The following is a 115343-nucleotide window of genomic DNA, read 5'->3' as shown; positions in this document are numbered from 1 at the left end:
TTACCGGTTCTTCCACATCTCGTTCAGGTGTCTGGCTTACATCAAATAAGAGGGCTTTGTCCTCCCCTTCTATGATCACTGCTCCGTAGCCCTCTGCAATTCTTGTAATAATATAAGATAAGTCTTTTGTTTGAGCCCATTCAGTTTTAGCTATCTTTGCTTTTACGTCTGCTATTTTAGTTTCTGGCTTAAGATGGTCAAGTACTTGCTTCTCAAATTCAACTCGTTTCACTCTTGTTTCAAGAAACATGACAGACAGTTCAGTATGAAAATAAGGCAAGGACAGGCACATCAAATCATCTGTATCATTCAGACCCTTTTTTACTATCTCTACCTGCTTATCTAACAGAGAAGCTTTTTTCAATTAAACACACCTCCCCCGTTTTTATTTACTTTGCACATATTGGCACAATTTATGTAAATAGCCATGAATATTCACTTTAAAGAAACCTTACTGTGTTTTAGAATGATCCCTTACTCTATTGCATTTTTAGGATTAATTATTTTTAAACCGGGGAAGTAGGTGGGTAAAAACACAGGGGAGGAATAGCCTCATGACTGATGCAACAGAAGTAATCCGTTTTGATTGTGTAGGAGACACTCATGAACCCCATATCGTGAAATGTAAAAATTGTAATAAAGAATTCCGTGCAGAAAAAATGGATCAACATGTCACCTGTTCTTCCTGCAGGCAGAAAGATACCTTGTCAAGCAAGGATTTTGAAGTAGTCGGTGTCGTACGAAAGGTTAAAAAAGAACTTACACCTCACTAAAAAAAGCAGTTCTATTTGACGATGCCTTTTTCACTGTTTTCAGAAATATGGAATTATTCCTTTCTTTTTCTGTCATCTCTCCTTATAATGAATAACAAATGGAATATTGCAAACTAGGGGTGTCTGCAAAGCGCAGGCTGAGAGAGAAACGCGATGAGGTTTCTTGACCCTTCGGACCTGATCTGGTTCATACCAGCGTGGGGAAGTTTAGATTGACAGCTAATGATTACCACTATCAACTTCTGCATACAAAGCCGGTCCCCTATTTTAGGAACCGGCTTTTTTGTGTTATCCCGCCTGTTTTCTCCTGATCTCGTCCTTTTCCATTAATTTTTAACAAGGAGAGATTTTTTATGACAACCCCATCATCTTCATTGCAAGAGCAGAATGTGTCTATCATGTCGAGCTTTACAGGCAGTAAAAAAGTCTACATTCAAGGTTCAAGAAAAGACATTCAAGTTCCAATGAGAGAAATCGGACTTTCCCCACTACTGGCACAGTCGGGGAAGAAAAAACAAACCTGTCCGTGTGTACGATACTAGCGGACCATACACAGACCCTTCCTATCAAGCTGATGTTACAGCGGGACTCACACCAATTCGCCACAATTGGATTAATGAACGAAAAGATACCGTAGAATACAAAGGCCGGAAATTGAAAGCCGAGGATAACGGCTATAAAGATATTTCCGATCCCCGCGCTGAGAAAGTTTTTCCCGGACTTACCCGAAATCCTCTAAAAGCTAAGGAAGGAAAAAATGTAACCCAGCTTCATTACGCTAAAAAAGGTATCATAACCCCTGAAATGGAATTTATCGCTATACGGGAACAGATGGATCCAGAATTTGTCCGAAAGGAAGTAGCCGAGGGAAGAGCTATTATTCCAGCAAATATTAACCACCCGGAAACAGAGCCCATGATTATCGGCAGAAACTTTCACGTCAAAATAAATGCTAATATAGGTAACTCTGCAGTGTCTTCTTCCATTAATAAGGAAGTTGAAAAAATGACCTGGGCCACCAAATGGGGAGCGGACACTATCATGGACTTATCAACTGGAAAGGATATACATACAACAAGAGAATGGATCATTCGAAACTCATGCGTTCCCGTCGGCACCGTTCCTCTTTATCAGGCACTCGAAAAAGTGGATGGAGTAGCTGAGAACCTTACCTGGGAGATTTACCGGGATACTCTTATTGAACAAGCTGAGCAGGGTGTGGATTATTTCACCATTCATGCAGGCGTTCTGCTTCGATACGTTCCCTTAACTGCCAGCCGCATGACAGGGATCGTATCACGAGGTGGTTCTATTATGGCTCAGTGGTGCTTGTCTCACCATAAAGAAAATTTCCTGTACACCCATTTTGAAGACATTTGTGAGATTATGAAAGCTTATGATATATCTTTTTCATTAGGTGATGGGCTTCGTCCAGGCTCAATAGCCGATGCTAATGATGAGGCCCAGTTTGCAGAACTGGAAACTCTTGGTGAACTAACGAAACTTGCCTGGAAGCATGAGGTTCAAGTAATGGTGGAAGGCCCGGGTCATGTACCTATGCACTTAATTAAAGAAAATATGGATAAACAGATTGCCCTTTGTGACGAAGCACCCTTTTACACTTTAGGGCCGCTGACTACTGATATTGCTCCAGGCTACGACCATATTACGTCTGCTATCGGGGCTGCTATGATCGGATGGTATGGAACGGCTATGCTTTGTTATGTAACTCCTAAAGAGCATTTAGGACTGCCAAATAAAGACGATGTCCGTGAAGGAGTCATTACTTACAAAATTGCAGCCCATGCAGCAGACCTTGCCAAAGGCCACCCAGGTGCCAGAAAAGGGATGATGCTCTTTCAAAAGCACGGTTTGAATTTCGCTGGAAAGATCAATTCAACCTCTCTCTTGACCCTGACCGTGCCCTTGAATATCATGATGAAACCCTGCCAGCTGAAGGTGCAAAAACTGCTCATTTTTGTTCCATGTGCGGCCCTAAATTTTGCAGTATGCGTATTTCCCATGATATTCGGCGTTATGCTTCTGAACATGACCTTGAAACTGCTGAAGCTGTAGAAAAAGGCCTGAAAGAGAAAGCAAACCAATTTAAAGAAACAGGCGGAAGCCTTTATCAGTAGGGAAGGGACAGGAGTGATTAAATGAACAAAGCAGAGGATATAAAGCGAGAGATTGCTCTGGTGCAAGGAAAGCTGACCAGGCTGGAAAATGCCTTAGCAGAAATCCAGGCAAGCTGCTTCCATCAGTATACTGATTATCAATACTATAAAAGATGTGCTCACTGTGGAAAAGTCGAGGTTCTTTATTATTAAAAAGCAAATCATTAGATAACAAAGCCAGACAGCCATCTGGCAATTGAAAGTGATTTTGCTGGTAAGATTTATTTTTCAACCTACACTAAATAAGAGGCGGATTGGATCCCCCTCTTATTTAGTACGTTATTTTGCAGATTTTACCTGGCGGTTACCTTACATGGATTCCAGAGAAACCGTACTGCCTTTACCGCCGGATTCAGCAGGTGTGACTGTAAGCTTTCTTGGAAGACGCTCTTTCAGTTCAGGCACATGGCTGATGACACCGACTGATAATTTATCAGCCTGAAGCTTTTCCAGAGCAGAAATGACTGTTTCAAGGAGCTCCTGATCCAAGGTTCCAAACCCTTCATCAAGAAAGAAAAACTCAAGAGGGTGTTCGCCCCTTAGCTGGATAGAAGCGGACAAAGAAAGTGCAAGAGCAAGTGACGTGAGGAATGTCTCCCCTCCTGAGAGAGTAGATACTGGTCGCTTAACCCCGCCATTGCTGTCATCTCTTATCACGAATCCTCCTGAAGAATCAACTTCAATAGCATACCTTCCTCTTGTTAATACATGAAGGCGCTCCGATGCTGCTTTGCTTACCTGCTCCAGCTGTTCTTCAGCAATAAATTCAACAAATGCCTTCCCTTTAAACACTTTTTCTAATTTCTGGTATTTCGAAAATGCTTCGCCCAGTTTTTCTATTTCCTTCTGGCACTCCTTATAACGCTTATGTTTCTCTGTAATATCACGGAACACTTCCTGGGCAGCGCCAGATTGTTCTCTAAGCTGGTCTACCAGGATCTTAGTTTGACTTACTTTTTCTTCTGTTTCCTCCAACTGTTCTTCACTTACTGTCCGATTGTCCAGCTGCTCTGTATACTCGTTAATCAAATGAAGAAACTGTTTTTCTTTTTCATAAAAGTCTTGAATGTAGTTTTCATACTCTGTTCGTTTATCCTGGCCAAGCACGGCAGCTCTTACTTCTTCCTTTGATATAAAGTTTGTATGTTTTCTATGCTCTTCCCATTTAGCAGAAGCCTCGGCTAAACGCTGCTCTGCATCCTTACATGCCTGCTCGGCTGCTGCTTTTTCATTCTCCGCCTGATGCAGCAGGCTTTTGGCTTTATTAAGAGCATTCAAACTGCTCTCTTCTTTTTCTTCTAACTCGGTTAAAGCGGCTTTTACTTCCTGGAGTAGCACATCTATGGTTTTTGTACCGGCAAGGTGAGAAATATAGCCTTTCATTTCGCGAATAAGTTCTGTTTTTCCGGATAGCTTTTCTTTTTAAGGACGCTTCCTTTAGCTGGCATTGAGTAAGCTCGTTTTCTAGTTGGGCAATCTCTTCTTCTTTTCTTTCAATAAATGGTCCGCTTTTTTCGATTCTCTGACGAAGGATGACTGCCTGCTCTTCCTGTCCCTCCACCTTTTTCTTTTCTTCTTTAATGGAATGAAAAGATAAGGAAGGGTACAGCTCCTCCCACTTTTGCATTTCGTTATCAGCATTTCCATGAAGCTCAGATACTTTTTCCTGAGCAGCGTTTCTGGCTTTTTCTTCGGACTTCTTCTCCGCTTCAAGCTGGTTTATCTCATTGGTTATATCCGTAAACCGTTTCATGTCATCTTTTACTAGAGACTCTAAATGTTCTATTGTAAGTCCTTCTTGCTTTAAGGAAGAAAGTTTATAGGATGCTTTTTCCTCCCACCTGTTGTCATCAAGTGAAGGGAAACCCTCACTTTCTTCACTTTCTTCTTCCTCTGTTGCTGCAGCAACCTCGGCAGAAAATCCTTCTGTAAGCTGCTTGACATTTGTTCCAGCTTCCACTTTCTTTGCCCAATTTCTGATTTCGCCTGTGCTGCTGTTTCTTCCCAGCTGCTAAGCTTCTCGATGATATTCTTGAAGTCAACTGAGGCGTGTTGTGCTTCCTTAGAAGGAGAGGGGTGTTCCCGGGAACCGCATACCGGACACGGCTCACCTTCTTTCAACTGGCTGACAAGCTGATGAGCCAAAGCTTCTGCTCTTCTTGCCTCCATTTCTTCCTGCTGACTGGCTTTTTCTTTTTGCAGAGCTTTTCGAAAAGAATCTATGTTTCTCTCTTCTTGAGCACTTCTCTCATACCAGCGAAAAATCTGAGTAAAACGTTCTTTTCCCGTGTCCTCAGCACCTTTATAGTTTGCGGATTGTTTTTCAATCCTTTCTTCCAATTCTTTCAGCGATTTATTTCTCTTTTTTACCTCTTCTTCTTCTTCTGATGCTCTGCTTTGTATTTGTAAAACCTTTTGACTAGCTTCATATGCCTGATAGATTTCTTTTTTGGCACTCTGCTGTGGTTCCAGATCTGCTAGTTCTTCTTTCATACTCTTTTGAACATCAACATATTTCTTATGGTCTGATTTTGCTTTTTGATAGTTTTGCTGAGCCCTGCTTTGCTTCTCAAAAAGGTACTTACTTTCTTGCTGGAGCCTTTCATAGGCCTCTTGTTCTTTTTGAAGCTTCATTTCTGTTTCTTTTGCCTGACTGAGTTCTACATGCTTTGATTGTAAGCGCGGCTGCTTTTCTTTTAAGGAAGCTTTGGCCTTTTCATAGATTTCTGTTGCTTCTTTTTCACGGTCAGAAGCATCTTTCACATCTTTTATCCTTTTTTCTCTTTCACATTCCCACTTTTTAAAGCTCTCTGTCCAGGACTGCACTTCTTCTGCGTAGGGAACTAGTTTTTCAGCCTGTATAGAAAGTTCACATTTTTTTTCTAACTGTTGAATGTTATCTTTCTTGGCAGTCAGGTTTCCTATTTCCCCTTCTGCTGTGGCCTTTTTTAGTCTGGAGGTCCATTATTTCTTTTTTCTTCGAGCTGGCGTGTCTCAAGGTTCTCAAGCAGATTTTTGTTCATTTGCAAATCTTTGGACAGACGGTTCACTTTTTTCTTCCGCTTCTTTTACCGCATCTTCCGAAGCATCTCCCAGGCTTTGCTGGACAGCCTCTATTTTCTCAATTTCATTTTTTACTTGAATGGCCTTGGATTTAATTTTACTGTTTAATTCATCTCCGTATTTTTCAAGGTTAAAGAGGCGCTGGAGCATATGACGGCGGTCAGTACCTTTTAATGATAGAAATTCTGCAAACTTTCCTTGGGGAAGAACAACCGCCCGGGTAAAATCCTCAATGGATAAGCCAAGGAGATCTTCAATTTCCCTTCCTACCTCATTGGCTTTGTCTGCTAAAACCACTGGTTCCTCCGTAAGATCGAGAAGCCTGCACGTAGCTGTCCGTAATCGAGAGTCGCCGGTTCTTTTTAAAGAGCGCTCTGCTTTATAAGTTCGCAGACCAAGTGTAAAGGTAAGGGAAACAGCCAGGCTGTCTTCGGCATGGTTTAATATTCCCTGGGTATTATTAGGAGCTCTTTCTACCTTGCCGTAAAGAGCAAGTGTCATGGCGTCAAGCAAGGAAGATTTTCCGCTTCCTGTCGGACCGAAAATACCAAATACGCCTCCTTCGCACAGGTACTGAAAATCCACTGTCTGCTTTTCTCTGAAACTATGCAGACCCTGGACCGTTAACGAGATCGGCCTCATGATGTCACCTCTTCTTCCTCATTTACTAATTCGAGAAAAAGCCTCACTAAGTCTTCTTCTGGCTGGGCTCCTCCCGTCTGACGTTCGTAAAATTTGTAAAATAACTGATCAATAGGCACTTGGTCCCTTTTTTGTTCGTTTGTGGCCTTCTGCTCGGGAAAGATCGGGCGAATCGTCACAATTCCAGGGTACTCCTTGCGAAGACGATGTATTTCTTCCATAGAAGGTGTGTGCTCCAAATGTACTTCAAGGTCAATCCAGCTCTGGCTGTCTCTTTTCTCACTCATCCACTGATGAACTTGAGAGAGACCTTCTTTTGCCCGCCATCTTACTAATGGTTTTCCGCAAGAAAGGTGTACTTCTTTCACCATTGCTTCTCCACCTGGCTCTGCATCAATTATGGTTACTGATTTAGAGTATCCTGCTTCAGAGAAACTAAAGGCCAGAGGGGAACCGGCATACCTTGCTTTGCCAGGAGCCTTTTCACATTCTGAGGACGATGAAGGTGGCCTAGAGCTGTATACTGGACATTTTCCGGCAAACTTGTTGCCCGTATCGTATAGGCTCCCCCTACTTCAATGGGCCGTTCTGAGTCAGTGGCCGATCCACCGGCTACAAAAATATGGCTCATTGCTATATTGACATCTTTAGGGTCGAATGTCTTAGTCAGTTCACCAAAAATCTGTTTTATCCGATGATCATAAGCCTCCCGAAGCGTTTCTTCTTCTCCTTCTTCAACAAAGCTTTCCTTTAACCGGGATTCTGAAGGGTAAGGCAGGGAAGCAAGGTGCAGACGTTCCCCGCAGGAAGGGACCTCCAGATACGTTGTTTCTTTTGTCGGATAGCCAATAATAGAAATTGCCTGCTCCTTTGCCAGTGTTCTCGCTGCCGATAATCGCTCCGGGTGGTCATGGTTTCCCGCTATGATGGCAACAGGCCTTTTCCCTTTGTTTGAAAGGCGGGCCATACTTTCATAAAATAGCTGTTCAGCCGCTGCCGGCGGGTTTACAGAATCAAATACATCTCCAGCCATTAAAATGGCATCGACTTTTTCTTCTTCTACAATAAGAGCAAGTTCGTCAAAAAACTGCTCATGCTCTGCCAGTCTGTCTCTGCCTTCCAGCGTCCTGCCAAGATGCCAGTCAGCCGTGTGAAGTAATCTCATTTCTTTTATTCCTCCTTTCTTTCCGTGTGCATCGCAAGAGTACGGGAACCATCGAAGAAATATAAATAGGCCTCTTGTATTTTTTCGTTAAAAATTGATTCAAGAGCTTGCATGTATATACTGACTTGTGTTTGATAGCGTTCCCTCATGACCTGTTCCGCTTCTTCAAACCCTCCTGTAAACCGGTTCGTAATCTTGTCACTTTTGTAATCTACAAGAACAAGATCACCTTTCTCGTCTCTAAATAATAAATCGACCACTCCCTGGACTAATACTTTTTCGTCTTCTTCATTTTCATTCCAGTCCTGGTAAGCTTTTGAGGCGGCCATTGCAAAGGTAAAAGGAACCTCGCGTTCAACCATCCTCGCAGAGGAGACCCTTTTTCCTAGTTCAGAAGATAAAAATTGACCCACAGCCTCTGCATCTACACTGTCTGCTTGTTCTTTTGTTACAAGTTCTCTCTCCGTCATCATAAAGAGCAAGCGGTCAACCTCTTCTTTTGATATAGATGAACGAAGTGGAACGTGCTGCATTACGGCATGAATAGCGGTTCCACGTTCAGCCGGGGTTAACCGGGATCTCTGCATGAAGCGGGGACGTTCGGCAGTCTCTGATTTGAAATGCCCGATAAATTCCCGATCACTGTACTCGTCATCTATATCATGTTTGATTTCACTTACTGTCTGCTTGGATCGGTGTACCGAGGCTGACTGAAATTCATAATCCCATTCTAGACGGAAGCGGACCACTTCCTGATAGGGAGAAGATTCTTCTACGGGTTCTAGTCTTTTCACCTTGTTTTCAAGGAGAGTAGCAGCTGTTTCCTTTTTCTCTGGCAATTGCTGAAGCTCTTCTTGCTGCTTAATTTCGATTTTCCATTTGCTAGGGTCATTTTCAACGCCTTCGAGAACCTTTGCGTTCTCTTCTCCTCTTAGATCTGTGCCTGCTGAGTGCCTGAGCACAGCCGGCCCAATCCAATCCAGGTAAGAACTGCTTTTTGCCCGTTCTGCTGCTGGAAGCAGCCAATCCTCAATCGATACATGTTCCTGCCATTTTTGAAGAGATTTTTCTGCATCTTTTACCGTTCCCACAAGGTAAAGCTTTTCTTTCGCTCTTGTTAAAGCAACATATAAGACTCTCATTTCCTCCGCGATACTCTCTAATTTCATACGGTTTTTAATGGCAAGCTGAGGAAGAGTAGGATAGGATACTCTTAATGCAGGATCAATAAATTTCGATCCTAAACCAAGTTCTTTATGAAGCATAACGGTGCCCCTGACATCCTGCATATTAAACTGCTTGTTCATACCTGCAAAGAAAACGACCGGAAATTCCAACCCTTTACTTTTATGGACTGTCATAATTCGCACCACATCCTCCTGCTCTCCCAATGCGCGGGCTGCACCAAGGTCATCGCCTCGTTCCTGCATTCGTTCAATAAACCTAAGAAAACGAAAGAGACCACGAAAAGACGTTTCCTCATAGGCTCGAGCCCTATCATATAAAGCTCTTAGATTTGCCTGTCTTTGTTTTCCTCCTGTCAGTCCGCCGACAAAATCATAGTACCCGGTTTCTCTGTATAAATCCCAGATTAACTCTGAAAGGGATCCGCAACGGGCACTGGTCCGCCAATGAGTAAGACGTTCTAAAAAGAAAGTGACACGGTTTTTGAGAGCTTCATCTTCCATCTCTATGGATGCTATTTTCAGAGCCTCATAATAGGAACTTTTTCGATCCTTTATTCTTATTTGGGCAAGCTCTTCTTCATCCAGGCCAATGATCGGTGAACGTAAAACGGATGCAAGAGGAATATCCTGGTAAGGGTTATCTATCACTCTTAAGAGAGACATCATAACAGCGACTTCTACAGCCTCAAAGTATCCAGTACTAAGCTCTGCGTATACAGGAATGTTTTCCTTTTTAAATTCTTCCATCATCGTTGCAGCCCAGGGCATCGAACGCATTAAGATTACGACATCCCTGTATCTTATTTTTCTCATCGCTTTACTGTCTTTATCAAAAACTTCCTGGCCTGATTCCACAAGACCTTTGATTTTGCGCGCTATCCACCTTGCTTCAAGCTGTGCGGTTTCCAGTTCCTCTTCTAACTCTATCATCTCATTTTCGTTTTTGCTGGATTCGATTGGATCCCCTTTATTGATCACCGCAAGCTCTGCTTCAAAGCCAGCGCTTTGAGGGTAACTTGTGTTTCCCAGTCGTAGTTCGGCCGCTTGATCGTAAGGAATCTCTCCTACGCTTTCATCCATAATCTGCCGAAACAAAAAGTTGGTTGCATCGAGAACTTCAGAGCGGCTGCGAAAGTTCTTTGCCAAGTCGATTCTCCATCCCTCAGTATTATCTTCTTCCTGGTATTTTTTGTATTTTTGCAGGAATAAACCCGGTTCGGCCAGTCGGAATCGATAAATACTCTGTTTAACGTCCCCGACCATAAAGCGGTTATCTCCTTTAGAAAGAAGTGAAAGAATGGTTTCCTGAACGAGATTTGTATCCTGATATTCATCCACCATTACCTCTACGAAATAATCCTGATATTCCTTTGCTGCTTCAGAAGGCAGCCGTGTCCCATTTTCTCCAAATCCTTCGGTTAAAATAGTAAGACAGATATGCTCAAGATCAGAAAAATCAACCAGGCTTTTTCCCGCTTGGCCTCTTGATAACGACTTGAAAATTCTTTTACAAGCTTCACGAGATACCTAATGGAAGGTGCCATAGTCTTTACATCCTTGAGAAACACCTCTGGTGGACGGCTAAAGAGCCCTTCCTTTAATTCCTGGGTCTGTTTTTTTGCCCGCTCCCGCAAACTTTTGGCTTGTTCCTTCAGCTCATCAAGCACTCCTTCTGTTTTCCGGATTGTCTTGAGCTTTCCATAAGTAAATGTTTGAAATTTATCATAAAGTTCAGCCCAGTTATCTGCCTGCAAAAGTGATGAGATCTTTTCCAGGTCCTCTGAAAAATTTTCACCATATGGATGGGGCCCTCCAGGTTCATGTGTCACTTGCAATGCTTTTTCAATCCAGCTTTGAGCTCCCCTCAGCTGCGATTGAATATCTTGAAGCAATTCAGGAGTCCAGGGGAGGTCTTCTACCCGCTCAGCATCTGAAATATCATAGCGTGCAGCCATTTGATCCAGCCAGTATTCAGGAGAAGGATGGGACCTTGAAAAGTCATATAACCTTCTAACCAGGCTGCGAAGAGCATCATCACTTCGATCTCCGCTGTACATATCAACCAGCTTATAAAAACTAGAGTTACCTTCTATTCCGTACTCCTCTTCAAAGATATCCTCAATGATTTCTTCTCTCATCAGCTCTCCTTCAGTGTCATCGAGTATGCGAAACTTTGGATCGATATTCACTTTATAGTAATACTTTCTTATTACGTTCATACAAAAGGAGTGGAGAGTTGAAATATGAGCCCGGTTTAATAGAGAAAGCTGGCGTCTAAGATGAAGGGAACCAGGCTGCTTCTGGATTTCCTTATTAATCGCTTCCCCGATCCTGTTTCGCATTTCCGCTGCCGCTGCATTTGTAAATGTCACAATCAATAACCGGTCAACTTCCGCCTCATCATCCGGGTCAACAATCTTCCTGATAATTCTCTCTACCAGTACCGCTGTTTTTCCACTGCCGGCAGCTGCAGCCACCAATATATTGTTTCCTTTCGCATCTATAGCCTGCCATTGTTCATCGGTCCATACGGCATCCTTTGGCTTTGGTCTAACTTTCATCATTGTCACCGCCTTTCTTCCGAATCATTTCAAGGAGTTTATCTTCTTTATACTGGCAAGGGGCCTAAAGTCATTTGTCTCCATAGCAGGATCAAATTGGCAGACTGATTTATATGAACAAAATGTACAGGAGGTGTTTTGCTTTACTTTAAAAGGGTTTATCTCTACGTGCCCACTGGTAATCGACTCACCAATTTCCTTTACCTGTTTACGGAGAAACGTTCTCAAATACTCATAATCATCTGGATCAATAACGGAAGAGTTAGAATAAAATCCTCCACTTTTCTTCAAGCCTACCGGTATGATTTGTGAATGTCCGCTTTCGAGAGTCTGATCCATTTCTCTGATGGCATGTTCATCAGCTGTTAAGAGGCCTTTCATCTTAAACTTCTTAAAGAGTTCCCGTTCAATTTCTTCCATGCTCATTGTCTGCGTTGCCTGAACGATAGGATTATGAACGTGGAAGTACAAAACACCAGCCGGATCAGCTTTTTTACCAAGCCACTCTTCTGAAAATGAGATGACCACATCAAGGTAAATCAACATTTGCAGAGCCAGGCCAAAGTATACATCAGTCAGGCTGATATCTTTCTGGCTCGATTTATAATCAATGATCCGAAGAAGCAGGCCATCTTCTCCACTTGTTTTGTCCACTCGGTCAATACGTCCGACAACTTCCATCTTTGCTCCATTATCAAGTGAAAATCGAAGAGGCGGAAGCTCTTCCCCTGGACCAAACCCCACTTCCAGGCCAACAGGAGAAAAACCAGAGATCTTTGACTGTTCACTAAGAACAATGGAAGCTCTTGAAACCACTTCTTCAAGCTTTTCCTTTAAATAATAATGACGGTTAGAGCTTAAAAGAATTTCCCGCTGAATTTTTGGAGCAAGCTCATTGACAACTTCCTTGGCAAGATTACGACTCTCTTCCTTTGAAAGAGCAGCCCAGTCTTTATTTCTCAAACGAAGATGTTCTGCCACTTGCTTTAAAGCAGCATGAAACAGCTGGCCTACATCAGGGGCTTCAAGCCGATACGTATCTCTCTCTTTGAGAGAAAGTCCGTAGGAAACAAATTGTGAAAAAGCGCAAGATTGATGCTGCTCCATTCTCGATACACTTGTTTTAATATTTTGTCCATACAATTCCATGCTTGTCTTTCTATCAAGTATGCGAGTTGTATTTTGATAAAATAAGCTTGATAAGGTAATGCCGGCTCGCATACGCCAATGAGGAATTTCTGTATACCAATTGTAAATATCCCACCAAAACGAAGCCATTGGATAGCCTTTTTTCCAGGCCTGCATTTGGGTTGTTAAATAAGAGAGAGTTTTTCCCGGATTGCTGATAAAAGCTAACTGCTCATCTTCCTCTTCTTCATGAGGGTCGTTCATAAGCAGAGTTTCCTCCACGTCAGGAAACAGCTCTTTTACACGTTTAATTAACATGGAAGGCTGAAGGGCGCGCCCCTCCTCATCAGCCATAGGGTATGAGTAATAAAGCATCTCCGAAGGAGTAGCCTGTGCCAGGTAACTTAAAAATTGCTCATCAAGCAGCTGCCTTGTACTTCCTGGAGCAAGCTCCATCCCTTTACTTTCCAGCCACCCTCTCTCTTCATCATTAATGAGGCCATTTTCATCAGGACGGGCAGGTATGACCCCATCGTTTACATTCATTATAAATGTGCATTTAATTTGAGAAAGACGAGAGCGTTCCATGTCAGCAACGATCACCTGGTCCATCGCTGGGGGTACAAGTGCAAATCGCATACTTCTGCTCCTGAATCGAGCATGCTTTGAAACATTTTGAAAGATAACCTTTCATTTCCTGCCATTTCCACCATCTGGTCGAGAAGGTCAATTACAGCCCCCCACACCTGGTCATGCTCACGAGAATAGGCGAGATCCCCTGCCTGAGCCGCCTCATCTCTCATCTTCTCAAGCTTTTTGGGAACTTCCAACTCCTCAAGGAACAAGTAAAGTGCTGTGCACTTTTCTTCTATAGTCTCTGCCTTTTTTATTTTCCGTTCCAGCTTTAATAAAGGTACAGTCAGCTCTTTTCGCAGACGATTTATCTGATCTTCAAATTCTTGTTCTTTATCCGTTTTAACAAATTCACCTTCTGCGAGAGTACGAAAACGGCTGTATGTCCACGGTTCGTTTTCACGCCAGCGCTTACCTTGTATTCCATAAGCAAGGACATAATTTTCCAGTTCATCTACCTCTTCTCTCATCTCTTGTTTCCCGGCATCATATGGAAAGAGAAGATCGGTTTTGAAACACCTGAAGACCGCTTCATAACGCCAATTCCCCTGGATCACTTCAAGACTTGAACGAATAAGCTCAATTACCGGATGATTGAGCATAGATCGTTTCTGATCCATAAATAAAGGAATCTCATAATCTGTGAAAACAGTATCTAGAAGATCTCCATATTCATTTATGTTTCTCAGCAATATCGCTATATCCTGATACCGGTATCCTTCTTCCCTGACAAGGCGAAGAACTTCCCTCGCTACTCCCTCTATTTCCGCCCGGCGGTGAACGGCAGAAAAAATACGGACGGCATCCCCGCATGAAGCAGGTGACAGAGGTCTGGCCTCATAAGAATTCTCTAAATGAGCAAGGCAGCTTTCCCTGAAACGCTGCCCACTCTCAAATGTAACCACATCCTCCACTTCACAGCTTGTTTCTTTGCACAGCTGACGCAACGTTTGATAGGTTTGAGCCGTCATATGAAATAAATCAAGCTCATGGGGAGCTTCTATGTCATATGGTTTATCAAGGGTAAGAGCAATCGTAACCTTTGAGGCCTTAGCATTAACTTATCAAGCACTGAAAGTTCTTGGGGAGTAAAACTGTGAAAACCGTCGATATACACTTCCGCATTTTCTACAAACGAAGAATCCTGGATTTTTTCAGTTAAGAGCTGCAAGTAATCCTCTGTGCCAACGTAGGCGCCGGCCAGCTCTTCTTCCATTCGCTTAAAAATGACACTGACATCTTCCAGCTTATCAATCAATACTTGTTCCTGGGGAGTCACATTTTCCTTTGCTTCCAGCTCCCTCTTCTTCTCCACAAGAGCCTCGGGAGTCACCGCATATCTTTTGAATTCAGCCACCATCTGCTCCAGCTGTTCTATGAAGCCGCTTGTTTCTGTTGATTTAGTAAAAATAGAAAATCTTTCTTTTTCTCGCTCAACAATCTTGCGGAGCAGCATATGTATACCTGTTTGTTCCAGGTGATACCTTGCTGCCCCCCTGTTTCCTGGAGAACTCTCCATGCAAGGCGGGAAAAGCTGAACACTTGTGCTCTAACCATTCCTCCTGCAGATTTCACTAACTGATACTCTGACTGAAAAGTCATTTGGTCAGGTACTAAATAAATAATTGGCCGCCCGGCTGGTTCTTCCGCTAATTTTTGCTGAATCTCCTGTAAAATAGCTGTTGACTTCCCACTCCCGGAACGACCCAAATAAAACGATACCCCCATACTGTTCCTCCTTTTTCACGATCTTTATATTCGTCATCTCTGTTCACTTCAATTTATGATTAACATAATTATTACTTCGCAAAGAACGTTCGTTCTCATTTTAACATATCGTACAAGGTGTGGGTTTAAATCTTAAGACAAAGGGAATAAGAAAAAAACCTTTCTCAAAACATGAGAAAAAGTTTCCTGATTAACTGAAAGTGTGAGTTGATCAAAAAGGGTGTTAGTTATGAAAAATTATCACATTCTATTTATCATTGGAATGGGTTTATTTTTTATCTCCGTCTTCGTCACTTCAGATTTACGGTATTTTGAAATTTTCTTTTCCCTGGGAGCTGCTTTGTTTTTTATTTTATTTTACTTATATTTATGGAAGAGCAAAAGACAAGGTACTCTTGAAAATAACTATATTCCGCTCATTCTTTCTGTTCTGTCTGCTGTTTTTCTACTCGTATGCATCTATTATATCTTCCATAAACTAACGATTGCCTAAGGCAATCGTCTTTGTGCTTCGCTCATGTTCTGAACTTTTTGCTGGAAACGATAACGCAGGGACCAGGTAATAAAAGAAGCAAGCAATGACAAACCTGTGTAAAAAATTACCCAGGGAAGGTTTATAGTATGAAACAACATATTGCTTACAATCGGAAATATAATTAAGACTGCTAGCGGCATAATATAAAACCTTTTCAGCTTAGCTGTACCGTACACAGATACCGCAAAAATAAAAAAAGGTAAAAATGGAAATAGAATTTGCAGATCAGCCATGTTCATATAGCGCACCGTCCTTTCCCGTGTTTCCCCTATTATTCCATTTGGCTTCTGTTATATGTATGAAGGATGTAACCTTTTTTAAAGTAGACTCCTTAGCTCCTTTCAGTCCTTTTTATCTTTTCCTGCCGGGATATAAAAAAGGCTGTTTTTCGAATATTTTTCGAAAACAGCCTTTTTAATTTTTACTACACAATGAAAATCAAACCTTTCGCCTAATTTAGTCTCTCAACAAATAACCCGTTGTAGAATCTTTAATTATTTGAACGGCAGTTTCTTATTTGTTATATCACGGACTTCTTTTTAAAACGCTTGAATCCGCTTACGCTCAGATGACGGAATGGCCCATATCCATTAATCTTAATTGCTGCGGCTTTTTTTACTTCTAAAGAAGGATGGACGTACACTTGAATATCCTTCACTTCAATTAGGTGGTATCCTTCCGCTTCAACCGGCTTTTCAAAGCTTAATTCTACATCTATTAAAGAACGACTTGAACGGCCAAACGGCTGAAACGGGCTTAATGTGACAGCTCCCCCATTTTTCCTGATCCATTGCCGTGTTTCTGAATTTACATTTACAAGCATAAAAAATCCTCCTTACTATCATCAAAAAATTTTTACAAGACAAATTGTAACACATCATATTGCGATGATAAATAGAGATATAAAAAGATATAGTGCGTTATTTTCATCATCATCTGACATAATAATACCTTAGGCTATATATTTCGCTATTAACTTCAATAAAACAGAAATAATACAAATAATACACGATTACCTCACAGCTTTTTGTGGAGATAATTGGTAATTAACCGAAAAGCTTTTCCTTCAAAATCAGGCAGCGCTGTGACCTTATTTTTTGTTGCTATTTCTTTATATAATTGGTAATATATTAGCTAGGCAGTTGTCGAGGTTTAGCTTTTTTACTAGATTCATGCTTAACGAAAGGAGCGGACAGACGTTTTGTCAGCGAAAACAATAACAAACATACTAGCAGGCGTAGTTGTCCTGGGTCTCATTATTTATGCCATCGGCGGGTTTACCGGCGGAGACGACGATGACCAGGCAAGTGATGACGAACCTGCAACAACAGATGAAGCAAATGATGATCTAACGAGTGATGAAGTAGAAATGGATGCAGAGGAAGAAGAATTACAGGAAGTCAGTATCGAAAGCCCGGGTGGATATGGCATCAGCAGTTCTGATCCCCATGCTGCTGAAATCGGAAGTACTATATTAGAACAAGGCGGAAACGCTGCAGATGCGGTTATTGCGATGTCATTCACCTTAGGGGTCACAGAAAATCAGGCTCCGGCCTGGGAGGCGGGGGCGCTTCTCTTGTTTTGGAAGACGGGAATGTACCTGTTTTTTATGATTATCGTGAAACTGCTGCCAGCACGGACCCTGAAGATATGATTGCTGTGCCTGGGTTTGCCAGAGGAATGCAGGAACTTTACGATAACCATGCTTCAGGAAATTTTACGATCGAAGAGCTGATTGATCCTGCTATACAATTTGCTGAAGAAGGCTATATAATGGATGATTTGCAAGCCTTAGGGCTTGAACGGGCCGATTACCGCATTTCTGCCGACATGGCTCCCCCGTTGTTTCCTAATGGAACACCCGCTGTAGAGGGAACAACAATCATTCAGCCTGAACTTGCAGAAACTATGCGCACCCTTCAAAATAATGTCTTAACGACTTTTATGAAGGAGAGATTGCACAAAGCATAACAGAACAGGTAGACCACCTTTCTTCTGCAGACCTTCAAGGATATGAAGTGGAAACTCGCGAGCCTGTTCATGGCAATTTCGAAAATTATGATCTTTATTCAGCTCCACCTCCATTGTCTGGAATTACCTTTATTCATATTTTGGAGATGGCTGAAAGAATTGGCATTGAAGAGCTGATGGAGGATGAACCTAATTCAGAGTATGTGCATGTCTTGTCTGAGATTATTCGAGAAGCCGATTTTCAGAGAATGGAATTTATGGGAGATCCTAACTTCTATCCAGAAGAAGGATTTGAACATTGGAATTCCAATCATAATCCAATGCATCAGGACAGACTTTTAAGTAATGATTACCTTGATTATATGGTAGAAACAAGGCTTCCTAATCGTGATCGCTTTGAAGAAGTCAGACCGAGTGTTATTGATGAAGCCTCAGAATCTTCAGATACTACCCATATATCAGTTGTGGATGCTGATGGTATGGCCATCTCCACCACTCATTCTTTAGGGAACTTTTTCGGTTCAGGCATGATGGTGGAAGGCATGCTAATGAACAGTCAGCTGACTTCTGGTTTCAATACCACTGAGGGTTCTCCTAATGTGATTGAAGAAGGAAAACGCCCGAGAAGTTTTATTTCCCCTACTATTGTGGTAGAGGAGAATAATGAAGAAATTATGGTGATGGGCTCTCCTGGAGGAAACCGGATTCCAGCGATGATGGCACAAACTATGTTAAGACATGCCTACCTTGATGAAACCTATGAGGAAAGTGTAAATGCGAGTCGTTTCTTTGCAGAATATGACCCTGAAACTGAAGAAGACAGAGTAATTTTGGAAAGCCCGCTGCATGAAATCCCTGGACTTCGGGCAGATTTAGAAGAAATAGGCTACCTCACTACCGTTACTTCTTCAAGAACAGCATTTGGCAGCTTGGAAACTATTTATGTAAACTCCCTTGAAAACAAAGTTCAAGGAATTTCTGACTCAAGGCGTGCTGGAAGTGCTATAGTAGATGAAGTTGAATAATATGATGGAGTGATGATTGTGAAGCAATTGTTAGGGTATTCTCTATTCGTACTCATGCTGGTTACGTTTATGTTTTCTTTCAGACAGGATGAAGCTTGACATCCGAAGAAGAAAACCAAATGGACCAGATAAGGAATAATGATTTTCAACAACAGGAAGATATTATAGATATCCCTTAAGGGAATTGTAACATTATGTTCATTTTTCCCATGCCGCCCTTTCTTTTACACGGAAAGGGCGTCTTTTTTCACTTTTTTTCTACAACGTTACATAAAATACTTTTAATATAGGTCAGGTTGTTCATTTACTTGTCGCAAAGAGTGTTATATTATTGTTAAGGATTTACTCAACATAAATGTGTTTTGAGAAGGGAAAATAGGGTTAGTACTTATAGAGAGTATGTTACTAGGAGGATCATAACAATGACTTTAATGTTCTTGGCGTTTGCTCTTGTTATCATAGCAGGAGTAATCGAAAAGCAAAGAACCCAAAGAGCAATAGATTCAATTCCTCTGCGAGTGAATGTGAATGGTGTTCGGGGCAAATCAACGGTTACCCGTTTAATTACAGGGATTGTTAATGAAGAAGGTATAAGACAGTAGGAAAAACAACCGGGACAACCGCCCGGAAAATTTATTGGAACGGTGAAGAAAAACCAATCCAGAGAAAGCCTGAAGGGCCTAATATCAGAGAACAAAAAGAGGTTCTTCAAGAAGCATCCAAACTAAATGCTAACGCGTATGTAAGTGAGTGTATGGCAGTTAATCCTGATTATCAGATCACACTTCAAAATGAATTTCTTCAAGCGAACTACGGTGTCATCGTGAATGTGCTTGAGGATCATATGGATGTGCTTGGCCCTACTCTGGATCATGTAGCAGAAGCCTTTACCGCCACAATTCCTCATAATGGACACTTAATTATTAATAAGGGGCCTTATGAGTCCTATTTTCGTGTTCTCGCTAAAAAAAGAAACACAAAAGTCTATATTGCAGACAAGGATGCTATACCAGAGGATTACCTGAACAAATTCACGTACATGGTATTTCCTGATAACGTGGCAATCGGCCTTGCGTTTGCAGAAGCAGCAGGTATAGACAAAGAAACGGCTTTAAAAGGGATGCTAAATGCCAATCCAGACCCTGGCGCCCTTCGATTTCTCCCTTTTAAAGACAACCATGACAACGTGTCATATTTCATTAATGGGTTTGCAGCCAATGATGCAACCTCGACATTAAATATTTGGAAGCACATTGAGGAGTCGGATTATCCATCAGAAGAGCCGGTTATTATTCTAAGCTGCCGTGATGACCGGGTAGAACGGACGGAACAATTTGTCAAAGATGTTTTGCCAAAATTGCCTCCTCATCGGTTAGCCTTAATTGGATCCTTTACTCAACCTGTAGTCAATGCCTACAAGCGTGGAGAGCTTCCAGCTAAAGAGCTCATCAACCTAGAAGATAAAACAATCACTGAAATAGCAGACGTATTAATGGAACAAGCAAACAATACTACTCTGTTTGGATTGGGCAATATCAAAGGAGCAGGCGGAGAGCTTGCCGACTATTTCCAAAATAAATCCAAATCAGACGATTCAGTTAAAGAGGAGGCCATGTAGTGTTTGGTACAGATTTATATATCGCATTAATTGTGGGAGTTGTTTTAAGTTTAATTTACGCAGAAAGGACAGGCGTCATGCCGGCAGGGCTAATCGTTCCTGGTTACCTTGCCCTGGTATTTGACCAGCCTGTCTTTCTCCTTGTTGTCTTTCTTGTAAGCTTGCTTACTTATGTCATTGTCGCTCACGGGCTCGCGAGGATAACTACACTTTATGGCCGGCGCAAGTTTGCAGCCATGCTTTGTACAGGTATTGTACTGAAAGTGCTTTTTGATTACTTCTATCCGGTTCTCCCCTTTGAAATATACGAATTCAGAGGACTAGGTGTCATTGTTCCCGGATTGATTGCAAATTCAATTCAAAAGCAGGGCGTCATCCCTACCATTTCCAGTACACTTGTCCTCAGTGCTCTTACTTTTGCAATCATTACAGTTTATTACTTAATTTAGGGGTTTTAGATCATGGCAAAAAGAAGAAACCTTACTTATAAAGAAAAAGTGTTGGCAGCAGGAAAAAAACATAAGAAAAAAGCCCTTCCCCATTCTCTTATTGCCCTTGGCCTGTGTATTATTCTTTTAATCTCAGCTAGACTCTTAGAACCGGAGCCATCTGCCAGTGATGTTCCTGATACTGAAGGCTCAATCTTTACCGCTTCCATGGTTGGTGACATGATGATGGGCCGCCACGTTGAGGAAGTAATGAATAATCACGGGGATGACTATATTTTTGAACATGTGGCGCCAGTATTTGAGGCCTCTGACTATACGACAGGAAACTTTGAAAATCCAGTTATCTTAAACGAAGATGAATATGACTCAGCTGACAAAATTATTCATCTCTTCTCAAAGCCACGAGCAGTTGAAGCCTTACAGAATGCACACTTTACCACTATCAACCTGGCAAACAATCATATGATGGACTATCAGCTTGAGGGACTGGAAACAACTCTCCGAACGTTTTCCCGTCCGGAGGGAGCCAAGCCGGAGGATGATACACACTTAGATCCAGAATTAAGTGCCCTCCTTGAAGCAGAGCTTCCACAGTACGATGTCCAGGCAATAGGGGGAGGCAGAGACTTAGAAGATGCCATGCTTCCTTCCTATCATACGTATGATGTGAACGGCCAGGAATTAACAGTGGCTACTGTCGGCTTTAACGATGTCTTTTACTCTGCCATGGAACAAGCAGACGAAAACAGCCCAGGGGTATTAACGACAGATCCCAGCTACATTTCAGATACCTTGCAGGCCGTTGAGGCGGATCTTGTGATTGCCCATATTCACGCAGGACAGGAATACGACAGCGCTCCTACCTCTCGCCAAAAGGAACTAATGAGATTTATGGCAGATGCCGGCGCTGATATTGTGGTTGGTCACCATCCACACGTACTCCAATCTGTAGACATTTATAACGACAGCATCATCATGTATTCCATCGGAAACTTTGTTTTTGATCAAGGGTGGACCAGAACACGAGATACTGTCATCGCGAATTATCAGCTCCAGGATGACGGCCAGGCTACGTTGGAAATGCTTCCCTACCGTATATTCGAATCGCAGCCCAGACCTTTGACAGGAGCAGCTGCCGACCTGCACAAGCAGAGAATTTTCAGGCAGCTGACCAAAGATACTACTCATACTGAATTTATCCGTGAAAATGATGAACGTCTCATCTTTGAAGTCGATCATTCACATGTTATTGAACGAATGAATGAGCCTGATGAAGAGGAAAACGCTCCTCCTGAACAGTCAGAAGAATCATTGGAGGAGGAATATGATATAGAACCACCTCAAGAAACAGAAGAGCCGCAGCAGCCAAATGAAGGTATTATTGAAGATGAACCTGTTGAGGAAGGACCAGCAGACGGTCAAGATGAAGGACACTTTTCACCATAAAAACCTGGCGAATTCTCGCCAGGTTTTTTCATTACTGTTTAACTGTGATGTCTTTATTTTCTTTTCCAAAAATGGCTCTCCACCCTTCAATGGCAAGAAAAATACAAAGAACGAATAATATGAAGGCGCTTACTACTAAAAACATATTACCGGCCAGCAGGTTATTATACATTAAGACGCCAAGTGCGGCTACTGTGACAACAAACATAAAAACCATTGGAATTGCTGTGTAAAATGCCTTTGCTCCCTGCTTTGAAAGCCATACCGTAATAGCAAGAAGGGCCAGGGCTCCAAGCATTTGGTTGGCAGCTCCAAACAGAGGCCAGACCGTTGACCATGTACCGGTTAATGCCAGCGCACCAGCTCCGACTAACCCCAGGGAAGTAGCAGCATGATTATTCTTGAATGCTTTTGTTCTCCCCTCACCAAGCTCCTGTATCGCATAACGCATTAACCTTGTAGCTGAATCCAGCGTAGTTAACAAGAATGCTGAAGCGGTAAGAGCTGTAAAAGTCACGGCAGTCGCTTCAGGTATTCCCCAGTGTGACATAAAAAATCCAATGCCGGCCGCAAATGTTCCGATTGGACCCCCAAGAGCATCCATCCGTGCGGCAAAATCAGCCTGAGTTAAATAGGCAACACTTCCAATGGCTATAATGGCAAGAAATCCTTCAAGAAGCATCCCGCCATAGGCGATGAATTTTCCATTTTTCTCATTATCCAGCTGCTTTGCCGTAGTACCGGAAGAAACAAGGGAATGGAATCCGGAAATTGCTCCGCATGCGATGGTAATAAATAAGATAGGAAACAAAAATCCCAGTTCCGGATTCACAAATCCTGTATAGGCTGGAAGCTGCATCATAGGTGCTGCAATTAATATACCGATCGCAGCTCCAAAAATCATCCCGTATAAAAGAAATGAGTTAAGATAATCTCTTGGCTGCAGCAATACCCAAACAGGAAGTATGGAAGCGACATAAGCGTATACCAGCAGAATTACTGCCCATACATTTGCTGATAATGAAACCGGAAACAAAATTCCCATCCACACACAAAATAACATGACTAAAACTCCGAGGATGGTGGCACCCAGTAAGTTTATTTTAAGCTGATTTACAAGAAAACCAAATATAATAGCAACCGTTAAAAAACAAAATTGAAGCCGTGGCTGCCTCGGGCACAGCTACAAATGTATCCGCTACCAAAATAACAAAAACTCCGACGATCAAAATCAATGTGGCAATGGAAAATGTAAGAAACAGAAGCTGTCCTCGATTGCCGATGTATTCCTTAATAATCGTACCAATGGATTGAGCCTTATGTCTTATGGAAGCCTGTAAAGAGGTATAATCATGAACACCACCTATAAATATACTTCCTACGATTATCCAAATGACCGCAGGCAGCCACCCAAACAAAGCTGCTGACACTGGTCCTACAATGGGACCTCCCCCGGCTATTGTGGCAAAATGATGGCCAAGGAGGACTGGCTTTTTTGCCGGGACGTAATCCACGCCATCATACATGGTTGAAGAAGGAGTTTCTCTTCCTGGATCTACTTTCATTTGTTTTTCTAAAAAGCGGCCATACGTAAAGTAAGCAATAATAAAAATGACTCCTGAAATTAACAGCAAGGTTAACAGGTTCATGAATATTTACTCCTTTCCTAGAGCAAGGTATCAAACACGTAAACCAGCTCTCTCCCTTTTTTATGGATATAAATTTCTTTTTCTTTAACTTGAACAATGGCAATATATAAATCGGCCACCCATCTTTTCCATAATTTAAAAATTTGATTTTTCGGAAACGCCTTGCCATTTTTTTTGCTTCATTGGCTACCTCTCCTTCTGTTACAAGGACCCCTGCAAACATCGTTGACATATGCTCTCCTTGGTTTGGGATGAAACTTCTCATATGAGTAAGCATGGATTCTGTCATCCTTTTTATGTCTTTTGCTGTAATATGCTCTATTTCTTTTACAAACAAAAAGTGCTGGTTTTGCACCTCATACACTCTAACTTTCTTTGTTAGAAAGTACTTTTCGTCTTTCCGGTGATACTCTGCAGTAAAGGAGAGGGGTTCGTTTCCCAGCTTCGTATCTCTATACACATTGTATTGATTCGTCATTCTATTTGCAGCTTCTGTTATTAGCCCCTGCACCTGATTATTCAATCTTCTCCCCCATATATTTGTTTAAATCTTCAGTCAATTCACAACCTCCCTTTCTCTCCTTTCTTTATAATCATTAGAAAATATTTCGACATTAAACCTTCTGTTCCTTTTCCTCGAACAAATAAATTTTATGAGTATATTAAAGGGGTTACATCCCATAAAAAAAGATGCTACTCTTTAGCATCTTGTCAGTCCTGTATAAAAGTCCTTTGAATGATTATATCGTATCTTATTTCTTTTTTCGGCGAAGGCCGGAAACGTGCAAGTGCTCAAATGGCCCATATCCTGTAATGTGCATTTTTACATCTTTTTTCTCTTCGAGTCCCTTGTGCACATACACCAGGACGTCATTAACAACCACTTTGTTATAAAAACTTTCCTCTTCAGGTGTCTCATGAGAAAGTATTGTATCTACTGATTTAGATTGCACCACCCCATGCAGAGGGTGAAAAGGATCTATAGTAACTGCTCCGCCTCGTTTCATTATCCAGGCCCGCGTTTTGGCATTCATGTTGATTTTCAATGTTTCTCTCCTCCTTTACAGGCATTTCTTTATGTTATTCTATGTTATAAGTAAATACCCTGCGTTATGAGGAGAAAAACTTGTATTTTTTTATTAATTTGTTTGTATATGAGGATTTTCGATTATTTTCCCCATTAAATCGGTATTACTCTATCATTTTTTTGTACAGGTCAGCATTTTCTGCATCAAAGCACACAAAATAGATCTCCATTTCTGTTCCTTTCTTTTTTAGCATTTCTTTCACTGTCTTAATAGCCAAAGGAGCAGCCAAATCTTTGGGATATTTGTAAACCCCCGTGCTTATATTAGGAAAAGCCAGACTATCAGCCTATATTCAACGGCAAGCTCAATAGATTTTTCGTAACAGCTTTGTAGTTTTTCAGCTTCTCCTCTGGTACCTCCCATCCATACAGGTCCGACTGTGTGGATGATATAATCAGCTGGAATGTCCCCAGCACTCGTAATCACCGCACTTCCAGTAGGACAATAACCTATTTCCCGGCATTCTTCCATGATTGCGGGGCCTCCTGCCTGATGAATGGCACCGTCTACTCCTCCTCCTCCTTGTAAGCCATTATTAGCAGCATTAACAATAATATCGCATGCGATTGTTGTGATATCTCCATGGATGACCTTAAGCTGTGTCACTTTCTTTCACTCCCTCTTTTAGAGTCCATCTCTTTTCTTACAGACATACTGTACTCTTCGTCTTTTATTTTTGCAAGGTTTCCTTATCCCCGGTAAACTAGAAGATAACTGATTAATTGAAGAGGTGAAACCATGTCTGATCAAGAAAAACCTGTTTACCTTATGAACATGACCTGGAAAAACGTCTTATTTGCCCATTGGAGCTATCCTGTGGAAGAATTACAGCAAATTTTGCCTGAAGGAATGGAAGTAGATACATTTGAAGGGAGAGCTTATGTAGGAATTGTTCCCTTCTTCATGGAAGATGTACGAGCTCGTTTCATGCCTCCTCAAACTTCTTTTGCGTTTCCAGAACTCAATCTGCGGACATATGTGAAAGTTAATGGCGAGAAAGGTGTATATTTTTTTAGTCTTGATGCTTCAAATCCTCTTGCTGTGGAACTAGCCAGACGACTTTTTCATTTAAATTATTATCATAGTGCATTCTCATGTGAAACCAACGGGGATGATACTCGCTACGTTCATCAGCGCCAAAAAAGTCCTGCTCGTTTTGTCGGCCAATACCAGCCAGAGGGCGAAGTATTTTATTCTAAGCCCGGGACCTTGGAGTATTTTTTAACAGAAAGATACCGCCTGTTCTCCTCTTCAGGCAGCCAGCTGTTTAAAGGGGATATTCATCACTCACAATGGCCCCTTCAAAAGGCATCCATGTATCTAAAGGAAACCAGTTTATTTGAAGTCAATTCGTTAACGATGCCAGAAGAAAAGCCTCATCTTCTTTATTCAAAAGGTGTACACGTTCTGGCCAACCGTATAAGAAAAGTACCTGACTCGGCTCCTATTGTATAGAAAAAATAAAAAGACCTGTCATCTGATGCGAGGATGACAGGTCTTCTTTCTACTCACTCTTCTACAATTTTTAATCCCTTTTTGCCAAAGGCATAGTAAATACCATGCTCTAAGGTTTGAAAACAGTCCAGCCTGGATAAATCTATATTCTTCTGAGCCATGATAATACTTAATTCACCGGAGATTCCAACTAAAATAGTTTTTGTTCCTATTAATGAGGTGGCAGCAGCCAACTTGTCTATTAAGGTGGAAGTATGAGGTGTAAGGTTACGGTCAAGGCCGGTTAAATCCAAAATAAGATACTTTGCTTTATATGCCGGAAGGTTATTCAGTGTTTTTCAATCAGCTCTTCCATTCTCTCTTCATCATACTTTCCTAAAAGAGGAACGACCACAATGCCCTCAACCACTGGAATCATAGGAGAAGAGAGGGTCTTCACCAGGGTCTGCAGCTCATCTGTTTTGCTTTCGACCAGTTCTTCTAATCTTGCTATTTCTTTCGCTTCCCTTGATCTTATCAGCGCATGAATGTTTTCTTTTACTGTTATTGACGACGGAAAATACTCTACAATTGTATGCTCATGTCCTTCAATTTGGTACTGCTTCACTGAATACCAGATGTTTTCAGCAAAGAGACCACTGAAGATCCCGGCGTAATGAGCCGGAAGAAATGTTCCTCCAGTTTGTTTCCCCTGAGCTATATTTATTTTATATTCCCAGTCATCTTTCAAGTGCATGATAGCAGTCTGTTCTTTAACATTTACATCCACCACGACAGCTGATCCCCATCCCGCTGATCCGTAGGTTTGGGTGATAAGGTTTGCAGCTTCCTCAGTACTGACCTGTTTAATGTTTTGAAAATACTCTCCTACCACTAATCCTTGCCTAAAGCCAGTGGTCTCAAGAACAACATTGGCCGGTTCCTTGCCGGACACTTCTTCGATGGTATCAAAAAACTCTTTCATTGCTGTAGATATCCAGAAAAGGACCGAATCCTCTCCTTCAAATAAAAAGCGTCCTTCTTTCGTATTCCAGCCAAACTGCAAATTATTGATGTTTATTTCATGGTTAAGCTTCATTCTTTACAGCCTCCTATTCTTCCACTGACCAGCAAGGAAATACCATTAAAAAAAGCATAACCTGCAAGTTATGCTTTTTTATCCTGCTCTTTACTTTAAAGCATCTGTCAGGGAAGGAACAATCTGTTTCTTACGAGATACTACGTCCTTTAGTGTTGCCCTCTTGTTATCCAATGTTACATTAAATGCTCTTTCTACTCCTGCAGCTTCTTTACCAAGGGATAGCACTACTGAATCATTTTCAAGTATATCAGTCACAACAAAGACAAACAAATCCAAATTCTTTTCTTCAATTACTTTTGAAATAGCTTCTTCCAATTCATCTTGCTGTTCAAGGACTTCCTCAGCATCTACAGTGTTCACTTGTGCGATTTCCACTTTGGCATTTCCCATTTGAAATTCTTTTGCATCAAGAGAAATCAGCTCTTCAATAGACTTATCACTTAAGTCAGCTCCTGCTTTAAGCATTTCCAGTCCATATTCTTCACTGTTTACGCCAGCAATGTCCGCTAATTCTTTAGCTGCATCAATATCTTCCTGGGTACAAGTCGGTGACTTAAATAGTAGAGAATCAGAAATAATAGCAGACAGCATAAGGCCGGCAATATTCTTTGGAATGTCTACGCCTGTTCTTTGTATAATTTCTTTAGAATTGTTGCTGTACATCCAACAGGTTCTGCACGGTAATACAAAGGATCGCTTGTTTCAAAGTTTGAGATTCTATGGTGATCAATGACTTCCACCACTTTTACCTCTTGAATGTCATCTGCACTTTGCTGGCGTTCGTTGTGGTCTACTAAAATAACGTCCCCACCCTCGTTTGCAACCGTTTCCACATAACGAGGAGCTTCTGCATTAAAATAGTTAAGCGCATATTCAGTCTCTCCATTAATAGAGCCTAAGCGAAGCGGCTCAGCCTCCACTCCGATCTGCTTTTTTAAATCAGCATAAGCAATTGCTGAACAAATTGTGTCGGTATCAGGATTTTTGTGTCCAAAAATAAGTACTTTTCCCATGGGACCACTCCTTGCTAAGTATTATGATATGAATTCTCAACTTTCATTCTATCACGTTTTGCAAACTGGGTCTTGGTTTGATTGTACTTTGTTCCTGAAAAAATGAGTATGTATCACCCACTCTTTTTGGGCCAGGGAGTGCTCCATTCCAGTCATTACAAAAGTTTATATGAAAAAACCCTTTGTCACTGGAAGTCTCTCCAAAAACAAAGCTGATCTCATAGTTAATGAGCGAATTGCTGTTTAGCTTTCTGTTCTATTTTCTTAATATAATGAAAGACTTTCTCTTCTCTTCTCTTATACTCGCTGATTTCCGTTACTCTGTGCAGCTCTCTATATTTAGCCCGGATTTCAAGTAATCCAATTACAAACTCATTTACCTTCTTTTTCTTTAAGAAGACTTCAATTGGCAGATTCTCCGCATAAGCCTGCTCCTTCACAGCCTTATACTCCTGAATGTCTATAAAGTCCAAAAGTAGACTCCCATTTTCCACTAGGGATGTAATTTCATTTACTTCAAGCACCTCTACTAATATTTCAAGGGCTTTTCGATCATCATTGTTTCCTTTAAACTGGTTTCTTTCTTCTTCAAGTGCCATTGAGGACCGTCCATGTTCCACCCTTAGTGTCCTTGCTTTATTACAAATAATTACCTTGAAATTCTGTTCTTTTAAGTTTATATGAAAGGTTCCAAAAACTACCTCAGTTAACAGTGATGCCTGTTCCATTTCTCGCTGCACCTTAATAAATTGCTCGGTAATATTTACCACTGACATCATCACCTCAGTTTGTTTTTTTTATTATAAAATAAAGTACAGTAAAATTAAAATAGTTTTTGGAGATTTTTTCACTCTTTTACACATTTTTTCCGTAATATGATTCCACCACTTTTCTGAAGACATAGAAAAAAGATGTGGGCTCTTTCCACACCTTTTTCAATTTGTGACCATTTCGCCTTGTATGATATAACGATCAGGAGCGTTACCTATATAATCAAACGGGTAACAGGTTGTAAGAGTAAGTGTTGGTGTCTCTTTGTCGACAATCACCGTTCTGTCCTCAGCTCCAGTAATCCATATGTCCTTAACAGCATACTCGTACACCTCATTCTCATACTCTATAAACAAAGAATCTCCTTCCTTCACATCACCTAATGCGGTAAATACAGTATCTCTATGCCCGCTTACTACTGTATGTCTGAACTCATCTGGAGTCGTAGTCCATTCGCTTACATACATTCCAACACCCTGATCGAGTGTTTCCTCATCTGCTCCCCAATACACAGGGTAGCCTGTTTCGATAGACGGTATCTTTAACTGGGCCATCTCTTCCCCAGTTGTAAAATTCTCCACTTCATCACTCATTTGAGGATCTTGATGTTCTATGTTCTCGCTTGGAGCGACTGCATGAGCTGACAGTTCCTCACTTTCTTCGGAGGGTATCTTGATTACAGCCTGGGAACTACTATACCACTGATACCCATAGAAAGCTGCCATGCTCAGGCCCAGCCCGATAATAGCAATAAGTATTTTTTCCATGCCAACCTCCTTTTTTCTATTTTTTCAAAAATTATAGCAGAAATAAACCCATATCTTTCAATTTTTTTCTTTTCATCTGCTGTACTACTCTTAGAATAAATTATATATAATTAAACAGCTCGGTAAGCCTGGTCACTTCAAATTCCGGAGAGACATGAACTGGATTATTTCTTTTTCCCCTGTTAATCCAGACTGCTTTAATACCTGCTTTCTGCGCTCCTTGCACATCATCTTTCAAAGAATCCCCCACATGAAGAACTTCTTCCGGCCTGCAGCCTGCTTGCTTTAACCCTTCTTTAAATATTTCTACTCGTGGCTTATAAGCACGCACATCTTCACTGGTTATCAGTCCCTCTACATGAAGGTGATGGAAGTCGGCTGCCTTTTCTAAATCCAGCTTGTCAATATTTGAAAGAATAAAGACAGGAACCTTAACTTCTTTTAAAAACAGTTCAGCATCTTTATATATTTCAGGTCTTTCCCAGTAGTCAAAAATAAATTGGGCGTGTTTATCAGCATCAAGCTCAGCGTCGAAATAATCCAATGTTTCTTGTAAGGAAATAATTTCAATTTCTCGCTGTCTCAAAAATCTTCCCCGTAGCTTTCCTCAAACATCTCAGAGAAGCGGTTCCACCAGTACTCATTTACCTCCTGCCAGGTACAAGGATTGTTTGCCCGGTCAGCTGTTTTTTTGCTGATTTCCTTAATCATCTCGTTATCCTCAAAAACAATGGTGCCAAAAAAATCTAAGAATATCGCTTTCGTCATTAACGTATGACTCTCCTTTTCTTTTCATTTAATCAATTAGCAGGACCACTTTTTCTCCCATCTCTTTTTTCTTACCCTTTTTTCATAGATGGTTAGCAGCTATTTTTCTGCATGAAAAGGAAGTGGTTCTTACAATTAAAGAAATGGCATCCTCAGGGAGCAGACATACGATCACTTGATTTTATGTAAGGACCCCTAACGTTGAGGCAGTTTCAGGAAAAAGAGATATCCCATTCTCCGGATGGTTGTCCATCATTCAAGTCGGCAAATTTTCTAACGAAAACCATCTGAATTAGGTATAGAGTCCAGGGGGGAAAGCAACAGCTGAAGATCTCCATTGAGTAGTGGTCTTTAGCTGAAGCGTTGCCCGCGGTAGTAAAAGCTTCAACCATGGTACATTTGCGTCTTTGACAGTGGTTAATTGTATTCCAGCTGAAAGAAACCTTTTATAATATATTCTATCTAGAAAGGGGAGGTCGTGTCACCAACCTCCTATCAGGCAAGATGTTGAGAAATGAAAAGGGGGGCATCGGTTTGTTCGATAACTTCTGGCACGGTATAGGGATACATAACCTCAGTTAAGCAAAGGCCTTTATCAGTTACAGCAATAACAGCCATGTCTGTAATAATCGTGGAAACACATTCTTTTGCAGTTAAGGGCAAAGAGCAGGAAGAGACAATTTTTGACTTTCCCCATTTATCTACATGACTCATTACAACCACTACTTTTTTAGATTTACAGGCAAGCTCCATGCCTCCTCCAATACCAGGCACCCTTTTACCAGGCACAATCCAATTGGCCAGATCCCCTCTCTGACTTACTTCCAAGCCCCCGAGAACTGACAGATCAATATATCCACCTCTTATCATTCCAAAAGCTGTAGCGCTGTCAAAGTAAGAAGCTCCTTTTTTCAAGGTAATGGGAAAGCCCCCTGCATTACACAATGCCGGGTCTTCCTTCCCTTCCCCGGGTGAAGGCCCCATCCCTAATATCCCGTTCTCCGCATGAAACATTACATGAACATCCTTAGCAACATATTCAGGAATTAGAGAAGGAATACCTATCCCCAGATTTACGATCATTCCGTCTGTTACTTCTTGTGCGGCACGCTTAGCAATGATTCTCCGACTGTCTATTCCCATGCCCATGTCCAATCGATCCCTTCACTTTGTACCACTTTATCTATAAATAAACCGGGAGTCACAATCATTTCCGGATCCAGTTCTCCAGCTGGTACAATTTTTTCAGCTTCTGCAATCGTGTAGCTGCCCGCCATCGCTACCAGGGGATTTGTATTTCTTGCGCTCTTATCATAGATTAAATTACCGAACGTATCCGCTTTTTTTGCATACACAATGGATACATCTGCCCGTAAAGGCCGTTCGATAAGAAAATCCTTATCGGCTATAGTAATTGTGTCTTTATTTTTCTCTACCATCGTCCTATGCCCACGTCAGTTAGAATGCCTCCGAGCCCCATGCCACCCGCTCTGATTCTTTCAGCTAAGATCCTTGGGGAGAAAATTCAACTTCAAGCTTTCCCTCATTCATCAGAGAACCTGCTACTGGGTTTGACCCGATGTGGGAGGCAATTAATTTTTTTACTCTTCCTTCTTTAACCAACCTGCCGATTCCAATGTTTGGAAACGATGCATCATTGCCAATAAGAACCAGGTCTTTTACTTTTGAGTCAACTATACTTTTTATTAGTGAAGGAGGGTTTCCTACCCCGCCAAACCCTCCATACATTAGAACCATGCCGTCTCTTAAAGGTTCGAGTGCCTTTTTGATTGTCGACATTTTGTTCTTCATATTTTTTGCCTGAGAATCCATTATTTCCATGACTCCCCTCTTACGACACAAAATGATGTCCTTCTTTGCAAAGCTCTTGCAGAAGTTCCTGAAAAACATCCTGCAATATCGTCATCATTTCATCGATTTCCTTTCTCGTTACAATAAGCGGGGGGGCAATAATGACTGCATCACCTTCGTATCCTCTTTCTCCTGCTGTGGCTGGATATATGAGCAGTCCTTTTTGCTGTGCTTTATTTATCACTCTTTCGGTTACTGCTGCCTTTCTCGGAAATGGCTTTTTTGATACTGGGTTACATACGAGTTCTATTCCGGCAAGAAGCCCCTTCCCTCTAACTTCACCGATTACTGGAGTAGACTGTTTCAGCTTTTTAAGCTTTCTAAATAAATACTTGCCTTGCAGGCTTGCTTTTTCAATTAATTGGTGTTTATTCATGTAATCAAGGACAGCAAGAGCGGCAGCGGCTGACTGTGGATTTGCACTGAAAGTATGCCCGCTCATAATACTCTTTGAGCCATTAAGCACAGGATGCAGAACACTCTCCTTGCAAAGAGCAGCTCCTATTGGCGCATAGCCGCTGAAAGACCTTTTCCGGTTACAATAATATCTGCTTCTGATATCCAGTGCTCTAAAGCAAACATTTTTCCAGTCCGTCCGAAGCCTGTCATTACTTCATCAGCTATAAACAGTACATTGTTCTTTTTGCATATTTCCTGGACTTGTTCATAATACCTGGTGGGGGGACAATGACTCCTCCAGCTGCTCCAATTATGGGCTCGGCAATAAATGCCGCAACGTTTTCTTTTCCAGCTCTTTTAATTGCTCTTTCTATATCCAAAGCACACATCATATTGCACTCAGGATATTCCATATGAAATGAACAGCGATAACAATAAGGAGCCTCTGCATTTGGCCCATCTTCTAAAAGGGTGACAAACTTTTCCCGCCTTAGCTTATGGCCTGATAATGACAGGGATCCCATGGTGATACCATGGTAGCTCATCCACCTGGAAATAATTTTATTTTTTTGAAAAAGCCCTTGTTCCTGAAAATGCTGAATAGCGATCTTCATAGCTGTTTCCGTTGCTTCTGATCCGCTATTTACAAAAAAAGACCAGTAATTCTCTTCGCTGTTTACTGCTTCATTTATTTTATGAGCCAGCAGTTCTGCTGGAGAGTTTGTAAATTGAGAGCGGTATACAAAAGATATTTTTTTGACTGTTCTTCCATTTTTCCAATTATATCTGGTATTCCATGCCCAATACTTGCTGTTACTGCACCTGAAGAGCCGTCTATATATCTTTTTCCTTCTGTATCATATATATAAATTCCAGATCCATAAGAAGCAGCAGGATAGCTTTTTGTAAGAAAAGGTTTAATTAATAGGGATTTCTTCATGTTCTTTTCCTCTCTTCATCCTGGCTCAGGAAGGAGCATTCCATCTTTCATCTTAAAACCATTCTCGGCCTACAGTTCATCGTACCTAAAGTAATTTCGTTTTAACCTGCGAGGAATTTCCATTAGCTTTTGATACGATATACTTTTAGCGACTTGATCTGTATCGATGAGTAACAACTGGTCTTCCAGTTGAATAATCGTGTCTTCTTCCTGGTATACCATGCCACATTCTTTGCACTGCACACCAGGAGTATCTGTAATTTCTATTGCTCTGGTTCCATCAGGAAGTTCCCAATACACTGTAGTTTTGGATGTAACGGCGCTTTCTGACTCACACCATTCACAAAGAATCATCAGTGTTTTTCCTCCTTACTTCCACCAGAATCTGTCTTTCCTTTTTTCAGCTGGGCTTGATATTTTTTCTCTTTCAACTCATCTCTCTTTTCACGCAAATCCTTTAACGTCTTGTGAGAAGAATTACTTTGGAAGCTTTTCCTTCTGTCATATCTTTCTAATGTTGACGGAATCAGTGTGCTCTGTTTTTCATTTAAGAGAGAGGCAATGCCCGTTTTCGCTTCTTTATCCTCCAGGTCTTCATACACCTGTGTAAAATAACCCTCTGCCGTCCCGGGAGTGTAATTTTCTGGTTCAGGATACGTGGTAATCACACCTTCAAAATTACGCATCACTATTTTTTCTGGACTCTGAGAAATGATGTAGTTAGGCTGGAGAGTAATTTTCCCTCCTCCCCCAGGTGCATCGACTACAAAAGTGGGGACACTGTAGCCTGAAGTATGGCCGCGCAGCCCTTCCATTATTTCCAGTCCTTTTGAAATCGGTGCCCTGAAATGGCCGATTCCTTCTGATAAATCACATTGATATATATAGTAAGGCCGGACGCGTATTTTGACTAAATCGTGCATGAGTTTTTTCATTATAGAAACACTATCGTTAATTCCCGCCAATATAACCGCTTGGTTCCTACAGGCACGCCTGCATCTACAAGCATCTCACAAGCTTTCTTTGCCTCTTCTGTAATCTCGAGAGATGTATTAAAGTGGGTATTTAACCAAACAGGGTGATATTTCTTTAAGATGTTACACAAGTTCTCAGTAATCCGTTGCGGAAAGACTACAGGTGCTCTTGTTCCAATGCGGATAATTTCTACATGTGGAATCTCTCTTAGCCCTTTTAATATATATTCAAGGATTTTATCATTAATTAATAACCCGTCTCCTCCAGATAATAAAACATCTCTCACCGATGGTGTATTTTTTATATATTCTATGGCGCCGTCAAGCTGTTTCTTGGGCACCCCCATTCCAATCTGTCCTGAAAAACGCCTTCTAGTACAATACCTGCAGTACATAGAACACTGATTTGTAACCAAAAACAGCACCCGGTCCGGATAGCGGTGCGTGAGTCCCGTAACCGGAGAATCCTCATCTTCTTCTAATGGGTCCTCCATGTCATACTTCGTTTTCTGAATTTCTTTGCTTATGGGTACGGACTGCATGCGAATAGGACAGCGCGGGTCATTTGGATCCATTAGTGAAGCATAGTAAGGGGTAATATTTAAAGGAATGGTTTTCGTTGAAATTCTAACGCCCTCTTCTTCTTCAGGAGTTAAGTGAATAATCTTTTTTAAGTCATCTAACGTACGGATCGTGTTGGTAAGCTGCCAGATCCAATCGTTCCACTTCTCTTCAGGAATATCTTTCCAAAGCTCAAATTCACTCCAGTGAAGCTTAGGTTTATAAAGCTTATGATTCATGAAATGACCTCCTTTTCAAGGTTTCATTCAGGATAGACGTAAATGAAAGGCTCAGTTGCTGCTATTAAACAGGGCTATGATCTTTAGAAAAACTTTTTCATTATGAAAAAAGCAGTTTATAGTCCATGCTTATGACAAATAAATGAAATATATTTTAAAGAACACCCATTTCCTTACAGAAAGGACTGGTGAACAGTCAGGTCCTTCACCCATACGTTCATGTTTTCAAGGGAATTATATATATAGCAGTTATTCGTCAGCCTCCCCCTGTACAAGTACCCTAGTTGGTAGAAAGCGGTATTCATGCCAAAGGAAAGAGCCCTGGCAATTGAATAAGCACAGATGATCTTTTGCTTGTACAAATCCTTTTCCAATTCTTGTAGAAGAAATTTCATAAGACCATGTTTTCTTTCTTCCGGGATTGTTGCACAATCTGTTAATTCTGCATTACGATACGTATGATTTACCTCTGCCGAAGCAGCACTGACGATTTTTTTTATTTTTTTCGGCTACATAAAAAACCTGTCCTTCACTCAGCTTCTTTTTTACATAGGCAGGCTCGTTCATCGGAGTGGGTAGATAGAGAATACTTGGCTGTATAAACGGGCAAGTTCCGTACAATCCCTTTCATTTGCTTTTCTTATTGTATAGGCAGCAGGTACCTTGTCTGGATCCTTTTTCCTGAGGTTTGTTTTAAGGAGTTTTGTCAATAACTCATCTTCCTCCAGCCAGCTGGCGGTGTACCGACGATCATTCGTTTGATATTTTACCATTGCATAATTATCCGCACCGCTGAAATACTTTGAAAAGACAGCCTCTGGGGTATACCCCTTCTCAAGGAGTGACATCCAATTTTCCTGGAATGAATAAATAATTAGCTTTTCAACCGGTTTGTTTACAGTAAGCTTTTGGATGATGTCGAGCAATACATCCGTTGAACCATAAAATCCATCCACACGCAGTCGTTTGTTAAAGTAATCCAATTCTATTTCTGCCTGAAGGTTATCTTGATGCACAATGATTGTTTCGGATTGTAAATTCACTAGATGCTCCTTTCTGTCCAAATTTCTTTCTTCCACCAATATATGTAGAAAAAGAAGCCCTTACCACCCACGAAAACACCATTGATCACCGGTTTATTTTCTGGAAAATTGCACACCATAATCATAGTGTAAATTTTTAATAAGGAAGGTGGAATTCAAATGAAAGAAAAGGGCAGACAAGGTGAAGAACCAACAATTGCGAATGGGATAGATGACGATGAAGAACTCAGTGAAAGAGCAACAGAGGAAGAGATTAAAAATGGGGAGTCAACGAGAGTCATAACCCTAAGCTACGATGAAGATCCTCGATTAGGAGATAACAGAAGAGAGTAGAGTACAAAAAAAGAATCCCCCGTACATACAGGGGATTCTTTTTACAAAGTTTTATAGACTGATGATGTCCTTATCCTTCAAGAAGGAGAGTTTCTGGGTCTTCTAAAAGTTCTTTTACTTTTACAAGGAACCCTACAGCTTCTTTACCATCAACGATACGATGGTCATAGGACAGGGCAATATACATCATTGGGCGATTTTCCATTTTTTCTTTATCAATAGCCACTGGGCGCCATTGGATCGTATGCATCCCAAGGATACCAACTTGTGGTCCATTCAGGATCGGTGTGGAAAGCAGGGAACCAAAGACACCACCATTTGTGATGGTAAAGCTTCCACCTTGAAGATCCGACAGGGCTAGCTTGTTATCACGGGCTTTTTTAGACAAATTGAGTATTTCCTGCTCGATTCCGGCAAAACTCAATCTGTCAGCATCACGGACAACAGGAACGACGAGTCCGTCGTCAGTAGATACAGCCATGCCAATATCATAGAACTCTTTTTTCACGATCTCTTTATCTTGTATTTCCGCATTAAGATATGGGAACTGCTTCAAGGCAGCTACCACTGCTTTCGTGAAGAATGACATAAAACCAAGCTTTACATCATGCTGGTCAAGGAATGCATCTTTTCTTCTTTTCCGCAAATCCATGACCGCAGAAAGATCAACTTCATTGAAAGTAGTCAGCATGGCAGACGTTTGCTGTACATCTACTAAACGGTTCGCAATGGTTTGGCGTCTGCGGGACATTTTTTCCCTTACCACTGGCTTACCGTTGAATTCATCTTTATTTGCTGCAGGAGCAGCTTCTTTTTTAGGTGCTGAAGGCTGTGATTGCTTTTGCTCGGATCCTTTGTTTGCCTCATAGGAGTCCACATCTTCTTTACGGACACGGCCTAGTGGATCACGCGTTGGCACCTGGCTGATATCGATTCCTTTTTCACGTGCCAGCTTACGAGCAGCCGGTGAAGCGACAGGACGTTCAGAAGCTGGAACCTCTTCTGTCTCCTCCTGAGCTGGAGATTCCTGCTTCGCATCCTCTTTAACTGATTCTTGCTTAGGTGCTTCTTTCTTTTCTTTGCTTGCACCGCCAGCAGACTCCCCTACAATTGCAATGACATCCCCAACCTGAACTGTATCTCCAGGCTCTTTTACGAGCTCCTGAATGATACCGGACTCTTCAGAAGTAATTTCTACGTTAACTTTATCTGTTTCGAGTTCAGCGATGTTTTCACCTTTTTCCACTTGATCACCCGGCTGCTTCAGCCATTCTGCAATCGTTCCTTCTGTAATAGATTCAGCGAGTTCTGGTACTTTGATTTCAGCCATTATTTAGGGCCTCCTTCTGATTTCTGGTTCAGTGCTTCATTGATAATGCGGGACTGTTCTTTTTTATGAACTTTCGGATCACCTTCAGATGGGCTGGAACGTCTTCTTCGTCCGATGTAGCTTACATCTGCCCCCTCTGGTGCCACCTGGCGCAGTAACGACTGGATATAAGTCCACGCTCCCATATTGGAAGGTTCTTCTTGTACCCATACCACTTCTTTTACATTATTGTAACGTGAGATCACTTCTTGAATCTCTTCCTCAGGGAAAGGATAGATTTCTTCTACTCTTACAATATGAAGCCAGCTTGTATCCATATCATCATTTATCGTTTCATGCAAATCAATTGCCATTTTTCCAGTACAGAAGATCAAACGTTCAACCTTTTCTGCATCCTGTCCAGTTTTCGGTTCTTCCAAAATCGGCTTAAAATGACCTTGGGTAAACTGATCTGCAGAAGAAGCAACATTTGGGTTACGCAATAAGCTCTTAGGTGTTAAAAGTACTAATGGTCTTACTTCCTCTTTTTCCAAAATAGCAGCCTGCCTTCTTAATAAGTGGAAATACTGAGCAGAGCTGGACAGGTAGCAGACATTCCAGTTGTTTTCAGCTGCTAGTGTCAAAAAGCGTTCTGGGCGGGCGCTGGAGTGTTCAGGCCCTGTCCTTCATAACCATGCGGCAGAAGCATAACCATACCAGACTTCTGGCCCCATTTTGCCCGGCCTGCAGAGATAAACTGATCAAACAGGACCTGAGCAGCGTTTGCGAAATCTCCAAATTGCGCTTCCCATAAAACAAGCGTTTCTGGTGAATGAACATTGTATCCATATTCAAAACCTACTACGGACTTCAGAAAGCGGGCTGTTATGGACCGCAAAGGATGCTTTCGCGTTAGATAATGTATGAAGAGGAGAATAAATATCCCCATTTTTATAGTCATGGAGCACGATGTGTCGGTGAGCAAATGTTCCGCGCTGGGAATCCTGACCAGTCAGCCTGACTGGGGTTCCATCAGTAATAATAGAGGCATAAGCCAACGTTTCAGCGTGCGCCCAATCAATCTTTCCACCTTCTTCAAATGCTTTTTCCCGGCGTTTAAGAATCTTTTCTAATTTAGGAAAGACCGAGAAACCTTCTGGCCACGTGATTAATTCTTTATTGATATGACGAAGTTGATCTGTCTCTACCCCTGTTTCTATAGTTGGAAGTCTTGACTCTACCTCCTCGGGTATTTCAACTGGGACTGGTTCATCTGATTTATTACCAGATACCTTGTCATATTTTTCCTGCAGGTTCGCCATCATATCTTCCTTGATTTGTTCAGCTTCTTCCTTAGTGATCAGTCCATCTTGAATTAAACGGTCAGCATAATATTCACTGGCAGTCTTATGCTTTCTGATTTTCTCGTAAAGATGAGGCTGTGTCGCAGCAGGCTCGTCCATTTCGTTATGACCAAAACGACGGTAGCCGATCAAGTCAATGAGAAAATCCTTTTGGAATCTTTTCCTATATTCATAAGCAAGCTGCACCGCTGCAATACATGCTTCCGGATCATCAGCATTTACATGAACAACAGGGATTTCATAGCCCTTTGCCAAGTCACTTGAATACATCGTAGAACGGGAATCATGAGACTCTGTAGTAAATCCAAGCTGATTGTTAGCAATAATGTGGAGTGTTCCGCCAGTTTGATACCCTTTAAGCCGGCTTAGGTTTAACGTTTCGGCTACGATGCCCTCTCCTGGGAAGGCAGCATCCCCATGTATAATGATCGCTGTTGACTTAGAGGCATCTTGTCTCGGGAAACCCGGCGCAGACCGGTCATCCTGTGCTGCACGGGCAAACCCTTCTACTACCGGGTTTACGAATTCCAAGTGACTCGGGTTATTTGCAAGAGTGATTCTTGTTTCATAAGACTCCTGCTGAATAGATTTCTCAGCACCTAAGTGATATTTCACATCTCCAGTCCACCCATAGTTAATTCCGGTGGATCCCTCTGATGGAACAAGCTCTTTGTTAGGAGAATGCTGAAACTCAGAGAAGATCATGTCATATGGCTTACCAAGCACGTGAGCAAGAACACTCAGGCGGCCCCGGTGCGCCATTCCGATCATGACATCTTCCGCTCCTCCGCGGGCTGAATCATGTACATATTCATCAACGATGGGAACTAAGGTATCGACACCTTCTATAGAAAACCTCTTTTGAACCGACAAAGGTTTTATGCAAAAATTGCTCAAAACTTTCTACTTCACGTAAACTGGTGAAAAGTGATTTTCTTTTCTCATCAGATAACGTTTTATAAATTTCACCTGATTCAACCATCTTATTTAGCCACTGGTGCTCTTCTACATCATGAACGTGGTCAAATTCAAAGGCGATTGTTTTTGTATAAGAGTCCTTTAGATGGCTGATCGCCTCAAGGCCATTAGTCACATGAGACGGAGCATCAGGACAAATGATATCTGCTGGAAGTCTTTCAAGATCTTCCTCAGTTAATCCATATTCCTTGGGGTTTAAAAAAGGATTATCGTCTCCCGGCTCTTTAAGCGGATTAATATCCGCAGACAAGTGACCATGAACTCTGATATTTTCAGCTAGCTTAACGGCGGCTGCTACTTTATGTACGCTAGCAGCTGTTTCTCCTTCTTGCTGTGCAGGTGCATGTCCGTTAACTATCTTTACGTCACTGGAAGGCGGACCAAATTGATCAAACCAGTCTTTCATATCAGGATCTATGGAACTTGGATCTTCCTGATATTGTTCGTAAAGATCCCATACGTACCCAAGGTTAGGACCGTAAAACCCTTCCCATGGTTCCCCCTGCTTGGTTGCTTTTCTGCTCATCTGAACAAACCTCCAACTACTAAGTGATGAAAAATTTTGAACATGGGTGACAGTAAAACTTATTATTCTGAATGAAAGATTCTTATGTAGGATGGTCTTCCATTGCCCTTAATTCCTTAAAACTCTTTTTTCTAACCACTCCTCCTGAGTCATTGGACTAATGCGAGAAGTACTTCTATAAACAAATGTTAATTTATGGATAAAGCACCCCCATTTGGGGAGAACGCTTTCACCAATTAATTTTAACATGATGTAAACGCATTCTCAAAAATATCCCGTGTTTTGTCGCATTTCTTTGCTGAGAATTCAGTAAGGACTTTGAGAAAAAACGAATCATCATGCCTATGATATAATACAGATTGTAACAAGTCGTCAATTTGTGTCTAATATGTGAAAGCTATAAATCTATTGTACAATAAAAAACATGATTTTTCAGGCACTCTCGCAAAAATTTTTTAATTTTTTCGGTATCATTTTTAAAGCTTAACTATTCTAAATTTATCAAATTTTCCGTTTATTTATCTTATCCTGCAGCCTGCTTTAAATGTGCTAAAATAAAAAGGCATACATACCAATGCCAGGAGTGACTTTCATTATGATTAAAGGTGTAATTTTTGACTTAGATGACACGCTTCTTTGGGATAAGAAAAGTGTCCAGGAAGCTTTCCGGGAAACATGCAAGGAAGCACAAAAAGAAAAAGGAATTGACCCACTATTATTGGAGAAAAAGGTAAGAGAAGAGGCAAGCACCCTCTACAGCTCTTATGAAACCTTCCCTTTCACTAAAATGATAGGAATTAACCCTTTTGAGGGTTATGGGGTGACTTTACAGACAAAACCGATATTGGGTTTAGAAAAATGAGCAAAATGGCTCCAGATTATCGAAAAGAGGCGTGGACAAGAGGCTTGAAGCAAGCAGGAGTGGACGATCCTGTTTTCGGAGCATATCTTGCTGAACGGTTCCCTTATCACAGAAGACAGCTGCCCTTTGTATATGATGACACCTTTGAATTGTTAGCAGAACTTCAAAAAGACTATCGCATGCTCCTCTTGACTAACGGCTCTCCTACCTTGCAGAATGAAAAGCTTGAAATGACACCTGAACTTGTTCCTTATTTTGACTATATTCTGGTCTCTGGAGCATATGGAAGAGGAAAACCTGATGCGAGCATTTTCGAACATTCCTTGTCTCTTTTAAACTTGACAAAGGATGAAGCTGTAATGATTGGAGACAACCTTAACACAGATATTAAGGGCTCTAATAAAATAAATATGAAAAATATCTGGATTAACCGAGAAAACAAGGAACCTCAACCAGACATCCCCTTTACTGAGGAAGTAAAAAGTTTAAAAAGAAATTCCCGAACTCCTGAAAAAATGGAATAAAAACTAAGAAAAAGCATTTTCCTGAAAGGAATCAGGAAAATGCTTTTTTAGAAGAAAGGGAGCTCCCTCTCTTTTTTTGACTTCAGCACCTTCCTGAAGATAATCATTGCGAGCTATTCTCCCTCTTCCATTATTAGAAAGAAACGCCATGCTTCGTCAGACTCTCCCGGATCACTCCTGTAAGTGAACAAGGAGCAGGAGTGATCCTGCTCCTTGGTTTACATGTCAGGCAGACTTTTTAAATAGTCCACAACCATACTTGGCTGTTCCTGCAGCGTCCACCCTTTACTTTTTAACTTTTGTTCATGGGACCGATTAAAGGCTTTGACTTCTTCCTGAATATAAAAAATCCAGTCATTCATTTCCTCTTTTCTTTCCTTTGAAAGGCTCTCTTCTACTGTACAGCAAATAAATGAACGGCAAACACTTGTTTTGTAACCGGACGGAAGGCCGCATCCTTGATTTGATACAAAAAATTGACACGTTGAGTAACTAAGCTTAGTGTCCTCTTTCTCCATTGGCAACATGGAAGAAGTATTAACCTTTTCAAAAGCAGGATTCACTTCAGCCTCTATTTTTATTGAATAAGAAGAAACAATAGCCTCAGGATGTTTATATATCGTCTCGTAAAAGAAGTTTTTATCCCTATCCGCCATTTTCTTAATCTCGAATAAAGTGAAAACTGGGCTGTAGCTGCAGCATCCAACCTTTTCTAAAACGTCCTCACCTCTTTGAAAAAATGGATCCGGACATCGAACGCAGGCTGCGGCAGTTATCTGCTTATTGTCTTTATCGATCGTAATCATTTTCCAATACTCTCCCGCTCTCTTTCTGTCTTTTTTTAGTGCCAGGCTTTTTGATACAATCTGTATGAGTAACAGAACTGCTTTCACATTTTAAATGTGGCTGTTCTTTCTGACAACCCCTTTTCTTTTCCTCTCTACTTAGGAGTCAAAGTATTTTAATTAGTATGTGTATTTTACATGGAGTTGACTAAACCTGACTATGCCGCTAAGATTACTAAATGCAACAAGAAGAGAGGTGGAAGTGTTATGGAAGCAGAAACAAAAAATAAGCCTGTCACCCTTTCTATCAATAAGTCAGCCCAGTTGCTCCCTCCCCCACAGACTTTACTAACTGTCGGCGGGATTCTCACTGCTATTATTTTGACTTTTATTACCTTACAAAGTGCAGACGGCAGATGGCTCTCTTATTATGGATAGGCTTATTACTAGGCTATACTCTTTTTCATTCAAGGTTTGGGTTTACATCCGCTTTTCGTAGGTTCCTTGCCGTAGGAAACGGGGAAGCCATAAGAGCTCATATGGTCATGCTGGCTGTTGCCTCAACCCTATTTGCTCCTATATTGGCTTTTAATCTGAGCTTTTTTGGTGATGATGTTTCAGGTTTAGTATCGCCGGTCGGGGTCAGTGTTATCTTTGGCGCCTTTATTTTTGGCTTGGCATGCAGCTTGGCGGCGGCTGAGCGTCTGGAACTTTATATTCCGCAGGTGGCGGAAGATCATCCATTTTTATTACATTAGCTGGGTTTATCGCCGGTTCTGTAATCGGTGCATGGCATTTTGACTTTTGGTTAAATGATATGCCTTCATTGCCTGCTATTTCATTGGCAGAAAGTACGGGCCTAGGGTTCCTTGGTGCCTGGGCTGTCCAAATTGCAGCGTTTGCTTTCATTATATGGCTTACTTTTTATATCGCTAAAAAAAGAAAACCGCCCCGTATGGCTGAATTGCCAACGGAAAACGGCTGGAAGAGAATCTTTAGAGGGGCCTGGCCTATTCTCATTGCAGCTGTCGTCCTTGCTGTTCTAAATGCCATTACTCTTTTGACCCGTGGAAGCCCTTGGGGAATCACGTCTGCCTTTGCTCTTTGGGGATCCCAAATCTCCCAGGGCATGGGAATTGATGTCGCATCCTGGTATTACTGGTCTAGAGACGGTATGGAAGAGCAGCTTACACAGTCTGTTTTTCTTGACTCGACAAGCGTCATGAATTTCGGTCTCGTAACCGGAGCTTTTATTGCCTCAGCTGCCGGAGGACTATTCGCTCTTAAGAAAATTCCGTTTAAAACAGCTCTTGCTTCTTTAATCGGCGGTCTGTTAATGGGATACGGAGCAAGACTGGCATTTGGATGTAACATTGGTGCATACTTCAGCGGCATTGCTTCGTTTAGTGTGCACGGATGGGTATGGGCTGTTATGGCCCTTCTGGGCACTTATACAGCCCTTTGGATTATGCCATGGTTCGGTCTGAAAGTACCTAAGCCAAATGATAAATCTTGTTAAGCAAAACTGTCTTATACGGTAGAGCCGTGTAAGACAGTTTTTTACTTTCTTCTGTGTCAGGATGCTCCTTTTACTGCTCTCTTTCTTCTCCCCAGCTCTTGCTTACCTCAAGGTAAGGTCTCAATTTTTTTACATACCTTCTTACTCTGTAATAGACTTCTTTTCGTAAATTAGGTGAAGGTATATGAGAGGAGATATTAGAGAGCTCCGGATATACTCCGTAATTATGAAAAAGAACGGGAACCACCATCTTATGAAGGATCCTTCCGGAATGTTGATCAATCACTTCGATGTCTACTTCTGCAACCAAGGACCCTATTTTATCTTCCGGCTTTTTTCTATATACTTGTTGTATATCAAATACATATTGAGGCACACGATCATCTCCTGAGAACATCTCTTGCTTTTTCTATTCCCTTTACCCACACTACCAAACAAAAGGAGAACAGCTGCTTATCATTTTGGGAATAAAAAAAGAAGAGGGCGGCAAAAACAGAGCATTGATGTTCACTCTCACACTTGGCAATGTATTTTTATCCATTTTTATTCAAAGCTTAACGATGTATCCCATAACAAGAAAATTAAAGCGCAGGAACAAAAGAAAAAGGAGAGCTCGTAAAAGCTTCCCTTTTTTGCATTTCTTTGCACCATTGTGCTTTTCTGTTTATATTCCGGCGCTTCTTTGCAGTCTTTTTACAATTTCCATAAACTCATCTGGACCGATGCCAGGCGCAAACTCCTCCGGGATTTCTTCTAAGTCAGGTATTGGGGCACCGTCCGGAGTGCCTATAACTACCTCCAATTGTCCTCCATCCGGGTGCTGCCCTTTCCATATCTGTGCAATATCACGGTAATACTTGTCACTCCATGTGTATAATCTTCTATGAAGTCCCTGTGCTTCATATTTTCTTGCATGGTCAAAAGCTCTGTTATCCAGGTTAGGAATCGGAATCATCTTTGTCATGTCCACACCTGTAGCTACTTCCAATGCTTTGGCATAGGCAAGAACGTGAGTTCCTCCTCTAACAAGCAAATATCCTATCATTTCACGAGCAGTTTCATTAGATGTCATTTCATATACTCTCATTTTATGTGTGCGTGCCCCGACTTCAAGGAAAAAGTTATTTACTAAATCCAATATAAGATTTCCGCTGGTAAAGGCGTAATCTCCATTCCAGGGCCTTCCCATGGAATCACTTAACAAAGCAGACTGGGCACTGACAATAAAATGCTGACTGTTTCGTTTGTCTTTGGCTGCCTGCATAGGTGTAATATCCGGATCACCAGGGAAGGTGGTTCCTTCTATCATTAAATTAATTGTATTGGATACTAATTCCACATGCCCAAATTCTTCTGCCGTAATACTGGCAATAATTTCGTAGAACGGCCTTAATTTTTTCTTGTTTCTGAAATTAAAAGATTGGATCATATACGTGTTTAACGTGGACATTTCTCCAAATTTCCCTCCGAGGAGTTCTTGAACAGCCGCGGCCCCGTTAGCATCAGGAGATTTCGGCTTCGGCAAATCAATTGCCAGCTTATCAATTCTCTTAAACAACACTACCCCTCCATTCATAACACGTGTGGTCCTTTTAAGTTGTATGAAAGAGCAGGGTTGTATCATTCTTTTTTAAGAAGGCATCACCCAGACAATTTGTGCGATTCTCACGTAAAACGTTGAACCATGAGATTCTACAACTACATGGTCAGGCATAACATTTTGTATAACACCCTGCACATTTCCTCTCACAGTTTCTATAACCACCCGGCTGCCTCGGATTGAAAGCAGTGTTTGATACACATAAGGGTCTACATTCGTAACAAGCTGTGGAGTTGTTTCCATTTTTACCGCCTCCATTTTCTTATTCGAAATAACTTATGTTATAAGAAAGAAAAGAGTGCGTCTGCCTATTAAAAAAGAATGTATGAAGCGTAACATTCCTCTAAATCGCCATGTTTTTGAATATTATCTTCATGACTTATTAGTCTTTTAAATTAAAATCTTTTCAAAATTTCCTTTATTTCATAGTCCCTTGAAAATTACATGAAACATGTTATTTTTATAATATATTATTTAACTTTATACAGGATTTATCTTTTCATTCCTACAATATTAAGGTAAGGTTGGATAACTATACAATTATATACGTGAATAGAGGTGTTTTTTTTGGAAAATCAATCAACAAATAGAAATGGGAGTTTTATGCGATTTATTATCCCCTCTCTCATAGGGATTTTTCTTTTTATGATTCCCATTTCTTATGACGGTTCCGTTACAATTCCAGTAGCTATATTAGCTGGAATGGTGGAGGAATTACTTGGGCCTGCCCTCCCTGCTATTGTCACCATTTTAATCGGACTTGCAGTTGTCGGAACTTTGCTCGCTAAAGTGGCCGCTGTTTCGTGGATTACTAATAATACTTTTCTAGATAATTTATTTTCGGTCACTCCCATTTGGTTTATCGTAAGGATCATTGGATTCATCCTTGCGGTGATTACTTTGTTTCAATGGGGTCCTGAGTGGATCTGGCACGAATATACTGGCGGCTTAATGCTGTTTGACCTTCTGCCTCTTCTCTTTACAGTCTTCTTGTTTGCTGGCTTGTTTCTGCCGCTACTCTTGAATTTTGGACTGCTGGAATTTGTCGGCACACTATTAAACAAGATAATGAGGCCCTTGTTTACGCTTCCTGGCCGTTCTTCAATTGACTCTTTAGCGTCTTGGATGGGAGACGGAACAATCGGGGTGCTTTTGACCAACCAGCAGTACGAACAAGGTTATTACACGAAAAGAGAAGCTGCCGTCATCGGGACGACATTTTCTGTAGTCTCTATTACTTTCAGTATTGTCATCATTGAGCTTATGGAATTGGGCCATATGATTATCCCTTACTATTTGACCATTGTGGCAGCCGGCTTAGTTGCCGCTCTTATTATGCCGAGAATCCCTCCGCTTTCCCGAAAGTCAGATGACTACTATGAAAAGGCAGAACGAAAAGGGAGCAATGATCAGATACCAGAAAACACATCAGCTGTCTCTCATGGTTTGCGCCAGGCAGCAGCAAAAGCGCATGAAAACAAATTCCGCACCGTAGCTAGTGGCGGCGTGAAAAATGTCCTTGATATGTGGCTTGGCGTCCTGCCGATTGTGATGGCACTGGGAACAATTGCTGTTATTATTGCTGAATTTACCCCATTTTTCGTATGGCTTGGTACACCATTTATCCCGCTGTTGGAACTAATGCAGGTTCCTTATGCTGCTGAAGCATCACAGACAATGCTTATCGGGTTTGCAGATATGTTCCTTCCAGCAGTGATTGGAGCAGACATTGCCAGTGAGTTCACACGGTTTGTGATCGCATGTTTATCTGTAACTCAGCTTATCTATATGTCCGAAGTCGGGGGCTTGCTTCTTGCTTCTAAGTTACCAGTAAGGTTTATCGACCTTGTGATTATCTTTATCCAAAGAACTATCATTACTCTTCCAGTAATCGTAGTTATTGCTCACTTTATTTTTTAATCACAAAAGGGATTGGATCAGAACCTTCCTTTATAGATAAAGATTCAGAATGGTACTGCACCCCAAATGGTAGAGTATATAACCTATCATTTGGGGTATTTTCTTGGACATAGTGTAGTAATGAGGGTAGAGAAAACTTGCAAACGGCATAGAAAACACACCATGAATGCGAGAAATGAAGCTTCAAAGGAAGTGGTCCTTGTTTCTTTAGATGCAAGTGAGTGCCTTCTTACCAGTTGCCCCCAAGTAAACATATGATAAAAGAAAAAGGCACTCACTGTTGGTGAATGCCTTTTATCTGAGTTTTCCTATATACTTTTTATTTACTCCGACTTTGACTCGCCGGCTTCAGTTCTTTTCTTTCCATACCAATCATCGAGAACTTTAGCATCAAGCACTTTGTTTTTTACAAAGTCTTGCTGTTCTTCATCAAATTGGCTGGTCCAGTCAAGCTCAAGATCATCAGCCAGACGGACAATCGTTAATAGTTCCTGCCATGCTACATAGCGCTTATACCAGAAAAATTGCGGCTGCTCGCTCATATATGGGTAAAGATCGTCAAATTCAGTGTGTTTACAATCGATCGTGCGTTCAAACTGTACTTTGGCATCCTGAATCTTCTCTTCAAAGAAAGAACCAATATTCTTTTCCATGTCCTCTCTCACTCTCCCCTTTATCTAATCTCACACGTCCTAATAGGATGATATGATTTAAGATTATTTTGCCATAACCGGCCTATGAAAGCAAAGGAAGATGCATATATAAATAGAAATTTTTTTATACATATGAAAAAGCTTCCATGTCCTGGGAGACGCCATCTCCTTTTCCCGGCTATTCTTAATGCCTTGGTCTTCTTTTAATAAAAGGCTTTGTTACATCTTGTGGGTGATTTTCGTGGGTATTCGCTTACGTCTAAATGGACAAGAATGGACAAGCGCGGCATCCATTCTTCTTCACTTCATTCCCAGCATTTTCTATGCACCTGCAGGCACAAGTGCCACATCCGTTCAGCTTCATTTCATTCTCTTCACGGTGTCTTCTGTGCCTCGGTATGGATTCAATTTTCTCTCGGGAAAACCCACCCTGCAGCACCTTCAGCTTCTGCTATTGCTGAAGGCTTCTCACACTACTTATAAAAAATAACAAAGCCTAAAAAAGAGCATCCGCATAAGCGTGAAGCTCTCTTCATATTTTTCAGCTGATTTCTTGCAGACGTTTTTCCATCTTTCGAACCTTATAGTCTTCAGCATGAAGGTGCTCAAATTCCTTAAGCCTGCGTCTCATCTTACTTTTTACAGTCACAGCCGGTAGAATTCCCTTATTAATCAAGTATTTTGTAAGGAAATCTACGTGACCGCTTTCATACTTATCATTTTCTTCAACTGTCTCAAGGTAACGATACATTGCATCCTCCAGGCTCTCATACTCAGATACGAAATCACCATATTTCTCCACGCAATATCTATAGTTATTTTCACTTAATTTATTTATAAAAATGGTCATAAACTTCTCTTCATTACCTTCAAAGGTAACTCCCTTTCTTTCAAGAAGCTTAATAAAAATAACCATCTCCTTATTGTAGAAAGCGGATGCTTTTCTCATCTCTCTTGTTATATGAATAGACATGCTTGAACGACCGCTTGATCTTGCGTATAACCGGTTAAGCAAAGCTCTGGCCACTTCCGGTTTCAATAAAAAGCTTGGATGGGCTGTCTTTAAATAGCGATCAATCTCTTGATGAAGAATCTCGTTTGTCTTTTCTTCTTTTTCAATTTCCTTCAGCGACTCAAGACGCTGAAACTCAGCATATTCACGAATTCTCTCCTTTGTTTCCTCCGCCCATTTTTGTCTTTGCCACGTCATTCTTTCTTTTAATGTTCCCAGCATGAAGACTCCTCCTTTCAGATGAACATTCTCTCTCATGTTCTCTGTCATTTTTCTCTGTTATTTTTAATCCAAAAAGAGTGTACCATAGACTATTTGAAAAGAAAAGCTAGAATTATAAAGTATTTTATCAAAATATGATTCTCATCTAGCCTCATAATGATATTTACTAGATTATTACGTCTAATCGTTATTATTCTGGAAGATTCTAATAATTTAATAAACTATCTTTGTCGTGATAAACTAAACAAGAAGTCAAAAAACAGGAGGGTTATCATGTCTATTTTCCGTGAAGACTCGCTGGCTGGTGAGCATGCTTTAATAACAGGAGCAACTGGCGGAATCGGAAAGGAAACAGCCAGACTCCTCGCTTCCATGGGAGCAGATATTACAATTACAGGAAGGAATAAAGAAAAGCTTGCTGCCCTTAAAGTCGAATTAACAAACAGCAGTCCGGATATATCTGTAGCCTCATTTCCCTGTGATATAGGAAATAATGAAGAAAGAGAGGAACTGGTTCACAAAGCAAAAAAGGAAAATGGCAAGGTCACCATACTTATTAACAGTGCAGGTGTGTTAGGTGGGAACGTACTTGAGGAACTCACACAAGAAGTGATGGAAAAAGTTATGCACATCAACTATACATCTGCAGTGTTATTATCCCAGCTTGTCTATCCTGACATGAAAGAAAGTCAGAAAGGTGCTGTCATTAATGTTTCCTCGCTATCCGGTTTAAGAGGAACCTATGGAAATACTGCTTACGCTGCTTCCAAATTTGCATTGATTGGCTTTACTCACTCTTTTGCAGTTGAAGCCATCCAGCATGGAATTAGAGTGAATGCGGTATGTCCCGGTTATGTAGATACAGAAATGGGGAGACAGGCTATTGAAAAAGCCGGGAAACGACGACATCGTACGTTGCCTGAACAGCTGCAAATAGTAAATGCCTCTCTTCCATCTGGAAGGATTACTTCACCTGAGGAAGTGGCTCATACCATTGCCTTTCTGGCTACAGACAGCGCCAAAAACATTGTGGGGAGGCTGTGAAAATTTCAGGAGGCGGTGTGCTGTAGCCAAAAAAGAGAGCGTTCTTTTTCAAGAAGCTCTCTTATCTCACTACCAATTATGAAACTGTGACCAGGTGGTTCGTCCGATCAAAAAAGCTGCAATCGCGTAAGCCTCTGCCTCTTCCTTTATTCTTGCAATTCCTTGAGGAGGCTGTTCAACAGCAATTTCAAACTCTTCCGGTACCTCGTTTACCTCACCTGCAAAAGCTTCTCCCAGGAAGCGAACGCTATGGTTCATAGCCATCTCACCGCTCCTCATTACTTCATAGAATGAAACGAATCCGTGCATTACTCCTCGGTAGCGTACCGTTTCCACTGGGATTCCATTTTCATGGAGCTTTTTACCGTATAATTCCCCTTCATCCTAAGTGGATCAAACTCAGCAGTAACAATAAATGCTGGCGGAAGACCATCTATGTCCTTGGCTTCCAGCGGGGAAGTATATGGGTTATACCACATATCCTCTTCCGGTGTATAAGCATCTCTTGCTTTGAGCATAACCTGCCTGGATAATAAATAATATCCGCTGTCATACGCAGTTCTTGAGGCAAACTCTACATCCCGGAATGTTGTCAATGGATAATAAAGAATTTGAGCTGCAATCTCCGGTCCTTCCCGGTCCTTTGCCATCATTGTCACTACAGCAGCAAGGTTCCCTCCTGCACTGTCTCCAATTACGGCTAATTTTGAAGGATCTCCTCCAAGCTCTTCTGCGTGGTCATAAGCCCAGAGTAATGCATCGTAGCTGTCTTCCACGGCCGCAGGGAAAATATGCTCAGGAGCAACCCGGTAGCCAACCCCTATAACAATTGCACCCGTTCTGGCTGCCAGCCCTCTCATAACATTGTCATGAGTGTCAATACTTCCGTAGCCTTCAAGAAAAGCCCCTCCGTGATAATACAAAATGATTGGAGCTTCTTCTACATTTGAATAACGATAGACCCTTAAATCGATAGAGTGTCCATCGGAAACTTCTGTCTCATAATTTTCTCTTAACATCACTACCTCAGGGTTGGATGAACCCGTTGAAGCCAGAAAGGCAGGCGCTTCAATATCTAATGGAATTAAGTTATTATTTACAGCGTGAAGGATAACCGCAGTTTTTGATGGCAGCTTACCTTGATCGGTGCTCGACCAGAGCTGCACAGATAATATTAAAGCGATTATTACAGCAAACGATGAAAGGATAATTATTTTTAGGCTTTTTTTCCACATATTTTCTGTGTCACGTCCCTGAGAGACATGCCCTCCTCCTTCACAGTTGTTCTTAGTTGGTTGTTGATATTGTAATTATATCAAAAACAAAAAAGAAAATCTTTACATTTTCACATTTTATTTTGACATTTTTACATATTTTCTGTTTGTTTAAAACATAAAAAAACTCTGAAGATTTCATCTCCAGAGTAACATTGATTTCTACTGTCTATGCAAAGGATAGTCATGGGGATGGACGAATTCATAACCTTCTTCTAACAATTTAGGTACAGCTTTTTTTACCCCTTCAGCTGTCCCGCTCCCCGGCTGGTTCATATGGAGCAAGGGTATAGATCCGGGCCTGCTGTCAAGAAGAGCTTTTTTCACCTCTTCTGCAGAATATGTTGCCCCCGCATCGCCTGCCACATCAAACCCTAACACCTCTAACCCTGCCTCTTCAACGATTGCTACGGCAACTTCATCATAGTAAGCGGTTCCTGAACGAAAGAAAACAGGCGGTTCACCAGTCAGCTGTGTTAATTCCTTCTGGGCCTCTCCTACTTCATTAAGAACCTCTTCTTCACTTTGTGTGCCTTGTATGCCCCACGCTGTTTGTCCTGAAACAGAAAGAGGAACGTGATCTGTCCCATGATTTTCTATGCGAAAAAGAGGGTTATCCGCCAGCTCTTTCGTCTTTTCAGGATTTTGTTCAGCCCACCTTTTATTAATAAACAATGACGCCTTTATTCGGTTTTCTATAAGAAATTCAACCAGGTCTTCATCATATTGGTCCCCTTGCGGTCCTCCGCAGGCATCAAACGTCAGAGCAATAACTTTTCATCAGTCGCCATGCGATGATAAACTCCTGTTACTTGTTCTCCCCATTCATTGGTTTTTGGGAAGTCTCCTCTTGCTTGTCCCAACTTCTCTTTTCTTCCCCAATCAATTGTTTGTGACTGTGCAGGGTTTCTGCTTCACGATCTTCACCATGGTTTTGGCAGGAAAACAGCAGGAAACTAATGATAAGTAAAGGAAAAACAACCCATCGACATCTATCTGACATCAAACCCTTTCCCCTTCACAAATTCTTTCATATACGATCGCTTTGGATCTTTCAGCATGGAGGCCATTTGCTCCGACCATCTTTGGTTTCTCTTTCCATTTGTCCTTTTTGCATAATAAGCTGATACAATCTCATCAAACTCTCTTAATTCTCCTTCTATCACTTTTTCATTATTGTTATACGTGTTTTCATGATAGATATGATGAAGTGGCAGACGAGGTTTCTTCTCTGTATCTTTTGTCGGCAATCCTACACACAGGCCAAATAAAGGCAACACCCGATCCGGTGTCTGAAGGAGCTCACTTGCTTTTTCTAAATTATTGCGAATGCCTCCAATGTAACAAATGCCGTATCCCAAAGATTCCGCTGCAATTGCCATGTTCTGGGCCGCTAAAGAGGCATCAATCAAAGCGACCATAAATTTTTCTGTACTTTCTAAAGAAGGAATCACATTTGTTTCTTCTCTTTTTCCAATGTATTCATGTCTTTTCAAGTCAGCGCAGAAAACAAAAAAATGTCCATTCTCTTCAACATAACTCTGGGGCCCGGCAAGCTCAGCCAATGCTTTTTTCTTGTCTGGATTCGTCACTCCAATAATACTGTAGGCTTGTATGTAGCTTGACGTTGAAGCCTGCTGTGCGCATTGGATTAACGTATCAACTGTCTTTTTTGAAAGTGGTTTGTTTTCAAATGCCCTTACTGAACGGTGGGATAAAATGGTTTCGATCGTTGAATTCATTGTTTCCTCTCTCCTTACGTATACGCTCGTCCCTTTCCAGAGTCGCTAATTTCGACAAGCTCTTCTGGATAAGGCAGAAAAAAACTTTGCCTCAGTAAATATGCCTCCTCAAATCGAACGGCCCAGGATTTCAATATACTGGTAATGCTTGTTAAAGGTATCTTTTTTTCTCTGTACCTTTCTAGCATATCAAGAAAGAAAGCTTTCTCACCAGCATGTAGCCCTGAAGATAAAAAACCAAATACATGCTCACACACATTAATATAACGTTTGGTAGAAGGAGCCTGTTGTAACGCATGTTTTAATGCAGCTTCATATTTTTCAAACACTCTCTCTGCAGGCAGCCTTTCATGATTAGCGGCTATATTTCCAAGCTCTTTCACACTTTTCTGGTCATAAGCCATAAGTAAAAATTTTTGTCTGGCATGAAAATTTACTAACTCATGTATTTTTTGCGTGCGTTTCTTTTCCTTAAAGGCAGCGAGAGTAAAAATCTTCGTATAAAAGTGTTCTCTTATCGTAAAATTGCTAAGTCTTCCTTCATCCTCTACAGCACAGCCAGAAAAGTGTGATAAAACTGCTTCAGCAAAAAGTCCGCTCCCCAGTTCCTTAGTCGCTGACCCTTTCTCAGCTCCAGTGTACACCTTAGCATCAGAAATGCCGCAAGTAGGGGATCTGTTTTTTAAAAGAAATCCATCAACTTCTTGTAAGCTTTTTATAAATCGTTCTGAAAATTTATGCATTTCACCTGTTATATTTTTCTTTGTAGAAGGCTGGATCAGTTCCTTACTTCCATTATTATCTACAAGGCGGATCGTATCTCTTGGTACTCCCAAGCCGATTTCTACTTCCGGGCAAACTGGAATGAAGTTCACAAAAGAAGAAAGCCTCTGAATCGTTTTGTTTGGAATCATTTCTCCGTTATATCTGCACGCGTCAAATTCAAGGCACTTGCTCACGACGACTTGCGGTGTCGCAAATTCTCCCAATTTTCTCCCTCCAATACAGACAACTTCCATTGGCTATACCCTTATTTTTATCATTTTAGAAGGTATCTACACGAAAAGAAGAAAATTTATTGTAAGGGCAAAACAAAAAAACACGCCTAAAAACGAGGCGTGTTTTTCAAACGAAATATGTAGGGACGTTAATTTATGTAAATCCTAAATATCCATTAGTCCTAAACTAATGTCGAGCGCTTTCTTTACTTCTTCCATCATCGCATCGTCAAGATGGGTGATCTTATCTGTCAAACGCTGCTTATCAATCGTCCGAATTTGTTCAAGCAAGATTACACTGTCTCGGTCAAAATCATGCTTGCTTGCATCAATCTCCACATGTGTAGGGAGCTTTGCTTTCTTAATCTGCGCTGTAATAGCAGCAACGATGACCGTTGGGCTAAACCGGTTTCCAATATCATTTTGGATAACTAGTACCGGCCTCACGCTCCTTGTTCAGACCCTACAACAGGTGAAAGATCAGCAAAAAAGACGTCGCCTCGTTTTACTTTTTTTGAATGGTGATGACCGTGATTCGTATCACTCAACTCATCCGTTCACCTCCTTCACCTGATCCCTTTTCAAAAGGGTATGCAGGGCGAGCAGGCATTATACCCCTTTTTCTTGTAAAACTGCCTGCTCTCCGATGGTTAATGCTTCCTCATCTGCTTGTGCAAATTCCTCAGCAATCCCCAAGTTAATCTGGGCCATCTCGAGATACCCTCGTTTCATTTGAAAACGAATGTCGGTGCTTTTTCTTTTTTTCAATTTGATTTTCGATTACTTTTCGAAAAAAGGAATCTATTTCCTCTTTTGACAAATGCTCAATTTCCGAAAATATATCTTCCGGAAGCTCTACGGCAATTTGCTGCAAGTACGACATAGAAGACGGCCCCCCCATGCATCTTTTATTCCCATATTTCATTATAAGGGAAAAAGCCTTAAAAATAAAAGAGGTTTTTTTATTACCTACATTTTAGCCTAATAACTAGAATATTAACAGGTTTTTTTCTTTTCATTCCTCCCGCATAATTATCGACTTCCTTTTCCAAAATAAGAAAAAGCATCCTGGATCAGGGATAAGGAGGAAAAACCGTGAAAATATACAAATTGTTCTTTGGCTTATTGTGTCTTGTCGCCTTGCTCGGTGCCTGTGGTGAGGGAGCCGTCGATGATTTGGAAAGTGATTTAGAAAGGACTCATTATGAAAAAAATAATGTAACAGACACTACCCCAAATGATAAAGTTCAAAACCAAAAGCGGCTGCAGCATACAAAAGGAGCAGAAGATTATGCTGACCTTTATGAAAATTATATAGATCGTTCAAATGATCATCTTGAAACACTTGCTATGAACATTCATGGAAACGAAAATGAGAATCTTACTGACATATTGCAGCCTATTGAACAAATGGAAAAGGAAGCAGTGGAGCTCCTGGCTCTGCCCGTTCCATATGAATTTGAAGAGCTTCACGCGATTCATACAAGTAAAATGGCTGAATTAACCCACTTAAAAAATTCCCTTGCCGATTGCTTTGAAGACTCCGATGAACACGAATGTTCTATGGTGGAGGTGCATTTTGACAACATCCTTTTAGCCCATAATCAGATGGAAATCGTTTGGACTGATGTTACAAGGAGAGAGGGAGTATTTTAACCAGGTTGTATATATACAATTACAGGGGTAACATCTCTTAGGAATCACTTCCCTTTTTTATGTAAAAATTAAAGAACAGAGTAACTCTGTCCTTCCAGTACTGGCGTAAATGACGAAAGATAAGTGAGCAGAAGACAGCAGGATAAAGCATTCGAGGTGTGAACCAATTCGTAAGGGTTCACTCCTGCCGGCTTCTGAAATATGCAATCTAACCATCTCACAGAACCCGGGGACAAAAGGAATTCACTAAAGAAGTGAACCTTTTATTTACTATTCGACAGAGACTAAAGAACAATAAAGAAACTCCATAAAAGCTTATTATTTAATCGGCCTTATTAAAGGTGTCTGATCGTTTATCAACAATAAAAATAAAAAATCAACCTTGGCCTTACGAGAATTAATAAGGCCAGTTTTCGCCGGGTCGCTGAAATTCATACTCTATATCCTTCAGGAAATCGTGGAGAGTGTGACTTTCAAATCTTCCCTCACCCTTCTCCGCTGCTCTGATTCTGTTAACTGATTTTCTATCTGTGAAGATATGCAGCTGATTTTCATCCACTACATCTGACAAAAAGCTGTACATTAAATAATGAACTTTTCTTTTATCGTCCTCATGTGATTGAACTCCTACAAAAAAATGACCTTCTTTTTCCACAACATAGGCTTCATCAATTTCGTCTGCCTGCAAGAGACGCATTTTCATTTCAACAGCAGGTTCTTCGTATCCTAAAGAACCAGGAGTTCCCTCTTTAAAATAGGGTGTTTCCCCAGCCTGAGGACTTTGTCTAATGGTCATTGGTCTCCTTGACCATAGCCGATCCCCGCTCCCGAACCTCCTGTCTCTTTTTTCGTGCCAGGTGTCTTGCTCAGCACTTCTTCCATACCGAATAATGTCGCCGGTTTCATCGCCTTCTCTGCCGGGAGCATCATCTGGTATCATCATATCGCTTAAAATACCTTCATGCTTTCTTGCCGATTCTATCCCTAAATCATTATAAGCCTGGTCTTTTCCACGATCTGCACCGATCTCATGCCTTTGTTCAATGACACACCCTGATATTAGAAAAACAAACAATAGTAGTATTGTCAGTTTTTTTATCACGTTTTTTACCTCCTTTCTTCTCTTTTTTATATTTTGCGTTTTATATCCGTGTTAATCCGGGAAAGGATAGAATCAAAGACAATTTTAGGAAGGCAGGTTATCCTGCGCCTCTCTTTCAGGACAGGTATCACTCTCATCTTTCCAGTCTTTACTATTTAAATCATACGTTTAAAATCAAACCTACCAGGGCAAACAACCTGTAAGAACAAGAAAATACAACAAAATTCTTATCAAAACCCATTGCAATTGATCAAAAGGTTTGATACAGTTTCTGTAGAAAATCAATTTTATATCCTGCTTCTTTACTGGAAGTGAGGTTAGAGGCGCGAAGACCATTAGTATGTAACAGGAGCACATGAGAGCCGTGGAATGTTACAGAAAGGGGGATTTGCCGAAGTGGAGAGCTTCTCATGAACTCGAAGCTGGTTTCGTATTGAATAAATACGTAACTGTCATATAGCGCCAATGACGCGCTGTATGGAGGGCTATCTCACGCATAAACGGTTCTGTAGATTACTGAACGTTATGCAACAATGAGACATCCCTCTCATTGTTGCTTTTTTACGTTCAGGTGTACCAACGACTGACTACGTTGAGAACCTGCCCTCACCCGGTAAAAGGAACTTGGTGAAAAATGAACGATATTTTATGAAGAGGGTGATGTACATGAATTTTGGTCGTGTATTAACAGCAATGGTTACACCATTTGATGAAAATGAAGAAGTAGATTTTAACGCAGTCACAAAGCTTGTAAATCATTTAATTTCAAACGGAACGGACGCACTCGTTGTCGCGGGAACTACAGGTGAATCCCCTACACTTTCAAAAGAGGAAAAGCTTCTTTTGTTCGAACATGTAGTGAAAGTAGTTAATGGCAGAGTTCCTGTCATTGCCGGTACCGGTTGTAACAATACAAAAGCTTCAGTGGAATTAACTAAAAAAGCAGAGCAAGTTGGCGTGGATGCTGTAATGCTTGTTTCTCCTTATTACAGCAAGCCGTCTCAGGAAGGTTTATACCAGCATTTTAAGACAATTGCTCAAGCAACAAACCTTCCAGTTATGATTTATAATATTCCAGGGCGGAGCGTCGTAAATGTTTCAGTGGAAACAACGATCCGCTTGTCCTATATTGAGAATATCGTATCAACAAAAGAAGCGAGCGGTGACTTAGATGCTATGTCCCGCATCGTGGAAGAAACACCTGACAACTTCTCTCTTTACAGTGGAGATGACAGCTTAACTCTTCCGATAATGGCTATTGGCGGAACAGGAATCGTTTCTGTTTCTTCACACATTTTAGGAAATGAAATGCAGGAAATGGTTCAGTCCTTTTTACAGGGGCATCCTCAGTTTGCAGCCCAAAGACATCGACAGTTGCTGCCGCTTATGAAAGCTATGTTTGCAGCTCCAAGCCCTGTCCCAGTTAAGGCTGCTTTAGAGCTGAAAGGTATCATTTCAGGAGATGTTCGTCTCCCAATGGTTCGTTTAAGTGAAGGGGAAATGAATGAGCTCCGCACTACTCTTCAACCTAAAGCTACATTTTATGTAAGCTGACTCAGACAAAGCTTGCCATTCGGCAAGCTTTGATTGTCGAGAAACCCTCTGTTTTCTAAAGCAGAGGGTTTCTCTTTCTGTAAAATATTTATTTGCAGAAAATCGTTGTGTAGACTTCCATTTTGGAAATGCTCCTTTTTTGGACTGAAGTGTCTTGAAGGACAAAAAGGCGGCGACTCCTGCAGGAAAAGCAACAGCTGAAGATCCCGGTGATGTTCCCGAGGAAGCGGAAGCGTGGCCCGCGGCGTAGAAGACAACGTTTATGGGAATGAAATGCAGCTCGAACGGATGTCGCACTTGTACCTTCAGGTAAAAGCGTCCGGGTGAAGCAAATAAAGAGTATGGACTGTTTTTCTAGTGGATTAGTTATTACGTATAAATAAAAAGAATGGCACTCACAAACAGTGAGGCCATTCTTTTTACCTTGGTTTTGGTCCAGTCTTTATTTTACTTTTGCTCTTTTTGCATTTGTTCTATTTCTTTATCAGCTTTCCTGAAAATTTTTGCATAACGCACTTCCTGAGTACTATTTAGGCCATTATGCTTTTTGTTAATGGAACGATGTGCAAAGTGTTTCACTCGAAAGCTCACCTCTTTGTAAAATAGTTGTTTGTGCTTATTATTCTTTTGCCCTTTCTGGTTTATAGTCAAACATTAAATTTATTGGAAAGCATATAAGGAATCCCTCTTTACTTTTTCCCTTACACCACTTTTCTCTTTCTGCTAAGATGTAGAAGAAAATATCTTACGAGGAGAAACCGATGAAATTTATCCTAATCAAAATTCTTCGTTTTTATCAACGATTTATATCACCATTAACCCCGCCAACATGCCGCTTTCATCCGACATGTTCTCAATACAGCCTGGAAGCCGTAAGAACATATGGAGCATGTAAAGGAAGCTGGCTGACCATAAAACGCCTTTTAAAGTGCCATCCTTTTCATCCTGGCGGCTTTGATCCGGTCCCAGAAAAAAGAATCAGGACAAAGGGAGGAACGCATCGTGACCGTTCCTTTAAAGAGAGAGATGATCTGTCTCTCTTTTTTGTTTTTATAAAGGATAAATTTCTTTTCTACATAACCTGTGCCAAACAAAACACCAATCACGATAAAAATAAAGCTTGCAATTTGTGGCATAGTAATATTTTCACCTAAAAGAAGTGCAGAACTAACCAATCCAAAAAAAGGCACAAAATTATTAAATACTGCAGTTTCGCCAGCGCCTATCTTTTGAATGGCTCCATTAAACAATTGATGACCTAGAGCTGTTGCCAGTACGGCTGAACCTATAAATATGGCCCATACATACAACGGTGCCGTAAACATTTCCTTAATTCCATTAGGCTCAAATACTACACTTAGACCCAGCAAGAAAAAGGACCCTACAATAAACATGTAGCCAGTCATCAAAGCAGGACTGATTGTACTTGTTGCCTGCCTAATAAAAATAAAGCTCAGTGCCTGGGTAGCCATCCCCAAAAAATAAATATATCTCCTCTTGTTAAGGCCCCAAATTCCCCATCACCCATAAATACGATCAAGAAAACTCCAGTAAATGCAGACAAAATCCCTACAAACCTCAGCTTAGTCAAGGGATCACCGAGAATCATCATAGCTAACACGGAAGTAGTGACAGGAAGCAATGCTAAAATAATTGATGCATTAGAGGCAGTAGTTTCTGTAAGCCCCATTGCCAAAAAAAAGTGATGCCCTACTACACCGAACAGCAAGGCAGCAAGCGTGATCTTCCATTCTTTCTTTGTTAATTTCCTAAAGCTTCTCCGAAGGAAAATAATAAAAAACACAGTCAAGCCGGCAAGAAAAATTCTAAGTGCCTGCATGGATGCAGGTTCCATAAAATCCACCAAAACTTTAAGAGCAACTACATTCAGCCCCCAGACAAGCATGACGGAAAATATAAGTACATAAAGAGGCCATAAACGTCTTTGTTCCAACACAATTCCCTTCTTTCTTATGCAAATTCCTATTTACGAAGAAGTCGTAGCTTCTACTACAGGTCAATACCACAAAAGCCCATCTCATTTGCTCGTAAAATAACCGTTAAGGATTTATACAGTTACAAATTTTGGATACCATGGATCCCCAGAGTAAAAAAGTAAAACAAAAACATAATGACAAGTATGAAGACAACATTTTTCTTCACAATCTCCAGGGGCGAAGTTTTCATCAGATGAGATGCCAAAAGGACCGATCCCGAAAATGGAGAGAGCTGAGTAGAAAGTGTCCAGGCTGCAAGCATTAAGAGTCCCATGTATGACGCCTCCACACCAAAGCTCTCGGGAGAAAGAGAACTCCCCAGTCCTATCACTATAATGACTGGATGGATTCCTATAAATGCCAGCAAAATGGCTGTTCCAACCAAAAGAAAAGAAAAGACAGGCACAATTCCCTGCGACATGTACAACAAGGCTTCAGATAAGACCTCTCCAATTTCTGTTTCAGATAAAGCTACCCCGATAAATCCGGCTGTAATAAAGATAGTTAACTCATTATGAAGCTTTACAAAGGACCCTTTTATATGGCCAGCTCCTGCTCTTAGAAATTCCTTTGTTACCTTGGCAGCAACAGACCAGGCCAAAGGAAGAATCAATGCAAGAATAGAGACCACCGTCAGCATATTGATCTCCAGCACACTGTCTAAATAAAAAGAGGAAAACAAAAGAATTATAACATAAAGCCGCAAACGCCCATAATAAACGCCTTGTTTCCCTGTCTATTCTCGTTTCATTTTGTATAAGAGTATGATCTCGATCGTCTTTAAAGGAAAGAAACGGGAAAAACATAGCAGTCACAATTGTATATACGAAGGCGAGAAAGAGACTGTATATACCGATTTCCTGCCAGGATAAATCATAAAGAACAAGCACAAGCCCAACGTTCACAAAATAAGGAGACCAAAGCATACAGAATCCAAAGCCGCGCAGCAGTGTCATACCAAAACGCTTTTCCTCGTATTTTGAAAAGCTCTCTTCGCTGATCCGGTGAACTAAAGGCATGGAGCCTAAATTTAAGAGGGAACCCATGGAAGCTGTTAAGATATACCCTAAACGATAGGGCCTTGCTTTTTTGTAAGTTCTCTTCTGGCAATAGCTGTCTTTAAAGCTTGTAAATAACCCGCTTCAGACATCAAGGTTCCATATAGAGGGATCAGAAGAAATAAAGCAAGGAGATTCAAGTTTTCTCCAAAACTGAGCCATATCGTTTGCATATCCACCTCATATCTGAAGAAAACCAGACTGCCAAGGACTAATAAAGAAATCACTACAATCTTGTTCACCGGATTGATAAGAACCAGCCCGCACAGTAACAAAAGAAATGTGAGAAAACTATATATGTAAGGGAGAATTTCTATGGGTATGAACAAATGCAGTAAATATAAAAAACTGCTAAAAACGCAGCAACTCCCAAAAACGATTGAACATTTTTCACGTGAATCCCGTACCTTTCTGCCAAAAAACCTTCCTTATTATTTATCCTACCACGTAAAGCCTGAAAATGAGTATGATTTGCTCCAAAGAAAAAAGCCGTTCTCTATGAAGAGAAGTCGGCTTTTTTGGGAATTCCACTTGATTATCAGGGGTTTCAACTAGTGACAGGCCTGAATAAGATGCTGGCTTTTTTATAAATAAATCTTTTGGTACGTCAGCCAGAAGCTCACATCCTGACTCGGTGATACGGATAGATTCAGTAATTTCAACTCCGTAGTCATCAAGCCAGATCCCAGGCATTAAATGAAAGGTCATATTAGGCTGCAGCAGAGTCCGGTCTCCTTTACGGAAACTAATGGTATGCTCACCCCAGTCAGGAGGATAGCTGAGGCCAATGGAATAGCCTAAGCGTGATTCTTTAAAGAAGCCTCGCTTGGCAATGCTCCTGCTCCAAACTGCTTCCACTTCCTCTGCTGTTATCCCAGGCTTAATAGCATCAATCGTTGTTTCAATTCCCTCTACAACGACTTCGGCAAGTTCTTCTACTTTCCAGGCGCCTCTCCAATAGCCATTGTTCTTGCCATCGGTGTATGATACCGATTATAACATCCTGCAATTTCAATGGTGAGATAATCTCCATATTTATACCTTCTGTCTGTCCACGTCAGGTGGGGGCTTGCCGTGTTTTCACTGGTCGGAATCATTGGGACAATGGAAGTATAATCGCCGCCATAATCAGGTGTTCCGCTAATTTGCGCCTGATAAATAGCAGCAGCTACATCATTTTCCCTCACACCTACATCGGCTGTATCGTAAGCAGCTTCATGGCATTTTCTAAAATTCTTCCAGCTTTCTTCATGCACTCTATTTCACGGTCTGATTTCACAACCCTTACCCAGTTTACGAGAGTACTGGTATTTTTAAATTCAGCATTGGGCAGACCATGGACAATTCTTTCATAACACATTGCTGTAAAATAAAAAGCGTCCATTTCTAAACCGATCTTTCGGTTGCCCTGCCCTATCTCTTCCAGGATATTTGCTACAAAGTCCATTGGATGCTTAATGCTCGACTGCACAAATTCATCCGGGTAGGAAATAATATGATTTGTATCAAGCCATGTTGTCACTTTCGCACTATGGGCATCCATTTCTCTTCCAATCCAGATGGGCTGTTCCTCGTCAATCATCACTACTAGAATTTGATGAACATAAAACGACCAGGCATTATAACCAGTTAAATAATTCATGTTGGACGGATTTGAGATTAATAATACCTCAACACCGTATTCAAGCATTTTTTGTTTAGTGTAATTCATTCTAGTTAAAAATTCCTCTTTAGGGAATAACAACATTGACGACCCACCTTTCATCTTTCCAGCTTAGTGGACAAAAAGGCTTCCCCTTTTGTCCACTGGCCCATTTTACTTTTCTTCATCATCAGTTAGTTTAAAGCAGACGACACGCTCTTCTGACATGTCTCTCATGGCATATTTGACGCCTTCTCTTCCAAGCCCGGAGCCTTTTACACCGCCAAACGGCATGGCATCGATCCTGAAATCACTGCTGTCGTTGATCATGACTCCTCCGACCTGGAGCCTGCGAGCCCCGCGCATGGCTTTATTTACATTTGTTGTAAATATACCAGCCTGAAGACCGTAATTAACATCGTTTGCTTTTTCTATTGCCTCTTCAAAGGAATCAACAGATGAAAGGATAACGACCGGCCCAAAAATTTCTTCTACAGCCACTGCTGAATGCCTTGGAACATTCGCTAGTACAGTAGGTTCGTAGAAAGCACCGTTCCTTTTTCCTCCTGTCAAAAGCTCTGCTCCATCTTTTAGGGCATCTTCAACCATTTTTTCCACTCTCTTGGCTTCTTTTTCATTAATAAGGGGACCCATATCAGTATATTCAGAAAGCTTGTTTCCCGATTTTAGCTCTTTTGTCTGTTGTACAAATTTATCTTTAAAGGAAGAATACAGGTCATTTTCTACATAAATTCTTTGGACACCCAGGCAGTTTTGTCCTGCGGCAGCAAAAGAACCAGATACAGTGGAGGAAACAGCATGATCCAGGTCAGCATCCTTTAAGACGATAGCCGGTGAATTAGAACCAAGTTCCATCGATACCTTCTTCAACCCCGCCTTTTTGGCAATTGCTTCCCCTGTTTCAAGTCCTCCAGTAAAACTAATCATGCGAATCTCTTTATTTTCAATTAAAGTATCGCCAATATCCCTGCCTCTTCCGGTTATAACAGTCATCACCTTTTTAGGCAATCCGGCCTCTGTAAAAGCTTCTGCTAATTTTAAGGCACTTAATGGCGTTTCTGAAGCTGGCTTCACAATAATCGCATTTCCTGCAGCAATAGCAGGGCCAATCTTATGAGCCACAAGGTTTAAAGGATCGTTAAATGGCGTGATGGCGGCAACAATACCGATTGGAAAACGAAAGTAGTAACCCATCCGGTCTTCATTTCCGGCATTTTGATCGAAATTAATGGATTCACCAGTCATTCTTCTTGCCTCTTCCGCACTAATACGAATGGTTTCGATCGTTCGTGTTACTTCTCCTCTGGCTTCTTTAATTGTTTTGCTGCCTTCAAGAGCTATCATTCGGGCAAATTCTTCATGTCTCTCTTGTAAACGTTTTGCAGCTCCCTGAAGAATATCCATTCTTTCTTTTACCGATAACGATTCAGCTATTTTAGCGCCTTCCTTTGCTTTTTCTATCGCAAGCTCCATGTCCTCTTTGCTAGCTGCCGGGACTGTATCAATTAACTGATTATTTTCAGGGTTATAGACTTTGATTTTATCCTCTCTGTCTACCCACTCACCTGCTAAAAGCATTTTCTGGCCTAATAGTTTTGTTGCCATGTTCCTCGCCACCTTTCTTCACAAGTTTCCCATGATCCATGTAACACTTATATTTGCTGTCGTTCCATATTAATCAAGTCGATTAAAAGGGCGAAACCTGTTTCTGGAATACCGGCGCCGGCTCCGACAAGAGTGACAGGTCCTGATAGATCACACTCATACGTAACAGCATTGAGCGCCCCTGCAATGCTGGATAGAGGGTCGCCTTCTGCTACCTTTTCCGGCCCGACAGAAGCTTTTACTCCGTCCTGTGTCCTTTCCAGTCTGCCGATTAGCTTCCACTTTGCTCTTTCTTCCTTCGCCTGTTCAATGTCTTCTGGGGAAAGGTGAGATATTCCCTTGCAGGTAACATCCTCTTTCTTTAAGGGAACACCCATTACCACGTTTGCCAGGATGACAACTTTATAAAGGACATCATACCCCTCTACATCACTTGTAGGATCAGCTTCAGCGTATCCAAGCTCCTGTGCCTGGGCGAGAGCTTCTTCATATTTCATGCCCTCTTCCATTTTTGTCAGCATATAATTGGTCGTACCATTGAAGATTCCGCGAATTTGTTTAATTTCATTTCCAGCCAGTGAGGTTAACGGCATTCTAAGTGCTGGAGTACCGCTCATCACCGTACCTTCAAATAGAAACCGTACATTATTTTTGTCAGCTAATTCTTTAAGCTCCTCATAGGCAAGTGCAACCGGTCCCTTGTTTGTAAGAACAGCGTTTTTCCCGCTCTGAAATGCTTTCTTGCAATGATCAATTGCAGGCTGTCCTGTCTTAACATCAGTAAACGTTATTTCAATCATTGTATCGGCATTGGAAGCTTCAATGGTTTCCATACTGTCCATTCCTCTGACAAGATCAGGAGAGTCAGGGTACCTGTCGAAATTTCCATCTTCCTTTAATCCATCCATCACTTTGTCCAGCTGCAGACCATTTGGGTCATGAAGAGATCCTTTGTATAAATCACAAATGGAGACAACCTGAAAGTCAGTGCCAAATTCATCCTTGAGCCAATCACTTTTAGACAAAAGAATATCTGCCAATCCTTGGCCGACTCCTCCAAAGCCTATAAATGCAAGTTTGTGTGCCATATTGCCATCCTCCTAGTAAAAATTAAAGCTGAGGATCGGACATGAATTTTAGAACAGATCCTGCAAGAATAGATGCTCCGACCGGCAACGCTTCTTCATTAATATCGAAGCAAGGCATGTGAAGACCTCGATCCTTGCGGTCATCCTTGCCAGCTCCAAGAAAAAACATGGCGGCAGGGACCTTTTCTGCCATATATCCGAAATCCTCACCACCTAAACCGTATGGTTTGTTATGAATGACCATTTCTGGAAAAACTCTCCTATGGTCTCTCTTACTAGATTGATTGCTTTAGAACTATTATTTAAAGCCGGCTCCCCTTTTTTCACCTCAAGTTCATAACTCCCGCCTAATGACTTTGCAACCGCAAATGCATGGTGCAATTCTTCCTCCAGCTCTTTTCTTGTCTCTTTAGTGTAGCTGCGCATTGTACCCTCAAGGAGAACCTTGCTCGGTATAACATTTGTTGAAGAGCCGCCTTCAATATGACAGACACTGATCACTGCTGGCTCTAAAGGCGAAACTTTTCTGGCGCTGATACCATGAATGCTTTGCAAGATAAGTGAAAGCATCCATGTTGGATCCGTCCCTAAATGAGGGTAGGCTCCATGCCCACCGGTTCCGTGGATGGAGCCTGTAAATGTGTCCACATTAGCCATGCTGGGTCCTTCATGAAGGCGGACATGGCCGACAGGGTACTCCGGATCCATATGAAGGGCCAATGCCACATCTACATTATCAAGTACTCCGTGGCTGATCATATACGGAGAGCCTGTTACCCCTTGTTCATCTGTGTCTTCTTCTGCAGGCTGAAAAATAAACTTTATCGTTCCGGCAAAAGCCGGCTTTACTTTTTCAGCTAGAATGCGTGCTGCTCCAAGGACGATTGTCGTATGAGCATCGTGTCCGCAAGCATGCATGACTCCCGGCTGTTTTGAACGATAGTCTTCTTCATTTTCTTCCTCGATTGGAAGAGCATCCATATCTGCTCGCAGGGCTATGACAGGACCATCATCGCCAAAAGCCAGTTCTCCAACTACTCCGGTGGATAATCCTGTATGCTCAAGACCTGCATATATTTTCATACCAGGGATCTTCTCCAGTTCTCGTTTCACGACACTTGATGTCTTGTATTCTTGGAAACTGAGCTCAGGATATTGATGAAGCTCTCTTCTTAGCTGTATGAGAGATTCTTTCAGGTTAAGTGCTTCTCTAAATACCTGGTTCTGCGACGTAAGCATAGCCATCTCCTCTACTGTTACCTTTTAGCTGCTTCAGCTTTTTTAAGGCTTGCGAATGCATTCTCAAGATCCTGAATTAAATCGTCGGTATCCTCAATCCCAACAGAGTAACGGACAAGGCTTTCAGGTATTCCAAGAGCTGCTCTTTCCTCTGGCGTGTTCTCAATATGACTGGTTGTTCTAGCCGGTCCAACAGTCGTTTCAACGGCCCCAAGATTCGCTGCCCGGTTGGCAAACTCAAGTTTAGGAAGAAACTGCTTTACTGCATCCATACCGCCTTTAACAGAGAAGCTCAGCATTCCGCCAAACTGCCGCATTTGTTTTTTCGCAATATCGTGACCAGGGTGATCTTCAAGACCTGGATAGAACACTTGATCAACCTGTTCATGATTCTTCAAGTATTCTGCAATTTTCATGGCTGATTGACATTGCTGGTTCATCCGTAAATGAAGTGTTTTCATGCCACGTAGAATGAGGTATGCCGCCATCGGATCCATGGTTGCACCGTTAATTTCTCTATAGTGGTATATTTTCTCTACCAGTTCTTTTGAACCACAGACGGCTCCTCCAAGAGCGTCCGCATGCCCTCCCAAATATTTTGTGCACTGTGGATGACGAGATCCACACCATATTCAAGTGGGTTCTGAAGTATAGGAGTGGCAAAAGTATTATCCACAAATACAAGAGCCCCTACTTCTTTTGCAACCTTTACCATCCTCTCAAGATCTGTAATTTTTACCGTTGGGTTCGTAGGTGTTTCCAAGTAGAGAATGTCACACCCTTTGCGCACTTCTTCTTCAATTTGTTCATGGTTTCCGGTTTCACAAAGTTTCACATCTATATCAAGCTGAGGGAGAAACTCACTGAAAATCTTATTTGTTCCACCGTACGTATCTTTACAAGATACAACGCGGCTTCCAGGTCGTAAAAATGTTGCAAGAGAGTTGCTGATCGCAGCCATCCCTGTAGAAAAGCTAGTTGCTGCCTCGGCATCCTCTAAAATTTTTATCTTTTGTTCAAACGACTCAACAGTCGGATTTGTATTTCTTCCGTAAATATGGCCTTTTTCTCTGCCCACAGCCACATCATACCAGTGATCCAAGTCGTCATACGTAAAAGCAACACTGTGTACCACTGGAACCTGAGACGCTCCGTGCACCCTGTATTCTTTTTCGCCTGACCATACCGCTTTTGTAGAAAGGGAGGCGCCTTTTGTTTTGATTGATCGTCATTTGGATCACTCCTTTTAAGAATTATGAACTTTGATTTCTACTATCATCTTACGAAAAAGAATAAAATTTACCATCTGTCATTTTGTATGAAGTTTTCCTTTCTTTTTTCATCACATTGAATGAACTATTTTCTGACATTGTTGTTTCAAAATAAGCCCTTAGGCTCACTATTGTGCTATAATAGGTCTAAAACTTGGATTAATTAAGTATTCTTACTCTTTTCTCATGTTTTCTGCTTTTTATAAGCATCTAAGAGGTGATGATATTGTTAACGGTGGGAAATATTCTTTCTTTTGAGGTTTTGAAAGAAGCGAAACAAATGGCAGGAGGAAACGGGAACCTCGATAAGCCCGTGGAGTGGGTTTCAATTATTGAGACACCGGTTGAAGATTTTGTACGGAAGAATGAAGTCGTGCTGACTACCGGGATCGGGTGCAGAAACGATGAAAAAAACTCTTGTCTTTTGTAAAAGAAGTGATGGATTCAGATGCGGCTGCCTTAATTATGGCAGTAGGAAGATACGTAAGAGAAATACCTAAAGGGGTGTTAGCCTACGCAGATACCCACGGCTTCCCAATTATCGAAATTCCCTGGGAAGTCAGATTTGCAGAGATCAGCCAGGCCATTTCACAGGCCCTTCACCGTCAGGAACATGAAGGTGTGAAAATGTCAGAAGAGTTCCGCAAACAGCTCTTAGAAATTATTCTTGAAGGAAAAGGTCTTAATGAAATATGTACCTATGTCTACAAGCACTTAAAGGCACCTGTTTTAATTTTGGATAAAAGAGGTGTGATCAAAGGCAGGAGCAAGAACGGACATGAGCTGGAGGAGATCTGGCAAAGTTATTTATATCATACTGTTGATCCACTCAGTATGTTTCATGAAGAAACCCCCGAATCTTTTTCCCAGCCAAATATGCACTGGCTTGATATTGAGCAGGAATCCGTCCTTCAAATCCTTATTCAAAGCGCAAGGGAAATCCAAGGGTTTCTTCTTATATCCCTTCCAGAACCTCAGGAAAACTTTTTTAACGATCATACCCTGCCTCTTTTGGAACATGCAGTAACAGCCTCTGCTTTATGCTTTTTGCACGATCATGCTGTGCTTGAAACGGAAATGCGCCTGCGGGATGATTTTGTCTGGAGCCTGGCTAAAGGGCAGGTTTCCAGCTGGGATGCAGCCTTATCACGGGCCAAGTCACTTGGTACTCCTTGAACGTTCCCTATCTCTGTCTCTTGGCACGTCCGGAAAACCTTCGGGTGTTATATGATCATAACCCTCAGCCGCATGCTTCTTATGAACAGTGGCTGCATCATCTTGGCAGTATGTTTGAAGAAGAGGTCTTTCATGCAGGGAGGACAATGCAATTAAAAACGATGTGCACCTTTCAGCGAGAGGAATTAGTCGTGTTTGTTGAAGTCCGCTCTGAAAGAAATATGGAAACCATTTTTCCTTTTTTGGACCTTTTACAGTATCGTTTAGAACAAAAGCTTCCTCAGCTCACTGTGTCGTGGGGGGTAGCGAAAACATCTGGCAAGCAGTCCTTTTACGATAGTTTCCAGGAAGCCAGAACGGCGCTTGATATTGGACGAAGACAAAGAGGTAAAGGCTATATCAGTACTTATGCAGATACCAGGTTTGACAGAGCTCTCATGGCTCTGGCTGAAAATAATGAATTAAAGCAGATTACAGACGCCACAATTGCTCCTATTGTTCATTATTCAAAAGAAAGAGGAATTGATTTAATTCATACTTTTGTAGTCTATAACCAGCATAAAGGCAACGTCAGCCAAACGGCACGTGCCTTAACCTCCACCGCCAATCTCTTTTATACAGACTTAAAAAAATTGAAAACATGACTGGCTGTGACCTGGATAATCCTGAGGATATGTTCTTAATAGATTTGTCTATCCGTTTACACACTCTTGGTTATGATGGCGATAAAGAAGGTGTCTTAGAAAGAGGCAATGGTTAATCGTTCGAGTTCTCATTAATCCATCTTATTATTACTACAAAACCGGGCATTAAGAAGCGCTTCTCAATGCCCGGTTTTCCCTATAGTTAATACTTAGATTTTTAATCTTGAAAGAAATTATCAATTCTCACAAGCCGGTCGTCACCTTCCTGAGGCTGCCCTCTTCCATCAGTATTATTAGTTATAATATAAACGGTCTCTTCCTTTATAAAGACATCACGTAAACGACCTTCACCTTCAAAAAAGCGTTCGATCGTCTCTTCTTCTACGTCAACTCCAAACAATGCTTCTCCCCTGAGTCCTGTCACTAGTAAATACCGGTCGTTAATCATAGCAGATCCAGAAGGCGCCCATGTATCCTCGCCAGATTGAAGCAGTGGTTCCTCCATTCCCTCTTCTGTTTCATCACCTGAGATTAGAGGCCAGCCGTAATTATTTCCCGCCTCAATTCGATTAATCTCATCTTCTCCAACAGGTCCATGTTCCGTGCTGTACATTGTTCCTTCACTGTCCCATGACAGACCTTGAGGATTTCTATGTCCATAGCTGAAAACAGCTGAGTCTTCAAATGGATTGTCCTCTGGAACGTCTCCATCAAGTGTCAAGCGCAAAATAGAACCTGCAAGATTGTTTTCATCCTGTGCTAGATCCGGCTCAGATGCATCCCCTGTAGTAGCATACAAATACCCATCAGGTCCAATAGCAAGCCTTCCGCCATTGTGAATGGAGTCTCCAGGAATATTATCTTTTATCACATCTTTTTCGGTCCATTCCCCATTGTCCCTCTCAACGATTACAATTCGATTCTTCAATCCGTCTTCAAGATACGTATAATACAAAAAAGCCTGGTTGTTCTCCTCAAACTCCGGATGAAGAACAAAGCCGAGTAATCCCCCTTCTCCTTCATGGGTGAAGGTCTCTTGAAGATCTATATCCTCTCGGTTGATCACACCATTTTCAATGACGGCGATAGACCCTTCTCTTTCGGATATATAAAAGGTGTCATTCACTTTATTAATGGACCAAGGAATATTTAAATCTTCAACTTCGGCTTGAATCTGCAGGTCTTCTGAAACGCTTTCTGCACTTTCACCATTTACTCCCTCTTCGTCAGCATCCTGGACGGACTCCGTTTCCTCACCGTTGCAGCCAGTGATCAAAACGACTAACAGCAAGGCTCCGCATACTGCCCTGTTCACCTTCCTCAGCTTCCTTTCTTATAATTTATAATCGTTTTCTACTGTCTCCAATGTTTTTAATGCTTTTTGAGACCATTCGTCATTTTTTTCTCTTAGTAAGTCCTTTTCTTTTTCAACCGCGTGCTTTAAGGATTTTTTATAGTCAGGAGGCTCTTCATCGTACTTTCTGAGCATGTCAGTCTGAACCCACACCTTCTCAAATTCAGCTAAAGCCTTTCGTTCATGAAATAAAGGAACATCTACTTGTTTTGGGTTATGTAGATCTCCTTGCTTTGGATGTTTTAAAACTGCTCTTACTTTAACTAATGTTTTTTCCCCTTTTTGGTCTATTTCTTCCCCTACGTACACACCTGTCTTATAAGGAGCCTGGATGATTTTTGCATCAGCTGCCATTATTAATTCCTCCTTCTTTCCTATTAATGACTGAGCATCCTTTCTCTTTTAACCTATCACCGGAATGAGGTCCTTGCAAGCTAATACCTTTTAGACATGGTTTCTAAAAACATGCAGTCATACTACCTTTCTTTTCCCAGATCAGCTGTAAATAAATCGACAGCTTTACTTTACATAATTATATTATCGTTACCTTATTTCCTTTTTGTTGAATAATTAATTACGGTGCGTGAAATTTAAATTTTGATTTTGGTGGTTTGTCCGGTATGATTAAAGAATCAGTAAATAAGTGGAAAAAGTAGTGAAGACAAAGGTGTTGATGTAAATGTGGATCGGGAAATTAAAAGTCCGAATGATTGGAGGAAGAATCGCTAAAACGGGGGTGGCTGTCCTCCTTACAGCATTAATTTGTCAGTTTTTGCAGGTTCCTCCCGTACTAGCCGTTGTGACTGCCATTGTAACGATTGAACCTACAGCCTACGAATCGATTCGTAAAGGGTTTATCCGCCTGCCTGCCTCTGCGATAGGTGCCGCAATTTCTTTAGGACTTGTCTTTTTTCTTGGTGTCACCCCTTATACCTTTGCTTTATCTGCTATTTTAACACTCTTTATCTGCCATAACCTAAAGCTTCAAGATGGGATGCTCGTTGCTTGTTTAACTGCCGTAGTTATGATTCCTGACATAGGTGTAAACTACATGGGTGATTTCTTCACTCGCCTCGGCGGAACTTTTATCGGCCTTATTACTTCAACCTTGGTAAACGTGTTATTATTGCCTCCAAAATTTACACCGGCATTAGAAAAAAACTTGATCAATTATTTGTAATGAGCGGAGATATACTGGAAGAGCTTTCTTCCTCGGTGTTACAAAACAACACCATACGTCCTGCGGCCCCACAGTTAGAGAAGTATCAAAGGCTGCGCAAGGAGATTGAAAAAAGCGGGGAACTGGCTGAATATCAACGAAAGGAATGGAAGTTTCATCATGCCTCTTTTCGCGAATTAAGAAAGTTTATGTATCTTGAAAAAAGACTGCGAATTCTGCAGCGTATCTCACTTCATCTCGGCCACTTACAGTATATAGAAGGAGATCTTTCTTTCAATGATGAAGAAAAAAGAAGTGTCTGGGCGTTGATTACCTCATTAAAAAAAGCCTTAATAGCGGGCCCTCACACTTTTGATGAAGAACACTACTTATTGATTGAAAACTTAAAAAATCAATTTATTACTCACAACAAAAATTGTTCACCATTGAATACAGACCATTATCATCTTTTTCTGGAACTTCAATTGCCCTGTATGAATTTCTTTCCCTCCATGATACTGTGGAAGATTTATTAAAACTGAGAAAACAGCAGGAAGCCTCTCTTCCTCTTCCTCCACCTTCGTCTTCTATTACAAAGTCAATATAAAAAAGCCTGTTCTCAAAAGTAAAGCTTTTAAGAACAGGCTTTTTTGCAGTTTAATTGACATTTGTCTTTTGCTGAAAAAAAGCGTAAGGCAAACTTACTTTCTATATAAAAAATACATACAACCGGTCAAGTAATCACACACTGGGATAAGGTGTGCAAAGGAAACAGAGAAAAGAGACAATAAAAGAAAGACCTTTCCCAAACCGGGGAAGGTCTATTTCATCCTATTTTATAGAACCAAATAAAGCGAGGATGTCTCAGTAGATTTACTACATTATACTATTTTTTGAGACACCCTCTTCTTAAAATGATTATGGCAGGTTTGAGCTTCCCATTAAATAACGGTCAACCTCTCTTGCTGCTTCGCGCCCTTCATGAATTGCCCACACGACAAGGCTTTGGCCGCGACGATTGTCTCCAGCAGCAAATACACCTTCCACGTTTGTACTGTATTTTCCATATTCAGCATCCACCGTGCTTCGCTCGGTTGTTTCTACCTTCAATTCATCAAGTAAATGCTTTTCTGGCCCTGTAAATCCAATTGCCAAAAGAACTAAATCTGCTTTCCAGGCTCGTTCTGTTCCTGGAATTTCTTTTCTCAACTTTTTGCCATTTTCATATACTGTGTCGACCTCTACAGTATGAAGCTCTTTAACATTACCATTTTCGTCTCCGACAAATTTAGTCGTTTGAAGCTTATATGCTCTAGGGTCTTTGCCAAATACTGCTTCAGCTTCTTTATGCCCATCTTCCTGGCTATAAACGACTGGGAATAATGGCCAAGGATTAAGTGGCTCTCTGTCTTTATTCTTTTCCGGGTGAATATCAAATTGTACAAGAGACTCACAGACATGACGCAAAGACGTAGTAATACAGTCCACCCCAGTATCTCCACCGCCAATTACAATCACATTCTTTCCTTTAGCGGACAGATAATTTTGATCCTGATGGTTAGAGTCTAGAAGTGACTTTGTATTTTTCTTTAAGAATTCCATTGCATAATGAATTCCTTTTAAATCTCTGCCTTTAGCAGGCACATCTCTTGGTACTTGGGCACCTGTACACAAAATGGTGGAATCAAATTCTTCATTCAGCTTTTCTGCTGGGTAATCTTTACCAATCTCAGTGTTAGTAACGAAGGTAATTCCTTCTTCTTCTAATAATCTCACCCGTCGTTGCAGGACTTCAAAAGAAAGTTTTACGTCTGGAATCCCGTAAGTTAAGAGGCCCCCGACACGATCATCTTTTTCAAATACAGTTACTGTATGACCTGCTTTATTCAGCTGGGCGGCGGCAGCCAGACCAGCTGGCCCCGACCCAATGACAGCCACCTTTTTGCCTGTGCGTTTTTTAGGAGGCTCAGGCTTGATCCAGCCTTCTTTAAATCCTTTTTCAACAATATGAAATTCAATGGATTTAATGGATACAGGGTCGTCACTAATAGCCACTGTACAGGAACCTTCACACGGTGCTGGACAGACTCTGCCTGTAAATTCAGGGAAATTATTCGTTTTATGAAGTCTTTCTAGAGCTTCTTTCCATTTCCCTCTGTAAACAAGATCATTCCACTCTGGAATCAGGTTATGAACTGGACAGCCAATTTCTGCCGAGCCATCCATCGTTGTTCCTGCCTGGCAAAAAGGAATCGCGCAATCCATGCAGCGGGCACCCTGCTCAGATAGCTTATCTTCGGGCATTAATATAGTGAACTCCTGCCAATTCTTTACTCTCGCAAGAGGATCTTTTTTTGCTGGTGCTTCTCTCTTATATTCCATAAAACCTGTTGATTTTCCCATTATACTCACTCCAAACGTTCCTAGTCTTGGTTGCCAAACTTGAAAGGGAGAGCTCAAGAAGCAGCTGTCTTACTTGCCGCTTACCCGAGCTTTTTCATTTTTATTTTCATCAAAAGCAACCATGATCGCTTCGGCCTCTGTCATGCCTTCTTTTTTCATGCGCTCAACAGCTTCAAGCATCCGTTGATAATCCATTGGAATAACTCTTACAAATTGATTAACTGTTTTATCCCATTGCTGCAATACTGTTTCACCGAGTGAGCTATGAGTATAGTCTACATGATTTTTAATCATTGCTTTTAATTCTTGAATTTCCTCTCCATCTTGCAACGTTTCAAGCTGGACCATTTCTTTATTGCATCGCTGTGCAAACGTTCCGTCACTGTCTAATACGTAAGCAATACCGCCTGACATACCAGCTGCAAAGTTCTTGCCAGTTTCTCCAAGAACTACAACTCGGCCTCCTGTCATATATTCACAACCATGGTCTCCTACACCTTCAACCACTACGCTTGCTCCACTGTTTCTAACACAGAACCGCTCACCGGCAACCCCACGAATATAAGCTTCTCCGCTTGTCGCACCATAGAAAGTAGTGTTTCCAATGATGATGCTGTCTTCTGGAGCAAAAGTTGACTCCTCTGGAGGATAGGCAATGACTTTTCCGCCTGATAAACCTTTTCCTAAATAGTCATTCGCATCGCCAATAAGAGTCATAGTCATCCCGGCGGGAAGAAAAGCTCCGAAACTCTGGCCTGCAGATCCATGGAATTGAAGATTTATAGTATCCGCCGGCAGCCTTTGGCGCCATATTTTTTCGTCACTTCGCTCCCTGTAATGGTTCCAACCACGCGGTCTGTATTCTTAATGGTGAAAGTACCTTCCACTGTTTCTCCATTTTCAATGGCTGAATGTGCCAGAGGAAGAATTTCTCGGATATCCAATGATTCATTAATCATATGGTCTTGATCTTTATGACGGTAGTGCTTTTCTTGATTATCTTCGTTTGGACGGAATAGCAATGGAGTGAGATCTAACGTATTTGCTTTCCAGTTGTCCACTTCTTCAACCTGCTCTAATATATCTGTTCTTCCAACCATTTCTTCAATAGTACGGAAGCCTAGCTCAGCCATAATTTCACGCAATTCTTCCGCTACAAAATACATGAAATTCACGACATGATCCGGAGTTCCGACGAATTTTTTACGAAGCTCAGGGTTTTGAGTGGCGATCCCCACTGGGCATGTATCCAAATGGCAGACACGCATTAATACACAGCCAAGAACGACAAGAGGAGCTGTTGAGAACGCATATTCTTCAGCACCCAGAAGTGCAGCTACGGCCACATCTCTCCCAGTCATCAGCTTACCGTCAGTTTCCACTGAGATTCTATCTCTCAAGTTATTCAACACCAGAGTCTGGTGGGTTTCAGCCAGTCCAAGCTCCCACGGAAGGCCAGTATGCTTAATACTTGTTCTGGCAGCAGCACCTGTTCCGCCATCATATCCGCTTATAACAAGACCATCTGCGCGCCCTTTTGCTACACCTGCAGCAATGGTACCTACTCCTGTTCCTGATACAAGCTTTACACTGATATATGCACTTGGGTTGGCATTTTTCAAATCATGGATCAATTCCGCTAAGTCTTCGATAGAATAAATATCATGGTGCGGCGGCGGCGAAATAAGTCCTACACCCGCAGTCGTTCCTCGTACCTCGGCAACCCACGGATATACTTTGTTCCCCGGCAGCTGTCCGCCTTCTCCAGCTTTGCGCCTGAGCAACCTTAATTTGAATTTCATCTGCATTTACAAGATAGTGGCTTGTAACACCAAAACGGCCGGAGGCTACCTGCTTGATAGAGCTTCTCCTGGAATCCCCGTTTGCATCACGAGTAAATCTTTTTGGGTCTTCTCCGCCTTCTCCGGTATTGGACTTACCGCCAATGCGGTTCATTGCGATCGCTAAGGCCTCATGAGCTTCCTTGGAAATTGACCCAAAAGACATAGCGCCTGTTTTAAAACGTTTGACGATATTTGCAACAGGTTCAACTTCCTCTAAAGGAATCTTATGGTTGTCTGTAAAGGTAAGCAAACCGCGCAGTGAGGTTTGTTCTTTTTCCTGCTCATTAATAGATTTCGAATATTTCTTAAAGAGTTCAAAGTCTTTTGTCCGGCATGCCTGCTGAAGCATGTGAATGGAATGAGGATTATACTGGTGAGCATCCCCGTTTCTGCGCCACTGCAGGTCATCACCCGGCTCAAGTGTTGTGTCTTTTCCTTCTCGATCATTAAAAGCTTTTTGTATGACGAAGAAGGACTTCTTTAGCAATAATTTCAAGGTTCACTCCGCCGATTCTTGAAGTGGTCCAGGTAAAATACTTATCAACCACTGAAGGATCAATGCCTACTGCTTCAAAGATCTGAGCGCCCCGATAGCTTTGAATCGTTGAAATCCCCATTTTAGAGAGAACCTTCATGACACCCTTTGTAGCTGCTTTAATATAGGTAGCTACGGCTTCCACATAGGAAGTCGCTTCCAGGCGTCCATCCTTGATCATCGCATCAATGGAATCAAAGACCAGATAAGGATTGATGGCTTCTACACCGTAGCCTATTAGCACAGAAAAATGATGTACTTCCCTAGGCTCAGCAGATTCAACAACAATGCTTACCTGCGTTCGCTTTCCATTACGGATCAGGTGATGGTGAAGGCCGCCAACAGCAAGAAGAGCCGGGATGGCTGCTGATTCCTTATTTACCCCGCGATCACTTAAAATCAGCACAGTTGCACCATTTTCAACAGCTTCATCTGCCGAAGCAAACAGCTGGTCAAGTGCTGGCTCTAACCCTTTTTCCCCTTCTTTTGCAGAAAAGAGCATAGGAAGAGTTACCGATTTAAATCCTGGTCGTTTGTTTGAACGCAGCTTGGCAATTTCCTCATTATTTAATAACGGTGTTTTCAGGAAGATATGCCTTGCACTTTCGGGAGCAGGGTGAAGAAGATTTCCTTCTTTCCCAATCGTCGTTCCCACAGCAGTAACCAGTTCTTCACGAATCGCATCAATAGGCGGGTTCGTTACCTGGGCGAATAGCTGTTTGAAATAGTTATATAATAGCTGAGGTTTCTTTGAGAGAACAGCAAGGGGGGAATCATATCCCATGGACCCTACTGGATCTACTCCTTCCGTAACCATCGGCTTAATCATCTTCTCTAGTTCTTCGTACGTGTACCCAAAAGCCTGGTGGCGGGTATTTAAATTTTCAAAATCGGTGTTATATACGTCCTGGCTTTCCATCACGTCGTCTAAATCACAAAAATGCTTATCAACATTCCTTATAGGGCTCTTCAGAAGCAATCGTGTGCTTAATCTCCTCATCTGGAACGATTCTGCCTTCTTCCATATCGACAAGAAGCATGTGACCAGGGTGAAGCCTTTCTTTATAAAGCACATCAGAAGGGTCAATGTCTAACACGCCCACTTCTGAGGACATAAGAATATGGTCGTCTTTTGTCACATAGTATCTTGCAGGACGAAGGCCATTACGATCTAGACAGGCGCCTACGCTGCGGCCGTCTGTATAAGCGAGCGCAGTAGGGCCGTCCCATGGCTCCATAAGCGTACTATGAAACTTGTAAAATGCTTTCTTTTCTTCATTCATTAAAGGATCATTCTGCCATGGCTCAGGTACCATCATCATTGCTGTATGTGGCATTGAACGGCCAGCCAAAGTCAGAAATTCAAATGTATTATCAAACATGGAAGAGTCACTTCCAAGGTGGTCTACCACCGGGTGGATCTTTTCCAGGTCATCTTCGAATTTATCAGATTGAAATACCGCTTCTCTAGCATGCATCCAGTTAACATTTCCTTTAATCGTGTTAATTTCACCATTATGAATCATGTAACGGTTTGGATGAGCTCTTTCCCAGCTGGGAAAAGTGTTTGTTGAGAAACGGGAGTGAACTAAGGCAACGGCTGTTTCAAAATCATCGTTTCCAAAGTCTTTATAAAATTGGCTCAATTGTTCAGTTGTCAGCATCCCTTTGTACACAATTGTACGGGACGACAAACTTGCAAAATAAAAGCTGTCTTCATCAGGGACATGATGTCCAATCTCTTGTTCAGCACGTTTTCTTATTACATAAAGCTTTCTTTCAAAATTTTCTTTGATTTTCGATTGCTTCATTTTTCCCAATGAAAATCTGGCGAATGTAAGGCATAGTCGACTTGGCATTATTACCTAGCATAGAACCGTCCGTAGGAGGGATTCTCCAGCCTAATACCTTTTGTCCTTCTTCTGCAACAATCTTTTCAAGCTGTTTTTCACATCTGTTTCTTAGTTCTTCATTCTGGGATAAAAATAACATCCCTACCCCATAAGATCCTTCTTCAGGCAGCTTGATCCCAATGTCTCTAACCCTGCTGTTAAAAAAGCGGTGAGGTATTTGAAGAAGCATCCCGGCTCCATCGCCAGTGTTTACTTCATCTCCTTGACCACCTCGGTGCTCTAGTTTACACAGGATATCAAGGGCTTTTTCTACAATATCATGAGATTTTTTCCCCTTAATATTGGCTAAAAAGCCAATGCCACAATTATCGTGTTCAAATTGGGAGTCATACATACCCACTCTCCGTGAAAAGTTGCGTAATGTCATTACCCTCTCCACCTCTCTTTTCTGTTTCACACACAAGAAATCTACAATCTTTTTTTATCTCTAATATACAAGATCATACCATTAAACTTTAGGTTCGGCAAATTATTTCCCATACTCCCTCTCCTTTGAAAGCGCTTTCTGCAGGCATCCCCCCGTTATTACCTTAGTTTTTTGAAAATACAGCACTTACATAAAAATAACAGTGCTTGTATTTTTAATCGTTTAACATTATCGCTAAGAAAATCAAGTAATAACCTGTTTATCTCCCCATATCTGTTCATTTCTCTAGTTTTCTCTCTTTACTAGAAAAATTAATGTTCTTCTTTTTTTTGTAATTAGTACTGTCATTTATTCGTGTATTAATACTCTTTCAATTTTTTTGAATATTTAGTTAATTATCCCCCGAATAATACATCTTGAAACAAAAATTTTTTGTTCTTCATATAGAAAAGAGGTGAAACAAAACTGGCTCACTTAAGTAAATAAAACTCCAATTATCGACTTTGGATATTCAATAGGTATCCTTTTTGTGTAACTATTCGTGGGTGGTTCAAAAATCACAAGACGCCTGCTGGAAAAGCAGGAGCTGAAGCCTTGCCCGGTGCATAGAAGACACCGTGAAAGCGAGTAAAATGAAGCTTGAACGGCTGTCGCACTTGTGCCTTTAGGTGCAAGCGAGTTCATTTTGAACAAGCCACTACTAGAATACTGAAGACAAGAAAAGGCTCTCACCGGGTGAGGCCCTTCTTATTAGCTGGGTATTGCCCAAGCCTCTACACATCCTATTCCTTCTCTTTTCCATCCTTTTCTTTCTCTTTCATTTTTTCCTGCACTTTAAAAAAATTAACCGTGCTTGAAATAGCCTTTTCCAGCTCAGGTGAAGACTGTTCAAAAGGATGGGCGGTGTTAAAGGTATGACTTCCCGTTTCAATCCATTCCAGCCGGCCATTATCAGCGTGTTTGTTCAGTTCCTTCGCTCCAGCTGTAAGCTTAGGGGAATCTTCACCACCTTGTATAAAGAGCTTTGCAGTTTCTGTTTCTTGGACAGCCTGGATAATATCATACCTTTCATGGTTACTCTCCACATCTTCAACTGCCTTTTGTTTGACAGGCATATACTCTTTCGTCCTGCCATTGTAAATATACCCAGTCCCTTTTTCCCTAATTTCTTTTTTCAACTCTTCATGAAATAGATCTGCCTGGCTGATTGCATTCCATGTAGCTACTCCATTGACCTTTTCTTCATTCTCCCTTGTATATAACAGGACGGTTGCTCCACCCTTACTGTGACCGAGCAGGTACAATGATTCTTTATTCATTAATTCGGCGAAAGGAAGTGTATCATCCTCAATTGCTGACACTATTTCTTTAAGGTCTTCGATTTCCCTGTGATAAGTATTTTCAGAGAACTTATCCATTTCGGTAAACGAAAGCAAGTCCTCACCTACCCCGTTCATTGAAAAATTAAAGGTAATTGCGATGAAGCCGTGCTTTGTAAATTGCTGTGCGACGTAAGGAAAAAAAACCCAATTTTTAAACCCTTTGAATCCGTGAGCGAGTATGATTACAGGCTTTTTTTCAATTTGTTCGCCACTGCCATAAAATACCGTTCCTCTAATGGTTAAATCCTCAGCTGCTTTTATCTCAAAGTTCTCTAACATCCTGTTCCTCCTTTGTTTGTATAGGAAATGAAAATGATTGCTCATTAACCTGGCCGCCAGTTGTAAAGGTTCGTTCTATCATCTTTGCATTGTAATCAGCAGTAACCGCGAGCACTGTCTGGGACCTTGTCCCATAAGCAGGACTGATAATAAATGGAGAAGATAAAAGCCTTTCCATTTCAACGCTTATCCCGGTATTTGGAAGAAATTGATCAGGAGCTTTTTCTGTGTCTGTCAGTGCTGCAAAAAGATGGTCCACAGGAAGGTCAGTAAATGGCTCATCAAGGATCAGCTTCTTCATTTTCTGTTTGACTTTTTCCACTTTTGGCCATGGTGAATTGAGCTGGGCATTACTTAGGCCATGGATACCCGGCAACATGGCTTCCGCTTTCATCCCTTCCTGCTTGTTTGAATAATAAAAAAGGTTATCGACGGTGCCTGCTATCAGGTTAAATCCATTGTATTCATCTTTTTCTTTAGCAAGCTTTTGAAAAAAACTTTCCGTATCTTCCTTTTTCAAAAATCCTGCTGTAATTTCTCCCCTTGAACGTTCCTTCTCCTTTTCATTCCCATCTCTTACATTCGTAAGAGCAGCAATGTAACCGTGCTTGGTCATTCCCATCCAAGTGCCGCCTTTTTTCAAGTCTCTTCCGGCATAAATAAATGGAGCGTCTTTCCATTGGTGTAAAAGGGACGTTGGACGGTTATAGAACTCGTCCCTATTGGCTGCTATAATAAGTGGGTATTTACTGTGTACCTTATAAGCTACCGCGACCAGACACATGTCTTGTTCTTCCTCTCTCTATCTAAATTTATATCATCCGTTCTGGAGATTTTCTTTCTGCCTGTAAACCCTTCAAACAACCCATGGTAGTACTTTACTTGACTTTCACCCTGCCTCCAGCAAAGAAGTACAGGCTCCCCTTCTACTTTTGCCGGGAAGTCCACAAGTCCGTGATCAATACTTTTTACGAGGATCCCGTTTCTCTCGAGACGTTCAATATGAAGATTGGCCTGAATCTCTACAAAATCAACCATGCATTCTAAATAAAATAACTTCTCTCCTGTATCCGGAATGGGAGAATGCTTAACCAGTTCATAATGTTTTACACTTTCAGTAAAGCTCTCCTGGAGGTTCTGCAGTTCAGACATTTCTTCCTTGACAAAAGGAATATGGCAATTTGCTTCTTCTATGGTGAAATACTTCTTAAACATAAAAGGCTCCTCCTTTATGGATGCGAGTCTTTGTGCCTAGTCCTAACCTCTGTTTTCATTATCTAACATCTTAGTTTCTCTATTCCATCTCTTCTTGAATTACAAACCGCAACTTCTCTTTCCCTTTATCGTATCTAATATCATTTGAAAAAGGAATCATAAACAGGACGAATGTTCATGGAAGATGATACAATATCGACAAGAAGAGGGTTTACTTTTGAAGATGTCTGAAGGAGGGTACTCAATAATGGATGAATATAAAAATCACAACCTTAATCAAGAAACAACCGAGAACGCAAAAAGAGATGCGCAGGATTATATAAATAACCTTAATAAGTCTAATGTTGATGAGCTTCTTTCAAAGATAAGCTCGCTAGGTGAAAACGAACAAAAGCAAGCAGGGGATTCATTGGAAGCTCTAAAGCGGCCAGTAAGTGAAATGATGAGTCAAAAAGACAATGAGTTACCTGATAAGCTTCATGAATTAAAAGTGATTGTCGGAGAACTTGAGCCCGAACATTTAGAAGAAAGCAGAGTCCAAAAAGTATGGAACAAACTACTGCGTCGCAGCCCAATGGAACAATACGCCCAAAAGTACCAGACGGTAGAGGCACAGGTTGAAAATATTATTGAAGGGCTTCTTGCCGGCAGAGATAAGCTGCAAGAGGACAATGTAATGCTTGAACAGTTAAAAGAAACAGCAACCGCGCGAATCTATGAGCTGGAAAAACAAATGGCATTAGGTCAGGAGTTAAACCAAATGCTGGAACAGGAAATGACGAAAGAAGAATGGCGTGATAACCCTGCCTCATTGCAAAAAGGACAAGTAAGGGTTGTATCAAGAATAAAAAACATGAGTCAGGCCGTCATGGTGCTTCAGCAGTCTCTTGCCTCTGTGGATCTTATTCTGGATAATAATGAGAAGCTTGAAGAAGCTATTTTTAATGCCATTACGATGACCAAAATATTATAACCGTTACTGCTTCCATCCAGCTTGCTTTAGGGAACCAGCGGAAAGTCATTGATGCTGTCCAAAATGTAAACGAAGCAACAGAAAATATGATCCTCTCCAATGCACAAATGCTTAAATCCAATACAGAAGAAACATTAAAGACCCTCGAAGAGCCTGCAGTAGCCATCGAAACATTTCGGAAAGCTTATAGTGATGTCCAAGCTGCCATTGAACTGACAGAAGAATCTAACGAACGAATTGTTCAATCAGGGAAAAAATTCATTGCCGAGCTGGATGATTTAAATAAAGAAATGCGTACAAAGCTGTTAGAATAAAAGGTGAGATGACTAAAAGAAGGTGGTTTTTTGTTTAAACAATGGCTAGAAGACGTATGGTTTGACAAACTTCTTCCTGACCACTTAAAGCCTGTAGACCAGCACATTTTTTCTGATGCAAAGGGCCTGCAGCTTATAGAAGATACGGAGGCTGTATTAGATACGCTTATTAATAACGGAAAACAGACGAAAATGCCCCACTCTTTTAAAAAAAACGGCGGGACTTTCCAGTTCCGTTTAAAGGTAAACCGAAAAAGAATGAAGCTTTTAAGTTATGACACTACCAAGTCTGAAGCTGCAATTAAAAAACGGATTATTATCCTCTATCAGAGAAAATATCATCATGGGAGCCGGGGACATCGTATTAAAGAAGCTTCTGTTCAATATATAAAAAATGGAAAAACCTACGTGAGAAGCTTGCAAAAGTCCAGGTACTTCCAAGGTATTTTTTATAAATTGAACGTGTTAGATGATGTCTTTCTGGGGCAGCTTATTGAACCGGATAAAAAGGCTCCTCCTTCCCTTGCCAAGAAGAAAATACAGGAAGAAAAAATAACTGAGCAGACATCTTTACCAAAGGAATACAGTGAGCTTTTGTCAGAATGCAGACACCGCCTGATTTACGAATGGAGCCTTCTCCCTTCCCCTCATCAAAACCGCCTGAGAAGATTGGTAGAGGAAACTGAAAAACTTCTTGTTTACGCTCATAAGCTTGACGTGGAAGAACGATATGTATGTAAACGAATGCTTCAAAAAGATATTCCAGTCTTACTTGAAACGTATTTGTCGCTAAGCAGTGAAAACCAGGAGGAGCAAAAAGAACCGCTTTATGAAGCTCTGACTAAAATGGAAATTAATATTCGTTCAATGCAGGAAAGCATTGAGATATCAAAAGCCGAAGAAATGGAAAAGCTCTTTCGAATTAATGAACAAAGGTATTCTGCCTCCGGAAAAACAAATGGAAAATAAAGTATCCCCTTTATCTTTACAGATGAAGGGGATTTTTCTACACTTATATGGAAGGGTTTTCAAAACGAAAAGGGGTTGATCATAATGACTGTAAGGTGTGAAGATCTTGGACACAACTTGTATGTAATAGACGGATACGATTTAGGACTTCCTAACAGGACCGGAGTCTATATTTTTAATGAAGAAAGAATTACCATTTTAGAAACCGGGCCAAGTATGTCCCTTCCTTACATAAAACAAGGAATGAAAGAACTTGGGAGAACACTTGATGAAGTAGATTACATTATTGTTACACATGTTCACCTGGATCATGCAGGAGGAGCGGGACTCCTTCTAACAGAGTGCCCAAACGCAAAAGTAATTATACACCCCAGAGGAGCCCGTCATTTAATAGATCCTTCCCGACTTATTAAAGGAGCAAAAGCCGTTTATAAAGAAAAGTTTGAAGAGCTGTTTGAGCCTGTCCTTCCGATTCCGAAAGACCGTGTCGTCGTTCTTGAAGATAACAGCACATTGACTATTTCTTCCGAACGGACGTTAACGTTTCTAGACACGCCTGGTCATGCAGCTCACCATTACAGCATCTACGACCGTGAAAGTGAGGGGGTATTTACTGGCGACACCATTGGTATCCAGTACCCTGACGCAAAAAAATGAATAAAGACATATATATACCTTCCACTTCTCCTAATCAATTTGACCCTGATGCTATGCTTTCCTCACTCGAAAGAATTATGGCTCTTGAACCTAAACGGATTTATTTTGGACATTATGGAATGTGTGAAGACCCAAAAGAAGTAGAAAAGCAAATAAAAATGTGGCTTCCTCGTTTTCTTTCCATTGGGAAAGTTTCCTTTGACCAGCATCACACTGAAGAAAGGCTTTCAGAAACTCTCTTTAATGAAATCAGTGAGCATTATCAGTTAGACCACAGCGAAGACCTTTCAAACCTGACTGCTTTTTTAAAAATGGATGCCTCCGTTTCGTCTATGGGGATCATTCACTACTTTGCTCAACAAGAAAAAGCAAAGAATTCAGCAGCGGAAAAGTAGAAACGATATTTGCACCCCCCTTTACATTTTCTCCTTCTTCTAAAGGGGCGCCTTCTTTTATCTTGAATCTCTTCTTTAAATCACCGTATAATGTGAGGAGCAAATATCGAAACTAGCAGAACTACTCTGTTAAATGAAGAATAAAGCGAGGGTTATCATGAATAGAGCCAAAGCAAGTCAGTATAAAGGCCAGACAATAGTCGTAGATGAAGGGAAGATGGGTTCTTACTTCGGAATCCTTACTAACATTGACGCCCTCCCAAATAAACCTTGGATGGCTTCTGTTCGAATCACTGGTATCCAGGCTCTTCCTGCATCAGCAGACTTGCATGAACCAATGTATCTTGAAGGAGAAGTTGTTGAATGCTTGGGAACGAAAGTAAAAGAACCTGAAAATGAATACACTGGAAGCTATGAATCTTCTTTTATCGATGCTCTGCAGAAAAAAGGCCAGTGGCTGCAGGAAAAAACTGCACAGTATACGTCTTTTCTTAACGCTATTGAAAAGAAACTCCAGTTTTATAATGCTTCCCTTACTAACGTTGGAGAAATAGATCAGAAAACTGAAGATGAAAGCTTTGTTTACTATTCCATTGTAAAGGTAAATGATATTCTTTATCTGCAGGAAGACACGCGTGATGAACAACTAGAACTGGAAGGATGCCCATTCACCCTTGAAATCGAATACAAACATCAGTGGATAAAATGCACTCCGGCCGGTGGCCTTTCCTTTTTATCAGAAAATGGAAAACTCATCCTGTGAGTGAAGGGGCACGTGTGCGGATCAGCAGACAGCAGTTTGAACCTTTTACTATTTTATTAAATGAGTTAGAACAACCATCGCGGCAGTCCCTGGAAAAAGGATTACGTACTCTGGGGTTTACGGAAAAGGACCTTGTAAAATGCCATAATCGATTACTTCATGAGCTGCTTGCCAGAGATGCTGAAACATCCTTTCAAGGCGTGAACTTTCTTATGTTCCAAAAGAACAGCTCCACTCTGATTGTGCAGCATCATTATGAAAGAACGCTTCAACAAAATAGTCCAGACTCCATCTTTGACCGATTTGAATTTACAACTGATCAAGGTGCCAGGAGCATTATTACCTATTCCAATGCTCTCTCCAAATAATTTTCCTACACTAAAAACCCAGCATGAGAAGGGCTGTCTAGCCCTTCTCATGCTGGGTTTCTTTTTCATAAGAATACCACTGATACAAATCATTTCCGTCATCCTCAGCCATATCACGTACAGAAAATGATTTCCCCCCTGCTGTAGAGAGAATGGAAACAGTAAACGTGCAAAGGCCCATTCTTCTTTGAAACAGGGAATGGCTTTTTTCCACAGACTGTATTCTTTTTTTAGGGACTACCTCTCTCGTTAAATTAAAGTGCCGTGTCTGGAAAATGACATGCCTTTTTGTTACCGCATGCCCTCCATCCTTATACCGGAGCCAGCCAAGAGCAAATGCAACCGGTATAAAGATAAGCAGCCAATTGCCAAATGGAAGCCATACAGCTGCAGGAATGACTACAATAAGAACTGGTATAACAGCTCTCACCATAAACCGAATCAGTGCTCGCTTAGGAAGCGGTGTCAATTGCTTTTCAATTACGTAATCAGGAACAATTTCATTCAGGATTTCGTTGGCAGCTTTTTTCCTGACCAAGGGAAGAAGGAGTGTAGAAAGCTGTTCATCACTGCTTCCTCCTCCTGCACTCTCTACATACACACTAGTAAAACCGAGGGGCTGGCGAATCATGGTGGCTACATAGCGTACGGTAGTAATCCGCTTAATGTTTAAAGTGAGCTGCCTTGTTTCCAGCAAACCTCTTGAAATAATAAGGTCGTTTCCTCTCTTGACGACGCTAAAATTGCCGTATTTGATGACGGTAATAAAAATTGAAATAATCCATGCTATTACCGTGATAAGAAAGATAAGTATGATAATAACAAAAATACTCGATTCCACAAAAAAACCTAATGTTGTTTCATAAAAAGTCTCAGGGAGCAGCTGGTCTACTTGAGTAAACAAGGCTAACACAGCAGAAAGCACCAGCCCTACACCACCTGATGTCAATCCTGCTATAAATAAGTCTCTAACTGGAAGCTTCCATTGATAGTCCACAGGATGTGCTTCCAGTTCCTCTTCCTTTTTCTCCTCCGTTTCCTCTGCTTCCGTATCATCCACCTCTGTCGTACCTCGATTGAGAAGCATCGACCGCAGCTCTTTTGCTTCTCCTTTGGTGACAGCTACAATTTCAACCTCTGGTTCGTTTCCTCCCCCAGCGGTCTCTATTCTTACTTTAACAAGACGGAATAATCGCTGAAGCACGCCCGCTGTCACATCGAAGCTTTGTACTCTGTGCCTGCGGATGTAACGATTTTTTTTAATAAAGATTCCCTGCTTTATCCTCAGCTCTCCCTCTTCGATGCTATATCGATAGGTCAACCAGTAGAGCAGGCTGTGGATCAGCATAATAGCCAGAATGATGGGAAATACCAAGCGAAATCCAAATATGTTTGGACCTGTGCCCCCAACCACAAAAGCGAGGATCAAGGGAATTAAGAAATCTTTTATGCGGCCGAAAAATAATATAACAATGGCTGCCCCATGCATTCTTTTTCCTTTATTCATCTTCATCAGCTGTTTGTGCCAGCATGGCAATTTGATCTCTAAGGTTATCGGCCACTTCCTCAGTTAGAGCAGGGATTTCATGAACGTCTGCTGCGGTAGAAATCGTAACAGCTGAAAGTCCATATCTTCTGTAGAGGGGACCCTGTTCCGTATCCACATGCTGAACCCTTATCATAGGGATTAATGTTCGCCTCACAATAAACACCCCGTACTTTAAGTCAATTTCCTGTTCATGTACTTCATAGCGCCATCTCCTCCACCTGACACTTGGAATAACCCAGACAAAAAACAAAAATAATATTCCGTACAAACCTATAAAGACCCATAAAAGCCACTGAGGAAAGTCGTAAAAGTACATTAATATTCCGTAAAAGACCGGAATGCTTAAAAAGAACAGACTCTCTAGCGCCCCTTTAAACCGCCAAACTGGCAAAGCTTTCCTGGAAATGCGTTGTGTTGGTTCTTTGCGCAAAATAATACCCCTTTCCCCTTGACCTCTTATTCTTCATCAGCGTAAACAATCTCTACGCCTAGTTCAGAAAAAAGTTGAAGAACCTGATCATTTAAAATTTCATCTCTTAATAATCCAAGAGATTTGACTATTTCTATTTCAGCTAGTTCTCCATTTTCAGCTTCTTCAAGCAAATCAAGGATTTCGGTGTACTCTTTTTTTCTAGTTCGTTCATAATCTCATCTTTAGTCAATTTATTTCTCCCCTTTTTTATTATGTAATTGTCCTTTTATCTTACCACGAACCATTTTATTCTAAAAAAACTTCCCCCAAAAAGGAGTGTCGCTTCCTCCATCGCCAAGTTTTGTACAAAAAGAAGAGACTTCCTTCTTACGAAGCCTCTTCTTCATATTATTATTTATTTTTTGATTGTTCAATGGTGTCAGTCATCTGCTTCCATACCGATCCCTTTGCTTCTTCGCCCCCTTCAATGCGTTCAAGAGCCATTTTGACTTGCATGGCCACCTCAAACTCAGGGTCGTCCTGGGCTTCTTTCAGCGGTTCAACTGCCGATTCATCTCCAACCTCATAAAGAAACATTGCTGCTCGCCAGCGCACTAGTTTGTTTTTATCCTTAAGTGCTTCCGTCATGGCAGGTATACCTGCTGTATCCCCAATATCTGAAAAACAGTCTCCAGCTGTTCTTCTCACAGTAACCGTCTTATCCTTTAGTGCTTTTTCAAGAAGCGGTAATACTACAGGCTTTTCAATCATTCCAAGATAAACTGTCGCCAGGCGGCGGATTGCAGGCTTTTCGTCTTCTAACGCTTTTTCTAATACAGGTAAATCCTCTTCTGTTGGTCCATCTGTTCCATAGCCGCATACCGATTTTTCCAATCGGGATCCTTTAAGTCTTCAAGTGTAACCGTCTTCCGCTTTTTCTGAGGGAGTTCAGAAGCATTCTCATCTGCCAGGGCTCGTTGAACAAGATTGTCGAGACGTTCCTGATTGTAGGCAGCAGACACTTCTTCTGCTACTTCCTGACCGATTTCCTCCAGGTCACTTCCGTACCGGGTGCTGCTTTCAACCCACTTTCGTTCTAGCACGACATTATCTTCTTCTTGTTGGGCCTCAAAGGCTGCTTTCTGGAACCTTTCAGGAAGGCCCACTCTCTTTTCCTCATCCCCTGTGGTCAGCTTAATTTGCATAGGGATTCCTTTAAACTCTTGTATGGAGACTTGTACTTCTCCAAAGGCATCATCCACTGTTTCCTCTGCTTCTGTTTCTGCAGTCTCCTCGCCAAATACCGCTCTGACCTGCGGGAGAATTACTTTCCAGTCTACTTTTGCGTTTCGCTCTAGCGCCAGAAAATCAGCTACATGATAAACACCTTTAATACCCTCAATTGCAAAAATCTCTTTAATTTGTTTTGGAGCGTCTTCTTTATTATTTTGTGTATAATTATTGCTCTTTCCCCCAGCAAGTGTTTCATCCAATATTACTTTCATTGTATTGGGACTTGGGGTTGGCTCAATTGTCTTTATCTTCATTTTCTACTATTACTCCTTTCCACGGTGTTACTGGATTGATTGTAACATAACCAATCCTTCTCCTTCCATTCCAAGCATTGTTAAGATTCGTAACTGTTTCTCAACTCATGTATAATGGAAAAAAGAGCAAAGGGGGAAAATAATATGCAAGTTGCAATCCTTTCAGACATTCACGGGAACGCTAAAGCATTAAAAGCAGTATTAAACGACCTTGCTGAAAAGAACGTCAAAAAGTTATACATAATCGGTGACTTATGTTACCGGGGACCAGAACCTAAAAACGCTCTTGAAACTGTACGTTCCACCCCGGCTAAAGTGTTAAAGGGAAATGCAGATGAATGGATCGTTAGGGGAGTGAAAAAAGGAGAGGTGCCTGACAAAGCTCTTGCTATTATGAATCAGGAAAGGGAATGGACAGTAGAAAGACTGACACAGGATGATATCGCTTATTTAGAAAACCTGCCTACTTCCTTCCATGAGAACCTGACAAAGGAAATAACGATGCACTTATTCCATGCTACCCCTGACAGCTTATTTGAAATTGTCTCAAAAGAAGCAAGCGATGAAGAACTTGAACATTCACTAATGACCCAGGTAGATGCTGACTTTTATATCTACGGTCATATTCATACACCATTTGTGCGAAAGATTGGCGATAAGACTGTAATTAATACTGGGAGTGTGGGTCTTCCCTTCGATGGAGATAATCGAGCATCTTATGCACTGCTTACGATTAAAGATGGAAAAGCAGAAGCTGCGATAGAAAGAGTAGAATATGACATTAACCGGGTAGCCGCCTCTTATGATGCAAATGATTATCCTAACCGAGAACAGATGAAACAAATTATTATAAGCGGAAAAAACCGAGCTAAGGATAAATGAAATAATGAAATCAGCCGAGCTCTCTGTGAAGAGGACTCGGCTGTTACTTGTTTAAGATGCTTGTTACGCCTTCCATAATAGTTAAAAAGGAAGCTTTGTCATTGTACATTTGTACAATCTCCTGTTCTTCATTGATCAATACAGTAGTAGGAACACCCATACATCTATATTGATCATATGTTTTTGTTCCTTCATCTGCAAGAGCCGGAAACCTGTATCCCTGCTTTGCAAGAAATGCGTGCCCGTCTTCTTTATTACCTTCTCGGCCGGTAACATTTACCGTCAGAAAAACGAGCTGCTCACTTTTCATGCTTTCATAGAAGTGATTTTTCTGAGCAAGATCTTTTACTGAGTCAGGACACCAGGAGGCCCAGAATGTGAGCATAACAGGCTTTCCTTTATAACTTTCTAACTCTACAAATTCACCATCTTGAATATTTTTCAATGAAAAATCAGGTGCTTTCATGATATCTTCTGCTCCTCTCTTTGGCCGGTACCCTTGTTTACTTTATGTATGGCTTTAGATTATTTATAAATGACTCGATTGAACCAAAAGCATAGATTGTTTCTTTACAATCCCCCTCTTTAAATATCTTTACACAAGGCACACTTTGTATTTTCAGCTGTTGAACAATCTCCGGCATCAAATTAACATTCCCTTTGTATGCTGACGGAGCTGCAGATAATTCCTCAGCGGCAAGAATCATCTTTTCAGCTATTTTACATGTCCCGCACCACGGGGTATAAAAATAAATCATCACTGCTTGATCTCTTTGTAAAACAGCATGTAACTGTTTTTCTGACACTTCTTCCATTGAAGCTTTCCCCCCGGGAGGCATTTTATTCTTTTATCATATCTTCTCATTGCCTGACCTTCAAGTGAAGCACTTGGGATCTTAGGTCATATCTGTTCCACTCAGTATCTTTCTGCGTGCAGCCGGCTAACCAAGTGATTTTGAAACCAGAAATAAGGCTCCAATTACCAAAGACGATAATTGGAGCCTTATTTATTTAAGTGAGACGGTTTTGTCTCCCCCCTCCTTCATGAAGAGGAAAATGATGATTTATTGATCGGTTTGTTCTTCATTCTTTTCAACGACCGCATCCCGCCATTTCATAAGGTCGTTCACTATCCCGCCAAATTCCTTATTAAAGGATAATTTTCCTGCATTAATGCCTTCTGTTCCATTTCAGGCAGTCTCCTTAATGCTGTTTCAGCTTCATTAGCCGCTTGTACTAAACGGTCTAATCTGCGATTTAAATCAGCTCTGCTCATCGGGAATCCTCCTTCTTTGCATTCTATTTCTTTTTACCCAAAGGAGAAGAATGCAAAACTTTCAGGAAGATTCCTATTCCGCCCAGGAGACATCAACGTTATAAATCATTTCTTCCTCCTCGATTTCAAGAGCTTCTTCTTGGACGGGGCGTGGTGGTAATGAGGGAGTTGTATCATTAATATCGGAGAAGGCTCCCCGGATAATAATCTCTGCTGGCAGACCACCTTCTTCAGATGGTGTGGTAAAATGGAGGTCAATAGAAAGACCGGAAACTTTAAATGTTTCCTTATGAAAGGTAAGAATATAAGTTAAAGAATCAAGTGTAACATTAAGAGGGCTATCCGTCAGACTGACCCCGGCCTGGTCTCCCATAAGGCGGTAAATATGGGTATTTAATTCTTCAATACTTACCCCTATATCTTTAAAAGAGATGAAAATTTTTTCATCCTTTTCCGTGATGGAAGCTCGTCTGAAGGCTTGAAAAGGAAATTGCAAATGCTCATCCATGCTGTTTTCTGCCTCAACAAAAGCAAGAGCCTGCTCTGCAACTGGCGGCGGTACTCTCCGCCATGTATTTTCATTAGAATGAAACAGGTAATAGCCGCCTTCGTTTATATAAAACTCCGAATACATCTCTTCACCAGTTCCCTGATGAATCATAGTTTCATAGCTTTTGTGCAAGGAAAAAGGCTGGAACTTCACTTCAGATTGTAAAAATACTTCTTTTAAGAATTCTTCTTTATCAGCTCTCATCCTATTTTCCCTAATATTCATTTCCATTGTATAACTTGTCATGGTATTTAAGCTGTTCTCCATGTTATTTATCATTTTATGAGACGTCGTTTCACTTTCCCCTTCTCTATCTCCCCGGCCGTTTCGTCTATGGATGGAATGCTCCTTGTTGATGCTTCCTCTTCAGCATTCACACAACCGGTTACATAAAATATGGAAAACAAGAGAAGCTTAGCCACATCCTCCTCTGCATAAAAACGCCCCTTTTCCACTTCTTTCTCTACTTATTCCCATTAATGATGTCATCATATCATTAATTGTTAGAGTATTGAAAAATTTATGAGGGCTGTTCAGTATAATCTCTTTCCTGCTTCAAGCAGTTCTGCCCCTACTGGCCAAGTATCATGGCATTTTGCATTTGTCTTAAACGTGCCTGTGCTCTCTCTAATTCCACCCGCTGCTGAGGTGTAGTGCTTCTCAAAAGGTGAGAAAGTTCATCCTCAACTTCATTAATTCTTTGTTGTAACAGACTGTATTCCTCCTGGTCGTAATACTCCAGCTTTTGACCTTCCTCCCATTCGCTGCGTGCCATAGCAATTGTTTCCTCCACTTTACTAAGCATTGCATCCATTTGTTTATAAATAGCCATCATTTTTCCTCCTTGCATAATATGTTTCATTATTATCCCGGAAAAAATAATCACCTATACAAAGAGAGGGAAGGGAAAGAATGGATGTGCTTTTTTACTTCACTTTATAAACAAATCCATCATAAGCAACAGAAATATTGGAAAATTCTCTGGCAGCTTCTTCTCTCAGGATTTCAAGTTCCTTCTCATACCTGGGGCTTATATGTGTGAGGATGAGATGCTTGGCCTTGCCGTCCCTGGCAATGATTGCAGCTTCTTTAGCAGTGCTGTGCCCAAACTGTCCGGCATGGTCTTTTAGATTTTCAGAAAATGTACCTTCATGTATAAGTACTTCAGCGTTTTCAGCTAACGTTCTGCTACCCTTGGATGGTTTGGTATCCCCTGCTATACTGATCACCCTCCCTGGCCGATCAGGTTCCAAAGCATCCTTCCAGCGAACCACTGTTCCATCTTCCGTGACAACGTCCTTTTTTTCCTGAAGCTGTTTATAAAGAGGGCCTGGCGGCAAACCCTTTTTCACTAAATATTCCTTTCGAACACGTCCTCTCCTTGCCGGCTCTGTGAAACGGTAGCCAAAAGAAAGGACAGTGTGGTCCAGCTTAACTACCTCTACAGCCCCCCTATCTGTTTCAATCTTTTCACCAGCTCTCACTTCATTTACAAACAGAGGATAGTTCAGGTACGTACCCGAGGCCTCCAGGGAGATGGTTATAAATCGCTTTATTCCTGGCGGCCCATAAAGAGTGAGAGGGGTTGTTCCTCCCATAAAAGAACGGCTTCCTAAAAATCCAGGAAGACCATAGATATGATCCCCGTGCATATGTGTAATAAATATTGCTTCAAACATTGGGGGCCTTAATGTAGAATCAAGCAGTCGGTGCTGTGTTGCTTCCCCACAGTCAAACAGCCAGGCCCCTTTTTGCCCCGAAAGAAATCGAAGCGCCGTTGCGCTCCCATTTCGTTGTTTGGAAGGGACACCTGCTCCAGTACCTAAAAAATGTATTTCCATGTATGGTCCTCCCTTGTTCATTCGATAATAACAGGAAAAAGAGATGGGACAAAATTTGTACGAACATCGTAAAGACGAAGATAACTATATGAATATCGCCCTTGTGACTGGGCAAAAGCGAAGGGGGACGAAAACATGCTTCTTCCTGGCTATCGAAAGAAAGAAACCCGAACCACTGTTAATAAATGGTCCGGGTTTTCTTGGAGTGATATCGTTTTGTTCCAGCCTCAGCAAATCATGTAGCTAACGCATCGGCAAATGCTTTTGCGTAGGGAGGAAGATCAGGGGGGCGGCGGCTGGATACAATATGACCGTCCACCACTACTGCCTCATTTACCCACGTTGACCCAGCGTTTGTCATGTCATCTTTGATTCCAGGCGTGCTTGTTACCTTTACACCCTCCAAAATACCAGCTGAAATTAAAACCCAGCCGGCATGACAAATTTGTCCGATTGGCTTCTTCTCTTGATCCATATGCTTCACAATCGACAACACTTCATCGTAACGGCGTAATTTATCAGGTGCCCATCCTCCTGGCACCAGCACTCCGTCATAGTCGTTTGGGTCTATACTGGAAAACGCCTCTTCAGCCGTTGCAGGCACTCCATATTTCCCGGTGTATACCTTGCCCTTTTCTTTCCCTGCAAGGACTACCTTAGCACCCTCTTCCTGAACACGCATCAGGGGATACCAAAGCTCAAGATCTTCAAATTCTTCATCTACCAATGCTATAACTTTCTTACCTTCTAATCTCATAATGGCCTCCTTTAGATGATCTTTATCTATTCTACCATCAGCTCAATTTTGAAAAAAGAAGGGAACTACGAAGGGGGATGAAAAGTAATAAATGTTTTTATTTGTTCTCTTTTTTCCAGGCAGCTGCAAGGCCCGTTTTTTACAATCTTGTTTAGACACTCTCCAGCTTCTCAATGTAAAAGAAAGCCTTTGAGCAAGGGGAAAAGGTGTTATCTCAATATCTTGAGTACTTCTCCAGACGGCGTGCATCTTTTTTTTACCTAAATAGTCAAAACGCTGTCTAAACCCATTTTTAAACCATGGATACTCTTTTTCTTTGCTTACTCCAGGTTGATTTAAGCAGGAATATAGTGAAATATCATCACAAAATTGGAGAATGTTTAAATGTTCTGTTTCAAAACCAGTCCGGGCTCCCCGTCCTCTTAGTTTATCTTGTCTTTTTTGCTCCTGCTCATAAAACTCTTTACCCATTTTTGTTTCATTGCTCGTAAAAAAAGAAGCGTAATGAAGGCTCCCTAATAAGGCGGCATAAGGATTAATTCTTTCAATCTCATCCACCCCATTAGCGTAAGCATTTATTTTCTCATTCATTGGATAATCAGTAAAAGAAAAAGGCCTTTGTTTCGCTTCATTCCACAACGGTTGTTTATCAAGGGGATCCATGCTCTGTCATGCTCTTTTACAGCGAGAATGACGGCTTCCCACAAACTGGTCTTCACGGCAGGATCTCCCCAAAATGCGCACACTGCACCAGACAACCTGGCATGTTCATGCTGCTCAATTAACTCAAAGCTGTCACTCCATTCTCTAATAATCACTTCAACTCCCCCTTTGTTTCATCTTTTTCTAGTCGTTTTATATAATAAATTCTTGATAAAACAGAGATAGTCCTTTTTTATTACGAAGCAGGATAATGAAAAACACAAATCCTGCTTATCAGCTCTTTCCCCTGTAATTTTTTCATCACTATTATCGGTATTCTTACGGCAAGTGAAATTTTAAATTAATCGACAGTTCAACCATTACTATATAAAAAGAGGATGCCGTCAACATGAGGCATCCTCTCCATTACACTAGAAAAGTAAATAATCGTTCATCTTTGTTAATTTCGTCGTATTGAAAGCCTTTTTTCTGCATTCTCTCAATAAGCTGCTGATAATCTTTACTGCATTTTAACTCAACGCCTACTAAAGCCGGTCCGCTTGTTTTATTGTTCTTTTTTGTATACTCAAATCTGGTAATATCATCAGTCGGTCCAAGGACTTCATCTAAAAATTCACGCAAGGCACCTGCGCTGGGGGAAGTTGACTATAAAATAATGCTGGAGCCCCTCATAAACAAGAGATCTTTCTCTCATTTCCTCCATCCTGCCAATATCATTATTCCCGCCGCTTACAATACAAACTACGGTCTTTCCTTTAATTTCATCCTTGTAAAAATCCAGGCTGAAATCGGCATGGCCCCTGCCGGCTCTGCCACTATGGCATTTTGGTTATACAGTTCAAGAATCGTACTGCAAATTTTCCCTTCCGGAACAAGCTTAATATCATCTAAGACATTTTTACAAATATCATAAGTAATCTCACCCACACGTTTGACAGCTGCGCCATCAACAAACTTTTCAATCTCTTCCAGCTCCACAACTTCTCCGCTGGCCAAAGACTCTTTCATTCCAGGAGCGCCGGCTGGCTCTGTTCCAATTATTTTGGTAGAAGGAGAAATGGATTTAATATAGGTGCCTACGCCGGAAACAAGGCCGCCGCCTCCAATGGAACTGAACAGATAATCTATTTTTTCTTCTATATCATTCATAATTTCCATTCCGACTGTGCCCTGACCGGCAATAATTTTTTCGTGATTAAAGGGATGGATAAACTCCATATTGTGTTCTTCCCTGTATTCCATCGCCTGGGCAAATGCATCATCAAATGTATCACCTGTCAGAATAACTTCCACAAATTCCTTGCCGAATAATTTCACTTGGTCAATCTTTTGACGGGGCGTTGTATTAGGCATAAATATCTTGCCTTTTACTTTTAAAGCTTTGCAAGAATAGGCAACTCCTTGAGCATGATTGCCAGCACTTGCACATACGACTCCGTTTTCAAGACTTTCCTTAGAGAGACTATGCATAAGGTGATATGCTCCCCGGATTTTAAAAGACCGGACGACTTGCAGATCTTCCCGCTTTAAATACACATTCGCGTCATATCTTTCAGAGAGAACCTGGTTTTTTTGAAGAGGAGTATGAGTAACTACATCCTTAAGAGTTTGATTAGCTATGATTATGTCTTCGATATGAATCCTGCTCATGCTTTTTTTCCTTTCATTTGTCAGGGTTTGCGCTGTTGTCATTCGAATCATCCTTTTTACGTCTTTACCAGGCTATTATGTCCCTTTTTTCCTGTCATTTGCTTTGTCCTGCAGGCTTCATATAAAACCTGCCGCTCTTCTTTATTAAAGAAGAGCAGCGTTTATACAGACAAGCTGCCTATTTATCCTTACTAATTATAACATCATTTTACTATGGTTAGAGATAATCTCAAGCCATTTCAAGCAACTTGTCCCTTATCGTGGACGAAAAGATGAATCAAAACGTTTTCATCTTTTACTTTCTGCCATATAGGATGGCAAGGAGGCGTTCTATCCTCTTAAAATTCTTCTTGGAATAAGGAAAGTAATTAAAAGAACGTTTTCCCTTTCCTTTTTCAGTCATTATAGCCTGGGTATACGTGAAAGCTTCAACTCCTTCTCTGCCGTGGTACCTTGCCGCTCCGCTTTCTTTCACCCCCCCAAAAGGGGCATTCATATTGGCAATATTCTTAATGACATCATTTACATAGACGCTTCCTGTATTCAGCCGTTCAGCCAGCTGTTTCCCTTTCTCTGTATTATTTGTGAAAATGCTTGCATTTAATCCAAAGCGGGAGTCATTTGCCAGCTGAATCGCATCTTCTTCCCTGTCATATGGTGTGACGGTTACAACAGGTCCAAACGTCTCTTCCTGCATAATTTCCATCCCTTGATTTACATTTGTTAAAATTGTCGGTGGAAAAAAGGATACTCAGCTTGTTTCCACGTCTCGCCCGTCACACAGACTGCACCATGAAAGATAGCATTCTCCACCTGCTTTTTTACATTTTCAAAGCCGTCTCTTGTTGTCATCCCGCCCATATCAGAATGAAAATCAGTTCCCTGGGTTAATGCCAGGGCTTTGCTGCGAAGCTTCTCTACAAAATCTCTATATAATGATTGATGTACATATATGCGCTCAACGCTGACACAAACCTGGCCGCTGTGGAGAAAACTACCATACAATCCTGCTTCAACAGCACGGTTTATGTTAGCATCCTCACAAACAATCATCGGATCTTTGCCTCCAAGTTCAAGATCAACAGGGATCATATAGTCAGCCGCATGTTTCATAATGCTTTGCCGACAGGAACACTGCCTGTAAAAAAATCTTTTCTGGTTTGGCATCGACTAGGGCTATTCCCTGCTCTTTGCCTCCATGGACCACCTCAACTGTTCCAGCTGGAAAGACAGAGGAAAATAGCTCCTCCATCCATTTGTTTAATTTTGGCAGGACTTCAGAAGGCTTTAGCACTACAGTATTTCCAGTAACTAATGCAGTAAGTGCAGGTACCATTGAAAGCTGTAAAGGAAAATTCCACGGAGAAAAGACCGCAATTGTTCCCAATGGCTTTCTCACTACACTGGTCCTCTGCTTCCCATAAATAAACGGTGTTTTTCTCGTTTCCTCTGCCATATATCCTTCGATTTCTTTTTCATAATGAACAATGGCATCTGCTGTCGCTAAAATTTCGGCTGTCAATGTATCCGTCGGTGTTTTATGTGCTTCATTCTGCAAAATGCTGATTACTTCTTTTCTCTTTTTCAACAGTTGCTTTCGCAGCTTTTTCAAATATTCAACTCTCTTTTTCAGTGGCAGTGAAGACCAGGTTTCTTGTGCAAGTTTAGCTTTGTTCATTTTTTCAGTTATTTCTTCCGGTGTGTGCCAGATTGTCATTTTCATCTCCTCTTTCTTCTTTCTTTCTGAAAAAACGCTATTATGTTCAGGACGTCTCCTGGTACAAGCAGGAAACCTGACAGGAAAGCGGTGCTTATTTTACAAGATCCTTGTAAAAGGAAGGAATTGAAAAAAAATAATAGAGCATCTATAATAAGAGTGATATCGTGTGAAGGGGAGTATCTCTTTTTCCAGCATACACGGAAATTCGGTCCGGCATCAAAGGATCGAAACCAAGGATGAGTGGCTTTTATACATACAAAGGAGGATCACAATGGTCAAAAATGTAGTGCATGGTTAATGATGGCGTTTGCGATTTTTGCTCTTTCTCCTCTTGCTGCTTTGGGAGCAGGAGGCGGAAACGGAGAAAATGGCGCTGAAGAAGTAGGAACGTTCATGTATACTTCTTTATCTGTCCTTTCTCTGGTCACTATTGTTTTTGTAATTGTACTTATGTTTACTGATAATAACTAACCTGTAAAGCATTCAGCCTTTGGCTGGATGCTTTTTTCCTAAACGCTGTATTTTAAAATGTTTTGCACCGGTTAGTTTTGGTAAAATACAAGTATGGGGAAATCAAAGCTTCTATCTGCTCGCTCCCAAATCGAGAGATAAGAAAGCAGTTTCCTTTCGCCCGGGAAAAAAGAGGGCAAAATTCTGCAGGAGGGGTTATGATGAACGAACTATTAAAAAAAGGATTTTTCCTAGGACTCGGTGCAGCAGTGACAGGGAAAGAAAAAGTTCAAACATATTTGGATGACCTTGTTTCAAAAGGACAGATCACTCCTAAGGAAGCCGATGAGTGGATGGATGAAATGGTTACGAAAGGAAAATCAACAGAAGCTGAATGGTCCTCTCAAGCTAAAGACCGCATGCAGGATTCCTTTAAAGACATGGGGGTTGCTACTCAAAAAGATATAAATGAACTAAAAGAACAATTAGCAGCAATTGAATTGCAATTAGCACAGCATATCAAAAACAATGATGATGAAAACAACTCAAACTAACCAGCGAGACATTCAGGAGAAAGGAAATGTTGCATGGCACTTTCTAGAGGTCTCAAGCACGCAAACCGCTACCGAAAAATAGTAGCTACTCTGACAAGACACGGGTTTGGCTACATCATCCAGGAGGTTGGGTTATTCCATGTCCTTTCTCTCCCAAAGCGTCTTGCCGCTGATTCAAACAAAAAAGAAACCAGGTCTGTTGGTACCCGAATCCGTCATGTGGTAGAAGAGCTTGGACCAACCTTTATAAAACTTGGCCAAATGATCAGCACAAGAAAGGATATCTTTCCTCCTTCTATTATTCAGGAGCTTGAAAAGCTTCAGGATGACGTACCTCCCTTTCCTTTTGAAAAAGCAAAGAAAATGATTGAAGAGGACATGGATACCTCAATTGATGAGGTCTTTTCAGAGATTTCAGAAAAGCCCCTTGCAGCTGCCTCTATCGGACAGGTACACTGGGCCCGCCTTAAAACAGGAGAAGAAGTGGCCGTTAAAATATCTCGTCCTCATATCAAAGAAATTGTCGAAAAAGATATAGAGATCCTTAGAGATCTAGCCAGACTCCTTCACCAGCGTTTTACATGGCTCAGTTTTACCGCCTCCAGGATGTAATAGAAGAATTTGTTACTGCTATACGAGATGAAGTGGATTATTTTGTAGAAGCCCGTAATACAGATAAAGTCAGGAAAAATATGGAGAAGTTTGAACGGGTAGTGATCCCGGAAATTTATGAAGAGTTTTCCACCAAACGCATACTTACTATGTCTTTTTTTAAAGGGAACAAGATCAGTGAACTTTCGGAATCAAGAAGTGAGGTTAAAAAAAATGCCCTGGCCCGTTCTTTAGCTGACGCTTTTTTGCATCAGGTGTTAATTGACGGCCTTTTCCACAGTGATCCTCACCCAGGAAACATTATATTTTTGGATGAAGACAGAGCTGCTATGCTCGACTTCGGCCAGGTAGGGCGCCTTAATAAAGCAATGCGGTACCAGTTTGTCAGTTACGTTATTGCGATGACCCGCAAGAAACCAGAAGAAGTGGCCGAGACCATTTATGATATGGCTGAAATTCCTGAAGATATTAATCATGATCAATTTGTGGATGATGTGGAATACTTATTGCAGAAATACTATGACCGGCCGTTTAACCAGGTACGGTTCGGTGAAGCAATCAATGACATATTCTCAATGTCTCATAGGTACCAGATCCAAATTTACAAAGAATACACACTTCTTGCCAAAGCGATTATTACACTTGAAAGTCTCCTCGAAAGACTTGATCCTGAGCTGAGCATTGTTGAAGTTGCCGAGCCTTACGGAAAAATGCTTGCTCGTGACCGTTTAAATCCGTTTGCCTGGCTTACGAAAGTGGGACGAGAAGGAAAAAGACAGCAGGACATCCTTACCGATATCCCAAAAGAATTAAGAGATGCATTAAGGCAGATCCACAAAGGAGTAGGTATTGACGTAAAGATACCTACGCTGAATATCTTCTTAAATAAAATGGACAAAATTGTTAACCGGATTTCTTTTAGTATCACACTTCTTGCCTTTAGTATCATCATGGTAGGCCTTATTATTGGTTCCACGTTTGGGGACCAAAACTCTATTCTTGTCCAGCTTCCAGTCATTGAAATCAGTTTTATTGTCTCCTTTTTTATGTTTCTTTTATTGATTTATTCCATTTTTAAATCCGGACGTTTTTAAGAGCTGTCAAAATGAATGTTAACAATGTTTTTTTCACATTTTTTCAAACAACGTGTTTACTATATAAATTGATACGAAGCATCCTTGATGTGGACTCATTCACCTTAAGGGATTAGGGTGGTTCTCGTTTTCAAATTTTCCCATGATTACGAGCAAAGCAGCCAGGGTAAGCCTCGCTCGAGCGATTACAGCGACCGGGCAACATAGACCGCACGCCTCTTATCAGAGGATTTGCGGTCTTCTTTTACTGCAAAGAAGCACTTACCTCGTGTAACAGTCGGGCCATTCCTTCTGAAGACATACATAGGTCTATTTGAATCAGACATTCTTTTACGCAGGCTGGCGGGGTGGATCATTCTTTCATTTCTCCACTGCTTTGGTAAGATAAGCATGAACATTATACAAAGGAGCAGCCTATGACCTGGGACATATTAAATATTATCGGAACGATTGCCTTTGCCTTAAGTGGTGTTATTGTAGCAATGGAAGAAGATTATGATCTACTAGGAGTTTATATCCTGGGGTTTGTTACGGCTTTCGGGGGAGGAGCCGTGCGAAATTTACTGATTGGTGTGCCTGTCTCTGCTTTATGGGAGCAAGGAAACCTTTTTACGATTGCTTTTATTGTTATGACTTTGGCTTTTCTTCTCCCGAATCTCTGGCTTACTCAGTGGGGAAAATGGGGAATATTTTTTGATGCCATTGGCCTTGCTGCATTTGCTGTTCAGGGAGCCATTTACGCTGCAGAGATGAATCACCCGTTGAGTGCTGTCATCGCAGCCGCTGCTCTTACTGGTGCAGGAGGCGGGATGATTCGAGACGTGCTTGCAGGACGCAAGCCTATGGTGCTGCGTCAGGAGATCTATATCGCCTGGGCCATGCTTGCAGGGTTATTGATTGGTACAGGGGCAGTAAACACCATGGCTGGGTATATATCTTTGCTGGTTGTCATCGTGACACTCCGCATGCTGTCAGTCTATTATAAATGGCGTCTGCCTCATCGTTCTTTAAAGAACGGGTAATCAATGCCCTTTCTTAGTGAAGACTTTAGGGACACAATCAAGCGTATTTTAACGAAAATCCCAATGATTGTAATAAAGCAAAGTGAAAAAAGCTCATTCTTCCCTATGTACGACAGGGAAGGATGAGCTCTTATGTTATGATTTATCTGTTTCATAGGGAAGATCGGGATATGAAGACCAATCACTCCAGCTCCCTGCATATAAACGGACATTTTCAAACCCTGCTTCCTTTAAGGCAAGAACATTAGCTGCTGCCGTTACCCCAGAACCGCAGTAGGATATGATTTCATCAGAATGAGACAACCCGGAAAAGTGGCTTTGAAGCTCTTCAGATTCTTTCCATTTCCCCTCTTCTGTTAATACTTTCTTCCAGAAATAATGCCTGGCTCCAGGGATATGACCAGCTACCGGGTCAACCTCATCCCTGATTCCTTTGTATCGTATTTCATCACGACCATCAATTAAAACCTTGTCCTCTTCATGTAATGCTACCTTCACTTCTTCCAAATGAACTAATAGACGAGGTTCTTTATCAGCAAAGAAATATCTTTTCTCTATAGACGGAATTTCCTCGGTTACAGGATATCCTTTTTTCTTCCAACTTGTAAATGTCTGATTAAGGACATAAACATTCGGATGGCCAAGATATAACAGCATCCACCAAAAACGAGCTGCCATAGCACCGCCCTGGTCGTCATATGCTATAACCTTTGTATCCTTATCAATCCCAAGTTCAGAAATAAAATCCGCAAACTCCTCCATGTCAGGCAGAGGATGCCTTCCACCATGGACGGCCGGAGAATCTGATAAATCCTTTTCCAAATCAACATGTACTGCTCCAGGAATGTGGCTTTCATAATATTCTTTTCTTCCCTGCTCAGGCTGTCCCAATTCAAAACGACAATCAACGATTCGAAGGTTTTCATCATGCAAATTTTCATTCAGCCACTCCGTTGTTACTAGATAACTCACTACATGTCCCCCTTCTTCATTTTATTTCTATATTTTAACATGCTTCAGCAGCATGCTTCTATTAAGAAGGGCTTTTAACTCATAAAGGATTCCTTCAAGAACGTAATCCACTGACTGCACCATTTCATGGAATCTTTTTGATTTCGTATCTATTTGAAAAGCAGTCACTGACAAAATAGTGAGGTTCTCATGTGTGTCTGTAACTTGTTTTTTGTATATATATTTTGGCTTCTCTTCCTCTATCCACCTTTCAGATACTTGCCTCCATTTGTCAGCTGCTTCTTTCACGTGGTCGGCAAAGGGCTTCACCTGCCATAAAAATCGGGTGAGTAACCTTCTTTTAAGGTGTTCTGCTCATACTGTTTCAAAGCCTTTTCATTCCACTGCTTTACTTCCTTTGTTAATGAATGTAAAAGAGCGGCGTCTTCTTTTGTCCACATTATCTCTCACCTCTTTTTTTATCATACCAAAGGAAGGTCTCTCCTTAAACTGAAAACAATCCGGCAAGAAACCCTTTTTCTTTTTTTGAAGGACCGTTTTCGTCCTGTGGTTCTATCTCTTTCATTTTTATCTCTATTAGACGCTCTTCTATCTTTCCGATTTTTCTTTCGACTTCTTCAAGCTCCTGCCTGTGCTTTAGTAATTGATAACTTACAACTTCATCTGCTTTTGTTTCTATGATTTCTTCCAGCTGTTCTATTCTCTTTGTCATAATATCCATTTTTTCCAGTACTGAGGCTGAAGCTACTTGAGATAAGTGAGATTCGGTGTCATTTTTCCGGCTGTCATCCCATTCCTTTTTAAGAGCTTCGAATTTAGAAATGGCCTCTTCTCCGTATAAAAATGTCCCCGGTCATTTGTTGAACATTTAATATCATGCTTCTTTACCCACTTATGCACAGTAGCAGGAGCTATTTGCAACAATTCGGCCACCTCTTTAGTCTTCAGCATTCGTTCACTCATCTTGAAACCTCCTCCATTCACTTATAGCTAGGTAATTCTACCTTTCTGCTTGCTCTCCTTTCCACCTTACAAAACTAGTGCTTATTCGAAAAAGAAAGAAGAGATCTGTGCCTTTTCTTGTTTTTTTTCCGCCATTCGCATAACAGCGTGAACCAAGGGGACAGTAAGAAAAAGGAGGGGTTGAATTGAGAAAAAAACCGAGTCAAAACAATGGGAAAGTGAAAGGCAAGGAAGAGAAAAAAGTCGGGTACGGAGATAAGAAGCTTGAGGGCCCGAATCGTCCTGCTGAGTAATCAGAGGAAAAAAGAAGCTTTCACTCTGCGATGAGCGAAAGCTTCTTTGTTATTCATCTGATTTACTATTGAGCCTTTGAGCAACCGTTTCCGGTTGAATAGCAGAAAGAATGACATGGTCGCTGTCAGCCAGAATAATGCTTCGAGTTTTTCTGCCATTTGTCACATCGATGAGCATTTTTCTTTCTCTTGCTTCCTGGATCATTCGTTTGGTCGGAGCTGAATCCGAATTAACAATTGATACGATGCGTCCAGAAGGCATCATGTTGCCAAATCCCAAATTTATAGGCTTATCACTCATCTTATCCCATCTCCTTCTATGTAATAAAATTATTCTAACATATACAGTTCCCCCCTTGTCCACTTAGCCTATAAACGTTCAAGAAAACATCTTCTTTGTAATGAGAAGTTGTGCTATGATAAGTTGATGACATTTGACTGTCCTTTATTTTACACAAAAGGAGGGTGAATTTGTTGGCCTTTCGCTATCCAAACGGGAAACGATTTATTCCTTCTGGAACAAAGCCGTCCAAGTCTCTCACTGGGACATCTCCTCAATTTGGCAACAGAGGGATGACCTTGGAAGAAGATTTAAATGAAACAAATGAATATTATTTACAAACCGGACAGGCTGTCATTCATAAAAAGCCAACACCTGTGCAAATTGTAGGAGTTGATTACCCAAAGAGGAGTGCTGCCACCATTACGGAAGCCTATTTTAAACAGCCGTCCACAACTGACTATAATGGTGTATACTCTGGAAAATACATTGATTTTGAAGCCAAAGAAACCAGGAACAAAACTTCCTTCCCTTTTGGCAATGTCCATGAACACCAGGTAAAGCATATGGAACGGGTCGTAAATCAAGGCGGTATCGCATTTTTAATTTTTCGGTTTTCACCGACACAAGAAGTATATTTATATGATGCTTCCCACTTTATTTATTGGTTTAGAGAACAAAAGGAACGCAAGTCTATTCCTAAAAATGATATCGAAGAAAAAGGACATCTCGTGCCTCAAGGTCTATCTCCTCGTCTAGATTATTTACAGATAATTGACCGTGTCTATTTTTAAATTTGTAACTTATCCTACCTGTTTACGTCTAACAGGATAGGAGAGCTCGGTTCGTTTGAACTGATAGAAAGGAAGATCTAGCAGAATGAGTCAAGAGTATCGTTCAAGAACAGAAAAACGTCAGGCTGAAGAAAAAAATAAACGGGGCAATAAAAAAAAGGCAGAAAATACAACGCTAAAGCAGCCGTTATGGAAAAAAATAGTCATAGCTTTTTCTATTATACTTGCCGTTTTGGTCATCGCAGGCGGAGTTACAGCTGTCGCTATGATCAGAGACGCTCCTGCACTTGACCCTGAACAGCTCGTTTTTTCCCAGGCTGCCCAAATATATGATGACCGCGACGAACTGATTACTCAGCTCCAGGCCACAGAAAATCGTGTCATGGTGGATATAAACGAAGTACCTGACCACGTAAAAAATGCATTTATTGCTGTTGAGGATGTCCGTTTTTACGACCACTTTGGTGTTGATATGCGCCGGATGTTCGGAGCTCTTGCAGCCAACGTATCCTCAGGTTTTGGAGCTGAGGGGGCAAGTACAATCACCCAGCAGGTAGTTAAAAATGCATTTCTGTCCCCTGACAAGCAGATAACGCGAAAAGTACAAGAACAATATCTTGCCGTACGTCTTGAACAGCAGTACAGCAAAGATCAGATTTTAGAAATGTATTTAAATCTTATTTATTTCAACAATGGCGCTTACGGTATTGGTCAAGCTGCCCAGTATTACTTTGATGTCTCTAATGTGGAAGAGCTTGCCATTGAAGACGCCGCTCTTCTTGCTGCGATTCCGCGCCGTCCGAGTTACTACGATCCTACTAACAATCCGGAAGCTGCAGAATCGAGAAGAAACCTTGTTATATCTTTAATGGAAGAACACGGTTTGATCAGCTCTGATGAAGCGGCCGAAGCAAGAGCTGTTACCATTGAAGAACAATTGAATGTATCTGAGCTTGCTGAAACCGAAGGTCAAGTATATGATTCATTCATTTCCCACGTACAAAGTGAAATAGAAAATATTGATGGGATCACTTCTTCTGACTTATATTCAGCAGGGCTTCAAATTTATACCACCCTTGATACCTCTGCTCAAGATTACGCGGAAGATGTCATTCAGACTCGTGATTATATTGATTCTTACCCTGATAATGAGCATTTCCAGGTCGGTTTCACCCTGCTTGATACTCAAACAGGTGAAATTAAAGCAATGGTTGGCAATCATCACGGCGGTGAGGTTGCTCGCGGATGGAACTATGCTACACGTTCAGAGGCCCAGCCTGGTTCTACCATTAAACCAGTGTTGGATTATGGTCCTGCCATTGAAAACCTGCAGTGGTCCACCGGCCATATTATTCCCGATGAACCACACTCCTATTCAGATGGTACGGAGATCAGGAACTACTCAAGAAACTATATGGGCAACATAAGCATGCGAGAAGCTTTGGTACGGTCTTTAAATATTCCAGCTGTAAAAGCTCTGCAGGAAGTTGGACTGGATGAGGCTCAGGAATTTGCCGCCAATTTAGGCATGCCTTTCGAAGAAATTCATGAAGCGTACGCTCTTGGCGGAGTAGCAGAAGGTGTCTCCAGTAAAGAAATGGCTGGTGCATACGCAGCCTTTGGTAACGGCGGAGAGTTTATTGATCCTTTTGCAGTAAGAAAGATCGTCTTCCCTGACGGCAGAGAAATCGATCTTCGTCCGGAAGCCAGCGAAGCTATGAGTGATTATACGGCCTATATGATAACGGATATGCTTAAAGGTGTGCTTGATGAATCGTATGGTACAGCAAGAGACATCAGCCTTCCTAACCTGCCTGTGGCCGGTAAAACAGGAACAACAAACTTTACGGCTGATGAAAGACAGCAATATAATATCCCTTCCGGCGGTGTGCCTGATACGTGGTTTACAGGGTACACGTCCCGCTATACAGCTTCCGTGTGGACAGGATTCAGCGGCGGCCGGGATGCAGGCTATCTAAGTGAAGGACCGGAGCGACGAATCGCTAAACAAATCTTTGAACTTGTTATGAATGAAGTTTCTGATGGTATTGAAACTCCTGACTTTGAACAACCGGAATCAGTTGTAAGAGTAGATGTGGAAAAAGGCACAGGAAAGCTCCCAAGCCCTCAAACTCCCCAGTCTGAAATAACTGAGGAACTGTTTGTCAGAGGGACAGAACCTGACAGCGTCTCACAAGAATTTATTGAAGAAGAGGAAGAAGAGGAGGAAGAAGAGGAGGAGACAGAAACTCTCACATCAGTTTCCGGTTTATCGGCTTCCTACAATCAAGAGAATGACCAAATTATTGTGACCTGGAGTTACGATGGAAGCGGCGCTTCTTTTGAAGTGAGTCATGGTACTGGTGGATCTCTCAATACAGTAGCTACACAAGGAGAAATGCAATATATCCTAAATGCACCTGAAAAAGGCACTACTCACGAATTCCAGGTTATAGCCGTTGAAAACGGGGAACGAAGTGATCCAAACAATGTAAGTGTAACTGTTCCTGATGAAGAGGCTATAGAAGAAGAGGAGCCGGAAGAAGAAGAAACAGATGAGGAGCCTCAAGAAGAGGAACAGCCGGAGGAAGAGCAGCCTCAAGAAGAACAGCCTCAGGAAGAGGAGCAGCCTCAGGAAGAGCAGCCTCAAGAAGAGCAGCCTCAAGAAGAGCAGCCTCAAGATCAGGAGGAAGAAAACGGTGCTCCTGAAGGTGGCGGGAATAACGGCGACAATGGACCTCCAGAAGAAACACCAGCTCCACCTGCTGAAGAAAATAATGGCAACAACAATAATGCAGAAACAACTCCAGAACCACAGCCTGAGCCACAACCTGAGCCGGAACCTGCTCCACCTGCTGAAGAAAACAGTAATGACCAATCGGCAGAAAGTAACGGCGATGAGAACGGCAATGGAGAAGAAGACTAAGATTAAAAAGTGAGACTGGAACTAAACAGTCTTATAAAACAAAAGAGGATCCAATAACTGGATCCTCTTTTTGTTGATGATAATACGGTTTATAGTGTTTTCGGGTTGTGGACGTTCACAAGATTACCCTTCACTGCATACTTCATTTATTTTTCCCCTTACTTTTCCTTTTTCATCAGTTCTCCTTTCAGAAGGAAGATGCTGTGGCAGGCAACCATACCCTTTTATAATAATCATCTAAAAATAGATGTCAGTTTTTCCTTCTCAGCTTCAAGGGCAGGTTTCATGGAAGTATCCATCATCCAAGTAAGTCTTTCTTTTTCCTGATGCAGGCTTTCTTTTAAACGATTTTGTCCATTCTTCTCCCACTGAGCTACCCTATCAATTAATTCTTCTTTTACTTTTGCTTCTACGGTAGCCAGTTTTGAAGCTGCTCCTTCCTTTCCATCCTCAATTAACGATTCTTTGAGGCGTTTAATTTCCTGGTTCTCAAAGAAGTCCTTTTTGGATTTCACGTAAGGAGCATATTTCTCACGGTCCAAGGCTAAATAGGAAGGGTGCTCCAGGGAAATGGACTGCTCATTCCATTCCTTATCACTGACTGATAAAAATGGGAGCTCTTTTCTCCATTGTTTCATCCATTCAGAAATTCCCTCTTCTCCTTCTCTTCTAAGCTTTTGTTCCAATCGGATCAAGGAAGCTTCTATTTCCTGCCTAAGGAATTGTTCTATAAATCCTTCAAATTCATAAATGGCCCCGTCGAGCTGGTTTCTCAGCTCTTTTTTGGTTGAGCCGTTAATGACTGCACTATTAATGACATGAGGAAAATAATCATTCATAACAAACGCAGTTCTCTCTTTTAAATAAGCAAACTGCTGTCTGATTCTCGAAGCACTTCTCCCTTGCCTTTTTGCAGTGAGAAATTTTCCGCCTCTTTCCCCAGCCTTTGTATTGTAGCTGTCTGCCTTGCAAGCTGTCTTTCTTTTTCTTCCTTGTCTCCTGCCATTCCTGAAAGAGTGTCATCTATTTTATTAAGAATTTCTTCAGCTTTTCCTTTAATAGACAATAGATTCAAGTGCTTTAGTTCTTCAATGGTATGCTCACGGAAATGATCTTCAAACACTCCGAATGATGATTGATCCAATACTTCCTTTTTCTGCTTTGCCTCCAGACCCTTTTTACTGGAAAGAGCAAATAAACGTGGCTCTTTTAAACCATTAACCTTCAGCTGTTCTTTCACATGATTCTTTACCCCGTTTAGTTCCTGGGGTGAATTTGCCAAATCAGATGCATTAATTATGAAATACAATTTATCTTGCTCAAAGGTTTCATTAACCTTGCCCATTTGCTGAAGAAAGTACTGGTCAGCCTTTGAGAAAGCATGATTATAATAAGTTAAATAGAAGATAGCATCTGATACTCTCATTTGCTCAAATGCAACGTTCGTATGACGCCCATGAATTGAATTCACGCCAGGAGTGTCTACCAGCTCTACTCCCCGCTTTGTCCATTCACAGTCATAATAGACAATGACTTCTTGAAGCAAACATGCCTTCTCTTCCTTAGCTACCAAATCATGCAGTTCCGGGAGCGGCATCGTCAGTTCTTCGCCCAGTTTCCAAGGTGATTGTTCCAAAGCCCTTTTTAATGTTTTTAAATATTGAATGTTTGTTCGTTTCCACGTTGAGGTGATATTTTTCTCAGATCTGTCCCATGACCTTAAGGTTTTTAACTGAACATCCTCTTCAAGCTCTCTGGCTACTTTTTTATTTCATTATTTAAAAACTCTTCACTTTTGACAAACACTTTCACAGTGCCATGAGAATGCTCTTTATCAGGCTTTCTTACACGGTTCACAGTGGCTGTTGTAGGATGAGGCGAGACTGGAAGAACCGTATCCCCAAGAAGGGCATTACCGAAACTCGATTTCCCCGCACTAAATGCTCCAAATAAAGAAATGACAAAGGTTTGATTCTCATAGCGGGTGAGAAAATTCTCAAGCTGCCTTCTTTCAGAAGATAAAAATGACCTGTCCTATATTCGCTTACATACGTACTAACCGGCTCAACCATCCAGGATAAATCTTCTTGGATGCGGGAGGTGAAGCTCGTTTCCTCTTCTTCCTGGTCAATTACACCTTCATCTGGCATAGTGACTTCAGAAAAAATATTATTAACTGCATCTGGCGCCCCTCGTTGGAGAAGGTCCTTCAGCTTGTTTTCTAACGAGGAGGCCGGATTGTGCCTTCTAAGCCACTCATTGACAGTTTCTATTTCATTTTCAAAACCTTGTTGGACTTCCTCCCATGCTTGTTTTTCATAATCAAGGCTGGCAGATTGTTGTACCAGACCTTCGATTTCTTCCTTTTCCCTTTCATATGCTTTGCTGATTCCCTGCTCATACAGGGAAAAGAGCTCATCTGTTTTCTGCTTGACTGTTCTCACTATGTCAGATGTGATTTGCTTTGTGAACGTATAAACAAACTGACGATCCATCTGCTGTGTTGTCACATAAGGAGCAAACCATTGCTGATCCACTGTAATCTCTAATTCCTCGAGCTGCCTTTCATAATAGGCTTGATCAGGCAAGTACTCCCGGCTTGCATTTGAAAGAAGATTCTTGATGTGAAAAAGAAGCTGAGTATTGATTTTTTCATTCAGCTCTTCTGTGAGAGCCTGCAAGCGCTGGTTTCTTTCTTCTTCTGTTTTCTTTTTACTAAAGAAAAACCCCTACTTTAAATTGAGGATCCTGGCTTTCAAGCCAATTCCTTGCCTTTTCTGTAGTTGAGTACGGAAACAACGTTACATTTTCAAATAAGCTGTTTCTATCGTCATAAAGTTTTTTGATAGCCTGTTTCTTTTCTCCATCCAGAGTCTTCAGGCGATGTTCTCTGGATTCTTGTTTGCGAATAAGTTCAGGATCGATATCATTTTCTTCGAGTCTTGCTTCCCATTCTTCCTTTGCTTCTTCTATTTCCTCTTCAATCCTTGACTTCAACGCTTCTGCAGTTCCTGCTGCAAGCCTTGATAAACTTTCTGAAAGAATCTCCTCGCCCCGGTATAAAAGGGCTTTCATTTCCCTATTAAATACTTCAATTTGGTTTGCCGGGTGATCCAAATCCTTCATGCTTGTGTAATAAATCGAGACAGGATGAATATTCCATCGATCAAGCATTGTCTTAATTGAATTCTCATAAGCATGGAGGCTTAATTCCTTCTCATCATGCTTATCTATTTGATTAATGACCAAAAAGATAGGCTTTTGTTCTGATGTCAGCTGGCGGAGAAAATGCAGATTAGTCTCTGACTGGACATGGTTGTAGTCTGTTACATAGACTATGACATCTGTCGTATATAATTGCTCAGCTGTTACCTGCTGGTGGGTAGGGTCTGTAGAATCTACCCTGGCGTGTCCAATAGGCGGACATTTTCTCCCAGAAAAGATAAAGGAGCTGTAATAGTTATTTGTTTGATTGCCGCTCCGTCCATGCCCCACTTGCGCACATCACCCCATGGAATTTCTCCCTCCCAGCGCTCTGCAGAACTGTCAGGAGTTTCTGCTTCAAGGCCTAAGCCCTTGCTTAATGGTAATAATATTTGCACTGGTAGGGATAGGACTTGTCGGCAGTACTTCTGCCCCAAGGATATGGTTTAATATTGTTGACTTTCCTGCTGAGAAGTGGCCGCAGAACGCGACATCAAATGTCTCATTATTTTGTTTTTCTTTCAGCTGTTCCAGTCTTGCTTGGTTATCCTTACGAAAAGGAAGCTCTTGCTCTAAATGATGGATGAGATCCGTCTTTGTGATCGTCATTTCTTTTATACACCGTCCTTCACGCTTACTATAGCGAATTTTCTAACAAAAGACCAGTCTTTCATGGTATAAAAAACCCTTCCTCTTTGGATGAAACTCTCCTATACAAAAAAAGACAGCTAAGCTGCCTTTTTTCAGTTACTTTTCTTTGTTTTCAGCAAGGATACTTTAAATCGCTTTTCAAGTTCATCAAACATTTCCTTTAGCTGTACAAAAGAAGCATGATGATCTGGCGCTTCGAAAACAAAAGCTAATCTATCTTCTATATTAAAAGGCTTTATATGAAGCCTTTCACTTTCTTTACTAAGAATACTCGGCTTCGCTGATGGTACCGGTTTTTCATTTGCCCACCACAGCGCACTGATCAGATTTGCCAGTTGTTTAACCATGAAGG

At 41.3% G+C, this 115343-nt stretch carries 110 protein-coding genes, 22 pseudogenes and 2 riboswitches (2 of these 134 cut by a window edge); of the genes and pseudogenes, 40 read left to right on the top strand and 92 right to left on the bottom strand.

The features are described 5' to 3' along the window. Nucleotides 1–364, bottom strand: partial view of a spore germination protein gene (locus JCM19033_RS06910; RefSeq protein ID WP_054635770.1) — the 5' end (the start) only. The gene continues 1067 nt to the left of window position 1, outside the view; 364 of the gene's 1431 nt are visible here — the first part of the coding sequence; it begins with the start codon at nt 362–364; its stop codon lies beyond the left edge, outside the window. 190 nt (nt 365–554) lie between these two features. On the opposite strand from JCM19033_RS06910, the gene JCM19033_RS06905 reads away from it, so the two are divergent. From JCM19033_RS06905 to JCM19033_RS23260, 3 genes and pseudogenes are all read left to right on the top strand, one after another. Further along, on the top strand, nt 555–773 hold the full coding sequence (locus JCM19033_RS06905) for a hypothetical protein (RefSeq protein ID WP_054635769.1): 219 nt from the start codon (nt 555–557) through the stop codon (nt 771–773). 105 nt (nt 774–878) lie between these two features. After that, a riboswitch (TPP riboswitch) is annotated at nt 879–994 on the top strand. 177 nt (nt 995–1171) lie between these two features. Continuing rightward, nucleotides 1172–2911 (top strand): annotated as a pseudogene (gene thiC, locus JCM19033_RS06900) (phosphomethylpyrimidine synthase ThiC). Between the two features lie 21 nt (nt 2912–2932). Next, complete coding sequence (locus JCM19033_RS23260; RefSeq protein ID WP_157049777.1) at nt 2933–3103, top strand: serine protease; 171 nt, start codon at nt 2933–2935, stop codon at nt 3101–3103. 156 nt (nt 3104–3259) lie between these two features. On the opposite strand, the gene JCM19033_RS06895 is transcribed toward JCM19033_RS23260, so the two are convergent. The 8 genes and pseudogenes from JCM19033_RS06895 to addB form a co-directional block, all read right to left on the bottom strand. Further along, complete coding sequence (locus JCM19033_RS06895) at nt 3260–4333, bottom strand: SbcC/MukB-like Walker B domain-containing protein (protein ID WP_083465307.1); 1074 nt, start codon at nt 4331–4333, stop codon at nt 3260–3262. Next, the gene (locus JCM19033_RS23255) at nt 4215–4703 is read right to left on the bottom strand and encodes a hypothetical protein (protein WP_054635767.1); all 489 of its coding nucleotides are present in this window, start codon (nt 4701–4703) and stop codon (nt 4215–4217) included. The genes JCM19033_RS06895 and JCM19033_RS23255 overlap by 119 nt, the downstream gene beginning before the upstream one ends. 50 nt (nt 4704–4753) lie before the next feature. After that, nucleotides 4754–5713: a hypothetical protein gene (locus JCM19033_RS06885; protein ID WP_157049776.1), complete on the bottom strand. Its 960-nt coding sequence runs from the start codon at nt 5711–5713 to the stop codon at nt 4754–4756. A 240-nt stretch (nt 5714–5953) separates the two neighbouring features. Then, complete coding sequence (locus JCM19033_RS06880; protein WP_054635765.1) at nt 5954–6655, bottom strand: AAA family ATPase; 702 nt, start codon at nt 6653–6655, stop codon at nt 5954–5956. Beyond that, nucleotides 6652–7820 (bottom strand): annotated as a pseudogene (locus JCM19033_RS06875) (exonuclease SbcCD subunit D). The gene JCM19033_RS06880 and the pseudogene JCM19033_RS06875 overlap by 4 nt, the downstream one beginning before the upstream one ends. Before the next feature lie 5 nt (nt 7821–7825). Continuing rightward, nucleotides 7826–10471, bottom strand: a complete 2646-nt coding sequence (addA, locus tag JCM19033_RS06870; protein ID WP_374701208.1) for a helicase-exonuclease AddAB subunit AddA — start codon at nt 10469–10471, stop codon at nt 7826–7828. Next, nucleotides 10426–11571, bottom strand: a complete 1146-nt coding sequence (locus tag JCM19033_RS28005; RefSeq protein ID WP_374701206.1) for a UvrD-helicase domain-containing protein — start codon at nt 11569–11571, stop codon at nt 10426–10428. The genes addA and JCM19033_RS28005 overlap by 46 nt, the downstream gene beginning before the upstream one ends. A gap of 21 nt (nt 11572–11592) precedes the next feature. Beyond that, nucleotides 11593–15057: pseudogene (addB, locus tag JCM19033_RS06865) on the bottom strand (helicase-exonuclease AddAB subunit AddB). 229 nt (nt 15058–15286) lie between these two features. On the opposite strand from addB, the gene JCM19033_RS06860 reads away from it, so the two are divergent. Beyond that, nucleotides 15287–15550, top strand: a complete 264-nt coding sequence (locus JCM19033_RS06860; RefSeq protein WP_054635764.1) for a hypothetical protein — start codon at nt 15287–15289, stop codon at nt 15548–15550. Here the strand turns inward: JCM19033_RS06860 and JCM19033_RS06855 are convergent. Continuing rightward, nucleotides 15547–15825 carry a DUF2651 family protein gene (locus tag JCM19033_RS06855; RefSeq protein ID WP_198153432.1) on the bottom strand — a complete coding sequence of 93 codons (279 nt, stop codon included), beginning with the start codon at nt 15823–15825 and terminating at the stop codon, nt 15547–15549. The two genes, JCM19033_RS06860 and JCM19033_RS06855, sit on opposite strands and share 4 nt — an antisense overlap. Nucleotides 15826–16112: 287 nt before the next feature. After that, complete coding sequence (locus JCM19033_RS06850) at nt 16113–16415, bottom strand: CC/Se motif family (seleno)protein (RefSeq protein WP_054635762.1); 303 nt, start codon at nt 16413–16415, stop codon at nt 16113–16115. 378 nt (nt 16416–16793) lie between these two features. Here JCM19033_RS06850 and JCM19033_RS24125 point away from each other — a divergent pair, with 378 nt between their 5' ends. From JCM19033_RS24125 to JCM19033_RS06820, 5 genes and pseudogenes are all read left to right on the top strand, one after another. After that, complete coding sequence (locus JCM19033_RS24125) at nt 16794–17246, top strand: gamma-glutamyltransferase (protein ID WP_054635761.1); 453 nt, start codon at nt 16794–16796, stop codon at nt 17244–17246. Next, nucleotides 17174–18588: pseudogene (locus JCM19033_RS06835) on the top strand (gamma-glutamyltransferase). Before JCM19033_RS24125 ends, JCM19033_RS06835 begins: the two are co-directional and overlap by 73 nt. Nucleotides 18589–19010: 422 nt before the next feature. Beyond that, nucleotides 19011–20206: pseudogene (pgsB, locus tag JCM19033_RS06830) on the top strand (poly-gamma-glutamate synthase PgsB). Continuing rightward, the gene (pgsC, locus tag JCM19033_RS06825) at nt 20206–20655 is read left to right on the top strand and encodes a poly-gamma-glutamate biosynthesis protein PgsC (RefSeq protein WP_054635758.1); all 450 of its coding nucleotides are present in this window, start codon (nt 20206–20208) and stop codon (nt 20653–20655) included. Before pgsB ends, pgsC begins: the two are co-directional and overlap by 1 nt. A 12-nt stretch (nt 20656–20667) precedes the next feature. Then, entirely contained in the window at nt 20668–22101 is a 1434-nt protein-coding gene (locus tag JCM19033_RS06820) for a CapA family protein (protein ID WP_054635757.1), read from the top strand. Nucleotides 22102–22132: 31 nt separating this feature from the next. Here the strand turns inward: JCM19033_RS06820 and JCM19033_RS06815 are convergent. The 3 genes and pseudogenes from JCM19033_RS06815 to JCM19033_RS06805 form a co-directional block, all read right to left on the bottom strand. Next, nucleotides 22133–23750 (bottom strand): annotated as a pseudogene (locus JCM19033_RS06815) (carbon starvation protein A). A gap of 752 nt (nt 23751–24502) precedes the next feature. Continuing rightward, nucleotides 24503–24796, bottom strand: coding sequence for a CC/Se motif family (seleno)protein (locus tag JCM19033_RS06810; protein ID WP_054635756.1), 294 nt, complete (start codon nt 24794–24796; stop codon nt 24503–24505). 145 nt (nt 24797–24941) lie between these two features. Then, a pseudogene (locus JCM19033_RS06805) lies at nt 24942–25444 on the bottom strand (O-acetyl-ADP-ribose deacetylase). 132 nt (nt 25445–25576) lie between these two features. Between JCM19033_RS06805 and JCM19033_RS06800 the strand changes: the two are divergent. Next, nucleotides 25577–26293, top strand: coding sequence for a YqjF family protein (locus JCM19033_RS06800; RefSeq protein ID WP_054635755.1), 717 nt, complete (start codon nt 25577–25579; stop codon nt 26291–26293). A 53-nt stretch (nt 26294–26346) separates the two neighbouring features. Here JCM19033_RS06800 and JCM19033_RS06795 read toward each other — a convergent pair. From JCM19033_RS06795 to JCM19033_RS25175, 13 genes and pseudogenes are all read right to left on the bottom strand, one after another. Further along, nucleotides 26347–27371 (bottom strand): annotated as a pseudogene (locus JCM19033_RS06795) (STAS domain-containing protein). 90 nt (nt 27372–27461) lie between these two features. Further along, nucleotides 27462–28387: pseudogene (locus JCM19033_RS06790) on the bottom strand (manganese-dependent inorganic pyrophosphatase). A 224-nt stretch (nt 28388–28611) separates the two neighbouring features. After that, nucleotides 28612–29157: a hypothetical protein gene (locus JCM19033_RS06785; RefSeq protein WP_054635754.1), complete on the bottom strand. Its 546-nt coding sequence runs from the start codon at nt 29155–29157 to the stop codon at nt 28612–28614. Nucleotides 29158–29322: 165 nt separating this feature from the next. Then, complete coding sequence (locus JCM19033_RS06780) at nt 29323–29925, bottom strand: class D sortase (protein WP_054635753.1); 603 nt, start codon at nt 29923–29925, stop codon at nt 29323–29325. Between the two features lie 100 nt (nt 29926–30025). After that, a complete protein-coding gene (locus JCM19033_RS06775; protein ID WP_054635752.1) occupies nt 30026–30511 on the bottom strand; it encodes an HAD family hydrolase in 486 nt (161 codons plus the stop codon). Then, nucleotides 30508–30693 carry a hypothetical protein gene (locus tag JCM19033_RS06770; RefSeq protein ID WP_054635751.1) on the bottom strand — a complete coding sequence of 62 codons (186 nt, stop codon included), beginning with the start codon at nt 30691–30693 and terminating at the stop codon, nt 30508–30510. Before JCM19033_RS06770 ends, JCM19033_RS06775 begins: the two co-directional genes overlap by 4 nt. Nucleotides 30694–31188: 495 nt before the next feature. Further along, nucleotides 31189–31842 carry a 3-oxoacid CoA-transferase subunit B gene (locus tag JCM19033_RS06765; protein WP_054635750.1) on the bottom strand — a complete coding sequence of 218 codons (654 nt, stop codon included), beginning with the start codon at nt 31840–31842 and terminating at the stop codon, nt 31189–31191. Beyond that, a pseudogene (locus tag JCM19033_RS06760) lies at nt 31827–32505 on the bottom strand (CoA transferase subunit A). The gene JCM19033_RS06765 and the pseudogene JCM19033_RS06760 overlap by 16 nt, the downstream one beginning before the upstream one ends. Nucleotides 32506–32545: 40 nt before the next feature. After that, nucleotides 32546–33904: pseudogene (locus JCM19033_RS06755) on the bottom strand (aspartate aminotransferase family protein). Nucleotides 33905–33973: 69 nt separating this feature from the next. Next, nucleotides 33974–34258, bottom strand: a complete 285-nt coding sequence (locus tag JCM19033_RS06750; RefSeq protein WP_054635749.1) for a YokU family protein — start codon at nt 34256–34258, stop codon at nt 33974–33976. After that, nucleotides 34258–35678 (bottom strand): annotated as a pseudogene (ablA, locus tag JCM19033_RS06745) (lysine 2,3-aminomutase). The gene JCM19033_RS06750 and the pseudogene ablA overlap by 1 nt, the downstream one beginning before the upstream one ends. 173 nt (nt 35679–35851) lie before the next feature. Further along, nucleotides 35852–36169, bottom strand: coding sequence for a hypothetical protein (locus JCM19033_RS25180; RefSeq protein ID WP_374701207.1), 318 nt, complete (start codon nt 36167–36169; stop codon nt 35852–35854). 72 nt (nt 36170–36241) lie between these two features. Then, nucleotides 36242–36721, bottom strand: a complete 480-nt coding sequence (locus JCM19033_RS25175; RefSeq protein WP_269758010.1) for a hypothetical protein — start codon at nt 36719–36721, stop codon at nt 36242–36244. 159 nt (nt 36722–36880) lie between these two features. Here JCM19033_RS25175 and JCM19033_RS24120 point away from each other — a divergent pair, with 159 nt between their 5' ends. Next, nucleotides 36881–37054, top strand: coding sequence for a hypothetical protein (locus JCM19033_RS24120; RefSeq protein ID WP_198153430.1), 174 nt, complete (start codon nt 36881–36883; stop codon nt 37052–37054). A gap of 70 nt (nt 37055–37124) precedes the next feature. On the opposite strand, the gene odhB is transcribed toward JCM19033_RS24120, so the two are convergent. Together odhB and JCM19033_RS06730 are read right to left on the bottom strand one after the other, a co-directional pair. Then, nucleotides 37125–38384 carry a 2-oxoglutarate dehydrogenase complex dihydrolipoyllysine-residue succinyltransferase gene (gene odhB, locus JCM19033_RS06735; protein ID WP_054635747.1) on the bottom strand — a complete coding sequence of 420 codons (1260 nt, stop codon included), beginning with the start codon at nt 38382–38384 and terminating at the stop codon, nt 37125–37127. Beyond that, nucleotides 38384–41231: pseudogene (locus JCM19033_RS06730) on the bottom strand (2-oxoglutarate dehydrogenase E1 component). The gene odhB and the pseudogene JCM19033_RS06730 overlap by 1 nt, the downstream one beginning before the upstream one ends. A gap of 595 nt (nt 41232–41826) precedes the next feature. Here JCM19033_RS06730 and JCM19033_RS06725 point away from each other — a divergent pair. After that, a pseudogene (locus JCM19033_RS06725) lies at nt 41827–42617 on the top strand (HAD family hydrolase). 218 nt (nt 42618–42835) lie between these two features. On the opposite strand, the gene JCM19033_RS06720 reads toward JCM19033_RS06725, so the two are convergent. Beyond that, nucleotides 42836–43510 carry a hypothetical protein gene (locus JCM19033_RS06720; RefSeq protein ID WP_054635746.1) on the bottom strand — a complete coding sequence of 225 codons (675 nt, stop codon included), beginning with the start codon at nt 43508–43510 and terminating at the stop codon, nt 42836–42838. A gap of 159 nt (nt 43511–43669) precedes the next feature. On the opposite strand from JCM19033_RS06720, the gene JCM19033_RS27255 reads away from it, so the two are divergent. From JCM19033_RS27255 to JCM19033_RS22010, 3 genes are read left to right on the top strand one after another with little or no spacing between them, the layout of a single operon-like run. Beyond that, nucleotides 43670–43840 (top strand): hypothetical protein, encoded by a 171-nt coding sequence (locus JCM19033_RS27255; protein ID WP_157049774.1) that lies wholly within the window; start codon nt 43670–43672, stop codon nt 43838–43840. After that, nucleotides 43819–44160, top strand: a complete 342-nt coding sequence (locus JCM19033_RS27250; protein ID WP_306301264.1) for a YeeE/YedE thiosulfate transporter family protein — start codon at nt 43819–43821, stop codon at nt 44158–44160. The genes JCM19033_RS27255 and JCM19033_RS27250 overlap by 22 nt, the downstream gene beginning before the upstream one ends. Further along, complete coding sequence (locus JCM19033_RS22010) at nt 44145–44921, top strand: YeeE/YedE family protein (protein ID WP_054635745.1); 777 nt, start codon at nt 44145–44147, stop codon at nt 44919–44921. Before JCM19033_RS27250 ends, JCM19033_RS22010 begins: the two co-directional genes overlap by 16 nt. A 70-nt stretch (nt 44922–44991) precedes the next feature. Here JCM19033_RS22010 and JCM19033_RS06705 read toward each other — a convergent pair whose 3' ends face one another. The 3 genes from JCM19033_RS06705 to JCM19033_RS06695 form a co-directional block, all read right to left on the bottom strand. Next, nucleotides 44992–45297 carry a hypothetical protein gene (locus tag JCM19033_RS06705; RefSeq protein WP_054635744.1) on the bottom strand — a complete coding sequence of 102 codons (306 nt, stop codon included), beginning with the start codon at nt 45295–45297 and terminating at the stop codon, nt 44992–44994. Nucleotides 45298–45585: 288 nt separating this feature from the next. Beyond that, the gene (locus tag JCM19033_RS06700) at nt 45586–46479 is read right to left on the bottom strand and encodes a manganese catalase family protein (protein WP_374701204.1); all 894 of its coding nucleotides are present in this window, start codon (nt 46477–46479) and stop codon (nt 45586–45588) included. 72 nt (nt 46480–46551) lie between these two features. Then, the gene (locus JCM19033_RS06695) at nt 46552–46764 is read right to left on the bottom strand and encodes a YuzF family protein (RefSeq protein WP_054635742.1); all 213 of its coding nucleotides are present in this window, start codon (nt 46762–46764) and stop codon (nt 46552–46554) included. Between the two features lie 360 nt (nt 46765–47124). On the opposite strand from JCM19033_RS06695, the gene JCM19033_RS06690 reads away from it, so the two are divergent. Then, on the top strand, nt 47125–48441 hold the full coding sequence (locus tag JCM19033_RS06690; protein WP_054635777.1) for a YjiH family protein: 1317 nt from the start codon (nt 47125–47127) through the stop codon (nt 48439–48441). A 323-nt stretch (nt 48442–48764) separates the two neighbouring features. Here the strand turns inward: JCM19033_RS06690 and JCM19033_RS06685 are convergent, their stop codons facing one another. Further along, entirely contained in the window at nt 48765–49094 is a 330-nt protein-coding gene (locus tag JCM19033_RS06685) for a hypothetical protein (RefSeq protein WP_198153429.1), read from the bottom strand. A 541-nt stretch (nt 49095–49635) separates the two neighbouring features. Next, nucleotides 49636–50328, bottom strand: coding sequence for a hypothetical protein (locus JCM19033_RS06675; RefSeq protein ID WP_054635739.1), 693 nt, complete (start codon nt 50326–50328; stop codon nt 49636–49638). A gap of 273 nt (nt 50329–50601) precedes the next feature. On the opposite strand from JCM19033_RS06675, the gene JCM19033_RS06670 reads away from it, so the two are divergent. Then, nucleotides 50602–51372 carry an SDR family NAD(P)-dependent oxidoreductase gene (locus JCM19033_RS06670; RefSeq protein ID WP_269758009.1) on the top strand — a complete coding sequence of 257 codons (771 nt, stop codon included), beginning with the start codon at nt 50602–50604 and terminating at the stop codon, nt 51370–51372. 69 nt (nt 51373–51441) lie between these two features. Here JCM19033_RS06670 and JCM19033_RS27245 read toward each other — a convergent pair whose 3' ends face one another. The 8 genes and pseudogenes from JCM19033_RS27245 to JCM19033_RS25170 form a co-directional block, all read right to left on the bottom strand. After that, nucleotides 51442–51708, bottom strand: a complete 267-nt coding sequence (locus JCM19033_RS27245; protein WP_306301263.1) for a hypothetical protein — start codon at nt 51706–51708, stop codon at nt 51442–51444. Next, nucleotides 51681–52607, bottom strand: coding sequence for an alpha/beta hydrolase (locus tag JCM19033_RS06665; protein WP_306301262.1), 927 nt, complete (start codon nt 52605–52607; stop codon nt 51681–51683). The genes JCM19033_RS27245 and JCM19033_RS06665 overlap by 28 nt, the downstream gene beginning before the upstream one ends. 201 nt (nt 52608–52808) lie before the next feature. After that, nucleotides 52809–53411: a polysaccharide deacetylase family protein gene (locus JCM19033_RS06660; protein ID WP_304650818.1), complete on the bottom strand. Its 603-nt coding sequence runs from the start codon at nt 53409–53411 to the stop codon at nt 52809–52811. A 43-nt stretch (nt 53412–53454) separates the two neighbouring features. Further along, nucleotides 53455–53649, bottom strand: coding sequence for a hypothetical protein (locus JCM19033_RS06655; protein ID WP_054635737.1), 195 nt, complete (start codon nt 53647–53649; stop codon nt 53455–53457). Next, nucleotides 53639–54388 (bottom strand): oxygen-insensitive NADPH nitroreductase, encoded by a 750-nt coding sequence (nfsA, locus tag JCM19033_RS06650; protein ID WP_054635736.1) that lies wholly within the window; start codon nt 54386–54388, stop codon nt 53639–53641. The genes JCM19033_RS06655 and nfsA overlap by 11 nt, the downstream gene beginning before the upstream one ends. A 14-nt stretch (nt 54389–54402) precedes the next feature. Next, nucleotides 54403–55377 (bottom strand): DUF523 and DUF1722 domain-containing protein, encoded by a 975-nt coding sequence (locus JCM19033_RS06645; RefSeq protein WP_054635735.1) that lies wholly within the window; start codon nt 55375–55377, stop codon nt 54403–54405. A 174-nt stretch (nt 55378–55551) separates the two neighbouring features. Then, nucleotides 55552–55934, bottom strand: a pseudogene (locus JCM19033_RS06640) (type II toxin-antitoxin system PemK/MazF family toxin). A 149-nt stretch (nt 55935–56083) separates the two neighbouring features. Further along, nucleotides 56084–56269, bottom strand: coding sequence for a hypothetical protein (locus JCM19033_RS25170; protein WP_054635734.1), 186 nt, complete (start codon nt 56267–56269; stop codon nt 56084–56086). Nucleotides 56270–56481: 212 nt separating this feature from the next. Between JCM19033_RS25170 and JCM19033_RS06630 the strand changes: the two genes are divergently transcribed. After that, on the top strand, nt 56482–57042 hold the full coding sequence (locus tag JCM19033_RS06630) for a hypothetical protein (protein WP_054635733.1): 561 nt from the start codon (nt 56482–56484) through the stop codon (nt 57040–57042). 397 nt (nt 57043–57439) lie between these two features. Here the strand turns inward: JCM19033_RS06630 and JCM19033_RS06625 are convergent, their stop codons facing one another. Then, nucleotides 57440–58144, bottom strand: coding sequence for a YhcN/YlaJ family sporulation lipoprotein (locus JCM19033_RS06625; RefSeq protein WP_054635732.1), 705 nt, complete (start codon nt 58142–58144; stop codon nt 57440–57442). 310 nt (nt 58145–58454) lie between these two features. Beyond that, a riboswitch (Lysine riboswitch) is annotated at nt 58455–58640 on the top strand. Between the two features lie 170 nt (nt 58641–58810). Here JCM19033_RS06625 and dapA point away from each other — a divergent pair. Continuing rightward, on the top strand, nt 58811–59698 hold the full coding sequence (gene dapA, locus JCM19033_RS06620) for a 4-hydroxy-tetrahydrodipicolinate synthase (RefSeq protein WP_054635731.1): 888 nt from the start codon (nt 58811–58813) through the stop codon (nt 59696–59698). 447 nt (nt 59699–60145) lie between these two features. Here the strand turns inward: dapA and JCM19033_RS24110 are convergent, their stop codons facing one another. Next, on the bottom strand, nt 60146–60277 hold the full coding sequence (locus JCM19033_RS24110; RefSeq protein ID WP_100398629.1) for a YfhE family protein: 132 nt from the start codon (nt 60275–60277) through the stop codon (nt 60146–60148). A 182-nt stretch (nt 60278–60459) separates the two neighbouring features. Here JCM19033_RS24110 and yidD point away from each other — a divergent pair. Next, nucleotides 60460–60684: pseudogene (yidD, locus tag JCM19033_RS25165) on the top strand (membrane protein insertion efficiency factor YidD); the annotation flags it as partial. On the opposite strand, the gene JCM19033_RS25160 reads toward yidD, so the two are convergent. From JCM19033_RS25160 to JCM19033_RS06580, 10 genes and pseudogenes are all read right to left on the bottom strand, one after another. Beyond that, on the bottom strand, nt 60622–61170 hold the full coding sequence (locus JCM19033_RS25160; RefSeq protein ID WP_269758008.1) for a DMT family transporter: 549 nt from the start codon (nt 61168–61170) through the stop codon (nt 60622–60624). The pseudogene yidD and the gene JCM19033_RS25160 overlap by 63 nt on opposite strands. Next, entirely contained in the window at nt 61152–61652 is a 501-nt protein-coding gene (locus tag JCM19033_RS24105; RefSeq protein WP_198153433.1) for a DMT family transporter, read from the bottom strand. Before JCM19033_RS24105 ends, JCM19033_RS25160 begins: the two co-directional genes overlap by 19 nt. A 122-nt stretch (nt 61653–61774) precedes the next feature. Beyond that, nucleotides 61775–62335 (bottom strand): hypothetical protein, encoded by a 561-nt coding sequence (locus JCM19033_RS06605; RefSeq protein ID WP_054635729.1) that lies wholly within the window; start codon nt 62333–62335, stop codon nt 61775–61777. 426 nt (nt 62336–62761) lie between these two features. Further along, nucleotides 62762–62995, bottom strand: a complete 234-nt coding sequence (locus tag JCM19033_RS23235) for a hypothetical protein (RefSeq protein WP_157049771.1) — start codon at nt 62993–62995, stop codon at nt 62762–62764. 340 nt (nt 62996–63335) lie between these two features. Further along, a pseudogene (locus tag JCM19033_RS06600) lies at nt 63336–64500 on the bottom strand (M24 family metallopeptidase); the annotation flags it as partial. A gap of 69 nt (nt 64501–64569) precedes the next feature. After that, a complete protein-coding gene (locus JCM19033_RS06595) occupies nt 64570–66021 on the bottom strand; it encodes an aldehyde dehydrogenase family protein (RefSeq protein ID WP_054635728.1) in 1452 nt (483 codons plus the stop codon). A gap of 47 nt (nt 66022–66068) precedes the next feature. Continuing rightward, complete coding sequence (locus tag JCM19033_RS06590; RefSeq protein WP_054635727.1) at nt 66069–67109, bottom strand: homoserine dehydrogenase; 1041 nt, start codon at nt 67107–67109, stop codon at nt 66069–66071. A 22-nt stretch (nt 67110–67131) separates the two neighbouring features. After that, nucleotides 67132–67302: a hypothetical protein gene (locus JCM19033_RS25155; RefSeq protein ID WP_269758007.1), complete on the bottom strand. Its 171-nt coding sequence runs from the start codon at nt 67300–67302 to the stop codon at nt 67132–67134. Between the two features lie 20 nt (nt 67303–67322). Next, nucleotides 67323–68348, bottom strand: a complete 1026-nt coding sequence (locus tag JCM19033_RS06585; protein ID WP_269758006.1) for a M20 family metallopeptidase — start codon at nt 68346–68348, stop codon at nt 67323–67325. A gap of 17 nt (nt 68349–68365) precedes the next feature. Next, a pseudogene (locus JCM19033_RS06580) lies at nt 68366–69570 on the bottom strand (cystathionine gamma-synthase family protein). Between the two features lie 269 nt (nt 69571–69839). Here JCM19033_RS06580 and JCM19033_RS06570 point away from each other — a divergent pair. The 3 genes and pseudogenes from JCM19033_RS06570 (at nt 69840) to JCM19033_RS28000 (ending at nt 71555) form a co-directional block, all read left to right on the top strand. Further along, a pseudogene (locus JCM19033_RS06570) lies at nt 69840–70795 on the top strand (PucR family transcriptional regulator ligand-binding domain-containing protein). 44 nt (nt 70796–70839) lie between these two features. Beyond that, entirely contained in the window at nt 70840–71439 is a 600-nt protein-coding gene (locus JCM19033_RS06565) for a CdaR family transcriptional regulator (protein ID WP_054635724.1), read from the top strand. Next, nucleotides 71436–71555 carry a hypothetical protein gene (locus JCM19033_RS28000; protein ID WP_374701203.1) on the top strand — a complete coding sequence of 40 codons (120 nt, stop codon included), beginning with the start codon at nt 71436–71438 and terminating at the stop codon, nt 71553–71555. The genes JCM19033_RS06565 and JCM19033_RS28000 overlap by 4 nt, the downstream gene beginning before the upstream one ends. A 101-nt stretch (nt 71556–71656) precedes the next feature. Here the strand turns inward: JCM19033_RS28000 and JCM19033_RS06560 are convergent, their stop codons facing one another. Together JCM19033_RS06560 and kapB are read right to left on the bottom strand one after the other, a co-directional pair. Further along, nucleotides 71657–72754: a sorbosone dehydrogenase family protein gene (locus JCM19033_RS06560; protein WP_054635723.1), complete on the bottom strand. Its 1098-nt coding sequence runs from the start codon at nt 72752–72754 to the stop codon at nt 71657–71659. Nucleotides 72755–72772: 18 nt separating this feature from the next. Continuing rightward, nucleotides 72773–73147: a sporulation phosphorelay system protein KapB gene (gene kapB, locus JCM19033_RS06555; protein ID WP_054635722.1), complete on the bottom strand. Its 375-nt coding sequence runs from the start codon at nt 73145–73147 to the stop codon at nt 72773–72775. A 325-nt stretch (nt 73148–73472) separates the two neighbouring features. Here kapB and JCM19033_RS06550 point away from each other — a divergent pair, with 325 nt between their 5' ends. After that, complete coding sequence (locus tag JCM19033_RS06550; protein ID WP_054635721.1) at nt 73473–73973, top strand: aromatic acid exporter family protein; 501 nt, start codon at nt 73473–73475, stop codon at nt 73971–73973. Beyond that, a complete protein-coding gene (locus JCM19033_RS06545; RefSeq protein ID WP_054635720.1) occupies nt 73973–74488 on the top strand; it encodes a hypothetical protein in 516 nt (171 codons plus the stop codon). The genes JCM19033_RS06550 and JCM19033_RS06545 overlap by 1 nt, the downstream gene beginning before the upstream one ends. Nucleotides 74489–74870: 382 nt before the next feature. On the opposite strand, the gene JCM19033_RS06540 is transcribed toward JCM19033_RS06545, so the two are convergent. From JCM19033_RS06540 to JCM19033_RS06520, 5 genes and pseudogenes are all read right to left on the bottom strand, one after another. After that, nucleotides 74871–76355: a glutamate synthase subunit beta gene (locus JCM19033_RS06540; RefSeq protein WP_054635719.1), complete on the bottom strand. Its 1485-nt coding sequence runs from the start codon at nt 76353–76355 to the stop codon at nt 74871–74873. A 69-nt stretch (nt 76356–76424) separates the two neighbouring features. Further along, a pseudogene (gene gltB / locus JCM19033_RS06535) lies at nt 76425–81014 on the bottom strand (glutamate synthase large subunit). A gap of 782 nt (nt 81015–81796) precedes the next feature. Beyond that, complete coding sequence (locus JCM19033_RS06530) at nt 81797–82675, bottom strand: S9 family peptidase (protein WP_054635718.1); 879 nt, start codon at nt 82673–82675, stop codon at nt 81797–81799. Further along, nucleotides 82659–83459, bottom strand: coding sequence for an NRDE family protein (locus JCM19033_RS06525; protein ID WP_054635717.1), 801 nt, complete (start codon nt 83457–83459; stop codon nt 82659–82661). Before JCM19033_RS06525 ends, JCM19033_RS06530 begins: the two co-directional genes overlap by 17 nt. After that, nucleotides 83441–83890: a DUF2203 domain-containing protein gene (locus JCM19033_RS06520; protein ID WP_054635716.1), complete on the bottom strand. Its 450-nt coding sequence runs from the start codon at nt 83888–83890 to the stop codon at nt 83441–83443. The genes JCM19033_RS06525 and JCM19033_RS06520 overlap by 19 nt, the downstream gene beginning before the upstream one ends. Before the next feature lie 247 nt (nt 83891–84137). Between JCM19033_RS06520 and JCM19033_RS06515 the strand changes: the two genes are divergently transcribed. The 7 genes from JCM19033_RS06515 (at nt 84138) to JCM19033_RS06495 (ending at nt 88329) form a co-directional block, all read left to right on the top strand. After that, on the top strand, nt 84138–84863 hold the full coding sequence (locus tag JCM19033_RS06515; protein ID WP_306301261.1) for a toxic anion resistance protein: 726 nt from the start codon (nt 84138–84140) through the stop codon (nt 84861–84863). Continuing rightward, on the top strand, nt 84857–85177 hold the full coding sequence (locus tag JCM19033_RS27240; protein ID WP_306301265.1) for a toxic anion resistance protein: 321 nt from the start codon (nt 84857–84859) through the stop codon (nt 85175–85177). Before JCM19033_RS06515 ends, JCM19033_RS27240 begins: the two co-directional genes overlap by 7 nt. 30 nt (nt 85178–85207) lie before the next feature. Then, nucleotides 85208–86146 (top strand): hypothetical protein, encoded by a 939-nt coding sequence (locus JCM19033_RS06510; protein ID WP_054635715.1) that lies wholly within the window; start codon nt 85208–85210, stop codon nt 86144–86146. Between the two features lie 84 nt (nt 86147–86230). Then, nucleotides 86231–86803, top strand: coding sequence for an MBL fold metallo-hydrolase (locus JCM19033_RS27235; protein WP_306301260.1), 573 nt, complete (start codon nt 86231–86233; stop codon nt 86801–86803). Further along, entirely contained in the window at nt 86800–87198 is a 399-nt protein-coding gene (locus JCM19033_RS27230; RefSeq protein WP_306301259.1) for a hypothetical protein, read from the top strand. Before JCM19033_RS27235 ends, JCM19033_RS27230 begins: the two co-directional genes overlap by 4 nt. A gap of 157 nt (nt 87199–87355) precedes the next feature. Next, entirely contained in the window at nt 87356–87961 is a 606-nt protein-coding gene (locus JCM19033_RS06500) for a hypothetical protein (RefSeq protein ID WP_157049769.1), read from the top strand. Then, entirely contained in the window at nt 87958–88329 is a 372-nt protein-coding gene (locus JCM19033_RS06495) for a DUF2777 family protein (protein WP_054635713.1), read from the top strand. The genes JCM19033_RS06500 and JCM19033_RS06495 overlap by 4 nt, the downstream gene beginning before the upstream one ends. A gap of 37 nt (nt 88330–88366) precedes the next feature. On the opposite strand, the gene JCM19033_RS06490 is transcribed toward JCM19033_RS06495, so the two are convergent. The 4 genes and pseudogenes from JCM19033_RS06490 to JCM19033_RS06480 all read right to left on the bottom strand — a co-directional run bounded on the left by JCM19033_RS06490 (nt 88367) and on the right by JCM19033_RS06480 (nt 91837). Then, on the bottom strand, nt 88367–89836 hold the full coding sequence (locus JCM19033_RS06490) for a PH domain-containing protein (RefSeq protein WP_054635712.1): 1470 nt from the start codon (nt 89834–89836) through the stop codon (nt 88367–88369). Continuing rightward, nucleotides 89829–90308, bottom strand: coding sequence for a PH domain-containing protein (locus tag JCM19033_RS06485; RefSeq protein ID WP_054635711.1), 480 nt, complete (start codon nt 90306–90308; stop codon nt 89829–89831). Before JCM19033_RS06485 ends, JCM19033_RS06490 begins: the two co-directional genes overlap by 8 nt. A gap of 26 nt (nt 90309–90334) precedes the next feature. Then, a complete protein-coding gene (locus JCM19033_RS21995) occupies nt 90335–90481 on the bottom strand; it encodes a hypothetical protein (RefSeq protein ID WP_269758005.1) in 147 nt (48 codons plus the stop codon). Between the two features lie 220 nt (nt 90482–90701). Continuing rightward, nucleotides 90702–91837: pseudogene (locus JCM19033_RS06480) on the bottom strand (conserved virulence factor C family protein). A gap of 144 nt (nt 91838–91981) precedes the next feature. On the opposite strand from JCM19033_RS06480, the gene JCM19033_RS06475 reads away from it, so the two are divergent. Further along, the gene (locus JCM19033_RS06475) at nt 91982–92719 is read left to right on the top strand and encodes a metallophosphoesterase (RefSeq protein ID WP_054635710.1); all 738 of its coding nucleotides are present in this window, start codon (nt 91982–91984) and stop codon (nt 92717–92719) included. Nucleotides 92720–92762: 43 nt separating this feature from the next. On the opposite strand, the gene JCM19033_RS06470 is transcribed toward JCM19033_RS06475, so the two are convergent. From JCM19033_RS06470 to JCM19033_RS06410, 14 genes and pseudogenes are all read right to left on the bottom strand, one after another. Beyond that, nucleotides 92763–93185, bottom strand: coding sequence for a TlpA disulfide reductase family protein (locus JCM19033_RS06470; protein ID WP_054635709.1), 423 nt, complete (start codon nt 93183–93185; stop codon nt 92763–92765). Between the two features lie 37 nt (nt 93186–93222). Beyond that, nucleotides 93223–93534, bottom strand: a complete 312-nt coding sequence (locus JCM19033_RS06465) for a co-chaperone YbbN (RefSeq protein ID WP_054635708.1) — start codon at nt 93532–93534, stop codon at nt 93223–93225. Between the two features lie 314 nt (nt 93535–93848). Beyond that, nucleotides 93849–93995: a hypothetical protein gene (locus JCM19033_RS23230; RefSeq protein ID WP_157049767.1), complete on the bottom strand. Its 147-nt coding sequence runs from the start codon at nt 93993–93995 to the stop codon at nt 93849–93851. Nucleotides 93996–94068: 73 nt separating this feature from the next. Then, nucleotides 94069–94824 carry a DUF6612 family protein gene (locus JCM19033_RS06460; protein ID WP_054635707.1) on the bottom strand — a complete coding sequence of 252 codons (756 nt, stop codon included), beginning with the start codon at nt 94822–94824 and terminating at the stop codon, nt 94069–94071. After that, nucleotides 94821–95000 carry a hypothetical protein gene (locus tag JCM19033_RS06455; RefSeq protein ID WP_054635706.1) on the bottom strand — a complete coding sequence of 60 codons (180 nt, stop codon included), beginning with the start codon at nt 94998–95000 and terminating at the stop codon, nt 94821–94823. The genes JCM19033_RS06460 and JCM19033_RS06455 overlap by 4 nt, the downstream gene beginning before the upstream one ends. A gap of 116 nt (nt 95001–95116) precedes the next feature. Further along, nucleotides 95117–95380: a DUF2524 family protein gene (locus tag JCM19033_RS06450; RefSeq protein WP_198153426.1), complete on the bottom strand. Its 264-nt coding sequence runs from the start codon at nt 95378–95380 to the stop codon at nt 95117–95119. 91 nt (nt 95381–95471) lie between these two features. Then, complete coding sequence (gene rnz / locus JCM19033_RS06445; RefSeq protein ID WP_054635704.1) at nt 95472–96386, bottom strand: ribonuclease Z; 915 nt, start codon at nt 96384–96386, stop codon at nt 95472–95474. A gap of 235 nt (nt 96387–96621) precedes the next feature. Next, on the bottom strand, nt 96622–97143 hold the full coding sequence (locus JCM19033_RS06440) for a type 1 glutamine amidotransferase domain-containing protein (protein ID WP_054635703.1): 522 nt from the start codon (nt 97141–97143) through the stop codon (nt 96622–96624). 42 nt (nt 97144–97185) lie between these two features. Beyond that, nucleotides 97186–97961: pseudogene (locus tag JCM19033_RS06435) on the bottom strand (DUF3891 family protein). Nucleotides 97962–98211: 250 nt separating this feature from the next. Continuing rightward, on the bottom strand, nt 98212–98427 hold the full coding sequence (locus tag JCM19033_RS25150) for a hypothetical protein (RefSeq protein ID WP_269758004.1): 216 nt from the start codon (nt 98425–98427) through the stop codon (nt 98212–98214). Nucleotides 98428–98547: 120 nt separating this feature from the next. Continuing rightward, complete coding sequence (gene ilvA, locus JCM19033_RS06425; RefSeq protein ID WP_269758003.1) at nt 98548–99498, bottom strand: threonine ammonia-lyase IlvA; 951 nt, start codon at nt 99496–99498, stop codon at nt 98548–98550. A 253-nt stretch (nt 99499–99751) separates the two neighbouring features. After that, entirely contained in the window at nt 99752–100162 is a 411-nt protein-coding gene (locus JCM19033_RS06420; protein WP_083465297.1) for an aldehyde dehydrogenase family protein, read from the bottom strand. Nucleotides 100163–100179: 17 nt separating this feature from the next. Further along, a complete protein-coding gene (locus tag JCM19033_RS06415; protein WP_054635699.1) occupies nt 100180–100569 on the bottom strand; it encodes an aldehyde dehydrogenase family protein in 390 nt (129 codons plus the stop codon). Continuing rightward, nucleotides 100553–101173, bottom strand: coding sequence for an aldehyde dehydrogenase family protein (locus JCM19033_RS06410; RefSeq protein WP_054635698.1), 621 nt, complete (start codon nt 101171–101173; stop codon nt 100553–100555). Before JCM19033_RS06410 ends, JCM19033_RS06415 begins: the two co-directional genes overlap by 17 nt. A gap of 300 nt (nt 101174–101473) precedes the next feature. On the opposite strand from JCM19033_RS06410, the gene JCM19033_RS23220 reads away from it, so the two are divergent. The 5 genes from JCM19033_RS23220 (at nt 101474) to JCM19033_RS06390 (ending at nt 104908) form a co-directional block, all read left to right on the top strand. Beyond that, nucleotides 101474–101647, top strand: coding sequence for a hypothetical protein (locus JCM19033_RS23220; RefSeq protein WP_198153424.1), 174 nt, complete (start codon nt 101474–101476; stop codon nt 101645–101647). A gap of 197 nt (nt 101648–101844) precedes the next feature. After that, entirely contained in the window at nt 101845–102180 is a 336-nt protein-coding gene (locus JCM19033_RS06405) for a phasin family protein (RefSeq protein ID WP_157049763.1), read from the top strand. 33 nt (nt 102181–102213) lie between these two features. Next, nucleotides 102214–102792, top strand: a complete 579-nt coding sequence (locus JCM19033_RS06400) for an AarF/ABC1/UbiB kinase family protein (protein ID WP_054635696.1) — start codon at nt 102214–102216, stop codon at nt 102790–102792. Next, nucleotides 102762–103886 carry an AarF/ABC1/UbiB kinase family protein gene (locus JCM19033_RS06395; RefSeq protein WP_054635695.1) on the top strand — a complete coding sequence of 375 codons (1125 nt, stop codon included), beginning with the start codon at nt 102762–102764 and terminating at the stop codon, nt 103884–103886. Before JCM19033_RS06400 ends, JCM19033_RS06395 begins: the two co-directional genes overlap by 31 nt. A gap of 416 nt (nt 103887–104302) precedes the next feature. Beyond that, a complete protein-coding gene (locus JCM19033_RS06390; protein WP_054635694.1) occupies nt 104303–104908 on the top strand; it encodes a trimeric intracellular cation channel family protein in 606 nt (201 codons plus the stop codon). Between the two features lie 135 nt (nt 104909–105043). On the opposite strand, the gene JCM19033_RS06385 is transcribed toward JCM19033_RS06390, so the two are convergent. The 6 genes from JCM19033_RS06385 to JCM19033_RS06365 form a co-directional block, all read right to left on the bottom strand. Then, the gene (locus JCM19033_RS06385) at nt 105044–105880 is read right to left on the bottom strand and encodes a sulfurtransferase (protein ID WP_054635693.1); all 837 of its coding nucleotides are present in this window, start codon (nt 105878–105880) and stop codon (nt 105044–105046) included. A gap of 27 nt (nt 105881–105907) precedes the next feature. Next, nucleotides 105908–106189, bottom strand: coding sequence for a DUF1798 family protein (locus tag JCM19033_RS06380; RefSeq protein WP_054635692.1), 282 nt, complete (start codon nt 106187–106189; stop codon nt 105908–105910). Continuing rightward, nucleotides 106186–106320 (bottom strand): hypothetical protein, encoded by a 135-nt coding sequence (locus JCM19033_RS25145; RefSeq protein ID WP_269758002.1) that lies wholly within the window; start codon nt 106318–106320, stop codon nt 106186–106188. Before JCM19033_RS25145 ends, JCM19033_RS06380 begins: the two co-directional genes overlap by 4 nt. Nucleotides 106321–106364: 44 nt before the next feature. Then, nucleotides 106365–106592 carry a hypothetical protein gene (locus tag JCM19033_RS06375; protein WP_157049762.1) on the bottom strand — a complete coding sequence of 76 codons (228 nt, stop codon included), beginning with the start codon at nt 106590–106592 and terminating at the stop codon, nt 106365–106367. Between the two features lie 32 nt (nt 106593–106624). Beyond that, the gene (locus tag JCM19033_RS06370) at nt 106625–106843 is read right to left on the bottom strand and encodes a helix-turn-helix domain-containing protein (RefSeq protein ID WP_054635690.1); all 219 of its coding nucleotides are present in this window, start codon (nt 106841–106843) and stop codon (nt 106625–106627) included. 342 nt (nt 106844–107185) lie between these two features. Further along, nucleotides 107186–107437: a DUF370 domain-containing protein gene (locus tag JCM19033_RS06365; protein WP_054635689.1), complete on the bottom strand. Its 252-nt coding sequence runs from the start codon at nt 107435–107437 to the stop codon at nt 107186–107188. A 173-nt stretch (nt 107438–107610) separates the two neighbouring features. On the opposite strand from JCM19033_RS06365, the gene recU reads away from it, so the two are divergent. Together recU and JCM19033_RS06355 are read left to right on the top strand one after the other, a co-directional pair. Beyond that, nucleotides 107611–108210, top strand: coding sequence for a Holliday junction resolvase RecU (gene recU, locus JCM19033_RS06360; protein WP_054635688.1), 600 nt, complete (start codon nt 107611–107613; stop codon nt 108208–108210). A gap of 85 nt (nt 108211–108295) precedes the next feature. Next, a complete protein-coding gene (locus JCM19033_RS06355) occupies nt 108296–111136 on the top strand; it encodes a transglycosylase domain-containing protein (protein ID WP_083465294.1) in 2841 nt (946 codons plus the stop codon). A gap of 233 nt (nt 111137–111369) precedes the next feature. Here JCM19033_RS06355 and JCM19033_RS06350 read toward each other — a convergent pair whose 3' ends face one another. The 6 genes from JCM19033_RS06350 to JCM19033_RS06325 all read right to left on the bottom strand — a co-directional run. Then, the gene (locus tag JCM19033_RS06350) at nt 111370–111975 is read right to left on the bottom strand and encodes a hypothetical protein (RefSeq protein WP_054635687.1); all 606 of its coding nucleotides are present in this window, start codon (nt 111973–111975) and stop codon (nt 111370–111372) included. A gap of 20 nt (nt 111976–111995) precedes the next feature. Then, nucleotides 111996–112772, bottom strand: coding sequence for a dynamin family protein (locus tag JCM19033_RS06345; protein ID WP_157049761.1), 777 nt, complete (start codon nt 112770–112772; stop codon nt 111996–111998). Between the two features lie 122 nt (nt 112773–112894). Further along, nucleotides 112895–113095 (bottom strand): dynamin family protein, encoded by a 201-nt coding sequence (locus JCM19033_RS27995; RefSeq protein ID WP_083465293.1) that lies wholly within the window; start codon nt 113093–113095, stop codon nt 112895–112897. Nucleotides 113096–113851: 756 nt separating this feature from the next. Next, nucleotides 113852–114631 (bottom strand): dynamin family protein, encoded by a 780-nt coding sequence (locus tag JCM19033_RS06335; protein WP_054635684.1) that lies wholly within the window; start codon nt 114629–114631, stop codon nt 113852–113854. A gap of 66 nt (nt 114632–114697) precedes the next feature. Continuing rightward, entirely contained in the window at nt 114698–114949 is a 252-nt protein-coding gene (locus JCM19033_RS06330; protein ID WP_054635683.1) for a dynamin family protein, read from the bottom strand. Between the two features lie 134 nt (nt 114950–115083). After that, on the bottom strand, nt 115084–115343 hold the 3' portion of the coding sequence (locus JCM19033_RS06325; protein WP_054635682.1) for a YpoC family protein. It continues 268 nt past the right edge of the window; 260 of the gene's 528 nt are visible here — the last part of the coding sequence; the start codon falls outside the window, past its right edge; its stop codon occupies nt 115084–115086.

The sequence above is a fragment of the Thalassobacillus sp. C254 genome (assembly GCF_001310615.1).
The sequence above is the reverse complement of the archived record's forward strand: the minus strand, read 5'-3'. Positions and strand labels throughout refer to the sequence as shown.

What these genes read in the sequence shown, in the direction of transcription:
- JCM19033_RS06590 (WP_054635727.1), bottom strand. Translation starts at nt 67,109, where the DNA reads ATGGCACACAAACTTGCATTTATAGGCTTTGGAGGAGTCGGCCAAGGA.
- JCM19033_RS06880 (WP_054635765.1), bottom strand. Translation starts at nt 6,655, where the DNA reads ATGAGGCCGATCTCGTTAACGGTCCAGGGTCTGCATAGTTTCAGAGAA.
- JCM19033_RS24120 (WP_198153430.1), top strand. Translation starts at nt 36,881, where the DNA reads ATGAAAGAAAAGGGCAGACAAGGTGAAGAACCAACAATTGCGAATGGG.
- JCM19033_RS06440 (WP_054635703.1), bottom strand. Translation starts at nt 97,143, where the DNA reads ATGAGATTAGAAGGTAAGAAAGTTATAGCATTGGTAGATGAAGAATTT.
- rnz (WP_054635704.1), bottom strand. Translation starts at nt 96,386, where the DNA reads ATGGAAATACATTTTTTAGGTACTGGAGCAGGTGTCCCTTCCAAACAA.
- JCM19033_RS06800 (WP_054635755.1), top strand. Translation starts at nt 25,577, where the DNA reads ATGTCTGATCAAGAAAAACCTGTTTACCTTATGAACATGACCTGGAAA.
- JCM19033_RS27235 (WP_306301260.1), top strand. Translation starts at nt 86,231, where the DNA reads ATGACTGTAAGGTGTGAAGATCTTGGACACAACTTGTATGTAATAGAC.
- JCM19033_RS06550 (WP_054635721.1), top strand. Translation starts at nt 73,473, where the DNA reads ATGTGGATCGGGAAATTAAAAGTCCGAATGATTGGAGGAAGAATCGCT.
- JCM19033_RS06460 (WP_054635707.1), bottom strand. Translation starts at nt 94,824, where the DNA reads ATGATAAATAACATGGAGAACAGCTTAAATACCATGACAAGTTATACA.
- JCM19033_RS06515 (WP_306301261.1), top strand. Translation starts at nt 84,138, where the DNA reads ATGGATGAATATAAAAATCACAACCTTAATCAAGAAACAACCGAGAAC.
- JCM19033_RS06770 (WP_054635751.1), bottom strand. Translation starts at nt 30,693, where the DNA reads ATGACGAAAGCGATATTCTTAGATTTTTTTGGCACCATTGTTTTTGAG.
- JCM19033_RS06665 (WP_306301262.1), bottom strand. Translation starts at nt 52,607, where the DNA reads ATGTGGAAAAAAAGCCTAAAAATAATTATCCTTTCATCGTTTGCTGTA.
- JCM19033_RS06365 (WP_054635689.1), bottom strand. Translation starts at nt 107,437, where the DNA reads ATGAGTGATAAGCCTATAAATTTGGGATTTGGCAACATGATGCCTTCT.
- JCM19033_RS06330 (WP_054635683.1), bottom strand. Translation starts at nt 114,949, where the DNA reads ATGACGATCACAAAGACGGATCTCATCCATCATTTAGAGCAAGAGCTT.
- nfsA (WP_054635736.1), bottom strand. Translation starts at nt 54,388, where the DNA reads ATGAATTCAACGATCGAAACCATTTTATCCCACCGTTCAGTAAGGGCA.
- JCM19033_RS06905 (WP_054635769.1), top strand. Translation starts at nt 555, where the DNA reads ATGACTGATGCAACAGAAGTAATCCGTTTTGATTGTGTAGGAGACACT.
- dapA (WP_054635731.1), top strand. Translation starts at nt 58,811, where the DNA reads ATGAATTTTGGTCGTGTATTAACAGCAATGGTTACACCATTTGATGAA.
- JCM19033_RS23220 (WP_198153424.1), top strand. Translation starts at nt 101,474, where the DNA reads ATGATGGCGTTTGCGATTTTTGCTCTTTCTCCTCTTGCTGCTTTGGGA.
- JCM19033_RS06695 (WP_054635742.1), bottom strand. Translation starts at nt 46,764, where the DNA reads ATGGAAACAACTCCACAGCTTGTTACGAATGTAGACCCTTATGTGTAT.
- JCM19033_RS06530 (WP_054635718.1), bottom strand. Translation starts at nt 82,675, where the DNA reads ATGTTAGAGAACTTTGAGATAAAAGCAGCTGAGGATTTAACCATTAGA.
- JCM19033_RS06475 (WP_054635710.1), top strand. Translation starts at nt 91,982, where the DNA reads ATGCAAGTTGCAATCCTTTCAGACATTCACGGGAACGCTAAAGCATTA.
- JCM19033_RS06450 (WP_198153426.1), bottom strand. Translation starts at nt 95,380, where the DNA reads ATGATGGCTATTTATAAACAAATGGATGCAATGCTTAGTAAAGTGGAG.
- JCM19033_RS06780 (WP_054635753.1), bottom strand. Translation starts at nt 29,925, where the DNA reads ATGGAAAAAATACTTATTGCTATTATCGGGCTGGGCCTGAGCATGGCA.
- JCM19033_RS23230 (WP_157049767.1), bottom strand. Translation starts at nt 93,995, where the DNA reads ATGAGCAGAGCTGATTTAAATCGCAGATTAGACCGTTTAGTACAAGCG.
- JCM19033_RS06860 (WP_054635764.1), top strand. Translation starts at nt 15,287, where the DNA reads ATGAAAAATTATCACATTCTATTTATCATTGGAATGGGTTTATTTTTT.
- JCM19033_RS06410 (WP_054635698.1), bottom strand. Translation starts at nt 101,173, where the DNA reads ATGACAATCTGGCACACACCGGAAGAAATAACTGAAAAAATGAACAAA.
- JCM19033_RS06605 (WP_054635729.1), bottom strand. Translation starts at nt 62,335, where the DNA reads ATGCTGACGGTGGTCTCTATTCTTGCATTGATTCTTCCTTTGGCCTGG.
- odhB (WP_054635747.1), bottom strand. Translation starts at nt 38,384, where the DNA reads ATGGCTGAAATCAAAGTACCAGAACTCGCTGAATCTATTACAGAAGGA.
- JCM19033_RS06415 (WP_054635699.1), bottom strand. Translation starts at nt 100,569, where the DNA reads ATGAAACATGCGGCTGACTATATGATCCCTGTTGATCTTGAACTTGGA.
- JCM19033_RS06670 (WP_269758009.1), top strand. Translation starts at nt 50,602, where the DNA reads ATGTCTATTTTCCGTGAAGACTCGCTGGCTGGTGAGCATGCTTTAATA.
- JCM19033_RS06375 (WP_157049762.1), bottom strand. Translation starts at nt 106,592, where the DNA reads ATGACAAAGAGAATAGAACAGCTGGAAGAAATCATAGAAACAAAAGCA.
- JCM19033_RS06400 (WP_054635696.1), top strand. Translation starts at nt 102,214, where the DNA reads ATGGCACTTTCTAGAGGTCTCAAGCACGCAAACCGCTACCGAAAAATA.
- JCM19033_RS06355 (WP_083465294.1), top strand. Translation starts at nt 108,296, where the DNA reads ATGAGTCAAGAGTATCGTTCAAGAACAGAAAAACGTCAGGCTGAAGAA.
- JCM19033_RS06585 (WP_269758006.1), bottom strand. Translation starts at nt 68,348, where the DNA reads ATGCTTACGTCGCAGAACCAGGTATTTAGAGAAGCACTTAACCTGAAA.
- JCM19033_RS06465 (WP_054635708.1), bottom strand. Translation starts at nt 93,534, where the DNA reads ATGGAAGAAGTGTCAGAAAAACAGTTACATGCTGTTTTACAAAGAGAT.
- JCM19033_RS28000 (WP_374701203.1), top strand. Translation starts at nt 71,436, where the DNA reads ATGACTGGCTGTGACCTGGATAATCCTGAGGATATGTTCTTAATAGAT.
- JCM19033_RS23255 (WP_054635767.1), bottom strand. Translation starts at nt 4,703, where the DNA reads ATGAAACGGTTTACGGATATAACCAATGAGATAAACCAGCTTGAAGCG.
- JCM19033_RS06820 (WP_054635757.1), top strand. Translation starts at nt 20,668, where the DNA reads ATGGCAAAAAGAAGAAACCTTACTTATAAAGAAAAAGTGTTGGCAGCA.
- JCM19033_RS06765 (WP_054635750.1), bottom strand. Translation starts at nt 31,842, where the DNA reads ATGGGCATGGGAATAGACAGTCGGAGAATCATTGCTAAGCGTGCCGCA.
- JCM19033_RS28005 (WP_374701206.1), bottom strand. Translation starts at nt 11,571, where the DNA reads ATGATGAAAGTTAGACCAAAGCCAAAGGATGCCGTATGGACCGATGAA.
- JCM19033_RS25145 (WP_269758002.1), bottom strand. Translation starts at nt 106,320, where the DNA reads ATGTGGACAAAAGAAGACGCCGCTCTTTTACATTCATTAACAAAGGAA.
- JCM19033_RS06405 (WP_157049763.1), top strand. Translation starts at nt 101,845, where the DNA reads ATGATGAACGAACTATTAAAAAAAGGATTTTTCCTAGGACTCGGTGCA.
- JCM19033_RS06855 (WP_198153432.1), bottom strand. Translation starts at nt 15,825, where the DNA reads ATGGCTGATCTGCAAATTCTATTTCCATTTTTACCTTTTTTTATTTTT.
- JCM19033_RS06350 (WP_054635687.1), bottom strand. Translation starts at nt 111,975, where the DNA reads ATGAATGATTATTTTCCTCATGTCATTAATAGTGCAGTCATTAACGGC.
- JCM19033_RS06395 (WP_054635695.1), top strand. Translation starts at nt 102,762, where the DNA reads ATGGCTCAGTTTTACCGCCTCCAGGATGTAATAGAAGAATTTGTTACT.
- kapB (WP_054635722.1), bottom strand. Translation starts at nt 73,147, where the DNA reads ATGGCAGCTGATGCAAAAATCATCCAGGCTCCTTATAAGACAGGTGTG.
- JCM19033_RS27255 (WP_157049774.1), top strand. Translation starts at nt 43,670, where the DNA reads ATGGAAGCAGAAACAAAAAATAAGCCTGTCACCCTTTCTATCAATAAG.
- JCM19033_RS27230 (WP_306301259.1), top strand. Translation starts at nt 86,800, where the DNA reads ATGAATAAAGACATATATATACCTTCCACTTCTCCTAATCAATTTGAC.
- JCM19033_RS06690 (WP_054635777.1), top strand. Translation starts at nt 47,125, where the DNA reads ATGCGATTTATTATCCCCTCTCTCATAGGGATTTTTCTTTTTATGATT.
- JCM19033_RS25155 (WP_269758007.1), bottom strand. Translation starts at nt 67,302, where the DNA reads ATGGCAGAAAAGGTCCCTGCCGCCATGTTTTTTCTTGGAGCTGGCAAG.
- JCM19033_RS06540 (WP_054635719.1), bottom strand. Translation starts at nt 76,355, where the DNA reads ATGGGAAAATCAACAGGTTTTATGGAATATAAGAGAGAAGCACCAGCA.
- JCM19033_RS06675 (WP_054635739.1), bottom strand. Translation starts at nt 50,328, where the DNA reads ATGCTGGGAACATTAAAAGAAAGAATGACGTGGCAAAGACAAAAATGG.
- JCM19033_RS27250 (WP_306301264.1), top strand. Translation starts at nt 43,819, where the DNA reads ATGGCTCTCTTATTATGGATAGGCTTATTACTAGGCTATACTCTTTTT.
- JCM19033_RS06655 (WP_054635737.1), bottom strand. Translation starts at nt 53,649, where the DNA reads ATGTCAGATAGATGTCGATGGGTTGTTTTTCCTTTACTTATCATTAGT.
- JCM19033_RS06420 (WP_083465297.1), bottom strand. Translation starts at nt 100,162, where the DNA reads ATGGAAATTATGCAGGAAGAGACGTTTGGACCTGTTGTAACCGTCACA.
- JCM19033_RS06525 (WP_054635717.1), bottom strand. Translation starts at nt 83,459, where the DNA reads ATGTGTCTGGTCGCGGTAGCTTATAAGGTACACAGTAAATACCCACTT.
- JCM19033_RS06500 (WP_157049769.1), top strand. Translation starts at nt 87,356, where the DNA reads ATGAATAGAGCCAAAGCAAGTCAGTATAAAGGCCAGACAATAGTCGTA.
- JCM19033_RS25170 (WP_054635734.1), bottom strand. Translation starts at nt 56,269, where the DNA reads ATGTCGTACTTGCAGCAAATTGCCGTAGAGCTTCCGGAAGATATATTT.
- JCM19033_RS23260 (WP_157049777.1), top strand. Translation starts at nt 2,933, where the DNA reads ATGAACAAAGCAGAGGATATAAAGCGAGAGATTGCTCTGGTGCAAGGA.
- JCM19033_RS06370 (WP_054635690.1), bottom strand. Translation starts at nt 106,843, where the DNA reads ATGAGTGAACGAATGCTGAAGACTAAAGAGGTGGCCGAATTGTTGCAA.
- JCM19033_RS06520 (WP_054635716.1), bottom strand. Translation starts at nt 83,890, where the DNA reads ATGTTTAAGAAGTATTTCACCATAGAAGAAGCAAATTGCCATATTCCT.
- JCM19033_RS06895 (WP_083465307.1), bottom strand. Translation starts at nt 4,333, where the DNA reads ATGAAAGGCTATATTTCTCACCTTGCCGGTACAAAAACCATAGATGTG.
- JCM19033_RS25160 (WP_269758008.1), bottom strand. Translation starts at nt 61,170, where the DNA reads ATGGCTACCCAGGCACTGAGCTTTATTTTTATTAGGCAGGCAACAAGT.
- JCM19033_RS06850 (WP_054635762.1), bottom strand. Translation starts at nt 16,415, where the DNA reads ATGCTTGTAAATGTAAATTCAGAAACACGGCAATGGATCAGGAAAAAT.
- JCM19033_RS06470 (WP_054635709.1), bottom strand. Translation starts at nt 93,185, where the DNA reads ATGAAAGCACCTGATTTTTCATTGAAAAATATTCAAGATGGTGAATTT.
- JCM19033_RS06545 (WP_054635720.1), top strand. Translation starts at nt 73,973, where the DNA reads ATGAGCGGAGATATACTGGAAGAGCTTTCTTCCTCGGTGTTACAAAAC.
- JCM19033_RS06595 (WP_054635728.1), bottom strand. Translation starts at nt 66,021, where the DNA reads ATGGCAACAAAACTATTAGGCCAGAAAATGCTTTTAGCAGGTGAGTGG.
- JCM19033_RS06390 (WP_054635694.1), top strand. Translation starts at nt 104,303, where the DNA reads ATGACCTGGGACATATTAAATATTATCGGAACGATTGCCTTTGCCTTA.
- JCM19033_RS06685 (WP_198153429.1), bottom strand. Translation starts at nt 49,094, where the DNA reads ATGGAAAAGAATATTGGTTCTTTCTTTGAAGAGAAGATTCAGGATGCC.
- JCM19033_RS06490 (WP_054635712.1), bottom strand. Translation starts at nt 89,836, where the DNA reads ATGAATAAAGGAAAAAGAATGCATGGGGCAGCCATTGTTATATTATTT.
- ilvA (WP_269758003.1), bottom strand. Translation starts at nt 99,498, where the DNA reads ATGACAACAGCGCAAACCCTGACAAATGAAAGGAAAAAAAGCATGAGC.
- JCM19033_RS06750 (WP_054635749.1), bottom strand. Translation starts at nt 34,258, where the DNA reads ATGATTCTTTGTGAATGGTGTGAGTCAGAAAGCGCCGTTACATCCAAA.